General features: G+C 68.0%; 100 protein-coding genes and 1 pseudogene (2 of these 101 running past the window's edge). 45 read left to right on the forward strand and 56 right to left on the reverse strand.

Annotated features, from left to right (window positions below; all coding sequences use genetic code 11):
* On the reverse strand, nucleotides 1–1,249 hold the 5' end (the start) of the coding sequence (locus PM1_RS29450) for an EAL domain-containing protein (protein WP_009614773.1). Its footprint begins 1,265 nt before the window's first position; 1,249 of the gene's 2,514 nt are visible here — the first part of the coding sequence; it begins with the start codon at nucleotides 1,247–1,249; its stop codon lies beyond the left edge, outside the window.
* 319 nt (nucleotides 1,250–1,568) lie between these two features.
* Here PM1_RS29450 and PM1_RS29455 point away from each other — a divergent pair, with 319 nt between their 5' ends.
* From PM1_RS29455 to PM1_RS29470, 4 genes are all read left to right on the forward strand, one after another.
* On the forward strand, nucleotides 1,569–3,140 hold the full coding sequence (locus PM1_RS29455; RefSeq protein WP_052059063.1) for an inorganic phosphate transporter: 1,572 nt from the start codon (nucleotides 1,569–1,571) through the stop codon (nucleotides 3,138–3,140).
* A gap of 348 nt (nucleotides 3,141–3,488) precedes the next feature.
* Nucleotides 3,489–4,550: a PA0069 family radical SAM protein gene (locus PM1_RS29460; protein ID WP_009614771.1), complete on the forward strand. Its 1,062-nt coding sequence runs from the start codon at nucleotides 3,489–3,491 to the stop codon at nucleotides 4,548–4,550.
* A gap of 247 nt (nucleotides 4,551–4,797) precedes the next feature.
* The gene (locus PM1_RS29465) at nucleotides 4,798–5,514 is read left to right on the forward strand and encodes a carbonic anhydrase (protein ID WP_009614770.1); all 717 of its coding nucleotides are present in this window, start codon (nucleotides 4,798–4,800) and stop codon (nucleotides 5,512–5,514) included.
* Nucleotides 5,515–5,690: 176 nt separating this feature from the next.
* Nucleotides 5,691–7,235 (forward strand): SulP family inorganic anion transporter, encoded by a 1,545-nt coding sequence (locus tag PM1_RS29470; protein WP_009614768.1) that lies wholly within the window; start codon nucleotides 5,691–5,693, stop codon nucleotides 7,233–7,235.
* A gap of 325 nt (nucleotides 7,236–7,560) precedes the next feature.
* Here PM1_RS29470 and PM1_RS29475 read toward each other — a convergent pair whose 3' ends face one another.
* Nucleotides 7,561–8,142, reverse strand: a complete 582-nt coding sequence (locus tag PM1_RS29475) for an alpha/beta hydrolase (protein ID WP_009614766.1) — start codon at nucleotides 8,140–8,142, stop codon at nucleotides 7,561–7,563.
* Nucleotides 8,143–8,330: 188 nt separating this feature from the next.
* Here PM1_RS29475 and PM1_RS29480 point away from each other — a divergent pair, with 188 nt between their 5' ends.
* Complete coding sequence (locus PM1_RS29480; RefSeq protein ID WP_009614763.1) at nucleotides 8,331–8,546, forward strand: DUF3079 domain-containing protein; 216 nt, start codon at nucleotides 8,331–8,333, stop codon at nucleotides 8,544–8,546.
* A 1-nt stretch (nucleotide 8,547) separates the two neighbouring features.
* Here the strand turns inward: PM1_RS29480 and PM1_RS29485 are convergent, their stop codons facing one another.
* Together PM1_RS29485 and PM1_RS29490 are read right to left on the reverse strand one after the other, a co-directional pair.
* Nucleotides 8,548–9,195 (reverse strand): gamma-glutamylcyclotransferase, encoded by a 648-nt coding sequence (locus tag PM1_RS29485; protein ID WP_043269912.1) that lies wholly within the window; start codon nucleotides 9,193–9,195, stop codon nucleotides 8,548–8,550.
* Between the two features lie 261 nt (nucleotides 9,196–9,456).
* Nucleotides 9,457–9,819 carry a hypothetical protein gene (locus tag PM1_RS29490; protein WP_009614759.1) on the reverse strand — a complete coding sequence of 121 codons (363 nt, stop codon included), beginning with the start codon at nucleotides 9,817–9,819 and terminating at the stop codon, nucleotides 9,457–9,459.
* 74 nt (nucleotides 9,820–9,893) lie between these two features.
* Here PM1_RS29490 and PM1_RS29495 point away from each other — a divergent pair, with 74 nt between their 5' ends.
* Together PM1_RS29495 and PM1_RS29500 are read left to right on the forward strand one after the other, a co-directional pair.
* Nucleotides 9,894–10,862, forward strand: coding sequence for a CobW family GTP-binding protein (locus tag PM1_RS29495; RefSeq protein WP_009614756.1), 969 nt, complete (start codon nucleotides 9,894–9,896; stop codon nucleotides 10,860–10,862).
* A gap of 66 nt (nucleotides 10,863–10,928) precedes the next feature.
* Nucleotides 10,929–11,945, forward strand: a complete 1,017-nt coding sequence (locus PM1_RS29500; protein ID WP_009614755.1) for an energy transducer TonB — start codon at nucleotides 10,929–10,931, stop codon at nucleotides 11,943–11,945.
* A gap of 374 nt (nucleotides 11,946–12,319) precedes the next feature.
* On the opposite strand, the gene PM1_RS29505 is transcribed toward PM1_RS29500, so the two are convergent.
* From PM1_RS29505 to PM1_RS29555, 11 genes are all read right to left on the reverse strand, one after another.
* Nucleotides 12,320–14,278, reverse strand: a complete 1,959-nt coding sequence (locus tag PM1_RS29505; protein ID WP_152604549.1) for a DUF7844 domain-containing protein — start codon at nucleotides 14,276–14,278, stop codon at nucleotides 12,320–12,322.
* Nucleotides 14,278–14,613, reverse strand: a complete 336-nt coding sequence (locus PM1_RS29510; protein ID WP_009614751.1) for a DUF2388 domain-containing protein — start codon at nucleotides 14,611–14,613, stop codon at nucleotides 14,278–14,280. The genes PM1_RS29505 and PM1_RS29510 overlap by 1 nt, the downstream gene beginning before the upstream one ends.
* Before the next feature lie 40 nt (nucleotides 14,614–14,653).
* A complete protein-coding gene (locus PM1_RS29515; protein WP_009614749.1) occupies nucleotides 14,654–14,947 on the reverse strand; it encodes a DUF2388 domain-containing protein in 294 nt (97 codons plus the stop codon).
* Nucleotides 14,948–15,062: 115 nt separating this feature from the next.
* Nucleotides 15,063–15,380: a DUF2388 domain-containing protein gene (locus tag PM1_RS29520; protein ID WP_009614746.1), complete on the reverse strand. Its 318-nt coding sequence runs from the start codon at nucleotides 15,378–15,380 to the stop codon at nucleotides 15,063–15,065.
* Between the two features lie 95 nt (nucleotides 15,381–15,475).
* Nucleotides 15,476–15,688, reverse strand: coding sequence for a DUF1127 domain-containing protein (locus tag PM1_RS31265; protein ID WP_024128834.1), 213 nt, complete (start codon nucleotides 15,686–15,688; stop codon nucleotides 15,476–15,478).
* A gap of 150 nt (nucleotides 15,689–15,838) precedes the next feature.
* Entirely contained in the window at nucleotides 15,839–16,006 is a 168-nt protein-coding gene (locus PM1_RS29530; protein WP_024128836.1) for a hypothetical protein, read from the reverse strand.
* Entirely contained in the window at nucleotides 16,003–17,070 is a 1,068-nt protein-coding gene (locus PM1_RS29535) for a DUF6311 domain-containing protein (protein ID WP_009614742.1), read from the reverse strand. The genes PM1_RS29530 and PM1_RS29535 overlap by 4 nt, the downstream gene beginning before the upstream one ends.
* Before the next feature lie 35 nt (nucleotides 17,071–17,105).
* Nucleotides 17,106–17,936 carry a class I SAM-dependent methyltransferase gene (locus PM1_RS29540; protein WP_009614740.1) on the reverse strand — a complete coding sequence of 277 codons (831 nt, stop codon included), beginning with the start codon at nucleotides 17,934–17,936 and terminating at the stop codon, nucleotides 17,106–17,108.
* An 84-nt stretch (nucleotides 17,937–18,020) separates the two neighbouring features.
* On the reverse strand, nucleotides 18,021–19,214 hold the full coding sequence (locus PM1_RS29545) for an acyltransferase family protein (RefSeq protein WP_009614738.1): 1,194 nt from the start codon (nucleotides 19,212–19,214) through the stop codon (nucleotides 18,021–18,023).
* A gap of 70 nt (nucleotides 19,215–19,284) precedes the next feature.
* Nucleotides 19,285–20,592 carry a glycosyltransferase gene (locus PM1_RS29550; RefSeq protein ID WP_009614736.1) on the reverse strand — a complete coding sequence of 436 codons (1,308 nt, stop codon included), beginning with the start codon at nucleotides 20,590–20,592 and terminating at the stop codon, nucleotides 19,285–19,287.
* Nucleotides 20,586–22,130, reverse strand: a complete 1,545-nt coding sequence (locus PM1_RS29555) for a glycosyltransferase (RefSeq protein ID WP_009614734.1) — start codon at nucleotides 22,128–22,130, stop codon at nucleotides 20,586–20,588. Before PM1_RS29555 ends, PM1_RS29550 begins: the two co-directional genes overlap by 7 nt.
* A gap of 394 nt (nucleotides 22,131–22,524) precedes the next feature.
* On the opposite strand from PM1_RS29555, the gene PM1_RS29560 reads away from it, so the two are divergent.
* From PM1_RS29560 to PM1_RS29595, 8 genes are read left to right on the forward strand one after another with little or no spacing between them, the layout of a single operon-like run.
* Nucleotides 22,525–23,430, forward strand: coding sequence for a GDP-mannose 4,6-dehydratase (locus PM1_RS29560; RefSeq protein WP_009614732.1), 906 nt, complete (start codon nucleotides 22,525–22,527; stop codon nucleotides 23,428–23,430).
* 5 nt (nucleotides 23,431–23,435) lie between these two features.
* The gene (gene gmd, locus PM1_RS29565) at nucleotides 23,436–24,407 is read left to right on the forward strand and encodes a GDP-mannose 4,6-dehydratase (protein WP_009614730.1); all 972 of its coding nucleotides are present in this window, start codon (nucleotides 23,436–23,438) and stop codon (nucleotides 24,405–24,407) included.
* 4 nt (nucleotides 24,408–24,411) lie between these two features.
* Nucleotides 24,412–25,848 (forward strand): mannose-1-phosphate guanylyltransferase/mannose-6-phosphate isomerase, encoded by a 1,437-nt coding sequence (locus tag PM1_RS29570; protein ID WP_009614728.1) that lies wholly within the window; start codon nucleotides 24,412–24,414, stop codon nucleotides 25,846–25,848.
* Nucleotides 25,849–26,646, forward strand: coding sequence for an ABC transporter permease (locus PM1_RS29575; protein WP_009614726.1), 798 nt, complete (start codon nucleotides 25,849–25,851; stop codon nucleotides 26,644–26,646).
* On the forward strand, nucleotides 26,646–27,908 hold the full coding sequence (locus PM1_RS29580) for an ABC transporter ATP-binding protein (protein ID WP_009614721.1): 1,263 nt from the start codon (nucleotides 26,646–26,648) through the stop codon (nucleotides 27,906–27,908). Before PM1_RS29575 ends, PM1_RS29580 begins: the two co-directional genes overlap by 1 nt.
* A complete protein-coding gene (locus PM1_RS29585) occupies nucleotides 27,905–29,293 on the forward strand; it encodes a glycosyltransferase family 4 protein (protein ID WP_009614719.1) in 1,389 nt (462 codons plus the stop codon). Before PM1_RS29580 ends, PM1_RS29585 begins: the two co-directional genes overlap by 4 nt.
* On the forward strand, nucleotides 29,277–30,410 hold the full coding sequence (locus PM1_RS29590; RefSeq protein ID WP_009614717.1) for a glycosyltransferase family 4 protein: 1,134 nt from the start codon (nucleotides 29,277–29,279) through the stop codon (nucleotides 30,408–30,410). The genes PM1_RS29585 and PM1_RS29590 overlap by 17 nt, the downstream gene beginning before the upstream one ends.
* Nucleotides 30,411–31,562 (forward strand): glycosyltransferase family 4 protein, encoded by a 1,152-nt coding sequence (locus PM1_RS29595; RefSeq protein ID WP_009614716.1) that lies wholly within the window; start codon nucleotides 30,411–30,413, stop codon nucleotides 31,560–31,562.
* Between the two features lie 62 nt (nucleotides 31,563–31,624).
* Here the strand turns inward: PM1_RS29595 and PM1_RS29600 are convergent, their stop codons facing one another.
* The 10 genes from PM1_RS29600 to PM1_RS29645 all read right to left on the reverse strand — a co-directional run bounded on the left by PM1_RS29600 (nucleotide 31,625) and on the right by PM1_RS29645 (nucleotide 41,709).
* The gene (locus PM1_RS29600; protein WP_009614715.1) at nucleotides 31,625–31,831 is read right to left on the reverse strand and encodes a DUF1127 domain-containing protein; all 207 of its coding nucleotides are present in this window, start codon (nucleotides 31,829–31,831) and stop codon (nucleotides 31,625–31,627) included.
* Nucleotides 31,832–32,189: 358 nt separating this feature from the next.
* The gene (locus tag PM1_RS29605) at nucleotides 32,190–33,686 is read right to left on the reverse strand and encodes an acetyl-CoA hydrolase/transferase family protein (RefSeq protein ID WP_009614714.1); all 1,497 of its coding nucleotides are present in this window, start codon (nucleotides 33,684–33,686) and stop codon (nucleotides 32,190–32,192) included.
* A gap of 190 nt (nucleotides 33,687–33,876) precedes the next feature.
* Nucleotides 33,877–35,328, reverse strand: coding sequence for an NAD(P)(+) transhydrogenase (Re/Si-specific) subunit beta (locus tag PM1_RS29610; RefSeq protein WP_009614712.1), 1,452 nt, complete (start codon nucleotides 35,326–35,328; stop codon nucleotides 33,877–33,879).
* A gap of 2 nt (nucleotides 35,329–35,330) precedes the next feature.
* Nucleotides 35,331–35,651 carry an NAD(P) transhydrogenase subunit alpha gene (locus PM1_RS29615; RefSeq protein ID WP_009614711.1) on the reverse strand — a complete coding sequence of 107 codons (321 nt, stop codon included), beginning with the start codon at nucleotides 35,649–35,651 and terminating at the stop codon, nucleotides 35,331–35,333.
* A gap of 62 nt (nucleotides 35,652–35,713) precedes the next feature.
* Nucleotides 35,714–36,832: a Re/Si-specific NAD(P)(+) transhydrogenase subunit alpha gene (locus tag PM1_RS29620; protein WP_009614709.1), complete on the reverse strand. Its 1,119-nt coding sequence runs from the start codon at nucleotides 36,830–36,832 to the stop codon at nucleotides 35,714–35,716.
* Between the two features lie 636 nt (nucleotides 36,833–37,468).
* Entirely contained in the window at nucleotides 37,469–38,104 is a 636-nt protein-coding gene (locus tag PM1_RS29625) for an SCO family protein (protein ID WP_009614707.1), read from the reverse strand.
* 239 nt (nucleotides 38,105–38,343) lie between these two features.
* Nucleotides 38,344–39,249 (reverse strand): heme o synthase, encoded by a 906-nt coding sequence (gene cyoE, locus PM1_RS29630; RefSeq protein WP_009614706.1) that lies wholly within the window; start codon nucleotides 39,247–39,249, stop codon nucleotides 38,344–38,346.
* Nucleotides 39,250–39,277: 28 nt separating this feature from the next.
* Nucleotides 39,278–40,351 carry a COX15/CtaA family protein gene (locus PM1_RS29635; RefSeq protein ID WP_009614704.1) on the reverse strand — a complete coding sequence of 358 codons (1,074 nt, stop codon included), beginning with the start codon at nucleotides 40,349–40,351 and terminating at the stop codon, nucleotides 39,278–39,280.
* Nucleotides 40,352–40,388: 37 nt separating this feature from the next.
* Nucleotides 40,389–40,955 carry a hypothetical protein gene (locus PM1_RS29640; protein WP_009614702.1) on the reverse strand — a complete coding sequence of 189 codons (567 nt, stop codon included), beginning with the start codon at nucleotides 40,953–40,955 and terminating at the stop codon, nucleotides 40,389–40,391.
* A complete protein-coding gene (locus PM1_RS29645; RefSeq protein ID WP_009614699.1) occupies nucleotides 40,933–41,709 on the reverse strand; it encodes an SURF1 family protein in 777 nt (258 codons plus the stop codon). Before PM1_RS29645 ends, PM1_RS29640 begins: the two co-directional genes overlap by 23 nt.
* A 29-nt stretch (nucleotides 41,710–41,738) precedes the next feature.
* Between PM1_RS29645 and PM1_RS29650 the strand changes: the two genes are divergently transcribed.
* Nucleotides 41,739–41,942 (forward strand): twin transmembrane helix small protein, encoded by a 204-nt coding sequence (locus PM1_RS29650; protein ID WP_009614697.1) that lies wholly within the window; start codon nucleotides 41,739–41,741, stop codon nucleotides 41,940–41,942.
* A gap of 86 nt (nucleotides 41,943–42,028) precedes the next feature.
* Here the strand turns inward: PM1_RS29650 and PM1_RS29655 are convergent, their stop codons facing one another.
* Genes PM1_RS29655 through coxB form a run of 4 tightly spaced genes read right to left on the reverse strand, consistent with a single transcriptional unit; the run spans nucleotide 42,029 to nucleotide 46,277 of the window.
* A complete protein-coding gene (locus tag PM1_RS29655; protein ID WP_009614695.1) occupies nucleotides 42,029–42,916 on the reverse strand; it encodes a cytochrome c oxidase subunit 3 in 888 nt (295 codons plus the stop codon).
* A 19-nt stretch (nucleotides 42,917–42,935) separates the two neighbouring features.
* Nucleotides 42,936–43,493, reverse strand: a complete 558-nt coding sequence (locus PM1_RS29660; protein ID WP_009614693.1) for a cytochrome c oxidase assembly protein — start codon at nucleotides 43,491–43,493, stop codon at nucleotides 42,936–42,938.
* Nucleotides 43,494–43,543: 50 nt separating this feature from the next.
* Entirely contained in the window at nucleotides 43,544–45,139 is a 1,596-nt protein-coding gene (gene ctaD, locus PM1_RS29665; RefSeq protein WP_009614691.1) for a cytochrome c oxidase subunit I, read from the reverse strand.
* A gap of 13 nt (nucleotides 45,140–45,152) precedes the next feature.
* A complete protein-coding gene (gene coxB, locus PM1_RS29670) occupies nucleotides 45,153–46,277 on the reverse strand; it encodes a cytochrome c oxidase subunit II (RefSeq protein WP_009614684.1) in 1,125 nt (374 codons plus the stop codon).
* 372 nt (nucleotides 46,278–46,649) lie between these two features.
* Here coxB and PM1_RS29675 point away from each other — a divergent pair, with 372 nt between their 5' ends.
* Nucleotides 46,650–47,288, forward strand: a complete 639-nt coding sequence (locus tag PM1_RS29675) for a hypothetical protein (protein ID WP_009614683.1) — start codon at nucleotides 46,650–46,652, stop codon at nucleotides 47,286–47,288.
* A 260-nt stretch (nucleotides 47,289–47,548) separates the two neighbouring features.
* On the opposite strand, the gene fusA is transcribed toward PM1_RS29675, so the two are convergent.
* The 6 genes from fusA to PM1_RS29705 form a co-directional block, all read right to left on the reverse strand.
* Nucleotides 47,549–49,597, reverse strand: a complete 2,049-nt coding sequence (gene fusA / locus PM1_RS29680; protein ID WP_009614682.1) for an elongation factor G — start codon at nucleotides 49,595–49,597, stop codon at nucleotides 47,549–47,551.
* 919 nt (nucleotides 49,598–50,516) lie between these two features.
* A complete protein-coding gene (locus PM1_RS29685) occupies nucleotides 50,517–51,041 on the reverse strand; it encodes a hypothetical protein (protein ID WP_009614681.1) in 525 nt (174 codons plus the stop codon).
* Nucleotides 51,038–51,760 (reverse strand): alpha/beta hydrolase, encoded by a 723-nt coding sequence (locus tag PM1_RS29690; protein ID WP_009614680.1) that lies wholly within the window; start codon nucleotides 51,758–51,760, stop codon nucleotides 51,038–51,040. The genes PM1_RS29685 and PM1_RS29690 overlap by 4 nt, the downstream gene beginning before the upstream one ends.
* Nucleotides 51,757–52,257, reverse strand: a complete 501-nt coding sequence (locus PM1_RS29695) for a PAAR domain-containing protein (RefSeq protein WP_009614679.1) — start codon at nucleotides 52,255–52,257, stop codon at nucleotides 51,757–51,759. Before PM1_RS29695 ends, PM1_RS29690 begins: the two co-directional genes overlap by 4 nt.
* A 275-nt stretch (nucleotides 52,258–52,532) precedes the next feature.
* Nucleotides 52,533–53,582, reverse strand: coding sequence for a threonine aldolase family protein (locus PM1_RS29700; RefSeq protein ID WP_009614677.1), 1,050 nt, complete (start codon nucleotides 53,580–53,582; stop codon nucleotides 52,533–52,535).
* 419 nt (nucleotides 53,583–54,001) lie between these two features.
* A complete protein-coding gene (locus PM1_RS29705; protein ID WP_009614675.1) occupies nucleotides 54,002–54,661 on the reverse strand; it encodes a hypothetical protein in 660 nt (219 codons plus the stop codon).
* A 168-nt stretch (nucleotides 54,662–54,829) separates the two neighbouring features.
* Between PM1_RS29705 and PM1_RS29710 the strand changes: the two genes are divergently transcribed.
* The 4 genes from PM1_RS29710 to PM1_RS29725 all read left to right on the forward strand — a co-directional run bounded on the left by PM1_RS29710 (nucleotide 54,830) and on the right by PM1_RS29725 (nucleotide 60,052).
* On the forward strand, nucleotides 54,830–56,206 hold the full coding sequence (locus PM1_RS29710) for an L-serine ammonia-lyase (RefSeq protein ID WP_024128838.1): 1,377 nt from the start codon (nucleotides 54,830–54,832) through the stop codon (nucleotides 56,204–56,206).
* A gap of 10 nt (nucleotides 56,207–56,216) precedes the next feature.
* Nucleotides 56,217–56,936 (forward strand): GlxA family transcriptional regulator, encoded by a 720-nt coding sequence (locus PM1_RS29715; RefSeq protein WP_009614664.1) that lies wholly within the window; start codon nucleotides 56,217–56,219, stop codon nucleotides 56,934–56,936.
* 307 nt (nucleotides 56,937–57,243) lie between these two features.
* The gene (locus tag PM1_RS29720; RefSeq protein WP_009614662.1) at nucleotides 57,244–58,455 is read left to right on the forward strand and encodes a M24 family metallopeptidase; all 1,212 of its coding nucleotides are present in this window, start codon (nucleotides 57,244–57,246) and stop codon (nucleotides 58,453–58,455) included.
* A 295-nt stretch (nucleotides 58,456–58,750) separates the two neighbouring features.
* Nucleotides 58,751–60,052, forward strand: coding sequence for an MFS transporter (locus PM1_RS29725; protein WP_193427672.1), 1,302 nt, complete (start codon nucleotides 58,751–58,753; stop codon nucleotides 60,050–60,052).
* Between the two features lie 56 nt (nucleotides 60,053–60,108).
* Here PM1_RS29725 and PM1_RS29730 read toward each other — a convergent pair whose 3' ends face one another.
* The gene (locus tag PM1_RS29730) at nucleotides 60,109–61,125 is read right to left on the reverse strand and encodes a GlxA family transcriptional regulator (protein ID WP_009614660.1); all 1,017 of its coding nucleotides are present in this window, start codon (nucleotides 61,123–61,125) and stop codon (nucleotides 60,109–60,111) included.
* A 387-nt stretch (nucleotides 61,126–61,512) separates the two neighbouring features.
* Here PM1_RS29730 and glyA point away from each other — a divergent pair, with 387 nt between their 5' ends.
* The 8 genes from glyA to PM1_RS29770 all read left to right on the forward strand — a co-directional run bounded on the left by glyA (nucleotide 61,513) and on the right by PM1_RS29770 (nucleotide 71,865).
* The gene (gene glyA / locus PM1_RS29735) at nucleotides 61,513–62,766 is read left to right on the forward strand and encodes a serine hydroxymethyltransferase (protein ID WP_009614659.1); all 1,254 of its coding nucleotides are present in this window, start codon (nucleotides 61,513–61,515) and stop codon (nucleotides 62,764–62,766) included.
* Between the two features lie 120 nt (nucleotides 62,767–62,886).
* Entirely contained in the window at nucleotides 62,887–64,137 is a 1,251-nt protein-coding gene (locus PM1_RS29740) for a sarcosine oxidase subunit beta (RefSeq protein ID WP_009614658.1), read from the forward strand.
* A 134-nt stretch (nucleotides 64,138–64,271) separates the two neighbouring features.
* Entirely contained in the window at nucleotides 64,272–64,595 is a 324-nt protein-coding gene (locus tag PM1_RS29745; RefSeq protein ID WP_009614657.1) for a sarcosine oxidase subunit delta, read from the forward strand.
* A 2-nt stretch (nucleotides 64,596–64,597) separates the two neighbouring features.
* A complete protein-coding gene (locus tag PM1_RS29750) occupies nucleotides 64,598–67,618 on the forward strand; it encodes a sarcosine oxidase subunit alpha (protein ID WP_009614656.1) in 3,021 nt (1,006 codons plus the stop codon).
* 109 nt (nucleotides 67,619–67,727) lie between these two features.
* Nucleotides 67,728–68,363 carry a sarcosine oxidase subunit gamma gene (locus PM1_RS29755; protein WP_009614655.1) on the forward strand — a complete coding sequence of 212 codons (636 nt, stop codon included), beginning with the start codon at nucleotides 67,728–67,730 and terminating at the stop codon, nucleotides 68,361–68,363.
* Nucleotides 68,364–68,418: 55 nt separating this feature from the next.
* On the forward strand, nucleotides 68,419–69,276 hold the full coding sequence (gene purU, locus PM1_RS29760) for a formyltetrahydrofolate deformylase (RefSeq protein ID WP_009614654.1): 858 nt from the start codon (nucleotides 68,419–68,421) through the stop codon (nucleotides 69,274–69,276).
* A 358-nt stretch (nucleotides 69,277–69,634) separates the two neighbouring features.
* Complete coding sequence (gene fdhA / locus PM1_RS29765) at nucleotides 69,635–70,834, forward strand: formaldehyde dehydrogenase, glutathione-independent (protein WP_009614653.1); 1,200 nt, start codon at nucleotides 69,635–69,637, stop codon at nucleotides 70,832–70,834.
* A gap of 458 nt (nucleotides 70,835–71,292) precedes the next feature.
* Nucleotides 71,293–71,865: a DUF1993 domain-containing protein gene (locus PM1_RS29770; RefSeq protein ID WP_009614651.1), complete on the forward strand. Its 573-nt coding sequence runs from the start codon at nucleotides 71,293–71,295 to the stop codon at nucleotides 71,863–71,865.
* Nucleotides 71,866–71,872: 7 nt separating this feature from the next.
* On the opposite strand, the gene PM1_RS29775 is transcribed toward PM1_RS29770, so the two are convergent.
* The 6 genes and pseudogenes from PM1_RS29775 to PM1_RS29795 form a co-directional block, all read right to left on the reverse strand.
* A complete protein-coding gene (locus PM1_RS29775) occupies nucleotides 71,873–72,985 on the reverse strand; it encodes a class II histone deacetylase (protein ID WP_009614649.1) in 1,113 nt (370 codons plus the stop codon).
* Nucleotides 72,982–74,373 (reverse strand): purine-cytosine permease family protein, encoded by a 1,392-nt coding sequence (locus PM1_RS29780; RefSeq protein ID WP_009614647.1) that lies wholly within the window; start codon nucleotides 74,371–74,373, stop codon nucleotides 72,982–72,984. Before PM1_RS29780 ends, PM1_RS29775 begins: the two co-directional genes overlap by 4 nt.
* A gap of 61 nt (nucleotides 74,374–74,434) precedes the next feature.
* Nucleotides 74,435–75,469: an ABC transporter substrate-binding protein gene (locus tag PM1_RS29785; RefSeq protein ID WP_009614645.1), complete on the reverse strand. Its 1,035-nt coding sequence runs from the start codon at nucleotides 75,467–75,469 to the stop codon at nucleotides 74,435–74,437.
* 228 nt (nucleotides 75,470–75,697) lie between these two features.
* Nucleotides 75,698–77,080 carry an aspartate aminotransferase family protein gene (locus PM1_RS29790; protein WP_009614644.1) on the reverse strand — a complete coding sequence of 461 codons (1,383 nt, stop codon included), beginning with the start codon at nucleotides 77,078–77,080 and terminating at the stop codon, nucleotides 75,698–75,700.
* 39 nt (nucleotides 77,081–77,119) lie between these two features.
* A pseudogene (locus PM1_RS31465) lies at nucleotides 77,120–77,193 on the reverse strand (hypothetical protein); the annotation flags it as partial.
* 45 nt (nucleotides 77,194–77,238) lie between these two features.
* Nucleotides 77,239–78,729, reverse strand: a complete 1,491-nt coding sequence (locus tag PM1_RS29795; protein WP_009614642.1) for an aldehyde dehydrogenase — start codon at nucleotides 78,727–78,729, stop codon at nucleotides 77,239–77,241.
* 285 nt (nucleotides 78,730–79,014) lie between these two features.
* Between PM1_RS29795 and PM1_RS29800 the strand changes: the two genes are divergently transcribed.
* The 4 genes from PM1_RS29800 to PM1_RS29815 all read left to right on the forward strand — a co-directional run bounded on the left by PM1_RS29800 (nucleotide 79,015) and on the right by PM1_RS29815 (nucleotide 85,263).
* The gene (locus PM1_RS29800) at nucleotides 79,015–79,950 is read left to right on the forward strand and encodes a LysR family transcriptional regulator (RefSeq protein WP_009614641.1); all 936 of its coding nucleotides are present in this window, start codon (nucleotides 79,015–79,017) and stop codon (nucleotides 79,948–79,950) included.
* A gap of 292 nt (nucleotides 79,951–80,242) precedes the next feature.
* Nucleotides 80,243–81,271, forward strand: a complete 1,029-nt coding sequence (locus tag PM1_RS29805) for a DUF5924 family protein (RefSeq protein ID WP_009614640.1) — start codon at nucleotides 80,243–80,245, stop codon at nucleotides 81,269–81,271.
* Nucleotides 81,272–81,344: 73 nt separating this feature from the next.
* Nucleotides 81,345–82,184 (forward strand): acyl-CoA thioesterase, encoded by an 840-nt coding sequence (locus PM1_RS29810; protein WP_009614639.1) that lies wholly within the window; start codon nucleotides 81,345–81,347, stop codon nucleotides 82,182–82,184.
* A 115-nt stretch (nucleotides 82,185–82,299) separates the two neighbouring features.
* Nucleotides 82,300–85,263, forward strand: a complete 2,964-nt coding sequence (locus tag PM1_RS29815) for an autotransporter outer membrane beta-barrel domain-containing protein (RefSeq protein WP_009614638.1) — start codon at nucleotides 82,300–82,302, stop codon at nucleotides 85,261–85,263.
* Nucleotides 85,264–85,697: 434 nt separating this feature from the next.
* Here the strand turns inward: PM1_RS29815 and PM1_RS29820 are convergent, their stop codons facing one another.
* The 4 genes from PM1_RS29820 to speB form a co-directional block, all read right to left on the reverse strand.
* The gene (locus tag PM1_RS29820; protein ID WP_009614637.1) at nucleotides 85,698–86,099 is read right to left on the reverse strand and encodes a GFA family protein; all 402 of its coding nucleotides are present in this window, start codon (nucleotides 86,097–86,099) and stop codon (nucleotides 85,698–85,700) included.
* Nucleotides 86,100–86,110: 11 nt separating this feature from the next.
* Nucleotides 86,111–86,842 (reverse strand): phytanoyl-CoA dioxygenase family protein, encoded by a 732-nt coding sequence (locus tag PM1_RS29825; protein ID WP_009614636.1) that lies wholly within the window; start codon nucleotides 86,840–86,842, stop codon nucleotides 86,111–86,113.
* Nucleotides 86,839–87,765, reverse strand: a complete 927-nt coding sequence (locus PM1_RS29830; protein WP_009614635.1) for a LysR family transcriptional regulator — start codon at nucleotides 87,763–87,765, stop codon at nucleotides 86,839–86,841. The genes PM1_RS29825 and PM1_RS29830 overlap by 4 nt, the downstream gene beginning before the upstream one ends.
* A gap of 74 nt (nucleotides 87,766–87,839) precedes the next feature.
* Complete coding sequence (gene speB / locus PM1_RS29835) at nucleotides 87,840–88,796, reverse strand: agmatinase (RefSeq protein ID WP_009614633.1); 957 nt, start codon at nucleotides 88,794–88,796, stop codon at nucleotides 87,840–87,842.
* Nucleotides 88,797–89,076: 280 nt separating this feature from the next.
* On the opposite strand from speB, the gene PM1_RS29840 reads away from it, so the two are divergent.
* The 3 genes from PM1_RS29840 to PM1_RS29850 all read left to right on the forward strand — a co-directional run bounded on the left by PM1_RS29840 (nucleotide 89,077) and on the right by PM1_RS29850 (nucleotide 90,570).
* A complete protein-coding gene (locus tag PM1_RS29840) occupies nucleotides 89,077–89,304 on the forward strand; it encodes a CopG family ribbon-helix-helix protein (RefSeq protein WP_009614631.1) in 228 nt (75 codons plus the stop codon).
* Nucleotides 89,301–89,582 (forward strand): type II toxin-antitoxin system RelE/ParE family toxin, encoded by a 282-nt coding sequence (locus PM1_RS29845; RefSeq protein WP_009614629.1) that lies wholly within the window; start codon nucleotides 89,301–89,303, stop codon nucleotides 89,580–89,582. The genes PM1_RS29840 and PM1_RS29845 overlap by 4 nt, the downstream gene beginning before the upstream one ends.
* 259 nt (nucleotides 89,583–89,841) lie before the next feature.
* Entirely contained in the window at nucleotides 89,842–90,570 is a 729-nt protein-coding gene (locus PM1_RS29850) for an RcnB family protein (RefSeq protein ID WP_009614627.1), read from the forward strand.
* Nucleotides 90,571–90,610: 40 nt separating this feature from the next.
* On the opposite strand, the gene PM1_RS29855 is transcribed toward PM1_RS29850, so the two are convergent.
* Nucleotides 90,611–90,892 (reverse strand): DUF2218 domain-containing protein, encoded by a 282-nt coding sequence (locus PM1_RS29855; protein ID WP_009614626.1) that lies wholly within the window; start codon nucleotides 90,890–90,892, stop codon nucleotides 90,611–90,613.
* 97 nt (nucleotides 90,893–90,989) lie between these two features.
* On the opposite strand from PM1_RS29855, the gene PM1_RS29860 reads away from it, so the two are divergent.
* Both PM1_RS29860 and PM1_RS29865 read left to right on the forward strand, forming a co-directional pair.
* The gene (locus PM1_RS29860) at nucleotides 90,990–91,907 is read left to right on the forward strand and encodes a LysR family transcriptional regulator (RefSeq protein ID WP_009614625.1); all 918 of its coding nucleotides are present in this window, start codon (nucleotides 90,990–90,992) and stop codon (nucleotides 91,905–91,907) included.
* 58 nt (nucleotides 91,908–91,965) lie between these two features.
* Nucleotides 91,966–92,421, forward strand: coding sequence for a GNAT family N-acetyltransferase (locus PM1_RS29865; protein WP_009614624.1), 456 nt, complete (start codon nucleotides 91,966–91,968; stop codon nucleotides 92,419–92,421).
* Here the strand turns inward: PM1_RS29865 and PM1_RS29870 are convergent.
* The 3 genes from PM1_RS29870 to dksA are packed head-to-tail and all read right to left on the reverse strand — an operon-like array spanning nucleotide 92,418 to nucleotide 94,692.
* Nucleotides 92,418–93,035, reverse strand: a complete 618-nt coding sequence (locus PM1_RS29870; RefSeq protein WP_009614623.1) for a DUF1826 domain-containing protein — start codon at nucleotides 93,033–93,035, stop codon at nucleotides 92,418–92,420. The two genes, PM1_RS29865 and PM1_RS29870, sit on opposite strands and share 4 nt — an antisense overlap.
* The gene (gene zigA / locus PM1_RS29875) at nucleotides 93,035–94,237 is read right to left on the reverse strand and encodes a zinc metallochaperone GTPase ZigA (protein WP_009614622.1); all 1,203 of its coding nucleotides are present in this window, start codon (nucleotides 94,235–94,237) and stop codon (nucleotides 93,035–93,037) included. Before zigA ends, PM1_RS29870 begins: the two co-directional genes overlap by 1 nt.
* Before the next feature lie 26 nt (nucleotides 94,238–94,263).
* The gene (gene dksA / locus PM1_RS29880) at nucleotides 94,264–94,692 is read right to left on the reverse strand and encodes an RNA polymerase-binding protein DksA (RefSeq protein WP_009614621.1); all 429 of its coding nucleotides are present in this window, start codon (nucleotides 94,690–94,692) and stop codon (nucleotides 94,264–94,266) included.
* 105 nt (nucleotides 94,693–94,797) lie between these two features.
* Between dksA and PM1_RS29885 the strand changes: the two genes are divergently transcribed.
* Entirely contained in the window at nucleotides 94,798–95,205 is a 408-nt protein-coding gene (locus PM1_RS29885) for a hypothetical protein (protein WP_009614620.1), read from the forward strand.
* Nucleotides 95,206–95,491: 286 nt separating this feature from the next.
* Here the strand turns inward: PM1_RS29885 and PM1_RS29890 are convergent, their stop codons facing one another.
* Nucleotides 95,492–96,670, reverse strand: coding sequence for an N-acetylmuramoyl-L-alanine amidase (locus tag PM1_RS29890; RefSeq protein ID WP_009614619.1), 1,179 nt, complete (start codon nucleotides 96,668–96,670; stop codon nucleotides 95,492–95,494).
* Nucleotides 96,671–96,737: 67 nt separating this feature from the next.
* Between PM1_RS29890 and folE2 the strand changes: the two genes are divergently transcribed.
* Genes folE2 through PM1_RS29910 form a run of 4 tightly spaced genes read left to right on the forward strand, consistent with a single transcriptional unit; the run spans nucleotide 96,738 to nucleotide 100,052 of the window.
* Nucleotides 96,738–97,631 carry a GTP cyclohydrolase FolE2 gene (folE2, locus tag PM1_RS29895; RefSeq protein WP_009614618.1) on the forward strand — a complete coding sequence of 298 codons (894 nt, stop codon included), beginning with the start codon at nucleotides 96,738–96,740 and terminating at the stop codon, nucleotides 97,629–97,631.
* Nucleotides 97,628–98,293 (forward strand): metal ABC transporter ATP-binding protein, encoded by a 666-nt coding sequence (locus PM1_RS29900; protein WP_009614617.1) that lies wholly within the window; start codon nucleotides 97,628–97,630, stop codon nucleotides 98,291–98,293. The genes folE2 and PM1_RS29900 overlap by 4 nt, the downstream gene beginning before the upstream one ends.
* Nucleotides 98,293–99,156, forward strand: a complete 864-nt coding sequence (locus PM1_RS29905) for a metal ABC transporter permease (protein ID WP_009614616.1) — start codon at nucleotides 98,293–98,295, stop codon at nucleotides 99,154–99,156. Before PM1_RS29900 ends, PM1_RS29905 begins: the two co-directional genes overlap by 1 nt.
* A gap of 23 nt (nucleotides 99,157–99,179) precedes the next feature.
* Nucleotides 99,180–100,052 (forward strand): metal ABC transporter substrate-binding protein, encoded by an 873-nt coding sequence (locus PM1_RS29910; RefSeq protein ID WP_009614615.1) that lies wholly within the window; start codon nucleotides 99,180–99,182, stop codon nucleotides 100,050–100,052.
* Here PM1_RS29910 and PM1_RS29915 read toward each other — a convergent pair.
* Both PM1_RS29915 and cfaB read right to left on the reverse strand, forming a co-directional pair.
* Complete coding sequence (locus PM1_RS29915) at nucleotides 100,049–100,501, reverse strand: GNAT family N-acetyltransferase (protein WP_009614614.1); 453 nt, start codon at nucleotides 100,499–100,501, stop codon at nucleotides 100,049–100,051. The genes PM1_RS29910 and PM1_RS29915 overlap by 4 nt on opposite strands.
* A 521-nt stretch (nucleotides 100,502–101,022) precedes the next feature.
* Nucleotides 101,023–102,207: a C17 cyclopropane fatty acid synthase CfaB gene (gene cfaB / locus PM1_RS29920; protein ID WP_009614613.1), complete on the reverse strand. Its 1,185-nt coding sequence runs from the start codon at nucleotides 102,205–102,207 to the stop codon at nucleotides 101,023–101,025.
* Between the two features lie 278 nt (nucleotides 102,208–102,485).
* On the opposite strand from cfaB, the gene PM1_RS29925 reads away from it, so the two are divergent.
* Complete coding sequence (locus PM1_RS29925; protein ID WP_009614612.1) at nucleotides 102,486–103,964, forward strand: MDR family MFS transporter; 1,479 nt, start codon at nucleotides 102,486–102,488, stop codon at nucleotides 103,962–103,964.
* A 21-nt stretch (nucleotides 103,965–103,985) separates the two neighbouring features.
* Here the strand turns inward: PM1_RS29925 and PM1_RS29930 are convergent, their stop codons facing one another.
* Nucleotides 103,986–105,287: an MFS family transporter gene (locus PM1_RS29930; RefSeq protein ID WP_009614611.1), complete on the reverse strand. Its 1,302-nt coding sequence runs from the start codon at nucleotides 105,285–105,287 to the stop codon at nucleotides 103,986–103,988.
* A 632-nt stretch (nucleotides 105,288–105,919) separates the two neighbouring features.
* On the opposite strand from PM1_RS29930, the gene PM1_RS29935 reads away from it, so the two are divergent.
* Nucleotides 105,920–107,245 (forward strand): OprD family porin, encoded by a 1,326-nt coding sequence (locus PM1_RS29935; RefSeq protein WP_009614609.1) that lies wholly within the window; start codon nucleotides 105,920–105,922, stop codon nucleotides 107,243–107,245.
* A gap of 427 nt (nucleotides 107,246–107,672) precedes the next feature.
* On the opposite strand, the gene PM1_RS29940 is transcribed toward PM1_RS29935, so the two are convergent.
* Both PM1_RS29940 and PM1_RS29945 read right to left on the reverse strand, forming a co-directional pair.
* On the reverse strand, nucleotides 107,673–110,804 hold the full coding sequence (locus PM1_RS29940; protein ID WP_009614607.1) for a CusA/CzcA family heavy metal efflux RND transporter: 3,132 nt from the start codon (nucleotides 110,802–110,804) through the stop codon (nucleotides 107,673–107,675).
* 15 nt (nucleotides 110,805–110,819) lie between these two features.
* On the reverse strand, nucleotides 110,820–111,515 hold the 3' portion of the coding sequence (locus tag PM1_RS29945) for an efflux RND transporter periplasmic adaptor subunit (RefSeq protein WP_009614598.1). 552 nt of this gene lie beyond the right edge of the window; only the last 696 of its 1,248 coding nucleotides appear in the window; its start codon lies beyond the right edge, outside the window; it ends in the stop codon at nucleotides 110,820–110,822.

Consider the following 111,515-nt stretch of genomic DNA (forward strand, 5'->3'; position numbering starts at 1 on the left):
GGCCGGTGAGGGTGTCGTAGAAGGCCAGTTGGCGGATGTGCGCGCGGGCTTCCTCGCGCTCCAGGGCCAGGGCGCAGAGCGGCAGGCTGACGTCCACCAGGCGCAGGTGCAGCTCGTCCGGGCCGCGGCACTGCTCGTAGTAGAAGGCGAAGGTGCCGATGACGCGGCCCTCGCTGTTCTTGATCGGGCTCGACCAGCAGGCCTTCAGGCCCAGGGGCAGCGCCAACTGGCGGTAGTCGTCCCACAGCGGGTCGCTGGCGATGTCGCTGACCATCACCGCCTTGCCCCGGTAGGCCGCGGTGCCGCAGCTGCCGGCGTGGGGGCCCATGCGCGCGCCCTCGATGGACTGCGAGAAGGTCTCCGGCAGGCTCGGCGCGGCCAGCGGGTGCATGCGCCCCTGGGCGTCCACGCGCAGGATCGAGGCCTTGACCTCCGGGGCGATGCGCTCCACCTCGCGGCACACCAGGTCCATCACGTCCACCAGCGGGCGCTCGCGCACCAGGGCGTCGAGCACCTTGTTCTGCAGCACTTCGTGCAGCTTGGTGTGGGTGATGTCGGTGAGCAGCATCACCGAGTTCACCGGCTGGCCGCGGGCATCGAGGATGGGGTTGGCCACCACCGAGCACCACAGCGGCCGGCCGATCAGGTCGCGCACCAGCTCTTCGCTGCGGAACAGCCCGGCGCCGGCCTGGCGCCAGCGCCGCACGCTGGCCTGGGGCACCTGCAGCAGCTCCGAGGGGTAGCGCCCCTGGGCCTGCTCGGCGTTCCAGCCGAACATGCGGCTGAAGCCGGCATTGACGTAGAGGATGCGCCCCTCGCGGCCGGTGACGATGACTGCGTTGTCGGTCTCGTTGGCGGCCAGCGACAGTACGTCCATCTGCTCGCGCTGGCGGCGCTGCAGGGTGCAGTCCTTGACGAAGGCGGTGAGCAGGCGCTTGCCGTCGAACTCAATGTGCGAGATCGACATCGAGCCCCACAGCCGGCTGCCGTCGCGGCAGCGCATCGGCACCTCGCTGCGGCTGCCGACGATGCCCTCGGTGTCCAGGCTGGCGTCCAGGCGCGGACGCACCTCCCGGGGCAGCAGCAGGCCGACGTCCTGGCCCAGCACCGCCTCGCGGGAATAGCCCCACAGGCGCTCCGCGGCGGCGTTGAACAGCAGCACGCGGTTGTGCTCGTCCAGCACCACCACGCCATCGATGGCCTGTTCGAGAATCTGCGCGAAGACATCCGGGAGCTGGTCGTAGGGCATTGCTGGCATCCATCTCGGAAACGCACTTGGGCTTTCTTCCTGCATGACAGTGCCCTCGGGTGGCCCACCAGGAAAGCGTAGTGGTTGAAAGACCTGCACGGATAATAGCCATTTGACATATCACCTGGGGCGCCTATCCCGGAAACATTGGAGAACCGCAGCGCCGCCCGGCGGACTAGGCTATTAGGCATTTGCAGGAAGGAGCCGCCAGTGCCCCCTCGCCCCGCCCCCGACACCACAGTCCCCGACAGGGAGCACAACGGACGTGCTTGACCGTTACCACCTGCTCCAGTCCCTGCGCGCCACGCGCGTCTCGCGCATGCCGGTGAACCCGGTGCTGCAGGAAGTGGCCACGCCCACCGGGCAAGTGCTGTTCTTCCTCCTGCTCGGCGGCGGCCTGGTCTACACCTTCGGCAACCTGGCCCTGGACATCCTCGCCCAGGGCGGCCAGCTGCGCCCCAGCGGCACCCTGCTGGTGCTGGCCCTGGCGCTGCTGATCGCCCTGGGCTTCGAGTTCATCAACGGCTTCCACGACACCGCCAACGCGGTGGCCACGGTGATCTACACCAACGCCCTGCCGCCGCAGCTGGCGGTGGGCTGGTCGGGGTTGTGGAACCTGCTCGGCGTGCTCTTCTCCAGCGGCGCGGTGGCCTTCGGCATCGTCACCCTGCTGCCGCTGGACCTGCTGCTGCGGGTGGACAGCGCCGCCGGCCTGGCGATGATCTTCGCCCTGCTCGGCGCCTCCATCCTGTGGAACCTCGGCACCTGGTGGCTGGGCCTGCCGGTATCGTCGTCGCACACCCTGATCGGCTCCATCGTCGGCGTGAGCCTGGCCCACGGCGTGCTGAGCGGCGAACTGGGCATCGACGGCAGCGCCTGGGAGCAGTTGCAGAAGGTCGGCTACGCCCTGCTGCTGTCGCCGCTGCTGGGCTTCCTCGGCGCCGGCCTGCTACTGCTGGGCATGCGCGCGGTGGCGCGGCGCAAGACGCTGTTCAGCGCGCCCCAGGGGCGCCAGCCGCCGCCGCTGGGCATCCGCGCGCTGCTGGTGCTGACCTGCACCGGGGTGTCCTTCGCCCATGGCTCCAACGACGGGCAGAAGGGCATCGGCCTGATCATGCTGATCCTCGCCGCGCTGATGCCGCTGAGCTTCGCCGTCGACCGCGGCCAGGCGCCGGCCCAGGTGCAGCAGCTGCGCGAACTGGCGCACCGGGCCGAACTGCAGCTGCGCCGGCTGGCCCCGGATGACATCCCCACGGCCCCGCGCCGGGTGCTGCTGGACTACCAGAGCGAGCAGCGCCTGACCCCCGAGGTGCTGCCGGCGCTGGCCGCGCAACTGCACAACATAGGCGCGCGCCTGCGCGGCCACGACGACCTGAGCGGGCTGCCCGACGACGAGGTGCTGGCGCTGCACAACGAGCTGTATCTGAGCGTGGAGACCATCCGCCAGCTCGACCGCACCGAGCAGGTCTTCGACGTCGACACCTGGAGCACCCTGCAGGCCCTGCGCGACCGCAGCCTGGACACCGTCCAGTTCATCCCGCCGTGGGTCAAGGTGGCGGTGGCCCTGGCCCTCGGCCTGGGCACCCTGGTGGGCTGGCGGCGCATCGTCACCACCGTCGGCGAGGGCATCGGCAAGCAGCCGCTGACCTACGCCCAGGGCGCCAGCGCGCAGCTCACCGCGATGCTCACCATAGGCGCGGCGGACATCTATGGCCTGCCGGTGTCCACCACCCAGGTGCTGTCCTCCGGCGTCGCCGGGACCATGACCGCCAACGGCAGCGGCCTGCAATGGCAGACCATCCGCAACATGCTGCTGGCCTGGGTGCTGACGCTGCCGGCGGCGATCTGCCTGGCGGCGTTGCTGTACTGGTTGTTGCGGGTGTTGATCTGAGGTCGGCAATGGCATGAGCGCCGGCCCTGCCGGCGGAATCGCGGATGAATCCGCTCCTGCGGGGTGCGGGAGAAACACTCTCGTAGGATGGGTTGAGCGAAGCGATACCCATCACCATTAGTAGAGCGCACAACCGTTCGCGGTTGTACGCCGCTGCCCAACCCGATGTCGGGTTCGGAGCGCCTTGAGGCGGGGCTTCGGGTTTGGGTCCGCAGGGGGCCTGGGGCCATGGTCAAACGGCGGATAACCGCGAACGGTTATCCGCCCTACGCCCGGCCATCCATCGGCGGGGGCTGTCATTCGCATGGGAATACTGTATTTATATACAGTAAATTCTGGAGCCCACCTATGTCCTCTTCCCTGCCGCCACGTGGCCGCGGCACCGCCAGCAACCCGCACAACCGCTTCGCGCCGACCCGCAGCGAGGCCGAGGACGACGGCTGGTACCAGGACGAGGCGCCGCCCTGCCGCGCCACCGAGGTGCGGATGGAGCAGGCGAAGACGGTGATCAGCCGCAACCAGTCGCCGGACGTCGGCTTCGACCGCTCGATCAACCCTTACCGCGGCTGCGAGCACGGCTGCATCTACTGCTTCGCACGGCCCAGCCACGCCTACTGGGACCTGTCGCCGGGCATCGACTTCGAGACGCGCCTGATCGCCAAGACCAACCTCGCCGAGCGTCTGGAGGCGGAGCTGAGCAAGCCCGGCTACGTGCCGCGGCCCATCGCCCTGGGCATCAATACCGACGCCTACCAGCCGCTGGAGCGCGAGCAGCGCCTGACGCGCCAGGCGCTGGAGATCCTGCTGCGCTTCCGCCACCCGCTGCACATCATCACCAAGGGCTCGCTGATCCTGCGCGACCTCGACCTGCTGGGCGAACTGGCCAGCCTCAACCTGGTCAGCGTGGCCTTCAGCCTTACCACCCTGGACAACGAGCTCAAGCGCATCATGGAGCCGCGCACCGCCAGCCCCGGCGCGCGCCTGCGCGCCATGCGCACCCTGCACGAGCACGGCGTGCCGGTCAGCGCGGTGCTGGCGCCGATGATCCCGATGGTCAACGACATGGAGCTGGAACGCCTGCTGGAAGCCGCCCACGACAACGGCGCGCGCTCGGCCGGCTACATCCTCCTGCGCCTGCCGCTGGAGATTTCCGAGCTGTTCCAGCAATGGCTGCAGGCGCACTTCCCCGACCGCGCCGAGCATGTGATGAGCCTGATCCGCCAGAGCCGCGGCGGCAAGGACTACGACAGCCGCTTCGGCACGCGCATGCGCGGGGAAGGCGTGTTCGCCGAACTGCTGGCCAAGCGCTTCCAACTGGCCGCCCGCCGCCTGGGGCTGGACCGCCGCGACTACGGTGGGCTGGACTGCTCGCTGTTCCAGGTCCCGCGGGCACAGATGAGCCTGTTCTGAGGCGGCGCATTCACATCATCGGGCCATGATAGCTTGTCGGCATCATCGGCGATCTTGCCTTAAAGATGTCTGTAACGTGCGAGATAGAGCGTTTATTTAATTTTTGATTAATCTTCCTTGTCTAGGGTTGCCGACAGGATGACCAAACGGTCACGAACATCATTTCCCAACGTTTGTGTCTTTTCGCCATGTGCGAAACGTCGGCAAGCATGGGAAAAATCCATCGTCACTCTTCGAGGCTCATGCAATGAACGACAAATCGCACGGTGAGGAGCACATCACGGAGAATGCCGACGAGGCCCTGCGGCGCATCGTCGAAGGTTTCCGCCAGTTCCGCCAGGAGGTCTTCCCGCAACAGGAAGCGCTGTTCAAGAAGCTCGCCCATGCGCAGAACCCGCGCGCCATGTTCATCACCTGCGCGGATTCGCGCATCGTCCCCGAACTGATCACCCAGAGCTCGCCGGGCGACCTCTTCGTCACCCGCAACGTCGGCAACGTGGTGCCGCCCTACGGGCAGATGAACGGCGGCGTGTCCACCGCCATCGAGTTCGCGGTGATGGCCCTGGGCGTGCAGCACATCATCGTCTGCGGGCATTCCGACTGCGGCGCCATGAAGGCCGTGCTCGACCCGCAGACGCTGGAGCGCATGCCCACGGTGAAGGCCTGGCTGCGCCACGCCGAAGTGGCCAAGACGGTGGTCGAGCAGAACTGCGGCTGCGCCAGCCACGACACCCTGGACATCCTCACCGAGGAAAACGTGGTGGCCCAGCTCGACCACCTGAAGACCCACCCCTCGGTGGCCGCGCGCCTGGCCAGCGGCCAGTTGTTCATCCACGGCTGGGTCTATGACATCGAGACCAGCCAGATCAAGGCCTACGACGCCGAGGTGGGTCACTTCCTCCCGCTGGACGGCGAAGGCCCGATGCCCATGGCGACGCCGCGCCCGCGCTACTCGCAATCCTGACCCTCACGGGCACGGCGCCCACCTCCACAACGACAGCCGTGCCCGCTTCCTGACCTGACACCTGCCCGAACCCCGCGCCGGCCCGCCGGCGCGCCCTGACAACCTGCGCGTGTCGATGCCGCAGACCCGGCGTCGTGGGCTTTCTCGCGCCCGAAAAAGCCAAGGAGGAAAGCGCCATGCCCGTTCCCCAACCCCTTCATGCGCCCCTGCGCGCCCTCAAGGACAACCTGCCCCGCGACCTGCTGGCCTCGGTGGTGGTCTTTCTCGTCGCCCTGCCGTTGTGCATGGGTATCGCCATCGCTTCCGGCATGCCGCCGGCCAAGGGCATGCTCACCGGCATCGTCGGCGGCCTGGTGGTCGGCCTGCTGGCCGGCTCGCCGCTGCAGGTCAGCGGGCCGGCGGCGGGCCTGGCGGTGCTGGTCTTCGAACTGGTGCGCAGCCACGGCATGGCCATGCTCGGGCCGATCCTGCTGCTGGCCGGGCTGATCCAGCTGGTCGCCGGGCGCCTGCGCCTGGGCTGCTGGTTCCGCGTCACCGCGCCGGCGGTGGTGTACGGCATGCTCGCCGGCATCGGCATCCTCATCGTGCTGTCGCAGGTCCACGTGATGCTCGACCTCCAGCCACAGGCATCAGGGCTGGACAACCTGCTGGCGTTCCCCGGCGCCCTCGCCGCCTCGCTGGGCAACGGCCCGCAGGCCCTGGCCCTGGGCCTCGGCACCATGGCGCTGATGTGGGGCTGGGAACGCTTCCGCCCGGCGCGTCTGCGCTTCCTGCCCGGCGCCCTGCTCGGGGTGAGCGCGGCGACCCTGGCGAGCCTGGCGCTGCCCATGGACGTGCTGCGGGTGGAAGTGCCGGAACAGCTCAGCCAGGCCATCGACTGGCTCCGCCCGGCCGACCTGCTGCGCCTGGCCGAACCCGAGCTGCTGCTGGCGGCCCTGGCGGTGGCCTTCATCGCCAGCGCCGAGACGCTGCTCTCCGCCGCCGCGGTGGACCGCATCCACCAGGGGCCGCGTTCGGACATGGACCGTGAGCTGTCCGCCCAGGGCGTCGGCAACCTGATCTGCGGCCTGCTCGGCGCGCTGCCGATGACCGGGGTGATAGTGCGCAGCTCGGCCAACGTGCAGGCCGGCGCCCGCAGCCGCCTGTCCGCCATCCTCCACGGCCTCTGGCTGCTGGCCTTCGTCGCCCTGCTCGGCGGGCTGCTGCGGCAGATCCCCATCGCCAGCCTGGCCGGGGTGCTGGTCTACACCGGGCTCAAGCTGGCCGATCCCAAGGCGCTCACCGGCCTGCTGCGCTACGGGCGGATGCCGGCGCTGGTGTACCTGGCCACGGCTTTGGGCATCGTCCTCACCGACCTGCTCACCGGCGTGCTGGTGGGCTTCGCCCTGACCCTGCTCAAGCTGGCGCTGAAGGCCGCGCGGCTGAAGGCCAGCCTGCACTACAACGGCACCGGCGACGAAGCCGAGCTGCGCCTGGTGGGCGCCGCCACCTTCCTGCGGGTACCGCAGCTGGCGCGCCTGCTGGACCAGGTGAAGCCGGGCACCACGCTGCACGTGCCGCTGCAGCACCTGCGCTACATCGACCACGCCTGCATGGAGCTGCTGGAGGACTGGGGCCGCGCCGCGGCGGCCAAGGGCTGCCGGCTGAGCCTGGAAAGCCACGGCCTGCGCCGCCGCCTCGAAGGCCGCGCACGGCGCGAGGCGGGAGCGGCAGGTTCGTAGGATGGGTTTCTGCTGTCATGCCGCGACACGCATGACAGCCGGATCGCGGATGAGATCCGCTACATCGCGCTACCCGCGCTCGGAGCCTGCGGCCCCCTCTCCCTCCGGGAGAGGGCAAGCCCGAGCACCATTCCCATGCAGGAGCGCGCCCTGCGCGCGAAATCGCGGGCAGGGCTCGCCTACACCTCCAGGGAAGCACGGCTTTTCGTAGGATGGTGTTGAGCGAAGCGATACCCATCACCACGGCAGCATGGGTATCGCAAGCTCAACCCATCCTACGAAGGGCACATCGGCGCAAGACAGTGGCCCCTACATTCCGTCTCGCTCAGGCCCGGCGGCGTTCGCGCTGGTCGATCAGGTACTGCAGGCGGAACAGGTGACGGTAGCCGGCTTCCCAGGCCCCGTGGCCGGACTTCACATTGATGTGCCCGGCATCCGGCAGGATCAGCGTCTCGGCGCCCCAGGCGCGGCCCAGCTGCAGGGCGCGCTGCGGGCTGCAGGCGGCGTCGTTGTCCGAGCCCACCAGCACGCTGGGGAAAGGCAGGGCGTCCAGGGCGATGGGGGCGAAGTTGCGCAGCGCCGCGTGGCAGGTCTCGCGCTCGACGTCGGCGGGCGCCACCAGCAGGGCGCCGGCCACCTGGGCCAGGGCCCTGGGCCCGGCGCGGCGGGCCCAGGAAGCGACGGTGACGCAGCCCAGGCTGTGGGCGATCAGCACCACGCGGCCGGGCTGGCGGCGGATCTCGCGGTCCAGTTCGGCGACCCAGTCGACATGCCGCGGCGTCACCCAGTCGCGCTGCTGCACCCGCGAGGCGTTGGGCAGCGCGCGCTGCCAGTGGCTCTGCCAGTGCTCGTCCTCCGAGCCGTGCCAGCCGGGCACCAGGACATAGCGGACGCGTTCGCTGCGCATGGGTTCATCCCCCTGAAAGTCGTCATGGGGAGGCAGTGTAGGTGGGCTTCGTCAATAAATTAAGGAATAAAAAATGCTTTGCTTATGCTGCATTTGCTTATTCCCGCACTTCTTGATTCGCGACAAGTACGAAGGGCGCCGGAAGGCGTTGAATCGAAGCTAGGCCCACTCCCTTCAGGCGAACCTCCATGGCCAAGAAATTCCCCCTGCACCCCGCCCACCCCGAACGCATCTGCTGGGGCTGCGACCGCTACTGCCCGGCCTCAGCCATGGGTTGCGGCAATGGCTCCAGCCGCACCCAGCACCCCATCGAAACCTTCGGCGAGGACTGGGCGGATGGGTCAGACTGGGGGCTGGACGAGACGCCGGCGCAACCGATCGAGGTGCGCCAGCCGACGCCCTGACTCAGCCGCTGGCCTTGGCGCAGCAGCGCGCCAGCAGGGCCTCCAGGTTCAGGTCGGGCATGGCGCAGGCGCGCAGCGCGCTGACCGTCTGCTCGACGTATTCGCGGGTGGTGCCGAAGTGCCCCTGGGCGCTGTCGAACACGCGCTGCACGATGCTGTCCGGCAGCGAGCCGGCGTAGCTGGGCAGGTGGCGTTCGAGGACGAAACCCAGGGCGCGCACCCGGCGGCCATCCTCCAGGCGGCAGCTGAGCCATTCCGGGCGGTAGGAGGCGTAGGGCATCTCGCGCTGCCAGAGGGCGAACAGGTTGGCGTCGAGGTCGTCGTCGGGCAGCCGGTAGGCGAAGCCGGCGCAGGAGCCGCCGCGGTCCAGGCCGAGCACCAGGCCGGGCATCTCCGGGGTGCCGCGGTGGGTCAGCGACCACAGGTAAAGCCCGCGGTGGTAGCCGTGCACCCGCGCGCGGCTGGCCTCGGCCACCGGGAACTCCGGGCGCCAGATCAGCGAGCCATAGGCGAACAGCCAGACGGCGCCGCCGCCGTGCTCGGCCATGGTGATTTCCAGCGAGGCGCGCAACTGCTCCGCGCTGAGTCGTTCCGGCGCCCCCAGCGCCGGTGGATAGAAGGGGCCGTCCAGGTTCATAGACGTGCTCATGCGTAACCCCCAAGGTACCTCACGCTCTGAAAACTTAGCGGATGTGACCTTCTGACAGAAGGGGCGGCTGCGCAAGACACCTTTGCGCGGACGAACGGCGATACCGCCGGTCCGGATGGCGAAAACGCGGGAAATAGAGTCGGAAAAAAGAGGGCCGCGCGGGGCGGCCCTATCACCAAGATCTTTGCTGGCGTGGGGCGCCAGTGGGTGTGAGGTACCCGACCAGCAGTAGAACAGCCGCCCATGACAGGCGCGTGACGGTCACTTGCCGGCCTGCCACTGGCCCTTGCTCTGGCTTTCGCAGAACGGCTGGAGGAAGCGCGCGTCGCTGGCTACGCCGTAGTAGTGGATGTCCTGACGGTAGGGGCTGTTGGGCACCTGGGCGTTGTTGCAGACGCCGAAGGCGCCGCTGGGGCAGGCGTCGGCGTAGGTCACCTCGACCTGCTGGTCCTTCAGCTGCGGCTGACAGAAGCCTTCGTGGAACAGCTTCGCCGGGATGCTGCGGTTCTGCTGGCAGACCTTCACGTCGAGGTTCTTGCCGCGGCTGTGCACCACGCAGGCTTCGGCGTGGGCAAGGGCTGGCAGGGCGAGGCAGGACGACAGGAGCAGGGCCGGCAGACGCATGAAAACGGGGTCCTTTGAGCGAAGGGCCGACTCTAGCGCTTTTCCCGGCCTGCGTCAGGCGGCAACATGGCGCCATGCTCGAACAGATTCCCACCCATGTGATCGGCGGCCCACTGGGCGCCGGCAAGACCAGCCTGATCCGCGACCTGCTGGCCCAGCGCCCGCCTGGCGAGCGCTGGGCGGTACTGGTCAACGAATTCGGCCAGGTCGGCCTGGACGCCGCGTTGCTGGCCGCCGACGCCGACGGCGTGGCCATAGGCGAGGTGGCCGGCGGCTGCCTGTGCTGCGTCAACGGCGCGCCCTTCCAGGTCGGCCTCACCCGCCTGCTGCGCAAGGCGCGGCCGCAGCGGCTGTTCATCGAGCCCTCCGGCCTCGGCCACCCGCGCACCCTGCTGCGCCAGCTGGGCGAGGCGCCCTGGCGCGGCGTGCTGGCGCCGCAGCCGCTGCTGTTGGTACTGGATGCCGCGGCGCTGGCCGCCGGGGCCTCGATGCCAGAGGCGCAGCAGGAGGCCCTGGCCGATACCGCGCTGCTGGTGCTGAACAAGAGCGAAGCCCTGGATGAGGCGGCCCGCGCGCGTCTGCAAGCCAGCCTGCCGGCGCTGCCGCTGGTGTGGACCGAGCAGGGGCGCCTGCCCTTCGCGAGCCTGCCGTTCGTCGCAGCGTTCGACCCGGCCGCGGCGGTGGAACTGCCAGCCCCCACGGCCGAACTGCCGGTACTGCTGACCCGCGCCGCGCCCCTGCGCCAGGTGCACAGCGACGGTGGACATCAGGCCGTCGGCTGGCGCCTGCACGCCGACTGGCGCTTCCGCCGCGCGGCGCTGGAGGCCTGGCTGGCCGGCCTGGACGGCTTGCTGCGGGCCAAGGCGGTGCTGCACTGCGAGGACGGCTGGCTGGCCTGCAACCGGGTGACGGGCGCCGAACCCTGGCAGCCCAGCGCCTGGCGGCGGGACAATCGGCTGGAGCTGATCTTCGCCAAAGAGCAGGATCCGCAGGCGCTGCAGCAGCAAATGTTGACCTGCGCCTGGTTGCCGGATGGCCAATAAGGTTGCCATACCCGGGGCGAATGATAATAATTATCAGATTCTGTCATTTCTCCACAGGCTTCGCACATGTCGCCATCGCAATCGCGCTCGCCGGCGAGTTCCACTCTCGTCGCGTCCGCCGCGGAACTTCCTTCGTCTTCCGACAGCGACGAAGGACTCTCGCTGCCCTGCGTCAGCGCCCAGCGTGGCAATGAAGCCAACCTGCGTCTGGTGGACTGCTCCGGCGCCCGCCGCGACGAGGAAGTGCCCGTCGCCGAACTGCTGATCCCCTACGCCGCGCCCGTGGAGGGCGTGGAAGACGCGGAGCAGCCGCCCCAGCAGGCGGGCTGGTGGAAGTCTTCCGGGCTGTCCGTGGTGCTGCACCTGGCCGTGGTCGCCGGCCTGGTCTGGGCCGTGCCCAGCCCCGACGAGCTCAACCTCGGCCGTGGCGAAGTGCCGACCATGCAGGTCAGCGTGGTGCAGCTGCCGCCCAAGCCCGAACCGGTGAAGGAGCCGCCGGCAGCCGCGCCCGAGCCGCAGCCGCCGCAACCCACGCCGCCGGAGCCGGTGGTCGAGCCGCCCAAGCCGGAGCCGCCGAAACCCAAGCCCAAGCCGGTGGAAAAGGCGGTGCCGAAGAAGGCGCCCAAGCCCAAGCCGAAACCCAAGCCCGAACCCGAGCCGGCCGAGCAAGCCCAGGCCGAGCCGACGCCGCCCGCCCCGCCGCCGCCTCCGGCCGCGCCGACCGTGGGCCAGAGCACCCCGGGCGCCCAGGCCGCCCCGACCGGCACCCAGGGCCCGGCCGGCCTGCCCACCGGCAGCCTCAACGACAGCGACATCAAGCCGCTGCGCATGGATTCGCCAAAGTACCCGCTGATGGCCCAGCGCCGCGGCATCGAAGGCCACGTGAAGGTGCTGTTCACCATCACCGCCGACGGCCGCATCGACGACATCCAGGTGCTGGACTCCTCGCCGCCGCGGATGTTCGACAACGCCGTGCGCCAGGCCATGGACACCTGGCGCTTCGAGCCGCGCATCAGCGGCGGCCGGATCGTCGCGCGGCAGGCGACCAAGGTCTTCTACTTCAAGCTGGAGGGGCGCCGCTGAGGGGTTCTTCGGTTGATGAAAAACGCGCCTTTGGGCGCGTTTTTTGTTTGTGTTGAGTTCTGCCGGGTGGGGTTGTGTGTCCTGAAGAGCCCCTCTCCCCAGCCCTCGGCTGCGCGCCCCGCCCTGAAGGGAGAGGGGGCTAGTCCGTGCCGAGAGGAGGAATGGCTTCAGTCGGAAACCAACGGTGCCGCCGGCTGACTTCAGAACATCCAAGCACACCGAACGGTCCCCTCTCCCTTCAGGGAGAGGGTTAGGGAGAGGGAACAAAGTCAAACCAATGCACCGAACCCGCAAGTGAGCACAGCTCGCTCCTGCGAGAACAACCCATCCTACGAAAAGCGCTTTGGCGCAGTCGCTCCTACAGAAACAGCCCCTCAAGGCAACTCGAACCCACCCGCCGCCTTGTGCAGCGCCCGCAAGTGCGCACCAAGCTGCTTGAGATTGGCCTCCAGCGCCTGCAACTCCTCGCGGCGCTCCGGCTCCAGCAGCGCGCGGACTTCCTGGTCGAGGTTGTCGCTGAGCTGGCGCAGGCGCGCCTGGCGGGCCTGGGTCTGTTGTTCCAGGCGCGTCGACTCGCCCGGCTGCGGCAGGCCGTAGCCGCTGTCCAGCAGCTCCGCCGGCTGGCTTAGGAAGCCACTGTCGTCGAGGATCTGCTGCAGCGTCTTGCCCGCCGCCACCAGCTTGGGGTCGGCGCGGGCGTCGTCGCGGTGGCCCAGGTACAGGCGCTTCAGCTCGTCCTGGGCCAGTTGCAGTTGGCGCCGCAGCGAGGCCTGCTCCAGCAGCAGCATGGCGGCGCTGGCGCGCAGGTCGGCCTTGTCGAACCAGGCGCGGCGCTCGCTGGCGGGCAGGGCCAACCAGTCCTCGACCTTGCTCTGGGGAATGTCCAGGCGCTGGCGCAGCACCTCGAACATCGCCTGGTAGCGGTCGCGGAAGGAGTCGAAGCGGTAGCCCAGGCGCAGTGCGCGCTTGGAGTCGTCGAGCACGCTGGCGTCGGCCAGGCCGCGGTTCTCGAGGATCTGCACCACGCCGTTGGGGGTGATGCTGTCGAGGTCCTGCAGGCGCGGGTCGGGAATGCCGCTGCGCAGCAGCTTGAGGGTTTCCACCGCGCAGTTGTTGGAAATGAAGTAGTAGTTGCCGTCGTAGCCCCAGTGCACCTGCATGGCCCGCTCCACCAGCTCGTCGATCTGCTGGCGATTGAGCTTGAGCGGGATCGAGGCCAGGCTGCGCAGCTCGATCTTGGTGTATTCCTCGATCACCTGGGACAGCGGCAGGACGAACAGCCGCGACGGGTAGGAGCCGGTCAGACCGTCCCAGCTGGACAGCTGCAGGTCGCCGACGAAGGCGCGGTAGGACAGCACCAGGTGCTGGTCCAGGTCCAGCCGGCAGTCCGGGCCGCGCGGCCGGCCCGGGGCGCACACCACCAGGCGCAGCATGGCGTGGCCCCAGCGGCTCACCCACTGGTCGTTGGCCTCGGCCAGCAGGTAGTCGACCTCGTAGACGCGCTCCGGATCCAGCCTGCCCAGCGGCTGGCGGCCGAAGTCGCGGCCGGCGTTGAGGTAGGCGAAGGATTGTTCGCAGGCCTGGCGCTGCGGACGCTCGCCGAAGCGCTCGGCGTAGTAGCGGTACAGCGCCGGGCGGCGGCAGGCGTAGCTGGGGTCGAGGACGAAGTACTCCATGTTCACCGCGACGAACTCGCGCGGGTTGCTCAGCTCGTAGCGGTCCGGGCTGCGCAGGACGAAGCGGTTGTCGTGCTCGCGCTGGCCGCGCTTGCCGGCCAGTTGCGGCCAGCCGGCGAGGTCGAGCAGGCGCGGGTCGTCGGAGAGGGTGAAGCGGCGGTTGGCCTGGCCGCGGCACTCGGCGCCCTCGCCGATGCGCCCGATGCTGCCCTGCTGGCGCGTGCAGCGCTGGATCAGCCGGGCCTCGGCGGGCAGCCAGAGGCGGCCGCGGTCGTACAGGTGGGTCAGCTCGTGGACCACCGTGGCCTGCAGTTCGCGACGCAGGGTGCCGTGGCTGCGGCCGGTCTTGAGGGTGGCGGCGCTGCCGTCGGTGAGGGCGGCCAGGTACTTGCGGTTCAGCGCGATGGCGCCGGGGCGCAGGGCCTGGCCCATGCCGTTGCCCGGCAGGTCGTCGCGCCATTGCACCTCGACGCGGCGGTCCAGGGCCTGGACGAAGAGTGGCGGCAGCGCCTGGCGGACGTCATCCAGCAGTTGCTGGCTGGCCTGGCGCTGCGCCGGGGCGAGGCCGTCGGGCAGCAGCTCCAGGCGCAGATCGGCCCGGGCGCCGACGGCGGCGAGCAGGCCCAGTGCCGCCAGAGCGCGGCGGCCGCGGGGGATCACAGAGCGAGGATGGCTTCGGCCAACTGCTGGTCGGAGGCGTCGCGCGCGTCCGGCACCTTCTCGCGGACCACCTTCAGCGCCGCTTCCAGCTGCGCGCCGCGGATGGCGCCTTCGCTGGCGACGAAGCTGGCGGCGTCGTCGCGGGCCTCGCGGACGATCTTCATGTCGCGGATCGAGGTGGTGGTGTCGGAGGTGAAGTCCACGCTGCGGCCGATGGCGTTGGTGGTGATGTTGAACAGGCGGATGACCGACTGGGCCTGGGCGCTGGAGGCGCAGGCGGCCAGCAGCAGGCCGAGGATCAGGGGGCTCTTGGGGATCGAGCTGAGGCGCATGGGAGTCTCCGAAACGGCAGCGGGCGCTGCTCACGACTGACTATTGGGCAAGAATGGCTTCGGCCAGTTCCCGATCGTTCGCCGCGAGCTCCGGATGCTGTTTGCGCAGCCAGCGCAACGCCTGTTCCAGGCGCGCTCCGCGCACCCGGCCGTCGGTGGCGATGTAGCTGGCGGCATCATCGCGGGCGGCACCGAGCAGTTTGTTCTCGAAAGGCGTACTGGTGACTTTGCTGGTCACGTAGCTGCTGCCGGCGACGAACATGGTGGTCTGTTCGAAGGCCAGCACGGGGGTGGCCAGGCAGAGGCCGGTGAGCAGGAATAGGAGGCTGCGCATGGGCTATGGCGATCGGAAAAGCACAGCCGACAAGGCTAACGGAATGTGCCGGCAAGAGCCAGCCTCGCAGGCCCGGTAGACGCTCTGAAAAAGCGTCTCCGGGCCGAGGGGGAAGTCAGATGACCAGGATCGCCTGGGCCAGCTGCAGGTCGTTGGCGGCCAGGCTCGGCAGCTTGCCGCGGATGTGCCGCAGCGCCGCTTCCAGGTGCGCGCCGCGCACCTGCCCGGCGGTGGCGACGAAGGTGGCGGCGTCGTCGCGGGCGTCCAGGACGATCTTGTCGTCGCGGAAGGAGTTGGTGATGTCGGTGGTACCGTCGGAGGTGGCCTTGGTGGCGCCGACCAGCGCATCGGTAGTGACGATGAAGCTGCTGGCAAAGGCGCCGCTGGCGCAGGTGAGCAGGGCGGCGGCGGTAAGCAGGCGCAGACGATTCATGGATGGACACTCCCAGTCGAGATGAAACCGCGCGGCCAAAGCTGCCGCGCGCTACCGATGCAGACTAGCGGAGCCCGCCCCCGGCGGCCAGCCGCTCAGCGCCAGAAAGGTTTCGAAAGTTCCCGCTCGCGCTGGCAACGGTCGATGCCGGCGTCGGCCAACTCGCGTTCGCCGAGCTGGGCGAGCTGGTGGCGGGTGCGGGCGTTTTGCAGGTACATGGCGATCCGACCAGCGATCTTCCGCCACAGGCTTCGGGCGTCCAGGCGCGAACCGGCAGACGAACGGAAAGGAGCGAGAACCCGGTTCATGTGGTTGTCCTTCTGGTGACGGAAGGACAGGATGCACGCCCCGGGCGTGGCCCTCACAGACACAAGCGCCGACGATCATTCCGGCACAGTCGAGGTCCCCAGGGGCACTGTTATGCCGTTCCGGCGCCTTACTGTGCAGGCGAATATTACCTAGCGCTTAGGCAGGAGTTCGACGCTGATCAACGCCAATTCGCCGGCTCCATTGCTGAAGGTACGGATTTCCGCGCTCGAGCTGGCCGTTGCCACGTCGAAAATACCCTCCAGCGTCCTGGGTTCGCCTTCGGTACCCATCAGCGGGCCCTGGGCCAGGATGATCACCTGGGTCGTCGCATTGCTGACGACATCCCAGTTACCCACCGGCTGTGATGGACTGCCGCTGGCGCTGTAGGTGATGCGGTAGCGCAACGGAGGAACGCACGGGGTTCCAACAGCGCGCTGGTGGCCAGCAACAGCAGGACGCCAGCGCCCAGGTAGTTGAAGCCTTCATCCTGACCCGGTGTCGCGTAGTGGCTGGAACACAGCAGGCCACCGCAGAAAGGCGAGAGCAGGTTCAGTGAATAGATGCCGAAGCCGCCGGCGGCGGCGCCCTTGCCGATGAGATAGCCGCCCGCCAGGAGGATGGCGAACAGCACCACGAGCGAGCCTGCGAGCCAGAGGCAGACGCGTTTCAGGTCCAGGCTTCCAGCCCGCCACTGGCTCACCAGATAGACGAGCAGGAGCGGATAGCTCATGGCGAACAGGTAGGGGTGTACCAGCAGGGCGCTGGCGGTGATTGCGATGAATGCCGTGCAGGTTCGGCGAACGGACCATGTTCCCGAATGGCCCCTCAGATAGGTGCCCAGGGCCAGCAGGAGCAGCCCCTGGGTCATGAGCGCCGTGTGCCCCAGGCGGTGCGTCAGGGCCGGCCAGATCAGGGCGAAACCCGCCGCGAACAGGGCACCTGGCAGATGCCGGATACCCAGTGAGCGAATCACGAAAACCGCGGTGGCTGCCTGCAACAGGTAGCAGATGGCGTGCCACAGGCCGAAGTAGTGGAAGCCCGCGGGCAACACCCCGGCGAACAACTTGAGCGGCAGGGCCAGCAGCGGGATGCTGTCGGTGAAGGCAATGCTGATGCCGTCGGGATAGTTGAGGCGATCCGTCTTCAACAGCGGGAAATGCCAGTGGCCCTGTTCGAAGAACAGCCACCCCGACACATGAGAGGCCGCATCGCCGCCCTCGAAGAACCTGCCATGCCCGGCCAGGAAGGTACCCGGATACAGATACAGCACCAGGGCCACGGCCATGAGCAGCGGCAAAGCGTAGGCGATGCTGCGACGCGCGGGGCTCCACAGCCATTCCAGACCGAAGTGCCGGTTGCTCGACAATGCCGGGCTTCTCATCCTTCACATTCCCTGTCGGTGGCGAGGCGCTTGCGTCACGGCTTGCGCGCCACTATCACCTGGCTCTTGGCGACCACCTGGTCCAGCGCCTCCTTGATGGCGGCACCGCGAGGCGAATCGAGCAGGACGTCCCAGGTCCTGGTCCAGTTGTGCAGCAGCGGATGGTCGGGATTCTCGAACCCGACGCCGGCCTCCCAGAAGAACAGCATCCACAAAGACCAGTAGAAACCATATTGGCCGTGGCTGACGACTTCCAGGCCCGCTTCCGTCACCCAGTCCCTGAACTGCTGCTCGCCGATCACCCGCACGTGGTTGGGTTTGCGGAAATAATCGGCGGCGGCGAAGCCCCGCTGGAGCTCCTCCGAGGAGGGATGAGGGGCGGAAAGCAGGTAGAGGGCGCCGGGTTGCCCCACGCGGACCAACTCGGCGAGGAAGGCCCGGGGGTCGTCCACATGCTCGATGACCTCGGTGCTGACCACACGACTGATGGAGGCGTCCGGAATCGGTAGCGGAGCACTGTCGGTCACCAGGCACTCGATGCTGCGGGCCGCGCTTCCTTCCAGGCGTTGGCGGGTGGCCTCGATCTTCTCGGCGTCGATGTCGGCCACGATGATGCGCGCGCCACGCATGGCGCAGAAGTGCACATTGCCGCCGTTGCCGCAGCCGACATCCAGCACCGTGTCCTCGGGGCCCACGGGAAAGCCGCGGTAGAGCTCGCCGTTCTGCTGGTCGAACCAGCCGCTCAGGGCTGCATCCTTGAGGCCCAGCATGTATGGATCCACACGTGGCTCGGCGGCGCTGCCCGTGCTTTCCTTCGCCGCTGGAGCGGCAGGAGTGGTCAGGAAATTCTTCAGCCGGTTCAGCATGGCCAGTTCTCCAGAAGCGTTCCGAGCGGGGAAATGCGGGATTTGTCTGCGCAGCCGGGAAACTCGACGGGGACGCGACGACGGCTAGGCTGCCTCATTGCGGATGTCTCCTGCGGTAGGCGGCGCCTCGGTCGAGAAACGCCGGGCAATGGCGGTGCCGCGTGCTCTGAGCGGCAACTCGACATAGCGGTAGTTCGCTTCGCTGCAAAGGACGATGGTGCAGATGGCCAGGACCAGGAACAGCAGGGTATGGGTGCCGTCCAGGGCGCTGTCGCCATACAGGCGGAAGGCAATTTCCCGGGTCAGGAAGAATGCCGGGATATGGATGAGATAGATGCCATAGGAGCGGCTGCCCAGCCAGAGGCCAAGGCGTTGCAGGGGCGCGGGAAGGGTCAGGTAGCCGCGATCATAGGAGGCCAGCCAGACCAGGGCCGCGCTGAACAGGGCGATCACCCCGATACGCCAGACGGACCAGAGGTGCTGCTCGGTGGACACCCGCGTCAACCCCAGCACCAGCAGTGCCGCCAGGATCAGCCCCAGGGGGCGCCAGCGCAACAGCCAGGTCGGCTCCAGGCATACATAGAAGGCCTTGTGGCTGGCCAGGGCCAGGAGCACGCCCCAGGCCAGGGCGTCGGTGCGCAGCACCATCAGCAAGGGCGTGCGCCAGACGAAGAACTGGGCGGCTATCACCCCTACCAGAATCCAGGGCAGGAAGCGGCGCGAGACGAATATCAGCAGCGGCAGCAGGAGGTAGAACTGCTCCTCCAGCGACAGGCTCCAGTAGACGAAGCTGACGCCGTACTCGTAGCGGAAGAAGCTGTCGGCGAAACGGAAGTTCGCGTATTGCAGTATCCCCGCGAGTGTTGCGGCGAGGTTGGTGGACAATGTGCCGAAGGCGCCCGATTCGTTCAGGAAGCGGCAGGCCACCAGCATCAGCAGCAGCCAGAGCCAGGCCGAGGGGAGCAGGCGGAAGGCGCGCCTGACCCAGAACTGTACGCTGTTGCGCCAGAACTCGGCGATACCGTTGCAGCCCTGCAGGCGGGGAATCAGGTCCCGGGCGATGACGAAGCCGGAAATGGCGAAGAACAGATCGACGCCCCACCACAGCTCGAAGCGCCGGAAGAAGGCATCGAACAGCGGCGTGGGCCAGTGGAACAGATTGCCATGGGCATGGTGCACGACCACGCTGACCACGGCGAGCGCCCGCAGCAGCTCGATGTCCTGGATACGCCGGCCGGGTGTGTGGCCCTGGCGGTCTGTCATCGGTAACCGATGCATGACACACCCTCCGCCATTGCCGGCTGGCCATGTCCGGGGCAAGCCGATGATCGACATGGCAATGCCATAGTCACAGACTTGCGCATGGCTCATCGCCCGTTATCGCCCTGCGAGCCCGCAGGGCAGCGAGGAAGGCGGACAGCCGGGCCTGCGCCTGCTCCATGCTGCAGAACGCCTGCAGGGCGTCCACTGCGGCCTCGCTCATGTGCGCATAGCGCTGGGGGTCTTCCTTCGCCACCCGATAGCTTTCCTGGTAGGCCGCAAGCAGCGAGTCCCAGTTGGTGATGTAGCGCAGGGTACGGTAGGCCGCCCGCGGGTCATGGGGCCAGGCAGTGAGTTCCTCGGTGCAATCCACCACGAAGGCATTGTTGCTGTCGATGTAATCGAGCATCGCCGTATTGCGCGGGGCTATGGCCGGCTTGCCGCAGGACATGAACTCCATCAGCGGCAGGCACTGCCCCTCGCCGTAGGAGGTATTGACCACGTAGCTGGTGGCCTCCACCAGGCGTTCGTAGTCGGCATCCTCGAGGTAGCCGTGGATCAGCACGAAGCGGCAACGGTAGGGCCTGAGCTTGTAGAGGTGGTGGAGCATGTCCGCCAGCGCATCGTCGATGCAGTGGTGGGTGAGCTTGAGTACCAGGGTGGCGTCTTCACAATCGCGGAAGGCCCAGCAGAAGGCGCCGAGCATGTCGATCCAGTTCTTGCGGCCGTCGTAGGGGTTGAACACCGAGGTGTAGATCACTCCGTCCAGGCGCAGTTTCCGCCTTCCACGCGAGGCCTCGAAGTCAATGCGTGGCGCATCGCGATGGGGTTCGGGGGCATAGCCGCCCACGTCGTCCACACGGCTGTCGATCACCAGGCCGTCGACCTGCAATTCCAGCTGCTCGGCCACCGGCCTGCGTTGCAGACGGGCCGCCAGGGCGGCGAAGCGGTTCCAGACCGGGGCTGGGATGCTCACCACAGGGAAGTCCGGCCCCATGGACTGGCGTACCGAGTCGACGGTGAAGCTGGAATGGGTGATGGCCGCGCCCAGTCGGTCGAACACCAGGCGCCAGTCGTGGCGCGGCTCGCCGTACCAGCTCTCATAAGGGATGACGCTGAACTCCCAGGCGAACACCGGGATGGTCGGGCAACGGTAATGAATGGGGGTGCGATGCGGTGGCGAGAAGGACAGGAAGATGCACTCCTCGCCGCGGCGCTGGCAGTCGGCGTAGATCCGATCGACGAGGTCGTCCGGATCGCTGATTTCCATCACCTGGCCCAGGCGTTCGAGTAGCGGACGGAACTCCTTCAGTACGAAGTAATAGCTGTATTCGGGCTTGCCGAGGTTCTCTCGGATGTTGCTGCGGTTGGTTTCCGAATGGATGAGGATCAGCATGCCGCGTCTCCCGCGACGGCTTTGTCGGGCCTGCCGGTACCCAGGAAGGTGCCGAGGAACTCACCCAGCTCGTTCGCGAAACGCTCCTCGCCGGCGAATTCGCGCATCCGCTGGCGTGCGGCCATGGACATCGCCTGATAGCGCTCCGGGGCCTGCCGGGCAATCCCGTGGCTGTCCAGGTATGCCTGCTTCAGTGCGCCCCAGTCCGGACGGTAGCGTATGGTCCGGTAGCTCAGGCGAGTGTCCTGGGGCCATACGGCATGTTCGCGGCAAGCGGGGACGACGAAGGCCAGGTCGCCGTCGACGTAGTCCTCCATCGCGGTGTGCGCCGGGGCTATGGCCGGCTTGCCGCAGGCCAGGAACTCCATCAGCGGAAGGCACAGGCCTTCGCAGCGCGAGGCATTGACGTAGTAGCTGGTGGCCTCGCGCAGGCGCTGGAATTGTTCGTCGTCGAGGAAGCCGTGCATGACTACGACACGGCAAGCGAAGGGGGCCAACTGCGACAACAGGGTCAGCATGTGCACGTAGTAGCTGGCCAGGTCCTTCTGGGTGATCTTGAGCACCAGGGTCGCGTCGGCAGTGCCGCGGAACGCCCAGCAGAAGGCCATGACCAGGTTCTCCCAGTTCTTGCGCCCATCCGCAGGGTTGAATACCGAGACGTAGACCACGCCCTCCACCTGGACCTCGACCAGTTGCGAGGTATCCGGCAACTGCGCCTGGGGATGCTCTTCGATCACGGTTGCGGAGGATGCTGCGGGCGGCTCGGCCGGCGCTGGCGGGCTGGGGCGCCGCAGCAGTCGGCTCAGGCCCCGGCGCAGCGCGGCGGGCACGAGGTCGCGCACGGCCTCGCGGTACCACATCAGGAGGTAATGCCGGGTGATCAGCGCGCGCCGTCGCCAGGTGAGTGCCGGCACGGCTTCGATAATGGGCTCGATGGGCTCGTCGGCGACGGCGGGAATGTCATGTATCGGTGCGATGAGTCCGTCGGCCGACAGGCCCAGCAGTCGGGTATCGAGGATGCAGCCACGAATATGCAGTTTCGTCGGCTCGATGATGGCGTTGGCCAGCGATTGTCCGCCGAGGCTGGCATAGGTTTCCCAGAGCGGTGTCGGCAGGGGAATCACCGGGAAGTCCTCCCCCATCGAGGCGCGGATCGCCCGGGCTGTGTGCGACGACAGGCTAATCGCCCCGCCATGCCGGCTGAGCACGTAGCGCCAGTCCGAGCACGGATCATCGTTCCAGGTTTCGTTGGGGATGCTGTCGTATTCCCAGGCGATGACGCAGAGGATGGGACAGGCGAGGGAAAGCGGAGACTTGTGCGGTGGGCCGAAGAACAGTGCCAGGCAATCACGCCCGGCCGCGCGCAGCCGGCGGGCGGTGGCTTCCAGCTCCTGCAGGCTCTGCGGGCGATGTACTTCGCCAAGCGCCTGCAGAACCGGCAGATAGGCCTTGAGAACGAAGAAATAGCTGTACTCGGGAGTGCCGAGACTGCTGTCGATGGTGCTCTCGCCAATATCCGAAAACAGGATGAAGTCCATACGGTCCTACAACACTGTGCAGGCGCTGCCGGCAGCGCCTTACAGGCCGTTGCCTGTGTATTGTTCTTGTTACCACCCTGGCGGCCGGGGCGGGGCTTTTGTCCAGTCGACGACCGGGTTGTCGGACTGGACAGGTGCAAGCGCTGGCGGCCGCATTCTAAACACAGCTCAGCCGGCTTCGAAAAGTGCTTAAGTACCATGTATGAAAAATTGAAGCAGAACCGACCGGTCACTCAGCTTTAGGTTGAATTTGTCATTCATTTACTACAGGTTAACGAGATAAGTACAACAGCAGAAGAATCCTAATCGCATCATTTTCGCGACTTCTGCAGGCACCTTTCCAGCTCGTAGCACCTGTCGGATGTTCCCTGGGTGCTCATGACAAGGGGTTCTCTTGAGAAAGCGCCTATTGGTCACCGGCCTCACGGGATTCGTCGGACACCACATCCGAACCTGGCTTGATCAGCACGAGAGCGTGTGGGAACTGCTCGAGGTGCCCGAGCGCCCCGACCTCACCGATCCGGAAGCGGTGCGTGCCGGTTACAGTCAGCGGCCGGATGCCGTCATCCATCTCGCCGGGCAGACCTTCGTCCCGGAAGCGTTTCGCGATCCCGCGGGTACGCTGCAGGTCAATCTCCTGGGTACCCTCAACCTGCTGCAGGCGCTCAAGGCTCTCGGTTTCTCCGGGGACTTCCTCTACGTCAGTTCCGGGGACATCTATGGCCAGGTGGACGAAGCACACCTTCCCATCCGCGAAGACCTTCTGCCTGCGCCTCGCAACCCCTATGCCGTCAGCAAGCTGGCGGCCGAACACCTCTGCCTGCAGTGGGGCATGACCGAAGGCTGGCGAGTGATGATCGCGCGCCCCTTCAACCACGTGGGCGCCGGGCAGAAGGAGAACTTTGTCATCGCCAGTGCTGCACGACAGATCGCTCTGATCCGCGCAGGCCTGCAGGAGCCTCGGCTGCTGGTTGGCGACATCGACGTCAGCCGCGACTTCCTGGATGTCCGCGATGTGGTGTCGGCCTACTTCGCCTTGCTTGAAGGCGGCCGCCCCGGACAGGTCTACAACGTCTGCTCCGGTGAAGAACGGCGGATTCGCGACCTGATCCAGCAACTGGCCGATCTCGCCCAGGTGGAGATCGAACTGGTGCAGGACCCCGCACGCATGCGCCGTGCGGAACAACGCCGTGTATGCGGCAGTCATTCCAAGCTGCACGAGGCGACCGGCTGGAAGCCGGACATAACGATAAATCAGACTCTGACGGCGATCCTGTCGGACTGGGCATCACGGGTGTAGCGACAATGACAAGAAACGCACTCATCACGGGAGTGACGGGCCAGGACGGTGCCTACCTGGCAAAACTGCTGCTCGAAAAGGGATACCGCGTGCACGGCCTGGTGGCCCGGCGCAGCTCCGATACCCGCTGGCGTTTGCGCGAGCTGGGCATCGAATCGGAGCTGGTCTATCTGGATGGCGATATGGCCGATGCCTCGTCCATCCAGCGCGCGGTCATCAAGGCCAAGCCGGATGAAATCTACAACCTGGCGGCGCAAAGCTTCGTCGGCAGCTCATGGGACCAGCCGATCACCACCGCCGTGGTCGACGGCCTGGGGGTTACCCACCTGCTCGAGGCGATCCGCCAGTTCAGCCCGCAGACGCGCTTCTACCAGGCCTCCACCAGCGAGATGTTCGGCCTGATCCAGGCCGAGCGGCAGGACGAGAACACCCCCTTCTACCCGCGCAGCCCCTATGGCGTGGCCAAGCTGTACGGCCACTGGATCACGGTGAACTACCGCGAGAGCTTCGGCCTGCACACCTCCAGCGGCATCCTCTTCAACCACGAATCGCCGCTGCGTGGCATCGAGTTCGTGACCCGCAAGGTCACCGATGCCGTGGCGCGGATCAAGCTCGGCAAACAGAAGGAGTTGCGCCTGGGCAACATCGATGCCAAGCGCGACTGGGGTTTCGCCGGCGACTATGTCGAGGCCATGTGGCTGATGCTGCAGCAGGAAAAGCCCGATGACTACGTGGTGGCGACTGGCGTGACCACCACGGTGCGGGAAATGTGCCGCATCGCCTTCGACTACGTCGGCCTGAAGTACCAGGACCACGTGGTGGTCGACCAGGCCTTCATCCGCCCCGCGGAGGTCGACGTGCTCCTGGGCAACCCGGCCAAGGCCGAACGGGTGCTGGGCTGGAGTCCGAGGACCAGCCTCGAGAATCTGATTCACATGATGGTGGATGCCGACCTGCGGCGAGTCGACAAGGAGTAGCGCCATGCTGGTTCCTGTGATTCTTTCCGGTGGGGCCGGGACGCGCCTGTGGCCGGTTTCCCGCGAGGGGCAGCCCAAACCCTTCATGGCGCTGCCCGATGGCCAGACCCTTCTGCACAAGACCTACTGCCGGGCAGCCGGCCTTTTGCCCAGCGATGGCGAGATAGTTACGGTGACCAACCGCGACTACTACTTCCAGAGCAAGGATCACTTCCTTGCCGCCAAGCTGCGCCAGCGCGGACATTTCGTCCTGGAGCCGGTGGGGCGCAATACGGCGCCTGCGGTCGCGATGGCGGCGTTGGCGGTACGTGCCAGGCACGGCGACCAGGCATTGCTGGTGGTGATGCCGGCGGACCACCTGATCCGCGACCTCGAGGCCTTTGGCCGGGCGGTCGAGCGCGCAGCCGCCCTGGCCGAGACCGGTCACCTGGTCACCTTCGGCGTGGTGCCCACGGCACCGGAGACCGGTTTCGGCTACATAGAGATGGGCGAGCAACTGGACGAGGGCCGCGGTGCCAGGGTTCGGCGTTTCGTGGAGAAGCCCGACCTGGAGACTGCCCGGCAATTCCTCGACAGCGGTGATTTCCTCTGGAACTCGGGCATGTTCTGCTTCAGCGTCGCCACGCTGCTTGGCGAGCTGGAACGCCACGCTCCGGAAATCCTCGCCAGCGCCATCGCCTGCCACGAGGCCAGCAGCGGCGACGAACTGGGCCAGGTGGTGCAGCAGGAACTGAGCGGCGAGCATTTCGCCGCCTTCCCCGACATTTCCATCGACTACGCACTGATGGAGCGCTCAGAGCGCGTCGCGGTGGTTCCGGCGGCCTTCGACTGGAGCGACATCGGCTCCTGGGGGGCGCTGAGCGCGCTGGTCGAGCCTGATGCGCAGAACAACCGCGCAGCCGCCGACGCGGTGTTCGTCGATACCTGCAACACCTACGTGCAGAGCGACGACCGCCTGGTGGCCACCGTGGGCGTGTCCGACCTGATCGTCATCGATACCGCAGACGCCATCCTGGTCGCCCACGCCGAGCGCGCCCAGGACGTGCGCAAGGTGGTCAAGCAGCTCAAGGACAGCGAGCACGAGGCTTATCGCCTGCACCGCACCGTGAGCCGTCCGTGGGGAACCTACACGGTGCTGGAGGAAGGGCCGCGCTTCAAGATCAAGCGCATCGTGGTCAAGCCGGGGGCCTCACTGTCGTTGCAAATGCACCATCACCGCAGCGAACACTGGATAGTGGTGCGTGGCATGGCCAAGGTCACCAATGGCGAGGGCGTGCGCCTGGTGAACAGCAACGAGTCCACCTACATCCCTGCGGGGCACAAGCATCGCCTGGAGAACCCCGGCGTCATCGACCTGGTGATGATCGAGGTGCAGAGCGGCGAATACCTGGGGGAGGACGACATCGTCCGCTTCGAGGACCAGTACGGCAGGGCTTGCTAGATGTTGGCGAGGATGTTCCAGGGAATCTGGCAATACCGCGGCTTCGTCGCCGGCAGCGTGCGCCGCGAGTTCGAGTCGCGCTACCGCGGCTCGATGCTGGGCGCGGCCTGGACGGTGCTCAACCCGCTGGCGATGATCCTGGTGTATACGGTGATCTTCTCCGAGGTGATGCGGGCGCGGTTGCCGGGCGTCGATGACCGCATGGCATTCGGCGTGTTCATCTGTTCCGGGCTGCTCACCTGGGGCCTGTTCTCCGAGGTGGTCGGGCGCAGCCTGACGATGTTCCTGGACAACGCGAACCTGCTGAAGAAGCTCAACTTCCCGCGCATCTGCCTGCCGGTGGTGAGCGTGCTCAACGCACTGGTGAACTTCGCCATCATCTTCGCGCTGTTCTGCGGCTTCCTGGCCATCACCGGCCGGCTGCCCGGCATCGCCCTGCTGGCCTTCCCCGTCCTGCTCCTGCTGCAACTGCTGTTCGCCTGCGGGCTGGGCATGTTGCTGGGCGTGCTCAACGTATTCTTCCGCGACGTCGGGCAACTGTTCGGCATCCTCCTGCAGTTCTGGTTCTGGTTCACGCCCATCGTCTACCCGACCAGCATCCTGCCGGAGAGCATCCGCAGGCTGATCCAGCTCAATCCGATGACGCCGCTGATCCAGTCCTACCAGAACCTCTTCCTATATGGCCGCTGGCCCGTATGGACTGACCTGCTGCCGCTGCTGCTCTCGGCCCTGGTGCTGTGCGTCCTGGCGCTGGGGTTGTTCCGTAGCCGTTCCGGCGAGATGGTGGACGAACTCTGATGGGCCACATACGCATCCAGCAACTCGGCAAGGCCTACCGCCAGTATCCCTCGCGCTGGGCTCGGCTGCTCGAATGGTTGTCTCCCGGCGCCCGGCCGCGCCACCAGCAGAAATGGGTGCTGCAGGATATCGACCTGGACATCGCGCCCGGCGAGGCGGTAGGGCTGGTCGGTTCCAATGGCGCCGGCAAGAGCACGCTGCTCAAGATCATCACCGGCACCACCTTGCCCACCCACGGCAGCTGCAGCGTTGGCGGGCGGGTCTCGGCGCTGCTGGAGCTGGGCATGGGCTTCCACCCGGAATTCACCGGCCGCCAGAACGTATTCATGGCCGCGCAGTTGCAGGGCCTGCAGCGCGAGGAAATCGAGGAACTGATGCCGGCCATCGAGGCCTTCGCCGAGATCGGTGACGCCATCGACCAGCCGGTGCGCACCTACTCCAGCGGTATGCAGATGCGCCTGGCGTTCAGCGTGGCCACCGCCAGGCGCCCTGACGTGCTGATCGTCGACGAGGCGCTCTCGGTGGGCGATGCCTATTTCCAGCACAAGAGCTTCGAGCGCATCCGTAGCTTCCGCCGCGACGGCACCACGCTGCTGATCGTGTCCCATGACCGCTTCGCCATCCAGTCCATCTGCGATCGCGCCGTGCTGCTGGAGTTCGGCAGGGTCGTGCAGCAAGGCGACCCGGAGATGGTCATGGACTACTACCATGCGCGCATGACGGCCGGCCTCAACCATCGGGTACGCCAGGAGATGCTGGCCAACGGCAAGACGCGGACCATTTCCGGTACCGGGGAGGTCGAGGTCGAGTCGGTGCGCCTGCTGGAGCAGGATACCTCGGTGGAAATCATCGAAGTGGGCAGCGAGGTGACGCTGGAAGTGGTGGTCCGCGCGACCCAGGACATCAGCCAACTGGTGCTGGGGTTCATGCTCAAGGACCGCCTGGGCCAGGCCATGTACGGCATCAACTCCTACCGCCTGAAGCAGATGCTGGAGAATATCCGGGCAGGTGAGCGCATCCTGTATCGATACAGCTTCCCGATGCGCCTGGGACCAGGCAACTACTCGGTTTCCTTGAGCCTTTCCAGGCGTGACTCGCACCTGGACGGCAGCTACGAATGGCGCGACTGCGCCATGCTGTTCCAGGTGGCCAACGCCAGCCACGAGAACTTCGTCGGCTATTCCTGGCTGGGGGCGGAGCTTGCGGTCGAGCGCCTGGGCGCTGCAGCGGAAGTGCTCGAACTGAGGCGCAGCCTGCCATGATGCGCATACTCATCGAATGCACATACGTCTTCGAACACCCCGAAGTGAACTCGGGCATCCAGCGCGTCGTGCGCAATGTCATCCGCAATCTCGATACGGTCCAGGCCGAAGTCGAGTGCATACCCGTGGTCTTCCTGCGCGGGCGTATGTTCCGGGTACTGGCGCTGGCGCCCCTGTCCGGCCGCGACCTGCCCTGGCACAGCCGCATGCGCGTGGCCCTGGAGCAACTGCGTAACGACTACTGGATGTGGCACGCGCGACTGGAGCGGCGCTGGCCGATGAACCGTTGGCACAATGCGCGGCGGGCTCTCTACATGCTCTGCAAGCTGGCCAGCCTAAGCTTCACCCTGCCGCTGCGATTCGCCACCTATGCCTCGCGCAACCATGTGGTGCCTGAGCGCGTGCAGGCGATGGAGGCGTTGCCGGGCGACCAATTGCTGCTGCTCGACTCGTCCTGGCATGCCGATTTCTTCCCCGTCGCCGAGCGTCTCAAGGCGCAGGGCGTGGGCATCGTCTCGGTGATCTACGATCTCATCCCCTCTATGCATCCGCAGTTTTGCGATGCCGGCCTGGTCCGTGTTTTCGACCGCTGGTTCGACTGGATCGCCGAAATGGCCGATGGCTTCATGTGCATCTCCACCACCATCCGCGACCAACTGCGTGCCGAGATCGTCCGCCGTCGGGGCGAGGCGGTGGCCGGGCAGATCTGGTTCGACCACTTCTACCTGGGCTCGGAGCTGGACCTGGCTGACCGTCCCGGCCGTATCGATCCGCGCCTGCTGCGGATGTTCGAGGCGGGTGCGCCGGTGTACCTGATGGTCAGCACCATAGAACCGCGAAAGAACCACGCCTATCTGCTGGACGCCTTCGAGCGTCTCTGGGCGCGTGGCTCCCCGGTCCGCCTGTGCATCATCGGGCGCGTCGGTTGGAAGTGCGAGGACCTGGTCACCCGCATCCGCCGGCATCCGGAATTGAACAAGCGCCTGCATGTTTTCCACAAGCTCAACGACCGAGGCCTGGAGCACGCCTATGCGAACGCCAAGGCACTGGTGTTCCCGTCTTTCGTCGAAGGCTTCGGCCTGCCACTGGTAGAGGCCATGCAACGCCAGTTGCCGGCCATGGCCAGCGATATCCCGGTCTTCCGTGAGATCGGCGGCGACTTCATGGCCTATTTCGATCTGGACCAGCCGGACTCCCTTGCGGCGCTCGTGGAGCGCTTTGAAGAATCGGGCCAGTTTCCGGCGCAACGGCCGGTGTCCGAGTGGCGCTGGATCGGATGGCGTGAGGCCAGCCAGCAACTCATCGAGCGCGTAGTGCAGGCGCAGTGGCAACAGCCTTTGGGAGGGGCGCCGGAAAAGGACGAACAGCGTGAAGGTTGCGCTTAACACCCGCATCCTCCAGGCCCCGCGCACCGGCATCGGCCAATACGTGGCGGCGCTGGCGCAGGCCTTGGGCGAGCAGCCCGGCGTGGATCTGGACTATTTCCATGGCTGGGGCTGGTCGCAGGCGCTGCCGCGGGCGGCGTTGCCGGGCTATTCGCGCTGGAGTGCCGCGGCCAGGCGGGTGCCGGGCGCCTACCGGATCCGCCGTTGGCTGGAGCAGCAGCGCTTCGACCGGGGCCTGCGCGAGCGGGATGTGCAGCTGTATCACGAACCGAGCCTGTGGCCGCTGGCGTTCGAGGGCCCCATGGTCATGACGGTGCATGACCTGACCCACGTGCGTTATCCCCAGACCCAGCCGCGTGACCGCCTGGCGGAGATCGAGCGGCGTGTCGGAGAAGGCGTGGCCCGGGCCGGGCGCATCCTGGTGGATTCGCACTTCGTCGGCGAGGAGCTGCGTGCGTATTTCGGCCTGCCGGCGGAGCGGGTGATGGTCGCGCCCCTGGGGTGTGCGCCGCGCTTCCGGCCGCGCACGGCGGAACAGTTGCGAGCTGTACTGGCGCCACTGGCTCTGGAAGCCGGGGGCTACCTGATCTGCGTGGGGACGCTGGAGCCGCGCAAGAACCTGCAGCAGGCCCTGCGCGCCCATGCCCAGTTGCCGCCGGCGCTGCGCGAGCGCTATCCCCTGCTGATCGCCGGCATGGCCGGCTGGCGCCAGGAACAGCTGGACGCGGAACTGGCCGTGGCGCTGGCCGGCGGCCAGGTGCGCCTGCTCGGCTACCTGGACGACGACACCCTGGCGTGCGTACTCGCCGGCGCGCGCCTGCTGTTGTTCCCGTCGCTCTACGAGGGCTTCGGGCTGCCGGTGCTGGAAGCCATGGCCAGCGGCGTGCCTACGGTGCTGGCACGCACCTCGTCACTACCGGAAGTGGCCGGCGAGGCCGGCTGTTTCGTCGAGCCGCAGGATGAGCAGGGCATGGCCGATGCCATCCAGCGGCTGCTGGAGGACGGGAACGAATGGGCACGTCTGCGGCGCCTGGGGCTGGACCGCGCCGGGGCTTTCAGCTGGCAGGCGTGCGCCCGCGCCACCGTCGAGGCCTATCGCCAGGCCATGGGAGGCTGAATGCGCGTTCTGCATTTCTTCAAGACCTACCTGCCCGACTCCGTGGGCGGGATCGAACAGGTGATCAACCAGCTCTGCCGCAGCGGCGAGGCCCACGGCATCGAGAACGAGGTGCTCACCTTGAGCGCCAATCCCGAGCCACCGGTAGTGGAGGTAGATGGGCATCGGGTGCACCGTGCGCGCCTGGACCTGCAGTTGGCTTCGACGGGCTTCTCCTACAGCGTGTTGCCGCGCTTCCGTGCCCTGGCCGCCGAGGCCGACATCATCAATTTCCACTTCCCCTGGCCGTTCATGGACCTGGTGCATTTCCTCTCCGGGGTGCGCAAGCCGATGGTGGTGACCTACCACTCGGACATCGTCCGCCAGCGCCATCTGCTCAAGCTGTACCAGCCGCTGATGAACGGCTTCCTCGGCTGCGCCGACCGCATAGTGGCGGCCTCGCCCAACTACCTGGCCACCAGCGAGGTGTTGCGGCGCTTCCCGGGCAAGACCGAAGTGATTCCCTACGGGCTGGACAAGACGGGTTATCCACAGCCCGATGCGAACTGCCTGGACGGCTGGCGCCAGCGGGTGGGAGAGGGTTTCTTCCTGTTCGTCGGGGTGATGCGCTACTACAAGGGCCTGCACATCCTGCTGGAAGCGATCCAGGGGACCGGCTACCCGCTGGTGGTGGTCGGCGCCGGGCCGCTGGAGGCCGAGCTGAAGGCGCAGGCCGCTGCCTTGGGAGTGGAAGGCCACGTACGCTTCCTGGGGCGGGTCAGCGAGGTGGACAAGGTGGCGCTGCTGCAACTGAGCCGCGCCATCGTGTTTCCTTCGCACCTGCGTTCGGAGGCGTTCGGTATCTCCCTGCTGGAAGGCGCGATGTACGGCAAGCCGATGATTTCCAGCGAGATCGGGACGGGCACCAGCTACATCAATATCCAGGGGGTGACGGGGCTGGTGGTGCCGCCCAGCGAGCCGAAGGCGTTCCGCGAGGCGATGCGCTGGATATGGGAGCACCCGGAGAGCGCAGCCGAGATGGGCAGGAAGGCCGAGGCGCGCTACGAGGAACTGTTCACCGCCGAGACCATGGGACGGCGCTGGGCCGGTCTGTATCGGGAACTGCTGTTCGCCGATCCGGGCCTGGAAAAGCAGAAAGGCCGCTCAATCTAGCGGCCTTTCACCAGTACAGTTTCGAACTGTCTATCTACCGCCTGACAGTTCAGCGCTTCCGCTTACTTCCAGAACGGCTTGTTCAGCTCGGCGTAGCGCTGGGCTTCGCTGATGCCGGCGTCGGCCAGCAGGCGCGAGTCGAGGCGGGCCAGTTGGCGGCGGCTCTCGATGCGGCGCTGCCACAGGCGGACGGTGCCGACCAGGCTACGGTGGGCGGTGGAGGAAGAACGGATGTTGCTGACAGTGGCGGAACCGAGGGTACGTTCCATGATTTTCGTCCTTCCCGCTTTTGGCGGGTAGTGGGGTTGCGGAAGTTGTTGAGGAGTATCTTCTGACTTTTTGGTCAGCCGCGATAGGTACAGTTGCCTTGAATTAAATAGCGTCAGCGAATTGTTTCAGCGAACTGTAATGGCGATTTTGGGGCGAACTGTACCGCTGCGCTCCATTGTGGTGCACAGGCGGCGGGGGATTGAGGATTTTCAGCAGGCCTGCCGGGGATGGCAGTAGGAGAAGTGGAACAGTCGCTGTGGGATAAAAAACTGTTCGGAAGTGTTTTTACGTGGTTTTTTTCCGACTGTCCAGCCTGGCGGGCCATTCTTTGTGGAATGGCCCGCCGGGGATGCCGGATCAGCTGGCGGCGAGCATGTGGCCGCGTTCTTCCAGGTTGATGTGCCAGTTCATGGCTTCGCGCAGGATGTGCGGGGTGTGCCCGCCGCGCTGGCAGGCGGCCTCGAAGTAGGCGGCCAGGGCGTCGCGGTAGGACGGGTGCACGCAGTTCTCGATGATCACCCGGGCGCGCTCGCGCGGCGCCAGGCCGCGCAGGTCGGCCAGGCCCTGCTCGGTGACGAGGATGTCGACGTCGTGCTCGGTGTGGTCGACGTGGCTGACCATGGGCACCACGCTGGAGATGTTGCCGCCCTTGGCGATGGACTTGGTGACGAAGATGGCCAGGTGGGCGTTGCGGGCGAAGTCGCCCGAGCCGCCGATGCCGTTCATCATCTTGGTACCGCCGACGTGGGTGGAGTTGACGTTGCCATAGATGTCGAACTCCAGCGCCGTGTTGATGCCGATGATGCCCAGGCGCCGCACCACCTCGGGGTGGTTGGAGATTTCCTGCGGGCGCAGCACCAGCTTGTCCTTATAGCGCTCCAGGTTGCCGAAGACGTCGGCGTTGCGGCGGCTCGACAGGGTGATGGAGCTGCCCGAGGCGAAGCGCAGCTTGCCCGAGTCCATCAGGTCGAAGGTGGAGTCCTGCAGCACTTCGGAGTACATGGTCAGGTCTTCGAAGGGCGATTCCATCAGGCCGCACATCACCGCGTTGGCGATGCTGCCGATGCCCGCCTGCAGCGGCGCGAGGTTCTTCGCCAGGCGGCCGGCGTCCACTTCGCGCTTGAAGAAGTCGATCAGGTGGTTGGCGATGGCCTGGGTCTCGCTGTCCGGCGGCAGCACGGTGGAGGGCGAGTCGGGCTGGTTGTTGATGACGATGGCGACGATCTTCTCCGGCGGGATCGGGATGGCGGTGCTGCCGATGCGATCGTCGACCTTGGTCAGCGGGATGGGCGTGCGGGTCGGCCGGTAGGTCGGGATGTAGATGTCGTGCAGGCCTTCCAGGTTGGTGTTGTGCGCCAGGTTGATCTCGACGATCACCTGCTTGGCGAAGATCGCGAAGCTCGCCGAGTTGCCCACGGAGGTGGTCGGCACGATGTGGCCTTGCTCGGTGATGGCCACGGCTTCGATCACCGCGATGTCCGGCAGCTTGAGCTGGTGGTTGCGCAGCTGTTCGACGGTTTCCGACAGGTGCTGGTCGATGAACATCACCGAGCCGTCGTTGATCGCCTTGCGCAGGGTGCTGTCGACCTGGAAGGGCATGCGCCGGGCCAGCACGCCGGCCTCGGTCAGGTGCTTGTCGAGGTCGTTGCCCAGGCTCGCGCCGGTCATCAGGCTGATCTTCAGCGGCTGCTGCTTGGCGCGCTGGGCCAGGGCCTCCGGCACGGCCTTGGCTTCGCCGGCGCGGGTGAAGCCGCTCATGCCGACGGTCATGCCGTCCTGGATCAGGGCTGCGGCCTGGTCAGCAGTCATCACCTTCTCGAGCAGGGAAGGCAGGCGCACGCGATCACGGTACATGGAAAAACCTCAGGCTTTATGGGGAGTGCAAGGCGGCCAGTCTAGGGATTCGGCGATTTTTCGCCCTTATACCAAGGTCGAAAAACCGCCCCGCCACCGCCTTCCTTACTACCAAAGTCCAGAGGGTTTTCCTTTGCGGCAAAGCAAGACACCGGCGCGCGGCCGGTGTCTTGTGGATCGACGGCTGTCGTTATTCGACGGCCTTGACCATGTCTTCGATGACCTTCTTGGCGTCGCCGAAGACCATCATGGTCTTGTCCAGGTAGAACAGTTCGTTGTCCAGGCCGGCGTAGCCGCTGGCCATCGAGCGCTTGTTGACGATCACGGTCTTGGCCTTGTAGGCCTCGAGGATCGGCATGCCGGCGATCGGCGACTTCGGATCGTTCTTCGCCGCCGGGTTGACCACGTCGTTGGCACCCAGCACCAGCACCACGTCGGTCTGGCCGAACTCGGAGTTGATGTCTTCCATCTCGAATACCTGCTCGTAGGGCACCTCGGCCTCGGCCAGCAGCACGTTCATGTGGCCGGGCATGCGGCCGGCGACCGGGTGGATGGCGAACTTCACGGTGACGCCGCGGTGGGTCAGCTTCTCCGCCAGCTCCATCAGCGCGTGCTGGGCGCGGGCCACCGCCAGGCCGTAGCCGGGGACGATGATCACGCTGTCGGCGTTGGTCAGCAGGAAGGAGGCGTCGTCGGCCGAACCGGATTTCACCGGGCGGGCTTCCTTGGCGCCAGCCGGGCCGGCGTCGTCGGCGCTGGCGCCGAAGCCACCGAGGATGACGTTGAAGAACGAGCGGTTCATCGCCTTGCACATGATGTACGAGAGGATGGCGCCCGAGGAGCCGACCAGGGAGCCGGCGATGATCAGCATCGAGTTGTTCAGCGAGAAGCCGATGCCCGCCGCGGCCCAGCCGGAGTAGGAGTTGAGCATCGAGACCACCACCGGCATGTCGGCGCCGCCGATGGGGATGATGATCAGCACGCCGAGGATGAAGGCCAGGGCCAGCATCAGGGCGAAGGCGGCGAGGTTGCCGGTGAACATGAACACCAGGCCCAGGCCCAGGGTGGCCAGGCCCAGCACCAGGTTGAGCAGGTGCTGGCCGGCGAACTGTACCGGTGCGCCCTGGAACAGGCGGAACTTGTACTTGCCCGACAGCTTGCCGAAGGCGATCACCGAACCGGAGAAGGTGATGGCGCCGATGGCCGCGCCGAGGAACAGCTCCAGGCGGTTGCCGGTGGGGATGGTGTCGCCCAGGTGCTGGACGATGCCCAGCGACTGCGGCTCGACCACGGCAGCGATGGCGATGAACACCGCGGCCAGGCCGATCATGCTGTGCATGAAGGCGACCAGCTCGGGCATCTTGGTCATCTCGACGCGCTTGGCCATGATCGAGCCGGCGCTGCCGCCGATCAGCAGGCCGACCAGGATGTAGCCGATGCCGGCGGCGGCGTTGCCGCCCTCGGCCAGTTGCGCGCCGAGCTTGAACACCAGGCCCACGGTGGTGAGCACGGCGATGGCCATGCCGACCATGCCGAACAGGTTGCCGCGCCGCGAACTGGTCGGGTGCGACAGGCCCTTCAGGGCCTGGATGAAGCAGACCGAGGCGATCAGGTAAAGGAGAGTGACGAGATTCATGCTCATGGTCAGTGCTTCTCCGCCGGCGCTTTCGGCGCTTTCTTCTTGAACATTTCCAGCATGCGGCGGGTGACCAGGAAGCCACCGAACACGTTGACCGCGGCCAGGGCCACGGCCAGGGTGCCCATGATCTTGCCCAGCGGGGTGACGGTCAGGGCGGCGGCCAGCATGGCGCCGACGATGACGATCGCCGAGATGGCGTTGGTCACCGCCATCAGCGGGGTGTGCAGGGCAGGGGTGACGTTCCATACCACGTGGTAGCCGACGTACACGGCCAGCACGAAGATGATCAGGTTGTAGATCCCGTGGGAGATCAGCATTTCTTCCATCGTCTTTCACCGGTCTCTAGGCCGGGCAGGAGCCCGGCGGGTTCTTCTTTATTAAGGAGGGCTCAGCCGTTCTTGCGCACGGCCTGGCCGTCGCGGCACATCAGGCAGGCGGCGACGATGTCGTCTTCCAGGTTGACCTTGAAGCCTTCGGCGCAGAGGGTCAGCTTGAGGAAGTCGAGCAGGTTGCGCGCATACAGGGCCGAGGCGTCCGCCGGGACCATGGCGGCCAGGTTGGTGTGGCCGACCAGGGTCACGCCGTGCTTGACCACCACCTGCCCGGCTTCGGTCAGCGGGCAGTTGCCGCCTTGGGCCGCGGCCAGGTCGATGACCACCGAGCCCGGTTTCATCTCCTGCACGGTGGCTTCGTGCAGCAGCGTCGGCGCCTTGCGGCCCGGGATCAGCGCGGTGGTGATGACGATGTCGGCCTGCTTGGCGCGCTCGTGCACCGCCTTGGCCTGGCGCTCCATCCACGAGGCTGGCATCGGCCGGGCGTAGCCGCCGACGCCTTCGGCGCATTCGCGTTCCTCGTCGGTCTCGTAGGGCACGTCGACGAACTTGGCGCCGAGGGATTCGATCTGCTCCTTCACCGCCGGGCGCACGTCCGAGGCCTCGATCACCGCGCCCAGGCGCTTGGCCGTGGCGATGGCCTGCAGGCCGGCGACACCGGCGCCGAGGATCAGCACGCGGGCGGCCTTAACGGTGCCGGCGGCGGTCATCAGCATGGGCATGAAGCGCGGGTAGTGGTTGGCGGCGAGCATCACCGCCTTGTAGCCGGCGATGTTGGCCTGGGACGACAGCACGTCGAGGCTCTGCGCCCGCGAGGTGCGCGGGGCGGCTTCCAGGGCGAAGGCGGTGATGCCGCGTTCGGCCATGCGCGCGATGTTGTCGTTGTCGAAGGGGTTGAGCATGCCGATCAGCACGGCGCCCGGCTTCATCTGCGCCAGTTCCTCGGCGCTGGGGGCGACCACCTTGAGCACCAGTTCGGCGCCCAGGGCGTCGGCGGCGGAGCCGATCTTCGCCCCGGCGGCCTCGTAGGCGCTGTCCGGCTGACAGGCATTGATACCGGCGCCACTCTGAACGATCACCTGGTGGCCTTGGCCAACCAGTTTCTTGACGGTTTCAGCGGTGGCGGCGACCCGTGTTTCACCGGCATGGGTCTCGAGAGGGACACCGATCTGCACTCACAAATCTCCTGCGTGATCCTTGAGTAGTCCGGCGCCGGAAGGCGGCCGGGTTGTCGAACTGGCAACGCATGCCGCGAAAGGGCGGGTCCAGAACCCGCTGGGCGTCGGCATTGTGCAATCGAGCCACTGGGTCGGCAAGAAGTTCTGAAGTAGTACTGAAAAAGGACTACAAGTCACGTTGGGACCCGTAGTTCCCCCGTCCCGGCAAGGGGCGCGTGCGCCCTGGCTTTTAGCCTAATTGCCTATTGTGACCCGGGGAAAACGCTATCCCTGGTGTGAATGTTTGCTCATCAGAACCCCCGGCAACCCGGTGAGAGGCCCGTCAATCCTGCCTCAGGCGTATCTATAGGTGTTAATTAATGTTTTTAATCCGAAATATGAGTGATCACTGATGCCTGGAATTCCGTAGCAGATTTTTTACATTGACTACAGAGTCAGAAAATCCCCGGCGACAGCCTCACGGCGCATGTTTCCTGGCTTTCGGGCGGGCGTCGGGGCAGACCTTGAAAAACAGACTAGTCCAAGGCTGTGCAGGCGGGTGATGAAAAAAAAGAACGGCCAACCGAGGGTGGCCGTTGCCTGGCTGCGACAAAGCAGCGCGGTGAATGGGCCGGCTGCGCGCCGGCGAATGGCTCAGCCCTGGTCGGCGAGCACCTTGGGCAGCTGTTCGGCGAGCTTGGCGTTGTTCAGCGGCGCGCGGATGAAGCCGTGCTGGGTGCCGTCCGGGCCGATGATGACCAGGTTGCCGCTGTGGTCGACGGTGTAGTTGGGCTTGCTGGTGTCGGCCGGGATGTAGGGGATGCTCATGGCGTTGGCCAGCTTCTGGATGGCCTCGTCGCTGCCCACCAGGCCCTGGAAGCCGGCGTTGAAGAAGCCCAGGTACTCCTTCAGGCGCGCCGGGGTGTCGCGGTGCGGGTCGACGCTGACGAACACCACCTGCAGCTTCTCGCGCGCCTCGGGGGCCAGCTTGCCCTGCAGTTCCCGCAGCTGCGCCAGGGTGGTGGGGCAGACGTCCGGGCAGAAGGTGTAGCCGAAGAACAGCAGGCTCCAGCGGCCCTTGAGGCTGGCGGTGTCGAACGGCTTGCCGTCCTGGTCCTGGAAGGTCAGCGCCGGCACCTCGCGGCTCTGCGGCAGCAGCACGATGCCGGCGTCGAGCAGCGCGGCGGGGTCGAGGCGGTGTTTCTCGGTGAGCACCTTCTGCACGGTGAGGCCGAGGATGACGGCGACTATGGCTACCAGGATGAGGACGGTCTTGTTGACTCGGGACATGGGGTTCTCGTGGTCGGGAGAGGTCGAGGGGCGTTCGCGAGCAAGGGCTAGGCGCCCCCTCGCTCCTGCAGGTCGGTCCTGCGGGGGCTTTTCGTAGGAGCAACTGTCATGCGCCGAGGTGCTCTTCGTAGGATGGGTTGAGCTTGCGATACCCATGCGGTCGTGCTGATGGGTATCGCTTCGCTCAACGCCATCCTACGAAAAGCCGTGCTTCCCGGAAATGCTCGCGAACCCGGTTGTTACAGCGCCATGTGGATGGGCAGGTAATGGTCCACCAGCAGGGCGATGAACAGCAGGAACAGGTAGGCGATAGAGTACTTGAAGGTGCCGATGGCCGCATGGGGCTTGCTGTCACGGTACAGCGCCCAGGCCCAGTCGAGGAAGCGCGCGCCCAGGGCCAGCGCGGCGAGCAGGTAGACGAGCCCGCTCATGTGGATGGCGAAGGGCATCAGGCTCACGGCGAACAGCACCAGGCTGTAGAGCAGGATGTGCAGCTTGGTGTAGCGCTCGCCGTGGGTCACCGGCAGCATCGGGATCTCGGCCTTGGCGTACTCGTCCTTGCGGTGCAGGCACAGGGCCCAGAAGTGCGGCGGCGTCCAGGCGAAGATGATCAGCACCAGCAGCAGCGGCTCGGCCGACAGGTGCCCGGTCACCGCCACCCAACCGAGCATCGGCGGGGCGGCGCCGGCCAGGCCGCCGATCACGATGTTCTGCGGCGTGGCGCGCTTGAGGAAGCCCGTGTAGAGCGCCGCGTAGCCCAGCAGCGAGGCCAGCGTCAGCCAGGCGGTGAGGGCGTTGGTGAAGGTCAGCAGCAGGCTCATCCCGGCCAGCGCCAGGAGCAGGGCGAAGCCCAGGGCCACGCTGGGCGAGAGCCGCCCCTCCACCAGCGGGCGGCGGTGGGTGCGCGCCATGATCGAGTCGATGCGCCGGTCCACCACGTGGTTCACCGCCGCCGCCGCGCCGGCGCACAGGCCGATGCCCAGGTTGCCGAACAGCAGCACCGTCCAGGGCACGCCGCTGCGGGTGGCCAGCAGCATGCCGATCAGCGAGGTGATCAGCATCAGCAGGACCACCTTGGGTTTGGTCAGCTCCAGGTAATCGCGCCAGCCGGGTTGGCTGCGGGTGCCGCTCAGTACGCTGGCCATGTTCGACTCTCCGTTCGTTGAAGGGGGTTCAGCCTTGCGAGGGATAGGCCACCGGCCGTTCCAGCGCCGGCAGTGTGCGCGCTCTGCCGGCCGCAGCGACCTTGGCGACGCAGACCGGCGCGCGCAGGCGGTAGTTGACCAGCACCAGGCTCAGTAGCAGGCAGGCGCCGCCGCCGTTGTGCGCCACCGCCACCGGCAGCGGCAGGTGCAGCAGCACGTTGCTGATGCCCAGGCCGACCTGCAGCGACAGCGCCAGCAGCATCAGCGCGGCGGGGTAGATCAGGCCGACGCGCTGCATGCGCCAGGCCAGCACCAGCAGCACCGCCACCACGCAGAAGGCGCCCATGCGGTGGGTCATGTGGATGGCCGTGCGGGCGTCGCTGTCGAGTTGCCCGCCCAGGTAGTTGGGGCCGATGTGCTGGGTCAGGTGGAAGCCGTTGGCGAAGTCCATCTGCGGCCACCACTGGCCGTGGCACATGGGCAGGTCGATGCAGGCCACCGCCGCGTAGTTGCTGCTCACCCAGCCGCCCAGGGCGATCTGCAGCACCACCAGGGCCAGGGCGAAGGCTGCCAGGCGGCGTGGCGCGCCGGCGCGTTGCAGCGGTTGCACGGCGCCGGACAGGCGCAGGCTGAGGAGGAACAGCAGCGACAGCGTGGTGAAGCCGCCGAGCAGGTGCGCGGTGACCACCTGCGGCCACAGCTTGAGGGTCACCGTCCACATGCCGAAGGCGGCCTGGGCGATCACCACGCCCAGCAGCAGCAACGGCAGGCGCAGCGGCTGGCCGTCGCGGCCGCGACGCAGCAGGGCGTGTACCGCAAGGCCGGCGATGAGCAGGCCCAGGGTGCCGGCGAAGTAGCGGTGGATCATCTCGTTCCAGCCCTTCTGCGCTTCCACCGGGGCCTCGGGGAAGTGCTGCTCGGCGTGGGCCAGCTGCGCCTCGCTGCTGGGCACGTGGATGAAGCCGTAGCAGCCGGGCCAGTCCGGGCAGCCCAGGCCGGCGTGGGTGAGCCGGGTGTAGGCGCCGAGCAGTACCACCACCAGCGCCAGGGCGGTGGCGAAGGCGGCGACGTAGAAGCCGGGTTTACGCGGTGTGTTCGTCATGCACAGCCCCCGTTCTTGTCGTTGTCGTGGCCTGCGCTCAGCCGATGTGGGAGAGCTTCAGCAGCAGTTGCAGGTCGCCGAGGATCTGCTTGCCGTTGGCGCCGGCGGCGTAGCGCAGCACCAGGTTGCCGTGGGGGTCGACTATCCACAGCTGCGGTGCCTGCTCGCCGGCGGCCGGTTGCAGGGCGTAGCGCTTCAGGCGCGGGTAGTCCTTGTCCAGCTGCGCCTGGAAGTCCGCCGGCAGCGCCTGCGCGGCGGCCAGGGCGTGCTCGGCGCGGTTGGCGTCGCGGTTCAGGCCGATGTTGATCTGCCGCGCCAGGTACACCAGTTGCTGGCAGTCGGCGGCGCAGGCGGCGGGGGCGGTGACCAGCAGTTGCCAGCGGTCGCTCGCGGCGTCGGCCTGCACGCCCAGGTCGGCGGGCGTGCTGCCGTTGGCGATCAGCTCGCCGTGGTAGCTGCGGCTTTCCGGCACCCAGAAGCGGAACTTGTACATGCCGGTGGCCAGCAGCATCGGGCCGAATACCACAGCGAGGATCAGCAGCAGTTGCAGGCGCCCGCGGTTGCGGCGGCGCAGCTGGGTTTCATCGAGGGTCAGGCTGGTCATGGGCGGGCTTCTCCCGTGCGCGGCGGATGCCGAGATAGAGGTAGAGGGCGAACAGGGCGGTGGCCATGGCGAACCACTGCACGGCGTAGCCGGTGTGGCGTTCGGGGGCCATGGCGACCACCGGCCAGTTGGTCTCGAAGGCAGCGTCGCCCGGTTCCAGGCGCAGCTCCAGGGGCAGGCCGTTGCGGTCCAGGGCCTGCCAGGTGGCGTCCGGGTCGACGCGGGTGATCAGTTGCGGCCAGGCCTGCTGCCGCGCATCGGCCAGCTGCAGGCCGCCGGGCGGCGGGACGTAGGCCCAGGCGTCGAGCAGCAGGTCGCCGGCGGGCGTGTCGAAGCTTGGCGGCACGCGGCGGTTGGGCCAGGGCAGCCAGCCGCGGTTGACCAGTAGCCAGAGGCCGCTGGCCTTGTCGTGGAAGGGCTGCAGCACCTCGACGCCGGCGGCGCCGTCGCGGGTGCGGTTGTCCAGCAGCAGGGTATGTTCGGCGTCCAGGCGGCCCTGCAGGCGCACCCGCACGTAGGCGGGGTTGGCCAGGCGTTCGAGCTGCGCGGCGGGGATGGGCGCGGCTTCGCGGCGCGCTTCGGCGGCGGCCAGCAGCACGCGCTTCTCGGCGGCGCGGGAAAGCTGCCAGCAGCCCAGGGCGACCAGCAGCGGGAGCAGCGCCAGGACCACCAGGGTCGGCGCCAGGCCCGGCCGGAAGACCGCCGCCACGCCGTGGCGCGGGCGGGAGTCGATGGCGTGCTGGCTATACTGCAAGTTACCCCCTCAGCAATCGGAGCCAGGTCATGCTCAAGGCCGCGATCGTCGTTCTGCTGCTGGCCACCGTGGCCAGCCTGTTCAGCGGGTTGTTCTTCCTGGTCAAGGACGAGGGCCACGGTTCCCGTGTGGTCAACGCCCTTACCGTGCGGGTCATCCTCGCCGCCCTCACCCTCGCCCTGGTCGCCTGGGGCTTCTACTCCGGGCAGTTGGTCACTTCCGCTACCTTCTGAGCTTTTCGTAGGAGTGAGCTTGCTCGCGAACGACTCCGCAGCGGGGCTGGTTCGCGAGCAAGCTCGCTCCTACAGGGCGTGCCTCCTCAAAGCACGTACACAAAGATGAACAGCCCGATCCACACCACGTCGACGAAGTGCCAGTACCAGCTGGCCGCCTCGAAGCCGAAGTGGTGCTCGGCGTCGAAGTGCCCGCGCAGGATGCGGATCAGCATGATGCTCAGCATCAGCGCGCCTATGGTCACGTGGGCGCCGTGGAAGCCGGTGAGCATGAAGAAGGTGGTGCCGTAGATGCCCGAGCCGAGGGTCAGGCCCAGCTCGCTATAGGCCTCGTGGTATTCGTGGGCCTGCAGGAACAGGAAGGCCACGCCCAGCGCCACGGTGATCGCCAGCCACAGCTTCAGCGGGCCGCGGTGGTTCTTCTTCAGCGCGTGGTGGGCGAAGGTCACGGTGAAGCTGGAGGTGACCAGCAGGATGGTGTTGATCAGCGGCAGCTTCCACGGCTCGATGACTTCCTTGGGCGGCGGGAACAGCTTGTTGTCCGGGTTGCTCAGCAGCGGCCAGGTGTACTGGAACTCCGGCCAGAGCATGTGGGCGATGCCCTTGTGGCCCTCGCCGCCGAGCCAGGGCCCGGCGAAGTGGCGGATGTAGAAGAGCGCGCCGAAGAAGGCGGCGAAGAACATCACCTCGGAGAAGATGAACCAGCTCATGCCCCAGCGGAACGAGCGGTCCATCTGCGGGCTGTAGAGGCCGGAGCGGCTCTCCTTGATCACGTTGCCGAACCAGCCGAACAGCATGTAGGCGACGATCAGCCCGCCGGCGAAGAGGATCCAGGGCCCGTGGGAGGCCTCCTTGCCGGCGCTGTAGTCGTTCATCCAGGTGCCGACGCCGAACAGCGTGGTGAGCAGGCCGATGGTGGCGATGATCGGCCATTTGCTCTGGGCGGGAACGTAGTAGGGATCGTGGGTTGCCATTCTTGTTCTCCTGGGCCGGTCAGCGGTCGTTGCTGGCCACCGGTGGCTTGCGTGCGGTGATGTCGAACAGCGTGTAGGCGAGGGTGATGCGGTGGACGTCCGCCGGCAGGTCGCGGTCGACGATGAAGCGCACCGGCATCTCGATGCGCTCGCCGGGCTGCAGGACCTGCTGGGTGAAGCAGAAGCATTCGGTCTTGTGGAAGTAGCGCGCGGCCGTGGAGGGCGCGATGCTGGGGATGGCCTGGGCGGTCATCGGCTTGTCGGTGGGGTTCTGCGCGACGAACAGCATCTGGTTCACCGCCCCGGGATGCACCACGATCATTTCGCTCTCGGGGCGGAACTCCCAGACCATGTCGATGTTGTTGTTGGCCACGAAGTCCACCTTTACCTGGCGCGCCATGTCCACCTGCTGGAGGCTGCCCTGGTAGGCGCTGCCGGAAGTCTTGCCGTTGATGCCCAGGGCCTTGCACATGACGTTGTAGATCGGCACCAGGGCGAAGCCGAAGGCGAACATGGCCACCACCACCACCAGCAGGCGGGTGACCAGCTTGCGCGTCTCGATATTGCCGTCGCTCATGTTCTATCCCTCCTGCGGGAACGGCCAGGGCCGTTCCCGCGGGTGCCGGTTCATTTCACTTCCGGCGGGGTGCTGAAGGTGTGGTAGGGCGCCGGCGAGGGCACCGTCCACTCCAGGCCTTCGGCGCCGTCCCAGGGCTTGGCCGGGGCCGGCTTGCCGCCGCGGATGGTCTTGATGACGATGAACAGGAACAGCAGCTGGGTGGTGCCGAACAGGAAGGCGCCGATGGACGAGACCATGTTGAAGTTGGCGAACTGCAGGTTGTAGTCCGGAATCCGCCGCGGCATGCCGGCCAGCCCCAGGAAGTGCATGGGGAAGAAGGCCATGTTCATGCCGATGAAGCTCAGCCAGAAGTGCAGCTTGGCCAGGGTCTCGTCGTACATGTGCCCGGTCCACTTGGGTATCCAGTAGTACACCGAGGCGAAGATGCCGAAGATCGCCCCGGGCACCAGCACGTAGTGGAAGTGCGCCACCACGAAGTAGGTGTCCTGGTACTGGAAGTCCGCCGGGGCGATGGCCAGCATCAGCCCGGAGAAGCCGCCGATGGTGAAGAGGATGACGAAGGCCACGGCGAACAGCATCGGCGCCTCGAAGGTCAGCGAGCCCTGCCACATGGTCGAGGCCCAGTTGAACACCTTCACCCCGGTGGGCACGGCGATCAGCATGGTGGCGTACATGAAGAACAGCTCGCCCACCAGCGGGATGCCGACCACGAACATGTGGTGCGCCCAGACGATGAACGAGAGGAAGGCGATCGAGGCGGTGGCGTAGACCATCGAGGTGTAGCCGAACAGCGGCTTGCGGCTGAACGCCGGGATGATCGCGCTGACCGCGCCGAAGGCCGGCAGGATCATGATATACACCTCGGGGTGGCCGAAGAACCAGAACACGTGCTGGAACAGCACCGGGTCGCCGCCGCCGGCCGCGCTGAAGAAGCTGGTGCCGAAGTGGATGTCCATCAGCATCATGGTCACGCAACCGGCCAGCACCGGCATCACCGCGATCAGCAGGAAGGCGGTGATCAGCCAGGTCCAGACGAACAGCGGCATCTTCATCAGCGTCATGCCCGGGGCGCGCAGGTTGAGGATGGTGGCGATCACGTTGATCGCGCCCATGATCGAGCTCATCCCCATCATGTGCAGGGCGAAGATGAAGAAGGTCACGCTGTGCGGGGCGAAGGTGGTGGACAGCGGGGCGTAGAAGGTCCAGCCGAAGTTGGGGCCGCCGCCGGGCATGAACAGGGTGCTGACCAGCAGGCCGAAGGCCGCCGGCAGCAGCCAGAAGCTGAAGTTGTTCATGCGCGGCAGGGCCATGTCCGGCGCGCCTATCATCAGCGGCACCATCCAGTTGGCCAGGCCGACGAAGGCCGGCATCACCGCGCCGAACACCATCACCAGGCCGTGCATGGTGGTCATCTGGTTGAAGAAGGCCGGCTCGACGATCTGCAGCCCCGGCTGGAACAGCTCGGCGCGGATCACCATGGCGAAGGAGCCGCCGAGGAGGAAGGCGCAGAAGCTGAACCACAGGTACAGGGTGCCGATGTCCTTGTGGTTGGTGGTCAGGACCCAGCGCATCAGGCCCTTGGCCGGGCCGTGGTGGTGCTCGCCGGCGTGCGAATGCTCGGGATGGTCGATCACAGCGCTCATCGCAGGCTCCTCGTTATTTTTGCTTCTGCTTGTAGGCCACTACGTCTTGCGGAGTGACCATGTCGCCGTCGTTGTTGCCCCAGCTGTTGCGCTCGAAGGTGATCACCGCGGCGATGTCCACTTCCGAGAGCTGCTTGCCGAAGGCCGCCATGGCCGTGCCCGGGACGCCGTTGAACACGGTTTCCAGGTGGTGCTCCTTGGGCCCGGTGACGATCTTCGAGCCCTTGAGCGCCGGGAACATCGGCGGCATGCCCTGGCCTTCGGGCTGGTGGCAGGCGGCGCAGATGGTGTGGTAGACCTTGTCGCCACGGGCGACGAGTTCTTCCTTGGTCCACTCCTTGCTGGTCAGCTCCTTGAGCTTGGCCGCCTCTTCCTTGCGCTCGGCCAGCCACTTGTCGAAGTCCGGCTTGGCCTTCACGTCGACCACGATGGGCATGAAGCCGTGGTCCTTGCCGCACAGCTCGGCGCACTGGCCGCGGTAGACGCCGGGCTCGTCGATCTTGGTCCAGGCCTCGTTGACGAAGCCGGGGATGGCGTCGCGCTTGACCGCGAAGGCCGGCACCCACCAGGAGTGGATGACGTCGCTGGAAGTCACCAGGAAGCGCACCTTGACCCCGGCCGGCAGCACCAGCGGGTTGTCCACTTCCAGCAGGTAGTGCTCGTCCTTGGGATCCCTGTTGTGGATCTGCTCCTGGCTGGTGGCCAGGTTGCTGAAGAACTCCACGTCCTGGCCCAGGTACTTGTACTGCCACTTCCACTGGTAGCCGGTGATCTGCACGTCCAGCTCCGGCTCGGAGGTGTCGTACATGTGGATCAGGGTGCGCGTGGCGGGAATGGCCATCACCACCAGAATCAGGAACGGCACCACGGTCCAGAGGATTTCCACTGCGGTACTCTCGTGGAAATGCGCCGGCTGCTGGCCGGTGGAACGGCGGTGGACGATCATCGACCAGAACATGGCGCCGAAGACGATGATGCCGATGACCACACAGATCCAGAAAATGGTCATGTGCAGGTCGAACACGTTACGGCTGACCTCGGTCGCCCCCGGGGTCATGTTCACCGTCCAGGCGGCGTGCGCCGGAGTAAACACGAGGAGCGACAGCAAGCCCATCCAGGTACGCGGATGTCGCAGCATTCGGGTTCCCCTTATCGTTGTTCTTATCCCGCCGGCAAACGCCAGCGGCCAAGGGAGCGACCGCCAAGACAGCAAACTTTGACCGCCGAGCCTCGGCACGTGCAAGGCAGGCCGGGTTCATCAGGTTCAGGTGTGTCGAATCGGAGTATAGCCAGGGGTTGCGACATAACAACGCAGCGCAAAAAACTCCTCCGCAATTGCGAAAGGTGCTCTCAAACCCACGCCGCCTGCGGCTTTGCGCTACCATGGTGGCGGCTTGATATGCCCGAACCTCATAAAGGTTGCGTGATTATGACGATCGCGTCTTAGCTCGCCGACCCGCCCGGCTAAGGTCTTTCTTCACTTTCCAAATCGAGTTGTCTTGGAGTTGTCATGAATATCGCAGCACTGCGCGAACTGATTCAGCAGGCCCACCGGCTCGAGGCGCGCAACGGGCACCTGGCGCGGCTCATCCACAGCCAGATGGCGGGCCTGCACCCGAGCATCAACCTGAGCGGCGACGATGCCGTCCAGGTGCTCACCCGCTTCGTCCATGCCTATATCGAGCAGGTCCCCGAGTTCCTCGAAGCCGCCACCAGCGTGGCGCGCAACGCCGGCATAGAGGAAAGGATCAAGCCGGTGCTGAAGGTCGCCGAGCACTTCTTCCTGACCCCGCCGGACCTGCTGGCCGGCCACGACGGCCTGGACGCGCTGCTCGACGAGGCCTACCTGGCGCACCGCCTGGTGGAGGAAGTGAACGACCGCTACATCGCCCACTTCGGCCAGCCGCTGATCCCGCTGGACACCACCGTGGCCAACCTGGTGGCGCACCAGCTGATCGGCGAGCCCTTCGCCAACCAGCTGGACGAGGCCGTGCACCACGCGGTGGACTCGATGCTCGACGACAGCGTCTTCGCCAGCCCGGCGGCGCAAGCCTACCGCGCCCGCCTGAGCGATCCGCAGACGGTCACCGCCTGGAAGCAGTGGCCGTGCCTGTCGCGGCGCTTCGGGGTGGAATTGCATCTGAATTGATGCGCCTGGGGCCCCTGTAGGAGCGGGCCCTGCCCGCGATTCGCGCGCAGGGCCCGCTCCTACGGTTCCAGGAAGCACGGCTTTTCGTAGGATGGCGTTGAACGAAGCGATACCCATCAGCGCAACCGCATGGGTTTCGCAAGCTCAACCCATCCTACGAAAAGCACCTCGGCGCAAGACAGTTGCTCCTGCCACGCCGGGCGGACACGGCTTCTCGTAAGAGCGCTCCGGCGCAGCCGGCAAGACAGGACCCGGCCTCCTCAGTCTTCTTCCTGCACCGCCTTGTACCCACTGGCCAGGCGCTGCTGCACGTCCTGCGGCACGGGGTTGTAGTGGCTGGCCTCCAGGGTGAAGAAGCCCTGCCCGGCGGTGATCGCCTTCAGCCGGTTGGCGTAGCCCTCCAGCTCCGCCAGCGGCACCTGGCCGCGCACCAGGGTGGCGCGGGCCGACAGCGGCTCGGTGCCCAGCACCTGGCCGCGGCGGCCGGTGAGGTCGGCGGTGATGTCGCCCAGGCGCGCCTCCGGCGCCGTTACCGCGATGTTCACCACCGGCTCCAGCACCAGCCCCCCGGCGTTGCGCAGGGCGTCGAGCATGGCCTTGCGCCCGGCGGCCTGGAAGGCGATGTCCTTGGAGTCCACCGAGTGGCTCTTGCCGTCGAACACCGTGACCTTCACGTCCTCCACCGGAAAGCCGGCCAGGGGCCCGGCGGCCAGCGCCGCGCGCACGCCCTTCTCCACCGAGGGGATGAACTGCCCCGGGATCACCCCGCCCTTGATGGCGTCGACGAACTCGAAGCCGGCCCCGCGCGGCAGCGGCTCCACACGCAGGAACACCTCGCCGAACTGGCCGGCGCCGCCGGTCTGCTTCTTGTGCCGGCAATGGCCCTCGGCCGGGCGCGTCGCCGTCTCGCGGTAGGGCACGCTGGGCGCTCGGGTGTTCACTTCCAGCTTGTAGCTGCCGGTCAGGCGCTCCAGCAGGTAGCGCAGGTGCAGTTCGCCCATGCCGCGCAGCACGGTTTCCTGGGTGGAGGCGTTGTAGTCCAGGCGCACGCAGGGGTCCTCGGCCAGCAGGCGCTGCATCACCTCGGCCAGGCGCTGCTCGTCGCCGCGGCGGCCGGCCTCGATGGCCAGGCCTTGCATGGGCGTGGGGAAGTCCAGCGGCGCCAGGCGGATGTGGTCCTCGTCGTGGGAGTCGTGCAGGACCACGTCGAACTCCAGCTCCTCGACCTTGGTCAGCGCACCGAAGTCGCCGGGGATCAGTTGCGGCACCTCCTCGTGGCGCTTGCCCTGCAGGCGCAGCAGGTGGCCGACCTTGAACGGCTTGCGGCCGTCCCCGGCGAACAGCTGCATGTCGCGGCGCACGGTGCCCTGGTGCACGCGGAACACCGCCAGGCGGCCGACGAAGGGGTCGATCACCACCTTGAACACATGGGCCAGCACGTGGGCCTCGGGGTCCGGCTGCGAGCAAAAGGGCCTGGCGCCGCCCTGCTCGTCCAGCCGCTCGAACAGCGGCGGGTTGCCTTCGGCGGGGTTGGGCGCCAGCCGCGCCAGCGCCGTCAGCAACTCGTCGACGCCGGCGCCGGTGCGCGCCGAGACGAAGCATAGGGGAATCAGGTGGCCTTCGCGCAGGGCCCGCTCGAAGGGTTCGTGGAGTTCCTCCGGCTGGATCGAGCCCTGCTCCAGGTAGCGCGCCATCAACTCCTCGTCGACCTCCACGACCTGGTCGACCAACGCCTGGTGCGCCTCCTCCACCGAGGAGAAGTCCGCCTCGCCGGCGGGCGCGAAGAAGCAGTCGGCCACCCGCGTCGCACCGCCGGCCGGCAGGTTCAGCGGCAGCACCTCCTTGCCGAAGGCTTCGCGCAGGTCGGCCAGCAGCGTCGGCAGGTCGACGCGCTCGGCGTCGATCTTGTTCACCACCAGCATCCGGCACAGCCCGCGCTCGGCGGCCCAGTCCATCATGCGGTGAGTGTTCAGCTCGATGCCGTTCTGCGCGTTGACCACCACCAGCGCGGTCTCCACCGCCGCCAGGGCCGGCAGCGCGTGGCCGATGAAGTCGGGCAGGCCGGGGGTATCGATGAGCTGGACGTGCGCGCCCTCGTGCTCGAAGTACGCCAGCGCGGCGGACAGCGAATGGTGATAGTCGCGCTCCAGCGGGTCGGCGTCGCACAGGGTGTCGCCGCGCTCCAGCGAGCCCATCGCGGGAATGGCGCCGCTGCGCTGCAGCAGGGCTTCGGCGAGCAGGGTCTTGCCGCTGTCGCCATGGCCGACCAGGGCGACCGTGCGGATCTGTTCGACCGAGTAGTTCGACATGGGGCACCTCCCAGGCAGGGTAACGGCAAGTATAGGTAGCACCTCGGGACTCTCTGGGCAAAAAACAGCCAGGCGCCACGAGCCCAGCGGGCATGCCTGCCACAGCCGTTTCATCACAGCTTTTCCACAGCTTGCTGAGGCTTGCCTCCACAGCCGTTGTGGACAGTTCGGGAGATTCGCCGGGGAAGCTGGAAAGCCTTGTGCCACGGGCCTTCAAGCGCAACGCTGGTGATTTTTTGAGCAGTGCCGCGCAAGCCCCGACAAGCCTGTCCAGCGGCAGTTTATCCACAGCTTTGTCACAAGCCGTTCAACAGAAGCCGTGGACAGCCCGCGACCATTCGCCGCCGGTTTTTTCCGCGGCCCCCTCGGACAGGGCCATTGGCGAAAAAACCAGCAATACCCGACAGCCCTCGCCGTTTCGCTCGTGCAGCCATCCACCGACAGCTTTTCCACAGCTTTCCCGCGCCTCGCTCCACAGCCATTGTGGGCAACTCGTCGGCTAGCGATGGACCAAGGCAAGTGCTTGAAAATCAAGGCGTGCAGGAAAAATCAGGACAAAAAACGTACAGCCGCGCGCAGGCCCCGCCAGGCCTGGCGCGAAGGTATTCATTCACACTTTATCCACAGCAAGGCCAACAGATTCCGGGGGCAGAATCCAGCCCGCCGGACAAACCCCGAGCGCTCTGGCCCGGCCCAGCGGCCATGCGCCCGCCAGCCGCCTGCGCACAGCCCGGCCACAGGCTGCGCACAGGGTTTTCGACAGATTCGGTGGACAACTCAGGCGGCGGCGCCCATCACCTGGCGAATGTCCTGCGCCAGGGCCTCGACACGCTCGACTTCGGTGTCTAGGAACACGCCGCAGGCGCCGATGCAGGTATGGAGGCGCCAAAGGGAGGCACTGCGTCGCCCCGCGGGCTCGTCATTGCTCCGGCAGCATGGGCAGCAGGTCGTCTGCAGGCAGCAGGAGGATGTTGGAGAAATAGGCCTTGTAGCCGTAGGCAGTCATCACCACCTTGCACGGGACGCTCCTGCGCCCGGCAAGAATCTCCTTGAAACGCCGCTGGTCAATGAATCGATCCGACCGGCCCTCGTCACTGGTTTCCGCGAAGTGCAGGCTGGAGAGATAGAGATAACGGCCACCGCCCTGGCCAATACGTTCGACGGTACCCTCGCCGAACGCCGGGATCACATGGCCCATGCTGAACTGCGGCTCACGCTCGAGGGAGCAGTAAAGCCGCTGCCCGATCTTGCCGCTCCCCTCCAGATGGGAATAGACCTCGTCGAGATCCAGATCGGAGGCGAAGTAAAGATGGAAGCTGATACGACCTTCCACCGGTTGCGAACGAAGGTAGGCCAGGTTGGCGATCGGCTGGTGATGGTCTCTCATGCACGCCGAACAGAGCGAGACGATAAGCAGCGAAGCGAACACCCGCACCTTGTTCATTTCGCCAGGTACTCCTGGATGGAACGCCTGAGATAGTCATAGGGCGAGAAGCCCTGCGGCATCATGACCGTGAACATCCGGCCGGCATTGGCGTGGTGGATGTTCGCTACAACACTGATATTGGCACCCTGGGGAATCCAGCGCTCACCGAATTCGGCAACGCGGTCCGACGCGTCCGGACTCTCGGCATTGGCGCGAACATTGATCCAGAATTCGGCCTGCGGCGTTGGCTTGTTCATGTAGATGTCCGAACCCACCCAGACAATGGAGCCCTCCCCGACCGGGTCGAGCGTTATCAGCGCCTTCACCTTGTAGCCCTTGTCGCTGAGGATCTGCGAAAGGTGTGCGCCGTTCCAGCCACCCAGACTATGCCCCACCAGGTAGACGGGCATGGCCTTGGAGACAATCTTGCTCAGCACGTACTTTCTGATGTCCCTGCCGCCTCGCACGTCGCTGTAGCCCACATGATAGGAGGCGTACGCGCCTGCCTGATTCTGCATTTCAAAATCGGCATCCAGTATCTTCTTGGCCTCATCGACGTTGTCGTTCGGTCCCTGGAAGTAATAGGACTCCCTGTCCGCCGCACCACCGATAAAAAACACCACCGCCGTTTTCACGACCACCGGAATCTTTTTCACCGCCTGGTCTGCCGCCGGGGTCAGTTCTCGTGTATCGGCGACCCCGGGCGCTTTAAGAGCGGCATCGGCCTCGCCGCTCATGCGTCACCTCCCGCGAGAATCTGGACCTTCTCCGCTTCGCCCACGCATCTGACCAGGTGGGTGAATCCTTGGTCATCGGATACGCCCTTCTCCATTGCGCCATTGGCACGACGAATGACGTAGGGGTAATGGGGCAGCGGTTCACCGGTCTGCGAACAGACCAGCTGAAACCTGTCCTGAAAGGTATTGGGCATGGGCGCCGGCGGCACGAAAGGCGCCGGCGTGTGCTGGTTACCAATGAGCACATCGCCAGATCCGGAAATGATCACGCCGCCATGGGCGGTAGTGCTTCCCTGGAAGGCGAGCGGCCGGCCATTGACCAGGATGCTGGTCATCCCCTCGACAACCACGTCGCCGCAGGCACTGCTGTCGCCAACGCGCAGCGCCGGCAGGCCATTGATCAGTACGTCGGGTGAGCCCGTGACAGTAGGATTGGAGCCATGCCCTGGTAGCGGGCAGGCATCGATGTCGGTCTGGCGGGCAGCAGGCTTGGACATGGCAGGACTCCATCATTGGGAACCCATGTACCTTGTCAAATAGCTCCCCTCGCCAATGCCAGGTGCATCCGATTCGCAAGTACGCCGTTTCGTCAGCGACAGGCGTGTCGCAAATGTGCGCCGCACGGATACCACGATGTTCAGCCAGTATGGCCAGACCCAGGGCTACGGTGACGAATGCTCCGCCGCCATGGTCCGCACACGATATGCCAGCCTCCTGCGCACAGCCCGGCCACAGGCTGCGCACAGGGTTTTCGACAGATTCGGTGGACAACTCAGGCGACGGCGCCCATTACCTGGCGAATGTCCTGCGCCAGGGCCTCGACACGCTCCAGCTCGGTGTCCCAGGAGCACATGAAGCGCGCGCCGCCGGCGCCGATGAAGGTGTAGAAGCGCCAGCCGCGCTGGCGCAGGGCTTCCAGGGCCGGTTCGGACATCTGCAGGAACACCCCGTTGGCCTCCACCGGGAACATCAGCTGCACGCCCGGCACGTCGGCCACCCGCTGCGCCAGCAGGCGTGCGCACTGGTTGGCGTGGTTGGCATAGTGCAGCCAGGCGTCATCCTGCAGCACCCCGACCCAGGGCGCGGCGAGGAAGCGCATCTTCGAGGCCAACTGGCCGGCCTGCTTGCAGCGGTAGTCGAAGCCTTCGGCCAGTTCGCGGTCGAAGAACAGGATGGCCTCGCCCACCGCCATGCCGTTCTTGGTGCCGCCGAAGCACAGCACCTCGACGCCGGCCTTCCAGGTCAGCTCCGCCGGGGTGGCGCCGAGGAAGGCGCAGGCATTGGAGAAGCGCGCGCCGTCCATGTGCAGGTGCAGGCCCAGCTCGCGGCAGGTGGCGCTCAGCGCGCCCAGTTCGTCCGGGCGGTAGACGGTGCCGACCTCGGTGGCCTGGGTGAGGGTCACTACCCGCGGCTTGGGATAGTGGATGTCCTGGCGCTTCAGGGCGATCTCGCGGATCGCCGCAGGGGTCAGCTTGCCCTGCTCGTCGGTGCGCGCCAGCAGCAGCTTGGAGCCGTTGGAGAAGAACTCCGGGGCGCCGCACTCGTCGGTCTCGACGTGGGCGGTCTCGGCGCAGATCACGCTGTGGTAGCTCTGGCACAGGGCGGCCAGGGCCAGGGAGTTGGCGGCGGTGCCGTTGAAGGCGAAGAACACCTCGCAATCGGTCTCGAACAGCTCGCGGAAGTGGTCGGAAGCGCGCGCCGTCCACTGGTCGTCGCCGTAGGCCCGCTCATGGCCGCGGTTGGCCTCGGCCATGGCGGCCCAGGCTTCCGGGCAGATGCCGGAATAGTTGTCGCTGGCGAATTGCTGGGAAATGTCGAACATCGAAAGCTGCCTCGGGAAGATAAAAGTCATCCACAGGCAGCGTAGCGAAATCGCAGCTTTTGTAGGAGCGACTGTCTTGCCGGCTGCGCCGGGGTGCTTTTCGTAGGATGGGTTGAGCCTTGGCGAAACCCATGCGGTCGCGGTGATGGGTATCGCTGCTCAACGCCATCCTACGGTGGGGGCTGTTCGGCGTGGCTGGGGGAATCCAATCGCGGACAAAGTCCGCTCCTACGCCCGTGCAAGCGACTGTCTTGCCGGCTGCGCCGAGGTGCTTTTCGTAGGATGGGTTGAGCCTTGGCGAAACCCATGCGGTCGCGGTGATGGGTATCGCTTCGCTCAACGCCATCCTACGACGGCTCGCGAATGGGGCCATTCGTGCCACCTGGGCCTCCGGCGTGGCCGGGAGCCCAGGCAGTCGATCAGGGCAACGCCGTCAACTTCATCTGCTCGACGATAGGCACGAACAACTGCCGCATGGACTGGGTGCTACCGCCATTGGGCTTGTCCGGGCTGCTCAGTGTCAGCACGTAGCGCCCCTTGATCAGCCCGGTCAGGCTGGACTCACCCGCCTCGCCCTTGGCCGGCGCGACTATGCCCAGGGGATCCCCCATGCGGGTGGTGTCGATCACCGGCAGATAGTCGTCGCCACCGAACTTGTCGGCGGTGCCATTCTTGATCGCGGTCTCGCGAGTCTTGTTCAGCAGCGTCAGGCTGGAATGCGTCATGTCGCGCAGCTTGTCCTGCGCACCACGGTAGGCGATGGCCTGCTCGCTGTTGGCATCCTGGGCCGGCGCCGGCATGCCGGTGTCGATCAGGCTGATCTCCAGGTGGCGGCTGCCGTCGGCGGTGCCGTACACCAGCTTGGCGTCGTTGTAGCCGCATTCGCGGGAGATGAACGGGTAGCCGTACATTTCCTTGCTCGGCGGCAGGGCCTTTTCCAGCGGGTGGCCGGTGCAGCTGTCGGCCGGTACCGCGGCGGCCGCGGCCTTCTCGGCCTTGGCCTTGTCGTCGCCACCGCCGCAGCCGTGGAGGGTCGCGCCGAGCATCAGGGCGCTGAGCAGGATCAGGGAGCGTTTCATGGCGTCCTCGGGTTTGACAGTGGCGGCATTCTAGCCGCGGGCGGCGCGGCGCGCAGCAGTGGCCCGGTGGCAGCCAGGTGCATTTTCAGGTCGGGAGCGGACATCTTTTCCCCGGCCAGGCAGCCGAGAATCGGCGGCAGCGGCATCGCCATTCGAGGAGCCCCCGGCATGGCCATCAGTGTGTTCGACCTGTTCAAGATCGGTATCGGCCCTTCCAGCTCGCATACCGTTGGCCCCATGCGCGCCGCCGCCCTGTTCGTCGGCGCCCTACGCGAGCGCCAGTTGCTGCCCCGCGTCGACCGCGTCGAAGTGAAGCTCTACGGTTCGCTCTCCGCCACCGGCGTCGGCCACGGCACCGACCGCGCCGTGATCATGGGCCTGATGGGCGAATGGCCCGACCGCATCGATCCCAGCCAGATCGCCCCGCGCATGGCCGAGTTACTTGGCAGCGGCGAACTGCTCCTGGCCGGCGAGCGGCGCATTGCCTTCGACTGGGTGCGCGACATGCGCCTGCTGGAGGAGAACCTGCCCTACCACCCCAATGCCATGAGCCTGGTCGCCTACGAGGGTGACGCCGAGCTGTACGCCGACACCTATTACTCCATCGGCGGCGGCTTCGTCGTCGATGCCGAGCAGGCCGCCACCGGCAGTCTCGACCAGGACGCCACCCGCCTGCCCTATGACTTCAACAGCGCCGCCGAGCTACTGCAGCTGTGCCGCCGCCACAACCTGCGCGTGTCCCAGCTGATGCTGGCCAATGAGCGCATGTGGCGCAGCGACACCGACACCCGCGACGGCCTGATGCGCATCTGGCGCGCCATGCAGGACTGCGTGAACAACGGCCTCAAGGCCGAGGGCATCCTCCCCGGCGGCCTCAACGTGCAGCGTCGCGCCGCCCGCCTGCACCGCAACCTGCTGGAGATCGGCAAGCCCAACGTCATCGGCTCCACCCTCAGCGCCATGGAGTGGGTCAACCTCTACGCCCTGGCGGTCAACGAGGAGAATGCCGCCGGCGGGCGCATGGTCACTGCGCCCACCAACGGCGCGGCCGGCATCGTCCCGGCGGTGCTGCACTACTACATGCGCTTCAACCCCGATGCCAGCGAGCAGGACGTGGTGGACTTCTTCCTCGCCGCCGCCGCGGTGGGCATCCTGTGCAAGAAGAACGCCTCCATCTCCGGCGCCGAAGTCGGTTGCCAGGGCGAGGTCGGCTCGGCCTGCGCCATGGCCGCCGCCGGCCTGGCCGAAGTGCTCGGCGCCAGCCCCGAGCAGGTCGAGAACGCCGCCGAGATCGGCCTGGAGCACAACCTGGGCCTGACCTGCGACCCGGTCGGCGGCCTGGTCCAGGTGCCCTGCATCGAGCGCAACGCCATCGCCGCGGTGAAGGCCATCAACGCCGCGCAGATGGCCCTGCGTGGCGACGGCCAGCACTTCATCAGCCTCGACCAGGCCATCCGCACCATGCGCGACACCGGCGCCGACATGCACGACAAGTACAAGGAAACCTCCCGCGGCGGCCTGGCCGTCAGCATCATCGAGTGCTGAGGAGAGCGCCATGCACGACACCGCCCCGGCCCACGTGAACTTCCTGCTGCAGGACGGCTTCGACCTGTTCGCCCTGGCGCTGGCCCTGGAGCCGCTGCGCCAGGCCAACCTGCTGGCCGGCGCCAGCTGCGCCGTCTGGGCCCTGCTGAGTCTGGACGGCGGCCCCGCCAGGGCCAGCAGCGGCCTGTGCGTGAACTGCGACGCCAGCCTCGCCCAGCGCCCGCCGGCCGACCTGCTGCTGCTCTGCGGCCCGGAAGGCTGCCGCCCGGCGAGCGGCGAGGGCGACTGCGCCAGCGCCCTGCTGCAACTGATCGGCCGCAGCCAGGGCCCGGCGCTGGCCCAGGCCGTGCGCACCATCCTCGACGACGAACGCAGCCTGGGCACCCTCCAGGCCTCCACGCCGCCCCATGCCGGCCTGCAGCGCGCCATCGCGCTGATGCGCGCGCACCTCACGCGGCCCCTGGGCATGCCGCAGCTGGCGGCCACCCTGGGCCTGTCGCGGCGCCAGGTGGAGCGCCTGTTCCAGCGCTACCTGCAATGCACGCCGGCGCGCTACTACCAGCGCCTGCGCCTGGCCCACGCCCGCCAGCTGCTGCGCGGCAGCGCCCGGCCGCTGGCCGAGGTGGCGCGGGCCTGCGGCTTCCCCTGCCAGCAGCATTTCACCCGCTGCTACCGCGAGCACTTCGGCCGCCCGCCGACCCAGGAGCGGCGCCAGGCAGCGCTGCACTAGCCCTTTCCCCGGTTGCACCACAGGCCCGCACGTGTCGGCAGCACGTTGCGGGCCTCTTTTTTTGCGCCCACGACACCGAGAAACACCCCCGTAGGATGGGTTGAGCTTGCGATACCCATCAGGCCATGGCGGTGGGTTTCGCAAGCTCAACCCATCCTACGAAGAGCGCCCCGGCGCGGGCCGAGCGGATACGTCCAAGTTCGGGTCGGATTCGTGCAAAAGAGCGCCCCGGCCTTCTGCTGCAATGCCTTCCAACGACGGGCCAGAAAGGCGCGTCGACCGACAAGAAGCAGCGAGGAAGAACGCCATGCAAATGCCCCAGACGATCCGCATCCGCAACGGCCAGAAGGTCCGCCCGACCTTCTCCGGGCAGGAATACGCCAACCGCCAGGCCAGACTGCGCGCCCACCTGGCCGAGGCGGGCATCGATGCCGCGGTCTTCACCTCCTACCACAACATCAACTACTACTCCGACTTCCTCTACTGCTCCTTCGGCCGCCCCTACGCCCTGGTGGTCACCCAGGACGCTGTGGTCAGCATCAGCGCCAACATCGACGGCGGCCAGCCCTGGCGCCGCACCCAGGGCACCGACAACATCGTCTACACCGACTGGCAGCGCGACAACTACTTCGCCGCCATCCAGCAGGCCCTGCCCAAGGCCCGGCGCATCGGCGTGGAGTTCGACCACCTGAATCTGCAGAACCGCGACAAGCTCGCCGCCCGCTATCCCGAGGGCGAGCTGGTGGACGTGGCCGCCGCCTGCATGCGCATGCGCATGATCAAGTCCGCCGAAGAGCACGCCATCATCCGCCACGGCGCCCAGGTGGCCGACATCGGCGGCGCCGCGGTGGTCGAGGCGCTGCACGACCAGGTGCCGGAATACGAAGTGGCCCTGCACGCCACCCAGGCCATGATCCGCGAGATTGCCAAGCGCTTCCCCGACGGCGAGCTGATGGACACCTGGACCTGGTTCCAGTCCGGCATCAACACCGACGGCGCGCACAACCCGGTGACCTCGCGCAAGGTGAACAAGGGCGACATCCTCAGCCTGAACTGCTTCCCGATGATCGCCGGCTACTACACCGCCCTGGAGCGCACCCTGTTCCTCGACCACTGCTCCGACGAGCACCTGCGCCTGTGGGAGGTCAACGTCAAGGTCCACGAGGCCGGCCTGAAGCTGATCAGGCCCGGCGCGCGCTGCTGCGACATCGCCCGTGAGCTGAACGAGATCTACCTGGAACACGACCTGCTGCAATACCGCACCTTCGGCTACGGCCACTCCTTCGGCACCCTCAGCCACTACTACGGGCGCGAGGCCGGCCTTGAGCTGCGCGAGGACATCGACACGGTGCTGGAGCCGGGCATGGTGGTCTCCATGGAGCCGATGATCATGCTCCCCGAGGGCCTGCCGGGCGCCGGCGGCTACCGCGAGCACGACATCCTGATCGTCACCGAACAGGGCGCCGAGAACATCACCCGGTTCCCCTACGGGCCGCAGCGCAACATCATCCGTAAATGACCTCGGGAGCCGCGTGCGCACAGCACGCGGCTTCTTCGCTTGCAGAACGAGCACCACCGCCCCGGGGCGGTGCCACGACCGATAAGAACAAGAGGCTGCGCCGGGCGTATCCGCGCCAGCCACGACTTACCCGCTGCCGAACTTCCATTTCGATAACAACAGAGGTATGGGCAATGGTCACCTTCACGCACGGCGCCAGCGGCGCTCCCGACACCCCCGCGCAACACTGCGCCCAACCGGCGGGAGGCGCACAATGAGCCTCTCCCAGCAACCCCTGGCCTACGGCCGAAGCGCCATGAACGCCCCCGTCTCCGAGGAACGCCGCGTCCTGCGCCGGGCCGCCAGCGCGGCCTTCATGGGCAACTTCGTCGAGTGGTTCGACTACGCCGCCTACGGCTACCTGGCGGCAGTCATCGCCGTGGTGTTCTTCCCGCAGACCGACAAGGTCTCCGGCCTGCTGGCCACCTTCGCGGTGTTCGCCCTGTCGTTCATCGTGCGGCCCATCGGCGGCATCGTCTGGGGCCACATCGGCGACCGCTTCGGCCGGCGCAACGCGCTGTCGCTGTCGATCCTGATCATGTCCGGCTCGACCTTCTGCATCGCCCTGCTGCCCGGCTATGCCCAGGCCGGCCTGGCGGCGCCGGGGCTGCTGCTGGCCATCCGCCTGGTGCAGGGTTTCTCCGCCTCGGGCGAATACGCTGGCGCCTCGGCCTTCCTCGCCGAGTACGCCCCGGAAGGCAAGCGCGGCTTCTACACCTGCCTGGTGCCGGCCAGCACCGCCGCCGGGCTGCTGGTGGGTTCGCTGTTCGCCGCCCAGCTGTATACCCACCTGGACAGCGCCCAGCTGCACGAATGGGGCTGGCGCCTGCCCTTCCTGCTGGCCGCGCCCCTGGGCCTGATCGGCCGCTACATCCGCCTGCACCTGGCCGATACCCCGAAGTTCCGCGAGATGGAAGCGGCCATGGAGCAGAAGCAGGGCCAGCACCGCGCGCCGATCCGCGAGCTGTTCGGCACCCACCGCAAGCACCTGCTGGTGGCCGTGGGCGCCACCTGCCTGAACGCGGTGGCCTTCTACCTGATCCTCAGCTATATGCCGACCTACCTGTCCGCCGAGATGGGCATGAGCGAGAGCGATTCCTTCCTCGCCTCCACCGTGTCGCTGGCCACCTACATCGGCTTCATCTTCCTGATGGGCAAGCTGTCCGACCGCTTCGGCCGCAAGACCATGCTGGTGGCCGCCTCGCTGCTGTTCCTGGCGCTCACCGTGCCGCTGTTCCGCCTGCTGGGCAACCAGGGCTTCGCCTTCATCCTGCTGATCCAGATCGGATTCGGCCTGATGCTGGCGATGAACGACGGCACCCTGCCCTGCTTCCTCGCGGAAATCTTCCCCACCCGCGTGCGCTACACCGGCTTCGCCTTCAGCTTCAACACCGCCAACGCTCTGTTCGGCGGCACCGCGCCGTTCATCGCCACCTGGCTGATCAGCCTCACCGGCAACAAGCTGGCGCCGGCCTGGATGCTGGTGGCCGCGGCGGCGGTGGCGCTGCTGGCGATGCTCTGCGTACGGGAGACGGCGCACCGGCCGATGGAGGATTGAGGCAGCCGCGCCATCCGTAACGAAAAGCCGTGCCCCCGGGCACGGCTTTTCGCGTTTCAGGCCCCCAGTGGGCTCTGCTTGCGCTGGCCGCGCGGCGAGCAGCCGAAGAAGCGGCTGTAGCACTTGGAGAAGTGCGCCGGCGAGGTGAAGCCGCAGGACAGGGCGATTTCGCGGATCTGCGCCTCGCTGCGCAACAGCAGGTCGCGGGCGCGGTTCAGGCGCAGTTCCAGGTAGTACTGGCTGGGGGTGCGCTGCAGGTATTTGTGGAACAGGCGTTCCAGCTGGCGCACCGACACCTCGTTGAGCTGCGCCAGTTCGTCCAGCTCCAGCGGCTCCTCCAGGTTGGCCTCCATGATCGCCACGATCTGGCTCAGCTTGGGCTGGGCGCTGCCCAGCTTCTGCCGCAGGGGGATGCGCTGCTGCTCGCGGGAGCCGCGCATGCGGTCGCACAGCAGCAGCTCGGCGGCGCGGGTGGCGATCTCCACGCCGCCCGGCTCGCGGGCGATCAGCTGCAGGGTCATGTCCATGGCCGCGGTGCCGCCGGAGCAGGTGTAGCGGTCGCGGTCCAGCTCGAACAGCTGGTTGGAGATGACGATGCCGGGGAAGCGTTCCTTGAGCTGCTCGATGTCTTCCCAGTGGATGGTGCAGCGGTAGTCCTTGAGCAGCCCGGCGCTGGCCAGCAGGTGGCTGCCGGTGCAGATGCCGCCCAGCGGCACGCCCTGGCGGGCCAGCTTGCGCAGCCAGTCGAGCAGGCGCCGGTCGCACTTGGCCGGGATGGGGTTGGAGCCGACCACGAAGAGCGCGTCCAGGCGCGGCACCTCGTCGATGCCGTGGTCCGGCACCACGCGCATGCCATTGCTGGCGCGCACCGGCTCCAGGTCCGCGGCGATCTGCAGGGTGCGGTACAGCGGCCGGTGCGCCGCCAGGTTGGCCATGCGCAGGGTTTCCACCGCCGAGGCGAAGCCGATGGTGGTGAAGTTGGGCACCAGCAGGAAGCCGAAGGTCCTGGTGGCGGTGGCCGCAACGGCGTCGGGTTGGTGTTCGCGACCGTTGGTCGGGACAGCGCTGAGCATTATCGATACCTCCACTGCGCTGGCTGGCACGGCGTTTTCCGCGGGGCGGGGCGACGGCAGTCAGGACAGCCTGCTTTTCTTGTTCTTCTGCGACATGCGCCGGGGGCGCTGGCGGCCTCCAGCTTACACCCTTGGCGATGTCGCGCCGACGCCTTCGCGGCCGTCGCGGGCCCGGCGCAGACGAAGCAGGGACGGGCGGTGCAGCGCGCGGGTAGGTTTGGGCATTTTGACGTCGCAAACAGGCAAATGGGGGGGCTGGCTATTGCGCACAATCGATTGCAACTGGCTAATACCGATCCCTTCGCGCCGAGCCCTGCCAGGCTCCCGGCGCGGGCGGTCAGGGCAGCCTCCACCCACAAGCGACGCGCCTGTCGCACGGAGACCGCGATGTTCAGCAAGCATGACCAGATCCAGGGCTACGACGACGAACTCTTCGCCGCCATGGCCGCCGAGGAAGAACGCCAGGAAGACCACCTGGAGCTGATCGCCTCGGAGAACTACACCAGCAAGCGCGTCATGCAGGCCCAGGGTAGCGGGCTGACCAACAAGTACGCCGAAGGCTACCCGGGCAAGCGCTACTACGGCGGCTGCGAGCACGTCGACAAGGTCGAGCAGCTGGCCATCGACCGCGCCAAGCAGCTGTTCGGCGCCGACTACGCCAACGTCCAGCCGCACTCCGGCTCCTCGGCCAACTCGGCGGTGTACCTGGCGCTGCTCAACGCCGGCGACACCCTCCTGGGCATGAGCCTGGCCCACGGCGGCCACCTGACCCACGGCGCCAAGGTCTCCTCCTCCGGCAAGCTGTACAACGCCGTGCAGTACGGCCTGGACACCGCCACCGGGCTGATCGACTACGACGAGGTCGAGCGCCTGGCCGTGGAACACAAGCCGAAGATGATCGTCGCCGGCTTCTCCGCCTACTCCAAGACCCTCGACTTCCCGCGCTTCCGCGCCATCGCCGACAAGGTCGGGGCGCTGCTGTTCGTCGACATGGCCCACGTCGCCGGCCTGGTGGCCGCCGGCCTGTACCCCAACCCGCTGCCCTACGCCGACGTGGTCACCACCACCACCCACAAGACCCTGCGCGGCCCGCGCGGCGGCCTGATCCTGGCGCGTTCCAACGAGGAGATCGAGAAGAAGCTCAACTCCGCGGTGTTCCCCGGCGCCCAGGGCGGCCCGCTGATGCACGTGATCGCCGCCAAGGCGGTGTGCTTCAAGGAAGCGCTGGAGCCGGAGTTCAAGGACTACCAGGCCCAGGTGATCAAGAACGCCAAGGCCATGGCCGAAGTCTTCATCGACCGCGGCTACGACGTGGTCTCCGGCGGCACCGACAACCACCTGATGCTGATCAGCCTGGTCAAGCAGGGCCTGACCGGCAAGGAAGCCGACGCCGCCCTCGGCCGCGTGGGCATCACGGTGAACAAGAACGCCGTGCCCAACGACCCGCAGAGCCCGTTCGTCACCTCGGGCATCCGCGTCGGCACCCCGGCCATCACCAGCCGGGGCCTGAAGGAAGAACAGAGCCGCGAGCTGGCCGGCTGGATCTGCGACGTGCTCGACCACCTGGGCGACGCCGACGTCGAGGCCAAGGTGGCCACACAGGTCGCCGGCCTGTGCGCCGACTTCCCGGTCTATCGTTGAGATTCCCGCGGCCCTTGCTCCGTAGGAGCGGGCCCTGCCCGCGAATGGCCGAAAGCATCGCGGGCAGGGCCCGCTCCTACAGGTAGAACGCCGCGACACGAGATTTTCAGGAGCACCCACATGCAACGCTACTCCGGCTTCGGCCTGTTAAAGCACTCACTGAGCCACCACGAGAACTGGCAGCGCATGTGGCGCACGCCCACGCCCAAGCCGGTGTACGACGTGGTCATCGTCGGCGGCGGCGGCCATGGCCTGGCCACGGCCTACTACCTGGCCAAGGAACACGGCATCCGCAACATCGCGGTGGTGGAGAAGGGCTGGCTGGGCGGCGGCAACACCGCGCGCAACACCACCATCGTCCGCTCCAACTACCTGTGGGACGAGTCGGCGCAGCTCTACGAGCACGCCATGAAGCTGTGGGAAGGCCTGTCCCAGGACCTTAACTACAACGTCATGTTCTCCCAGCGCGGCGTCTACAACCTCTGCCACACCCTGCAGGACATGCGCGACGGCGAGCGCCGCGTCAGCGCCAACCGCCTCAACGGCGTGGACGGCGAGCTGCTGAACGCCCAGCAGGTGGCCGAGGAAATCCCCTACCTGAACTGCACCAAGAGCGCCCGCTACCCGATCATGGGTTCCACCGTGCAGCGTCGCGGCGGCGTGGCCCGCCACGACGCGGTAGCCTGGGGCTTCGCCCGCGCCGCCGACGCCCTGGGCGTGGACCTGATCCAGCAGACCGAGGTCATCGGCTTCCGCAAGCAGGACGGCGCGGTGATCGGCGTCGAGACCAACCGCGGCTTCATCGGCGCCAAGCGCGTCGGCGTGGTCACCGCGGGCAACTCCGGGCACATGGCCAAGCTCGCCGGCTTCCGCCTGCCGATCGAATCGCACCCGCTACAGGCCCTGGTTTCCGAGCCGCTGAAGCCGATCATCGACAGCGTCATCATGTCCAACGCCGTGCACGGCTACATCAGCCAGTCGGACAAGGGCGACCTGGTCATCGGCGCCGGCATCGACGGCTACAACGGCTACGGCCAGCGCGGCTCCTACCCGGTGATCGAGCACACCCTGCAGGCCATCGTCGAGATGTTCCCGGTGCTCTCCCGCGTGCGCATGAACCGCCAGTGGGGCGGCATCGTCGACACCACCCCGGACGCCTGCCCGATCATCGGCAAGACGCCGGTGAAGAACCTGTTCTTCAACTGCGGCTGGGGCACCGGCGGCTTCAAGGCCACCCCGGGCTCGGGCAACGTCTTCGCCGCCACCCTGGCGACCGGCGAGCCGCATCCGCTGGCCGCACCCTTCTCCATCGAACGTTTCCACAGTGGCGCGCTCATCGACGAGCACGGTGCTGCGGCAGTAGCTCATTGAACACTCGCCCGCAGGGCGACAACTGATTCCCCTCTCCCGCTTGCGGGAGAGGGTGCCCGAAGGGCGGGAGAGGGTGGTTCGGCGAAGAGCCGGCGCCCCGCCTCCCACGGAAGGCAACCCCGGAGGTTTAGACCATGCTTCACATCTTCTGCCCCCATTGCGGCGAGCTGCGCTCCGAAGAGGAATTCCACGCCAAGGGCCAGGCGCACATCCCGCGCCCGCTGGACCCCGGCGCCTGCACCGACGAGGAGTGGGGCGACTACATGTTCTTCCGCGACAACCCGCGCGGCATCCACCACGAGCTGTGGGTGCACGCCGCCGGCTGCCGGCAGTACTTCAACGCCACCCGCCACACCGTGACCTACGAGATCCTCGAAACCTACAAGATCGGCGAGAAACCCAGCGTGACCAGCGCCGAGAAGAAACCCGCCGCCCAGCCCGCAGTCGCGAAGGCCTGAACATGAGCCAGATCAATCGCCTTTCCCGTGGCGGTCGCATCGACCGCAGCAAGCCGCTGACCTTCACCTTCAACGGCCAGCAATACCAGGGCTTCGCCGGCGACAGCCTGGCCGCCGCCCTGCTGGCCAACGGCGTCGACGTGGTCGGCCGCAGCTTCAAGTACTCCCGCGCCCGCGGCATAGTCGCGGCCGGCGCCGAGGAGCCCAACGCCATCCTGCAGATCGGCTCGCGCGAGGCCACCCAGGTGCCCAACGTGCGCGCCACCCAGCAGGCCCTGTACCCGGGCCTGGTGGCCAGCAGCACCAACGGCTGGCCGAACGTGCAGAACGACCTGATGGGCGTGTTCGGCAAGGTCGGCGGCAAGATGATGCCCCCCGGCTTCTACTACAAGACCTTCATGTACCCGCAGTCCATGTGGCTGACCTACGAGAAGTACATCCGCAAGGCCGCGGGCCTTGGCCGCGCGCCCACCGAGGTCGACCCGGACAGCTACGACTGGATGAACCGCCACTGCGACGTGCTGGTGGTCGGCGCCGGCCCCGCGGGCCTGGCCGCCGCCCTGGCCGCCGCGCGCACCGGCGCCCGGGTGATCCTGGCCGACGAGCAGGAAGAGTTCGGCGGCAGCCTGCTGGACACCCGCGAGACCCTCGACGGCAAGCCCGCCGCCGAATGGGTGGCACAGGTGCTGGCCGAGCTGAAGTCGCTGCCGGAAGTCGTGCTGCTGCCGCGCGCCACGGTGAACGGCTACCACGACCACAACTTCCTCACCATCCACGAGCGCCTCACCGACCACCTGGGTGAAACCGCGCCGCTGGGCCAGGTGCGCCACCGCGTGCACCGCGTGCGCGCCAAGCGCGTGGTGCTCGCCGCCGGCGCCCACGAGCGGCCGCTGGTGTACGCCAACAACGACCTGCCGGGCAACATGCTGGCCGGCGCGGTCTCCACCTACGTGCGCCGCTACGGCGTGGCGCCGGGCAAGAAGCTGGTGCTCTCCACCAACAACGACTACGCCTACCGCGTGGCCCTGGACTGGCAGGAAGCCGGCCTGGAAGTGGTGGCCATCGCCGATGCCCGCGCCAACCCGCGCGGCGAGTGGGTGGAAGAAGCCCGCAAGCGCGGCATGCGCGTCATCACCGGCAGCGCGGTGATCGAAGCCCGCGGCGGCAAGCGCGTGAGCGGCGCGAAAATCGCCGCCATCGACCCCATCCGCCTGAAGGTCACCGCCCCCGGCGACTGGCTGGACTGCGACCTGATCGCCAGCTCCGGCGGCTACAGCCCGGTGGTGCACCTGGCCTCGCACCTGGGCGGCAAGCCCGAGTGGCGCGAGGACATCCTCGCCTTCGTCCCCGGCGAAGGCCTGCAGAAGCGCATCTGCGCAGGCGCCGTGAACGGCGTGTTCCGCCTCGCCGACAACCTGCAGGACGGCTACAACGCCGGCACCCAGGCCGCCGAGGACGCCGGCTTCAAGGCCGTCGCAGGCGAGCTGCCGAAGGCTTCCGAGCGGGTCGAAGAGCCGACCGTGGCGCTGTTCCAGGTGCCCCACGAGAAGCCCACTTCTCGCGCGCCCAAGCAGTTCGTCGACCCGCAGAACGACGTCACCGCCGCGGCCATCGAACTGGCCTGCCGCGAGGGCTTCGAGTCCATCGAGCACGTCAAGCGCTACACCGCGCTGGGCTTCGGCACCGACCAGGGCAAGCTGGGCAACATCAACGGCCTGGCCATCGCCGCCCGCGCCCAGGGCAAGAGCATCGCCGAGACCGGCACCACCATGTTCCGCCCGAACTACACCCCGGTGACCTTCGGCGCCGTGGCCGGCCGCCACTGCGGCCACCTGTTCGAGCCGGTGCGCTTCACCGCCCTGCACGCCTGGCACGTGAAGAACGGCGCCGAGTTCGAGGACGTCGGCCAGTGGAAGCGCCCCTGGTACTTCCCCAAAGCCGGCGAGGACATGCACGCCGCCGTGGCCCGCGAATGCCGCGCGGTGCGCGAGTCGGTGGGCCTGCTGGACGCCTCCACCCTGGGCAAGATCGACATCCAGGGCCCGGACGCCCGCGAGTTCCTCAACCGCGTCTACACCAACGCCTGGACCAAGCTGGACGTGGGCAAGGCCCGCTACGGCCTGATGTGCAAGGAAGACGGCATGGTCTTCGACGACGGCGTGACCGCGTGCCTGGCGGACAACCACTTCGTCATGACCACCACCACCGGCGGCGCCGCCCGCGTGCTGGAGTGGCTGGAGCTGTACCACCAGACCGAATGGCCGGAGCTGAAGGTGTACTTCACCTCGGTCACCGACCACTGGGCCACCCTGACCCTGTCCGGCCCCAACAGCCGCAAGCTGCTGGCCGAGGTCACCGACATCGACCTGGACAAGGACGCCTTCCCCTTCATGACCTGGAAGGAAGGCAAGGTGGCCGGCGTGCCGGCGCGGATATTCCGCATCTCCTTCACCGGCGAGCTCTCCTACGAGGTGAACATCCAGGCCAACTACGCCATGGGCGTGCTGGAAGCCATAGTCGAGGCCGGCAAGAAGTACGACCTGACCCCATACGGCACCGAGACCATGCACGTGCTGCGCGCCGAGAAGGGCTTCATCATCGTCGGCCAGGACACCGACGCCTCGGTGACCCCGGACGACCTCAACATGGGGTGGGCCGTGGGCCGCACCAAGCCCTTCTCGTGGATCGGCTGGCGCGGCATGAACCGCGCCGACTGCCTGCGCGAAGACCGCAAGCAACTGGTCGGGCTGAAACCCACCAACCCCATGGACGTGCTGCCCGAAGGCGCCCAGCTGGTATTCACCACCCAGCAGTCGATCCCGATGAACATGGTCGGCCACGTCACCTCCAGCTACATGAGCAGCACCCTCGGCTACGGCTTCGCCCTGGCGGTGGTCAAGGGCGGCCTCAAGCGCATGGGCGAGAAGGTCTACGCGCCCCTGGTCGACGGCCGGGTGATTGAGGCGGAAATCTGCAGCTCGGTGTTCTACGACCCGAAAGGCGAACGGCAGAATGTGGATTAAGAGCAGCTGCAAGCGGTAAGCGACAAGCCGCAAGCGAAGGCCGAGCCCTCCTCCGCCAGGAGGAGGGCGTCAGGATTCCAGGGCGCACGGCGCCCCAAGGTGAATACGAATGAGCAAGGCAAACCTCTACCAGCAATGCCCCGAAGCCGGGGTGAAAGTCGAGACCCCGCTGCACCACGCCGAGCTGGACAAGCTCGCCGGCCGCAGCGTCGCCAACGCCGGCATCACCCTGCGCGAGAAGAAGCTGCTGGGCCACCTGACCCTGCGCGGCAGCGCCCATGACGCGGCCTTCGCCGAAGGCGTGCACAAGGCCCTGGGCCTGGAGCTGCCGGTGGCCCTGGGCCTGGTAGCCAAGGGCGAGGTCTCGCTGCAGTGGCTGGGCCCGGACGAGTGGCTGCTGATCGTCCCCGGCGGCGAGGAATTCACTGTTGAGAAGAAACTGCGCGAAACCCTCGGCGAAGACCTGCACTACTCGGTGGTCAACGTCAGCGGCGGGCAGACCCTGCTGGAACTCACCGGGCCGAAGGTGCGCGAGCTGCTGATGAAGTCCACCAGCTACGACGTGCACCCGAGCAACTTCCCGGTGGGCAAGGCGGTGGGCAGCATCTTCGCCAAGTCCCAGTGCGTGATCCGCCACACCGGCGAGGACACCTGGGAACTGGTGGTGCGCCGCAGCTTCGCCGACTACTTCTGGCTGTGGCTGCAGGACGCCAGCGCCGAGTACGGCCTGCAGATCGCCGCCTGATCCCGGCGGGCGGGCCACCCGGCCCGCCCTCCCGCGTCGCCACCGGAGCCACGCCATGAGCCGCACCCCCGATACCTGGATCCTCACCGCCGACAGCCCGAGCCTGCTCGGCACCGTCGACGTGGTGACGCGCCACCTGTTCGAACAGCAGTGCTACGTCACCGAGCACCACTCCTTCGACGACCGCCTGGCCCAGCGCTTCTTCATCCGCGTGGAGTTCCGCGCCCCGTCCGGCTTCGACGAGGCGGCCTTCCGCGCCAGCCTGGCCGAGCGCGTCGAGCCCTTCCAGATGAAGACCGAACTGACCCCGCCGGGCTACCGCAGCAAGGTGGTGATCATGGTCTCCAAGGCCGACCACTGCCTGAACGACCTGCTCTACCGCCAGCGCATCGGCCAGCTGCCGATGGACGTGGCGGCGGTGGTTTCCAACCACCCGGACCTGGAGCCCCTGGCGCGCTGGCACGGCATCCCCTACCACCACTTCGCCCTCGACCCGCAGGACAAGGCCGCCCAGGAAGCCAAGGTGTGGCAGGTGATCGAGCAAAGCGGCGCGGAACTGGTGATCCTCGCCCGCTACATGCAGGTGCTCTCCCCCGAGCTGTGCCGCAGGCTGGACGGCTGGGCGATCAACATCCACCACTCGCTGCTGCCCGGCTTCAAGGGCGCCAAGCCCTACCACCAGGCGTACCAGAAGGGCGTCAAGCTGGTCGGCGCCACCGCCCACTACATCAACAACGACCTCGACGAGGGCCCGATCATCGCCCAGGGCGTCGAGGCCGTGGACCACGCCCACTACCCCGAGGACCTGATCGCCAAGGGCCGCGACGTCGAGTGCCTGACCCTGGCGCGAGCGGTGGGCTACCACATCGAGCGGAGGGTGTTCCTCAACGCGAATCGGACGGTGGTGCTTTAAAGAGCCGCTGGAGGCTGGAAGCCGGAAGCTAAAGGAAAAAGCCGGAGCCCAAGCCCCGCTCAGGACGGCCCCCTCTCCCTTCGGAGCGGGGCGCGCAGCCAGGGCTGGGGAGAGGGGCTCTTGGAGGCTCCCCCCGAAAGCCACTGGGTTCCCGCATACGCGGGAATGACGAAAAGGGGAATCACCACCCTCCCCCGTCATCCCCGCGAACGCGGGGAACCAGCAACAGGCAACACCGACAGACCCGCCGGCTGCCAGCTGTACCCCGGCCCTGTCGCGCAACAGACGACATCCCAGTGCAAAGCCGCGTGGCCGCCGCGCCGCGCATTTGTACCCACAACGACAAAGAGGAATGCGTATGTCTGGCAATCGTGGTGTGGTTTATCTCGGCCCAGGTAAGGTCGAAGTTCAGAACATCCCCTATCCCAAGATGCAGGACCCGCAAGGCAAGCAGATCGACCACGGGGTGATCCTGCGGGTGGTCTCCACCAACATCTGCGGCTCCGACCAGCACATGGTGCGCGGCCGCACCACCGCGCCCACCGGCCTGGTGCTGGGCCACGAGATCACCGGCGAAGTGGTGGAGATCGGCCGCGGCGTGGAAACCATGAAGATCGGCGACCTGGTCTCGGTGCCCTTCAACGTCGCCTGCGGTCACTGCCGCACCTGCAAGGAGCAGCACACCGGCGTCTGCCTGACGGTCAACCCGGCGCGCGCCGGCGGCGCCTACGGCTACGTCGACATGGGCGGCTGGGTCGGCGGCCAGGCCGAATACGTGCTGGTGCCCTACGCCGACTTCAACCTGCTGAAGCTGCCGGACCGCGAGAAGGCCATGGAGAAGATCCGCGACCTGACCTGCCTGTCCGACATCCTGCCCACCGGCTACCACGGCGCGGTCACCGCCGGCGTCGGCCCGGGCAGCAGCGTGTACATCGCCGGCGCAGGTCCCGTCGGCCTGGCGGCTGCGGCTTCTGCCCGCCTGCTGGGCGCCGCGGTGGTGATCATCGGCGACGTCAACCCGACCCGCCTGGCCCACGCCAAGGCCCAGGGCTTCGAGATCGCCGACCTGTCCAGGGACACCCCGCTGCACGAGCAGATCGCCGACCTGCTGGGCGAGCCGGAAGTGGACTGCGCGGTCGATGCGGTGGGCTTCGAGGCCCGCGGCCACGGCCATTCCGGTTCGCAGCACGAGGCCCCGGCCACCGTGCTCAACTCGCTGATGGGCATCACCCGGGTGGCCGGCCAGATCGGCATCCCCGGCCTGTACGTCACCGAGGACCCGGGCGCGGTGGACGACGCCGCCAAGCACGGCAGCCTGAGCATCCGCTTCGGCCTGGGCTGGGCCAAGTCGCACAGCTTCCACACCGGCCAGACCCCGGTGATGAAGTACAACCGCCAGCTGATGCAGGCGATCATGTGGGACCGCATCAAGATCGCCGACATCGTCGGGGTGGAAGTCATCACCCTGGACGAAGCGCCCAAGGGCTACGGCGAGTTCGATGCCGGCGTGCCGAAGAAATTCGTCATCGACCCGCACAACCTGTTCCGCGCCGCCTGAGCCGCGGCCAGCGCTCCGACCGCGGCGTCCCCCGCCGCGGTTTCTCTCCAGGGGAGCCTTCGGGCTCCCTCTTTTTTTGCGCCGCATTCCCCTGTAGGAGCGCGCCCTGCGCGCGAATCGCGGGCAGGGCCCGCTCCTACGGCAAACATGACGCCCCGTGCCTCAACGGCCCCTCACCCTAACCCTCTCCCGGAGGGAGAGGGGACCGTTCGGCGTGTGCGGGGAGGCTGGAGTCAGCCGGAGACAAAGGACCCACAGCCAGCACGCGCCGCATGCTCTTCGTAGGATGGGTATCGCTTCGCTCAACCCATCCTACGAAAAGCCGTGCTTCCCTGGAGGGGTAGGAGCGGACTCCGTCCGCGATATCCACAGCAGGCCAAGTACGACAGGGACTTCATGGCGCAGCACGGCCGGCGAGCCCGGACTAAGCTGACGGCTCCCCTTTCCCGGAGCCCGCCATGTCGCTGACCAGCCTGCTCGTTCCCTCGTTCACCCACATGCTCACGAACCTGTCGCAATGGCTCGACAAGGCCGCCGCCCATGAAAGCGCTGCCGGCAACGACGTCGACGAACTGATGGCGCAACGCCTGGCGCCGGACATGTACCCGCTGGCCGCGCAGGTGCGCTTCGCCTGCTTCCAGGCGCTGGAGCCGACCTACCGCCTACGTGGCCTGGCCGTTCCGCAGGCGTGGCTGCAGGTGCGCAACGACGGCTGGGCGTCGAACGAGCGGCCGGGCACCCTGGCCGAGGCCCGGGCCTGCATCGCCGAAGCGCTGGCAGCGCTCGCCGACCTGCCCGGCGACGCGCTCGATGGCCGGCCCGAGGCTCCGATCGCGCTCGACCTGCCCAACGGCATCATCTTCGACATGGACAGCCAGCAGTACGCCCGCGACTGGTCGTTCCCGCAGTTCTATTTCCACTGCATCACCGCCTACGCCATCCTGCGCAGCCTGGGCGTCGAACTGGGCAAGGCCGACTACGTCGCGCACGTGCTGACTTACCTGCGCCCGGGCACGCTGCCACAGGCTTGATCCCGGCCTACAGGCCCAGCTTCTGCGCCATGCGCTCGATGGCCTGGCGCTGGAAGGCGCGGAAGTCCGCGTCCGGCTGCTGGCCTTCGAGCATCGGCAGGAAGGGGTCGACCACCTCGGTGGCCACCCCGGCCAGTTCCTCGATCACCGCGTGGCCGCAGAAGGGCACGTAGGCTTCGGCGTAGCCGCCCTCGTGGACCAGCACCAGGCGCCCGTCGCACAGGCGCTCGGCGGCCTCTCGCACGCTGCGGGTGAGGGCGCGGAAGGTTTCGCTGTGGGCGAGCATGCGCGCCAGCGGGTCCACGCCGTTGGCGTCGAAGCCGCAGGCGACCACGATCAGCTCCGGTCGGAAGCGCTCCAGGGCCGGTACTATGATGCGTTCCATGGCGTGGCGATAGGCGTCGTCGCCACTGCCGGGGTACAGCGGCACGTTGACGTTGGCGCCCAGGCCGGCGCCTTCGCCCTGCTCTTCCACGGCGCCGGAACCCACCGGGAAGCAGTCGGCCTGGTGGATCGACAGGCTCAGCACGTCGTCGCGGCCATAGAAGATCGACTGGGTGCCGTTGCCGTGGTGCACGTCCCAGTCCAGCACGGCGACGCGGCGGATGCCGTGACGCGCCTTGGCCGCCTCCACCGCCACGGCAATGTTGGCCAGGTAGCAGAAGCCCATGCCGCGGTCGGCCAGGCAATGGTGGCCCGGCGGCCGCGACAGCGCGTAGGCGTTGTCCAGTTCGCCGCTGAGCACCGCGTCCACCGCGGCGATGGCCAGCCCGGCGGACTGCCGGGCGATCTCGTAGGTGCCGGGGCCGACCATGGCCTCCTCGCCCAGCTCGCCGTGGCCGGCGTCGCTCATGGCCTTGAAGCGTTGCAGGTAGTCCAGCGGGTGGACGCGCAGCAGGTCCTCTTCGCTGGCCAGCGGCGCGCTGGAAAGCTTGAGCTTCGCGCTCAGGCCCGAGACGTCCATCAGGCTCTTCAGCCGCCGCTTGCTCTCCGCCGATTCGGCGTGGCCGCTGCCGGCCGGCGGCTGCAACCAGCCGCCCACCGGGAGGATCAGCGCGTGCAGCCCGGCAGCGTGCCAGAAGCAGCGCTCGTCGAAGAAGAACCCGCTGCGGCGGCTCATGCGCGGGCCTCCGCCAGGGCGCGCTGGCGCTTGCGGCTGAACGCCCAATAGACCGGCGAGACCACGCCCAGGCCGACGATCCAGGAGATGTCGGCGCCGTTCATGGCGCGCGCCACCACCCCGGTGTACAGCTCGGTGGACATGAACGGCACCTGCACCAGGATGCCCAGCACGTAGCAGTTCACCGCGGTCCAGTTGAAGGTGCCGTAGATGCCGCCGTCGCGGCGGAAGAACGACAGCACGTCGTACTGGCCGTGGGCGACCAGGTAGTAGTCGACCAGGTTGATCGCGCTCCAGGGCACCAGCACGTAGAGCAGCAGCAGGATGAAGTTGGTGTAGTTGGCCATGAAGTTGTCCTGGCCGAGCAGGGCGATGGCCAGCGAGCCGCCGAACAGGCTCAGGGCGATCAGCGCGCGCCAGCCGGCGCCGGCCGCCCAGGCCGGGATCAGCGTCTGGCCGACGGTGATCGCCGAGAGCGTGCCGCAGTACAGGTTCATGGCGTTGGTGGCGGCGATGCCGATGGAGAACACCGCCACCAGCACGGCGCTGAAGCCGCCGGTCATGCCGATCAGCCCGGCGACCACGTCGCCGCCATCCAGGCACAGGCCGACGATCACACCCAGGACCATGGGCAGGATCGAGCCCAGGCAGCAGCCCCAGTAGCTGGACCAGAACGCGGTGCGCGCGCCGGTGTCCTGCGGCATGTAGCGCGAGTAGTCGGAAACGTAGGGGGCATAGGCCAGCTGCCAGAGCGCGGCGATCGACAGCGCGCCGAGGAAGCCCGGCAGGTTGAAGCCGTTGCGCTGCAGGAAGTCCGCCGGCAGGCCGTGGATGAACAGCACCCAGGCGAAGCTGACCAGCAGCACCGCGCCGGACAGCCAGGACATCAGCCGGGTGTAGCCGTGGATCAGGCGGTAGCCGAAGACGGTGGCGACGACGCTGACCGCGCCCACCAGCAGGATGCCGGCGTTGGTGGCCACGGCCGGGAAGCGCGCGTGCAGCGTCTGGCCGCCGAGCACCAGGTTGGAGGCGAAGAAGCCCAGGTACATGATCACCACCAGGGCCACCACCAGCAGCGAGCCGAAGGAGCCGAACTGGCCGCGCGTCTGCACCATCTGCGGCACGCCCAGCTGCGGGCCCTGGGCCGAGTGCAGGGCCATGAACACCCCGCCCACCAGGTTGCCCAGCACCAGCGCCAGCAGCGCGGCGACGAAGGACAGCTGGAACACGGTGACGGCCAGCGCCCCCGTGACCACGGTGAGCAGCATGATGTTGCTGCCGAACCAGATGGTGAAGAGGTCGCGGGCGCGGCCGTGGCGTTCGTGCCGGGCGATGGGCTGGATGGTGCTCAGCTCCAGGGTCGCCGCCGGGGTTTGCGTCGTTGTCATTGTGGTTCTCGCAAGGCAAAGCGGTGCCCGGCGCGCCGGGCACTCGGGTTGGCCGGGGGCCTTAGCGGGCCGCCCAGGCGTTGAAGCGCAGTTCCAGTTCCTCGCCGTGGTCGACCCAGAAGGCCGAGTCCACCGAGCGGGCGCCCTGCAGGTTGGCCGGGGCGGTGGGCAGCGCGGCCTGCACGTCGGCCGGCAGCAGTTCCAGGGTGCCCTTGTGCACCGGGCCGTAGGGGATGTTCTCGGAGAACACCTTCTGCGTCTGCGGCTGGCTGGCGAAGGCGATGAACTTCTCGGCCAGGGCCTTGTTCGGCGTGCCCTTGACCACCGCCCAGTATTCCGGGTCGTAGAGGCTGCCCGGCCAGACGATGGCCAGCGGCACGCCTTCCTTCTGCGCGGCGGCGATGCGGCCGTTGTAGGCGGCGCTCATCACCACGTCGCCGGCGGCCAGCCACTGCGGCGGTTGCGCGCCGGCTTCCCACCACTGGATGTAGGGCTTGATCTCGTCGAGTTTCCTGAAGGCGCGGCTGACGCCCTCGGGGGTGCCCAGCACCTTGTACAGGTCCTCGGGCTTCACGCCGTCGGCCAGCAGGGCCACTTCCAGGGTGTACTTGGCGCCCTTGCGCAGGCCGCGCTTGCCCGGGTAGTCCTTGACGTTCCAGAAGTCCGCCCAGGAGGTCGGCGCCTTGGCCAGGCGCTTGCTGTCGTAGGCCATGACCATCGACCAGACGTAGGTGGCCACGCCGCACTCGCTGAAGGTGCCGGGGACGAACTGCGACTCGTCGCCGATGGCGGCCGGGTCGATGCGCTCGAACAGGCCCTCGTCGCAGCCGCGCAGCAGCTCGGGGCTTTCCACCTCGACCACGTCCCAGGTGACCTTGCCGACGTTGACCATGGCCTTCACCTTGGCCATCTCGCCGTTGTACTCGCCGGCGATCACCTTGCCTGCGCCGCTGGCATCGAAGGGTTTGAAGTAGGCCTTGTCCTGGGCGGCCTTGGTGGCGCCGCCGAAGGAGATCACCGTGAGATCCTGCGCCTGGGCGGCGCCGGTGGCGGCGAGGACCGCGCAGGCGAGGATGCAATGCAAGGACGATTTCATGGAACGAACTCCCACAGCCGGTTGGCGTTGTTGGTTTGGATTGCTGGGCAGTTGCCGAACGGGCGGCAAAAAGGTTCCACGGCGCGGGCCTGCGTGGGCCCGCGGCGTTGTTGTTCGGTTGTGGCGAAGGGCGCTGCTCGCAGGAGGGGATGTGCGCGGCGATACCCATCGATGGGTATCGCTGCGCTCAACGCCATCCTACGGAAGGCAGCGCCTGCGAGACTGGCGTCAGAGCACGCCGATCTCTTTCGCGGTGCGGTCCACCGCGATGCGCGTCTTGTCCACCAGCTCGTCCAGCTCGGCGCGGCCGGCCACCAGGGCCGGGGCCATGATCATGCGGCCGAGGGTGGAGCGGATGATCACGCCTTCCTCGAAGCCGATGGTGCGGCAGCGCCAGGCCAGGTCGTTCTCGTTGTCGAAGCGCTTGCGGGTGGCCTTGTCCTGCACGAACTGCAGCGCCGCCACCAGGCCGGCGCCCTGGATCTCGCCGATCAGCGGGTGGTTGCCGAACACCTCGCGCAGGCACTGCTGCAGGTAGGGGCCGGTGTCGTTCTTGACCTGGGTGACGATGCCCTCGTCGCGCAGCGCCTTGAGGTTGGCCACGGCCACCGCCGCCGCCACCGGGTGGCCGGAGTAGGTCAGGCCGTGGGCGAACACGCCGCCCTGCTCCACCAGCACCTCGGCGATGCGCTTGCTCAGCACCAGGCCGCCCATGGGGATGTAGCCGCTGGTCAGGCCCTTGGCGATGGACAGGGTGTCCGGCTCGAAGCCGAAGTGCTGGTGGGCGAACCATTCGCCGGTGCGGCCGAAGCCGCCGATCACTTCGTCGGCGCACAGCAGCACGTCGTACTTGCGGCAGATGCGCTGGATTTCCGGCCAGTAGCTCTCCGGCGGGAAGATCATGCCGCCGGCGCCCTGGAACGGCTCGGCGATGAAGCCGGCGACGTTCTCGGCGCCCAGCTCGAGGATCTTGTCCTCCAGCTGCTGCGCGCAGCGGCGGCCGAATTCCTCGGGGGTGAGGTCGCCGCCGTTGGCGAACCAGTAGGGCTCGTCGATGTGGGCGATGTCCGGGATCATCCCGCCCATCTCGTGCATGAACTTCATGCCGCCCAGCGCGGTGGCCGCCAGGGTCGAGCCGTGGTAGCCGTTCCAGCGGCCGATCATGATCTTCTTCTGCGGCTTGCCGAGGATCTGCCAGTAGCGGCGCACGGTGCGGATCAGCACCTCGTTGGATTCGGAGCCGGAGTTGGTGTAGATGGCGTGGCTGTAGTGGCCCGGCACCAGGCTGAAGAGCAGCTCGGACAGCTCGATCACCGCCGGGTGGGTGGTGTGGAAGAACATGTTGTAGTACGGCAGCTGGTCCATCTGCGCGCTCGCCGCGGCGGTCAGGTCCTTGCGCCCGTAGCCCAGCTGGGTGCACCACAGGCCGGACATGCCGTCCAGGTAGCGGTTGCCGTCGTTGTCCCACAGGTACAGGCCCTCGCCGCGCACCATCACCCGCGGGCCTTCGGCGTTCAGCGCCTTCTGGTCGAGGAAGGCGTGGATGTGGTGGGCCGCGTCGGCCGCCTGGTAGTCGCGGGTTTCGCGTTGCGCTTTGGTGTTGTCGGTCATCGACTTTCTCCTAGTTCCCTCGGCGGTGCTCCGGCAGCCGGCCTGAGGGGTTTGCAGGGGATCGAGGGCGACGGACTTACCTGGGCAGTCTCACCGGCCGTCTCGAGCGGTTCGCCGGGGCAGCACGGGCCGGCGGTGCGCCGGCCCCGGGGCTGCCCTCAGCGCAGCTGGAACCAGGTGGTTTTCAGCTGGGTGTACTTGTCGAACGAATGCAGCGACAGGTCGCGGCCGAAGCCGGACTGCTTGCCGCCGCCGAAGGGGATGGCCGGGTCCAGGGCGTCCACGGTGTTCACCGACACGGTGCCGACGTTCAGCCGGCCGGCCACGCGGTGGGCACGGTTGAGGTCGTCGCTCCACACCGAGGCGGCCAGGCCGAAGAGGCTGTCGTTGGCCAGGCGCAGGGCCTCGTCCTCGCTGTCGAAGGCGGTCACCGCCAGCACCGGGCCGAAGACTTCCTCGCGGGCCAGGCGCTGCTGCGGGTCGACGTTGGTGAAGATGGTCGGCTCGATGAAGTTGCCCGAGCCGTTGAAGCTCAGCTGGCGGCCGCCGCAAGCCAGGGTAGCGGCGCTGCCGCGGGTTTCCTCGATGAAGCGCAGGATGCTGGCGGTCTGCTTGGCGTCGACGATGGCGCCGGCGCGGCTGGCCGGGTCCAGCGGGTCGCCCGGGGCCCAGTCGCGGGCCTTGGCGATCAGGCGCTCGACGAATTCGTCGTGGATGGAGCGCTCCACCAGCAGCCGCGAGTTGGCCGAGCAGACCTCGCCCTGGTTGAAGAAAATGCCGAATGCCGCTTTTTCAGCCGCAAGATCGAGGTCGCGGCAATCGGCGAACACGAGGTTCGGGCTCTTGCCGCCACACTCCAGCCACACCTGCTTGAGGTTGGACTGGGCGGAATACTGCATGAAGTACTTGCCCACTTCGGTGGAGCCGGTGAACACCAGGCAGTCCACGTCCGGGTGCAGGCCCAGGGCCTTGCCGGCGTGCTCGCCGAGGCCCGGCACCACGTTCAGCACGCCCTCGGGCAGGCCGGCCTCCAGGGCCAGTTCGGCCAGGCGCAGGGCCGAGAAGGGCGACTGCTCGGCCGGCTTGAGCACCACCGAGTTGCCGGCGGCCAGGGCCGGGGCCAGTTTCCAGGCGGCCATGTCGAGGGGGAAGTTCCACGGCACCACGGCGCCGATCACGCCCAGGGGCGCGCGGGTGATGGTGGCCAGGGCGTTGGGCGCGGTCGGGGCGACCTGGTCGTAGAGCTTGTCCAGGGCCTCGGCGTACCAGGAAAAGACGCCGGCGGCGCCGGGCACGTCGATGTTCCAGGCGTCCATCACCGGCTTGCCCATGTTCAGCGAGTCCAGCAGGGCCAGCTCGTCGCGGTGCGCCAGCATCAGCTCGGCCAGCTTCAGCAGCACGGCCTTGCGCTCGCGCGGCGCCATGCGCGCCCAGGGGCCCTGCTCGAAGGCACGGCGGGCGCTGCGCACGGCGGCGTCGACTTCAGCCGCGCCACAGGCGGCGACGTTGGCCAGCAGGCGGTTGGTGGCCGGGTCGATGGATGCGAAGGTGGCGCCGTCGGCGGCGGCCATGCGGCGGCCATCGATCAGGGCGGCGTCGATGAAGGTCTGGCGGGCTGCACGCTGCTGCCAGTCGCTGAGTTGATACACCAGGGCACTCCTGCTCACGAGCAATTATTGTTTTGTTCTGTGGTGCCCTGATGGTCGCGCATGCCCCGGCGGAGGAAAAATATTAAATATGTCTTCGGGGTATATGAAAAAGCTGGGCAGGCACGCACCGGCAAAGTGCGCCATGCTGGGTTATGGTGCGGCACCTGGAGGCGCCTCGGCGCTCCCCGGCGCCTGCCGGCGGGCCCGATCCTTGCTTTCCGATGAACCGATGACACAACGAGAGCGCGCACGCCACCGGCGAAGCCGCGCCATAGAGGTCTTGCAGTGGCTTCCTATACCTTGCGGCAATTGAAGTATTTCGTGACCACAGTGGAATGCGGCAGCGTGGCCGAGGCCTCGCGCAAGCTCTACATCGCCCAGCCGTCGATCTCCACGGCGATCAAGGGCCTGGAAGAGAGCTTCGGCGTGCAGCTGTTCATCCGCCACCACGCCCAGGGCGTGTCCCTCACCCCCAGCGGCGCGCGCTTCTACCGCAAGGCCCAGGAACTGCTGCGCATGGCCCACGAGTTCGAGCAGAACGCCCTGGCCGACAACGACGTGGTGGCCGGGCAGATCGACCTGGCCTGCTTCGAGACGGTGGCGCCGCTGTACCTGCCGCGGCTGATCGCCGGCTTCCGCGAGCGCTACCCGGGGGTGGAGATCCGCATCCGCGACGGCGAGCAGCAGGAACTGGTGCAGGGCCTGACCTCCGGGCGCTTCGACCTGGCCCTGCTGTACCGCCACGACCTCGACGGCACCATCGAGACCGAGCCGCTGATGCCGGCGCAGCGCCCCTACGCCCTGCTCCCGGCCGACCACCGCTTCGCCCGCCAGGCCCAGGTGTCGCTGCGCGACCTGGCGCTGGAACCGATGATCCTGCTCGACGTGCAACCCAGCCGCACCTACTTCGTGAGCATCTTCGAGGAACTGGGGCTGACGCCGAACATCGCCTTCAGCTCGCCCTCCATCGAGATGGTGCGCGGCATGGTCGGCCAGGGCTTCGGCTTCTCGGTGCTGGTCACCCGGCCGCATTCGGAGTGCACCTACGACGGCAAGAAAGTGGTGATGGTGAACATCGCCGAAGACGTCAGCGCCTCCGGCCTGGTGGCCGCCTGGCTCAAGCGCGCCCAGCTGACCAAGCCGGCGCGGCTGTTCGTCGACTATGCCCGCGAGGAGTTGAGTGGCGGGGTGGCGTCAGAGCCCGCACACAAGCCTTCGTAGGATGGGTTGAGCGGAGCGATACCCATCCTACGGGGCTGAATGCCAACCCTTGTAGCGGGCCCTGCCCGCGATTCGCGCGCAGGGCGCGCTCCTACAGGGGAATGGCGAGGGTGGCGCAGCGTAGCGGATCTCATCCGCGAATCGCGCCGGAGCCTCCGGCTATCGCGGACAAGGTCCGCTCCTACGTCTCAGGCGGGCACGGCCTCTACCCTCCGTCCAGCGCCGCTGCCCCGCGCCCGGCACAAGCGCTACAATCCCCGGCCTTCCGGTTGTCCGGCTTCGGCCTTTCGTCATGCTTGTGTTGAAATCCCGCGTGCAGCGCCTGATCGCGCTGGCCCTCTCGCTCCTGGAACGCTACCCGCGGCTGGTCGCCCTGTTCGGCTTCTGCTCGGGGCTGTTCAGCTTCATGATGGTCGACCGCCACCGCGCCGGCTTCGCCCGCGCCATGGCCATCGTCATGCTGGTCAGCTGGCTCTGGCTGATGCTGGAGAACCTGCTCACCCAGCGCTTCAAGGAGCGCTTCGGCTGGTCGGTGCCGCCGGGGCTGCTGCGCTACGCGACCCAGCTGATCCACCAGGAAAGCCTGTTCTTCGTCCTGCCGTTCTTCTTCGTCACCACCACCTGGAACAGCGGCCAGGCCCTGTTCACCGGCGCCCTGGGGCTGGCCGGGCTGATCGCCATCACCGACCCGGTCTACTACAAGTGGCTGGCGCCGCGGCGCTGGACCTTCCTCGGCTACCACACCCTGACGCTGTTCGCCGTGCTGCTCACCGCGCTGCCGCTGATCCTCCAGCTGAGCACCCCGGAAAGCTACCGCTGGGCCCTGGGCATCGCCGTGGCGCTGTCCTTCCCCAGCCTGGTGGTGTCGGTGGGCATCCACAAGTGGTGGCGCTGGTTCGCCCTGCTCGGCCTGACCCTGTGCATCGGCGTGGTCGGCTGGTTCGGCCGCGCCTGGGTGCCGCCGTCCACCCTGTGGCTGGCGGAAATGGCGGTCACCGAGCAGTTCGACAACAGCCAGCGCACCCCCGGCGACAGCGTCGAGCAGGTCGGCGCCGCGCAGATCCGCGCCCAGGGCCTCTACGCCTACACCGCCATCAGCGCGCCGCGCGGCCTGGACGAGCGCATCTTCCACGTGTGGCTGCACAACGGCCGGGAAGTCGACCGCATCGCCCTGGACATCCACGGCGGCCGCGAGGCCGGCTACCGCGCCTGGACGCACAAGCAGAACTTCCCCGCCGACCCGACCGGGCGCTGGCAGGTGCAGGTGATCACCGAGGTCGGCCAGGTGATCGGCACCCTGCGTTTCGAGGTCACGCCCTGACCGCCCGGTTCGCTTGACCGCGCCCGGGCCGCTCCCCTAAAAGGACCGGATACCCGCGCCGAGAGCACCGAGCATGACCGACTCCGCCCTGCACCCCTTCGACCGCGCCCTGGCCCTGGAAGCCGACGCCCGCGACGCCGACCTGTTCCACGGCCACACCAGCGCCGACTACTGGAACATGGTCGGGCCCTTCGGCGGCATCACCGCCGCCACCCTGCTGCAGGCCGTGCTGCGCCACCCGCGGCTGCTCGGCGCGCCCGTCGCGCTGACGGTGAACTTCGCCGCCGCCATCGAGGCCGGCGCCTTCGCCGTGCGCGCCACGCCGATCCGCACCAACCGCTCCACCCAGCACTGGCTGCTGCAGCTGAGCCAGGTGGACGGCGACGGCGTGGAGCAGATCTCCACCACCGGCACCGCGGTCACCGCCCTGCGCCGCGAGACCTGGAGCGAACTCGACCTGGCGCGCCCGCAGGCCACGGCGCCGGCGCAGACGCCGCCGCTGAACACCAGCGGCAAGGGCGTGGCCTGGGCGCAGCAATACGAGATGCGCGCCATCGACGGCGCCTTCCCCAGCACCTGGGACGGCAGCGGCGAGCACAGCCGCACCCGCCTCTGGCTGCGCGACGCCCAGCCGCGGGCGCTGGACTTCCCGGCCCTGGCGGCGATGAGCGACATCTTCTACCCGCGCGTATGGCTGCGCCGCGCCACCCCGGTGCCCGCCGGCACCGTGTCGATCACCACCTACTTCCACACCGACGCCGCGCAACTGGCCGAAGTCGGCAGCGGCTACCTGCTCGGCGAGGCCCGCGGCCAGGCCTTCCGCAACGGCTACTTCGACCAGGCCGCGGAGCTGTGGAGCGAGGCCGGCGAACTGCTCGCCACCAGCAACCAGATCGTCTACTACAAGCAGTGACGGCAAGGGCCGGGCGCCCCGCGCCCGGCCTTGGCAAAAAGCCAGCATGGTTACAAAAACGTAAGATTGCATCGCTATAAACGACGGCCACTTCCAGAAGAAAAAGGTCGTCGCCATGTCGTTCAAGCCTTCCCCGCTGGCGTTCAGCATCGCCCTCGTCTTCAGCGCCGGCGCCCACGCCGCGCCCGCCGGCCCCATCGTCATCAGCACGCCCAGCACCAGCAAGCAGACGCTCTCCGGCGAGGCCAGCCTGCAGGTCACCGCAAGCGGCAGCATCACCGCCAGCGACAAGACCGTCGCCCTGAAGGACGGCACCAGCGGCGCCGGCGTGGTGGTCGACAACAGCGGGCAGATCACCGCCACCAGCGGCCGCGCCATCGAAAGCTCGGGCAACGCCGCAACCACCCGCAACTACCGGATCTACAACCGCGCCGGCGCCAGCATCAGCGCCAGCGACGACGCGGTGCGGGTGAAGGACGGCTTCGACAGCGGCAGCCTATTGCTGGACAACGCCGGCAGCATCCGCTCGACCAGCGGCCAGGCGCTGGACTTCGACGACCTGCGCAGCGGCGTGCCGGTGACCATCATCAACCGCGAGACCGGCGTCATCCACGGCGACGGCAACGACGGCATCCGCCCCGGCGCCAACGCCAGCATCACCAACTACGGCGAGATCAGCAGCGGCGACATGATCGACGCCGACGCCAAGAACGACGGCATCGACTTCCAGGATGCCGAGGGCGGCAGCGTCTACAACCACGGGCTGATCTCCGGCGGCCGCCACGGCATCACCACCGACGTCGGCGCCACCCTGGTCAACTACGCCGACGGCGTGATCATCGGCCGCAACGGCTCGGGCTACGGCTCCGACGGCAACGGCACGGTCACCAACTACGGGCGCATCACCGGCGCCTACAACGGCCTGGTGCCCGATGGCGACGGCGATGGCGTGGACATCGACCTGATCGGCCACATCGAGAACCACGGGATCATCGAAGGCACAGGCGCGGCCGGCGTCGACAAGGGCGGCCAGCCCAACGGCAGCGAAGGCATCGCCATGGGCGGCGGCAGCGTCTACAACGCCGCCGGCGCGCTGATCAGCGGCGCCAGCCGCGGCATCCTGGTGGACGACGGCTCCGCCGGCAGCGGCTACGGCGCCACCACCCTGGAGAACCACGGCACCATCGAAGGCCTGGCCTCCAGCGGCGTGAGCCTGGTCGGCGACTTCGCCGACAGCGTGATCAACGACGGCCTGATCCACGGCGGCAACGGCATCGCCCTGGAACTGGGCGGCGGCGACGACAGCCTGACGCTGCTCGCCGGCAGCCGCTTCGAGGGCCTAGTGGACGGCGGCGACGGCCATGACCGGGTGAGCTTCGACGACGCCCGCGGCGGCAGCTTCGGCCAGAGCCGCAACTTCGAGCGCCTGGAAGTGCGCCAGGGCGCCTGGACTCTCAGCGGCAGCGGCGACTTCAGCGAAGGCGGCGAAGTCTTCGCCGGCGCCCAGCTGATCAACCAGGGCGGCATCGCCGGCAGCCTGCTGGTGGACAGCGGCGCCAGCTACGCCGGCAGCGGCAGCGTCGGCGGCCTGGACGTCAGCGGCACCCTGCTGGCCAACCCGCAACAGGGCGCCACCCACGTGACCGGCGACCTGGCCCTGCGCAGCGGCTCGACCCTGGCCTACGGCGTGGAGGCCGACGGCAGCCACGCCACCCTGCAAGTGGATGGCAGCGCGACCCTGGACGGCGCGCGCCTGGCCCTGCAGGCCGGGCCCGGCAACTATCCCTGGCAGAGCAGCTACCAGGTGCTGAACGCCAGCGGCGGCGTCAGCGGCCGGTTCGCCGAGGTCAGCAGCAACTTCGCCTTCCTCACCCCGAGCCTCAGCTACGGCGCCAACAGCGTGGACCTGCAACTGACGCGCAACGACGTGCAGTTCGCCGACCTGGCCAGCAGCGGCAACGGCCGCAACGCCGCCAGCGCCCTGCAGGGCCAGGGCATGGGCCAGCTGTACAACGCGCTGATCACCAGCGACGCCGGCAACGCCGGCCGCGCCGTGGAGCAGCTGGCCGGCGCCAGCAACGCCAACTTGGCCGCCGCCATCCTGGCCGGCAGCCAGGCGGTGGGCGGCGCCATGCTCGGCGCGCTGCGCCAGCTCGGCGGCGGCCTGCTGGTGGCCAGCGACGAGCGCGACACCCCGCAGCTGGCCGCCCTCGGCGTGCCCAGCGAGGCGCGCAACCTGAACGACCCGAACGCCGCCGGCCGCCTCTGGCTGCAAGGCATCGGCAGCCACGGCCAACTGGACGGCGAGCACGGCAGCGGCGACCTCGACCAGGACACCGGCGGCACCCTGCTGGGCGCCGACTGGGCGCTGGACGGCCAATGGCGCCTGGGCGTGCTGGGCGGCTACTCGCACACCGACCTCGACGGCCAGGGCGGCGCCTCCGGTGACATCGACAGCTGGCACCTGGGCACCTACGCCCTGCGCCAGGACGGCCCGCTGGCCCTGCGCCTGGGCGCGGCCTACAGCAGCCACGACGGCGAAAGCAAACGCCGCGTCGAGTTCGACGGCTTCAGCGACCGCCCCAAGGGCGACTACGACGCCCACAGCTGGCAGGCCTTCGCCGAGGCCGGCTACCAGCTCGGCGACGGCCGCCTGAGCGCCGAGCCCTACGCCAACCTCGGCTACCAGTACTACAAGCGCGACGCCTACGACGAAAAAGGCGGCGCCGCGGCCCTGCACGTGGACGAGCAAAGCCAGCACAACGTCAGCAGCACCCTGGGCCTGCGCGCGGCCTGGCTCGCCAGCCTGGACAACGGCATGAGCCTGACCCCGCGCCTGGGCCTGGGCTGGCGCCACACCTACGGCGACCTGGACAGCAGCACCCGCCAGGCCTTCCTCGCCGGCGGCGGCGCCTTCAGCGTCCAGGGCACGGCGCTGGACCGCAACAGCCTGCTGCTGGACCTGGGCCTCGACCTGGGCCTGTCGGCCCGCCACAGCATCGGCCTGGCCTACAGCGGCGAGAAAGGCAGCCAGGCGCAGAACCATGCGCTGATCGCGCAGTGGCAGATGGCGTTCTGAAATGCCGCGTAGGGCGTATAACCGTTCGCGGTTATCCGCCGTTTCACCTTGGCCCAGCCACGAGCCAGGGTCGACCTGGAGTGACTTCGGCCGTCGCCCAGGTCAGCCTCGGAGTTAGAGACAAGTCCGGTGTAGCGGCGTACAACCGCGAACGGTTGTACGCCCTACGACTGGTAAAGGGTTCTACCGGCAGGGGTCGGTGCTTGAGCTGAAGAGCGCCCTCTCCCTAACCCTCTCCCTGAAGGGAGAGGGGACCGTTGGGCAGGCACTGATGTTCTGGAGTTAGCCGACTAGCACAGAGATTGCCGGCTGAAACCAGGCCTCTGCTCGGCACGGACAAGCCCCCTCTCCCTTCAGGGCGGGGCGCGCAGCCGAGGGCTGGGGAGAGGGTACGGAACCGATCCAGCGCACAAGAACCGCCGGCTAGCTCGCTCCTACAAAACCTCCTCATCCTCCCCCGGCAACTGCTCATCCAGATGCAGCCAAGCAACCCGGCTCTTCACCCAGACATGCCTTTGCGGCGGCGCCACCTCCGGGTGATCGAAGGTCGCCACAGTCACATCCAGCGTCTCCGGCGTCCGCTCCGTCTCGAACACCACCTGCGCCCCACAGTTGCCACAGAACAACCGCCGATTGCCCGGACTCGACACATAGCAGGCCGGCGTCCCCTTCAACCAACGGAAACTACTGCGCGGCACCGTCGCCCAGGTGACCACCATGCCCCCACTACTCCGCCGGCAGATCGAACAATGGCAGTGGCCGACATCATCCAACTCCGCAGTGAACTCATAACGCAGGGCGCCACAATGGCAGCCCCCTTGGTGGGTCTGGCTCATGGCCGGGCTCCTCAGTCGTATTCCGCCGCCTCGTGGTCGCCCAACAGGCGGCGCTGGCGGGGCGTGCAGGCGGCCAGCACTTCGGGTTCGAAGCGCCAGTCGAGATAGGGCGAGAACTTCTGCGCCACCATGCGCCGGCCGTAGTGCACCTGCAACAGGTAGCGCGTGCGCTGGCTCAGGTTACGGCTGCCGGAATGCCACAGGTCGCTGCGGAACAGCAGGCAATCACCGGCGCGGCACAGCACCGGCTCGGCCGCCCTGCCCCGCCAGCTGCGCTCGTCCGGGTGCGGCGCGCGGCCGGCGCGGTGGCTGCCGGGGATCACCCAGGTCGGGCAGAGGTCGTGGTCGATGTCGTCGAGGTAGACCTGCGCCGTGCAGATGAACATCGGCAACTCGAAGCCGCCCAGCAGCAGCGCTTCCGGCAGGCGCAGCGGCAGGTAGTCCTGGTGCATGTCGCTGCCGATGAAGCCGGGATGGCAGCGCCAAGCGGTCTGGCCGATGACGTGGCAGTCCTCGCCCAGGGCCGCCTCGGCCACTTCGATCAGCCCCGGCGGGTCGAGGTAGGGCAGCCAGCGCGGCGAGCGATTGAACACGCACTTGTAGTGGTCCACCAGGCCCTCGTAGTCCCAGTGGATCGGCCGCAGATCATCGATCAGCCCGCGCACCTCGGCCACCTGCGCGGCATCCAGCAGGCCGGGCAGCAGCACGAAGCCGTCCTCGTGCAATGCGTGCAGTGCGTTCATGAGTCCAACCCTCCCCGGCCCAGTTGCGCCTGGGCCTGTTCCAGGGCGCCGAGGAAGGCGCCCAGGGCTTCGCCCGGTTCGGCGCCCTGGCGTGTCACGCAGTGGAATTCCGAGTGGTAGGCCAGCTGCGCCGGGCGGATCGCCCGTAGGCGTCCCTCGGCGACCCAGGCGGCGGCGTAGGGCGTCGGCAGGTAGCCGATGAAGGTGCCGCTGAACACCAGGTTGGCGATGGCCTCCATGCTGTAGGCGGTGGTCGTGCGGTTGAACACCAGGCCGTGGGGGCGCCGGCTCTCGGCCATGTAGCCGCGGCCGACGTAATCGGCGGCGCAGATCGCCTCCAGGCCCGGCTCGTCGTCGGCGCGGGCGAAGAACGGGTGGCCGGGGGCGCAGTAGAGGTTCTGTTCCTCGCTGAACAGCAACTGGTAGCGCAGCCCGGACAGGCGGTGGTGGAAGGCGCCGATGGCCAGTTGCAGGCGCTCCTCCAGCACGGCGTTCTCCAGCTCATCCGGGCGCTGGGTGTGCAGGTTCAGGCGCACGCCGGGGTTGCCCTGGCGGAACAGGCGGATGGCCAGCGGCAGCGCCCAGCAGTGCTGCCCGACCACGCCGTCGACGCAGCCCAGGTGCAGGGTTTCGCGGTCGCGTCCGCCCAGGCCGGTGACCTGCTCGCGGAAGCGTTCGATGTCGACGAACAGGCCCTGGGCCGCGTCGTACAGCTGCTGGCCTTCCTCGGTGAGCTGGAAGCCGCTGCTGCCGCGCCGACACAGCGAGTAGCCCAGGCGCAGTTCGAGGTCACGCACCAGCACGCTCAGGCGCGACAGGCTGGTGTTCAGGCGCACCTGGGCGGCGGTGAAGCCGCCGGCCTCGACTATGGCGCAGAAGGTGCGCAGCAGGCGCAGGTCGATGTCGGAAAGGTTGCCCAGCATGGGGGTTCTCGCGGCGGCGGGGGCAGGCCTTCGTTATAGCCCCGCGGGCGCCGCCCCGTGAACCCCCGCGGCGGTCAGCGGCGCCGGGCCCGGGCGTCGGCGAGGATGCACAGCAGCTCGAACATCATGGTCGCGCCGACCAGCGCCGTGGCGCCGCCCAGGTCGAACGGCGGCGATACCTCCACCACGTCCGCGCCTATCAGGTCCAGGCCCTGCAGGCCGCGGACCAGGTGCTGCGCCTGCAGCGTGGTCATGCCGCCGATCTCCGGGGTGCCGGTGCCGGGGGCGAAGGCCGGGTCGAGCACGTCGACGTCGAAGCTGACGTAGGTCGGCCCCTCGCCCACCACCCGCCGCGCCTCGGCGAGGGTCGCCTCGACGCCCAGCGCGGCGAACTCCTCCATGTGGATGACGCGGATGCCGCACTCCTTGGCGAAGGCCTCGTCGTCAGCCGAATACACCGAGCCGCGGATGCCGATCTGCACGGTGCGCCGCGGGTCCAGCAGGCCTTCCTCGATGGCGCGGCGGAACGGCGTGCCGTGGGTGTAGGGATTGTCGCCGAAGTAGCGGTCGTTGGTGTCCGAATGGGCGTCGAAGTGGACCATGCCGATGGGCCGCTCGGCGGCCAGGGCGCGGAAGATCGGCAACGTCACCAGGTGGTCGCCGCCCACCGATAGCGGCACCGCGCCGGCGGCGTGGATGCGCCGGTAGAAGCCCTCGATGCGCTTGAGCGAATCGAGCAGGTCGATGGGGTTCACCGGGGCGTCGCCCACGTCGCCGACGCGCGCCAGGTCGTAGGGCGCGATGCGGCTGACGTGGTGCACCTTGCGCATCAGGCTGGACTGGTTGCGCACCTCGCGCGGGCCGTGGCGGGCGCCGGCGCGGTTGGTGGTGCCGCCGTCCCAGGGCACGCCGACCAGAGCGATGTCCACCTGGGCCGGGTCCTCGAAGATGGGCAGGCGCATGAAGCTGGGGATGCCGGCGAAGCGCGGGACCTCGGCGGCGTCCACCGGTTGCGGGAAGTCATGGGGCATGGGCGTCTCCTGGCGGGAAAGGGGCTGCTCCGCCAGCCTGGACCGCCCCGCGGCGGCGGCAAATCCCGAAAGCGGCAAGCCAACTTGCGCCGCCGCGAAAGTGCCCTGCAAGCCGCACCAGCCGGACCTTTCCGCCCGCCCAGCCAGTTCCGCGCCAGCGCCCGGCCGCATTCGCGCCCTCCCCTTCCGACTGCCCTTCTCGCCAACGCCAAGTGCCTGATTCGTATACTTATGTTATCGTTGTAAACTCTGTATACAGCGTAAACGGACTGCTCAGAAATTGACCACCGTAATCTCCTTCCGCGCCGATGACGCCCTGGCCAAGGCCCTGGACCAACTGGCCCGGGCCACCCACCGGGACCGCCCCTACCACCTGCGCCAGGCCCTGGCGCAGTACCTGGAGCGCCAGAGCTGGCACGTGGCGGCCATCGACGAAGGCCTGGCCGACGCCAACGCCGGGCACCTGCTGCCGCACGCGGAGATAGAAGCCAAGTGGGGGCTGGCATGAGCCTGCAGTGGACGCACAAGGCGGCGGCCGACCTGGACGGCCTGTACGACCACTATGTGGTGCTGATCGGCCCGGAGAAGGCGCTGAAGGCCATCCAGGACGTGGTCGGCCAGGTGAAGGCGCTGGCCGACCTCAGCCTGAGCAGCGTCGGCCGGCCCAGCGAGGTGCCCGGCGTGCGCGAATTGCCGCTGGAACGCTGGCCCTACCAGGCCGCCTACCGGGTAAAAGGCCGCGATGTACAAATTTTGCGCATCGACTCTGTGGATAACCCGGGGTAAAAGTGGCCACACGGTTACAAAATATTTCAAAGTATTGACTTATTGATTTTGTACAAAAATAGATCAAATGCATCATTCAAGATAATTTGGTCTATTTGCGACCATAAATTGAAATATCGATCTTGTTACGACCGAATGATGACCAATCGTCTTTTCATGCGGCGACGCGTTTTTCCAAGATCGGAACTTTTCCCAGCATTTCCCTGTCCACTTTCCTGACTTTCCCGGCCATTTCGCCGCCCTGCCCGACGACCCGACCATGCCCAACACCGCCTCCCTCCGCGCCCTCTGCCTGGGCCTGCTGCTGCCCGCCGGCGCGGCCCTCGCCTGGAACGCCAACGACGCCCAGCAACAGCAGCAATGGCAGGAGCAACAGCGCCAGCAACAGGAACAGCAACGCCAGATGGCCGAGCAGCAGCGCCGGCAGAACGAGGAACAGCAGCGCCGCCAGCAGGAGCAGCAACGCCAGCAGCAGGAACAGCAGCGGCAGATGGCCGAGCAGCAACGTCGGCAGGTGGAGGACCGGCAGCGCCAGCAACAGGAGTTCCAGCGCCAGCGCGACGAACAGCGCCGCCAGGCCGAGCAGCAGCGCCAGGAAGCCCAGCGCCGCCAGCAGGAACAGCAGCGGCGCTGGCAGGAGGAACAACGCCAGCAGGCCGAGCGCGACCGCCAGTGGCAGGACGAGCAGCGCCGCCAGGCCGATGAGCGCCAGCGTCAGTGGGAAGAGGCGCAACGCCGCCAGCAGGAGCAGCGGCAACGCGAATGGGAAGACGCCATGCGCCGCCAGGAGGCCGAGCGCCGGCACTGGCAGACCGGCCAGTACCTGCCGCCGGAATACCGCGCGCAGCGCTACTACGTGGAAGACTGGCGCAGCCGCCAGCTGCCGCCGCCGGCCTACGGCTACCAGTGGCAGGAAGTGGACGGCGACTACCTGCTGATCGAACTGGCCAGCGGCCTGATCCAGCAGATTCTCAGCGGCCAGCGCTGAACCGCGGCGGCCACGGCGGCAAGGGAAAAGGGCAGGGGGCTCAGCTCCAGTTCACCGGCAGCTGGCCTTCCTTCCAGGCGAAGCGGTCGAGGTGGCTGACCACCACCTGCTGCACGCGGGCCAGCCGCTCGGCGTCCTCGGCTTCGGCCTGCAGGTGCAGCGCGGCGGCGTCGGCCTCGAGCCGGCAGGTGCCGAACTCGAAGTTCAGCACGCCGCTGTCCTCGCTCAGTTCCACCGGCAGCTTGTGGGCGAAGTGGTTGCACAGGCGCTTGAGGTAGCGGGCGCCATCGGGGGTGGGCACGTCGGCACGGGAAGTCGGCATCGTTCATCCTCTTCTTTCAGAGGCTTCGCATGCTAGGCGGGAGAAAGCCCGGGGAAAACCGGCTATCGTGCCTTTCACTCTTAAGCGGAGCTTCACAATGGACAACCTCCGAGGCATGGCCGTGTTCGCCACCGTGGTCGCCCGCGGTTCCATGGCCGCCGCCGCCGAGGCCCTGGGCATGAGCCCCTCGGCGGTCAGCCAGCAGATCCGCAAGCTGGAGGCGCAGGCCCAGGTGAGCCTGCTGCACCGCACCACCCGCCGGCTGACGCTGACCGAGGCCGGCGAGGCCTTCTACCGCAGTTGCGCGCAGATGCTGGCCATCGCCGAGGAGGCCGAGCAGCGCCTGGGCGAGTGGCGCGAAGCGCCGGTGGGCGAACTGCGCCTGGCGGCGCCAGTGGGCTTTTCCGGGCGGCTGATCACCGAGGCGCTGCGCCCGCTGCTGGAGAACCACCGCCAGCTGCGCCTGCAGCTGTTCTTCCACGACGAGCAGATCGACCTGATCGAGCAGCGCATCGACCTGGCCATCCGCGTCGGCAACCTGGCCGACTCCAGCCTGGTGGCGCGCCACCTGGGCGACTGGCAGAACCTGGTCTGCGCGGCCCCGGCCTACCTGCGCCGCTGCGGCCCCATCGACCATCCCGACCGATTGTTACAGGTCGACTGGCTGGCGCTGAACACCCGCGGCCACGGCCAGGCGCTGCAGTTCGACGGGCCGGACGGGGAGAGCTGCCGCCTGCGCCTGGAACCGCGGGTGGCGGCCAACAGCATGCTCGCCCTGCGCCAGTTCACCCTCGACGGCCTGGGCGTGTCGCTGCAGCCGGAGCCGGAAGTGCGCGAGGCGCTGGAGGAGGGCAGGCTGCTGCGCCTGCTGCCGCAATGGCGCCTGCCCACCTACGGCATCTACGCCGTGACGCCACGGCGCGACGCCCAGCCGGCCAAGGTGCGGGTGGCCATCGAGGCGCTGCGCCGGCACCTCGGCGGGCTGTCGCCGACCGGGCCGCGGGTGGCTGTGTGAAACGCCCGGGCGTGAGAGGATGGGCGGCCTTTTCCACCTGCCGCCGGAGCCTCACGCCATGGACCTCACCTGGAGCTGCCAACACCACAGCGAACTGAGCAAGGAGACGCTGTACGCCCTCCTGCGCCTGCGCTGCGAGGTCTTCGTGGTGGAGCAGAACTGCCCCTACCAGGACATCGACGACCAGGACCTGTCCGGCGACACCTGCCACCTGATGGCCCACGAGGGCGGCCAGCTGCTGGCCTACCTGCGCCTGCTCGACCCGGCGACGCACGACGGCGAGGTGGTCATCGGCCGCGTCATCACCGCCGCCGCCGGGCGCGGCCGCGGCCTCGGCCACCAGTTGATGCAGCGCGCCCTGGACGAGGCCGCACGGCGCTGGCCGGGCAGCCCGATGTATCTCTCAGCGCAGGCGCACCTGCAGGGCTACTACGGCCGCTACGGCTTCGTCGCCGAGGGCGAGGTGTACCTGGAAGACGACATCCCGCACATCGACATGCGCCGCCCGGCCTAGAGCCAGTCCAGGGTCAGCAGCAGGCGCCGCGTGCCCGGCGCCGGGGCGGGCGAGCGGTGGACGATGCCGGCGCCCTCGTTGCCGATCCATTTCTCGCCCTTGAACAGGCCCACGTCGCCCACTTCCAGGCGCTGGATGCTCGCCGGCTCGGCCTCGCCGAGACGGTCGCGGGGCAGGGCGCCTTCCTCCAGCCATTCGCTGGCGCAGCCGGCGTAGCTGGTGACCAGCCGCAGCGCCACGTGGTCGACGTGGAAGCGCGGGCACATGGCCCGCTCCAGGCTGCGCAGGCGCAGGCCCACGCGGCGCGCGCCGGTCAGGCAAGCGAAGGCCTCCACCAGCCAGGCCAGGTCGTTGGCGAAGAGCGTGGCGCCCGGGCTCTCGTCGAACAGGCCGCGCAGCTGGTCGCTGCGCCCGGCCTCGTCCAGTTCCAGGGTCGCGTGGCGGGGGTAAAGCGCCTCGCCCTGCACCAGCGCCTCGGCATAGGCCGCCAGCTCGGGGAACAGGCGGCGGCGCCAGACCGCCAGGTTGACGCCGTCGTACAGCACCTCGGCGAGCACCTGCGGGTCGTCGCCGAGCACCTGGCGCGGCGTGCATTGCAATGACCGGGCGAGCATCAGGCGTCCTCCGTCCAGGACTCGAAGGGGTCGGCCAGGCGCGCCCAGGCCTGGGGCCCGGCGGCGAATTCGGCGTCGTCCAGCAGGCAGGCATCCAGCTCGTCCTCCAGGCGGGCGAAGTCGATGCCCTGGCCGATGAACACCAGTTCCTGGCGGCAATCGCCGGTCTCCGCGCTCCAGTGACGCATCACCTGGCGCAGGTCGTCCTCGTCCTGCGGCCAGCGTTCCTTCGGCACGAAGCGCCACCAGCGCCCGGCCAGGCCGTGGCGCATCAGGCCGCCGGCCTGGGACCAGCTGCCGGCCTCGCGGTAGCGGCTGGCCAGCCAGAAGAAGCCCTTGGAGCGCAGCAGGCGGCCGTTGCTCCAGGGCGTGGCAAGGAAGTCGTGGAAGCGCTGCGGGTGGAAGGGCCGGCGCGCGCGATAGGCGCGGGAGGCGATGCCGTACTCCTCGGTCTCCGGCACGTGCTCGCCGCGCAGCTCCTTGAGCCAGCCGGGGGCCTGGGCGGCGCGCTCGAAGTCGAAGCGGCCGGTGTCGAGGATCCATTCCAGCGGCACCTGGCCCATGACCATAGGGCGAATCTCGGCGTCGGGGTTGAGGCCGCGGAGGATCGCCAGCAACTCTTCGCGCTCGGCGCTGGAGATCAGGTCGACCTTGCTGAGCAGGATGACGTCGGCGAACTCCACCTGGTCGATCAGCAGGTCGGCGATGGAGCGCTGGTCTTCCTCGCCCAGGCTCTCGCCGCGGCTGGCCAGGCTGTCGCTGCCCTGGTAGTCGCGCAGGAAGTTCAGGCCGTCGACCACGGTGACCAGGGTGTCCAGCCGCGCCAGGTCGGACAGGCTGCGGCCCTGCTCGTCGCGGAAGGTGAAGGTCTCGGCCACCGGCAGCGGCTCGGAGATGCCGGTGGACTCGATCAGCAGGTAATCGAAGCGGCCTTCGGCGGCCAGCTTCGCCACTTCCTGCAGCAGGTCTTCGCGCAGGGTGCAGCAGATGCAGCCGTTGCTCATCTCCACCAGCTTCTCTTCGGCGCGGTTGAGGCTGACGTCGCGCTGCACCTCGCTGCCGTCGATGTTGATCTCGCTCATGTCGTTGACGATCACTGCGACGCGGCGGTGCTCGCGGTTCTTCAGCACCTGGTTGAGCAGGGTGCTCTTGCCGGCGCCGAGGAAGCCGGAAAGGACGGTGACGGGTAGGCGTTGCTTCACGGTGGTGGCTCTCTGTTATGGATTCTTCAGGCGTCGCGCAGGTGCAGCTCGCGGCGCTCCTGGCGTTCCTTGGCCTCGACGCTGAGGCTGGCGGTGGGGCGCAGCAGCAGGCGGCGCAGGCCGATCGGCTCGCCGGTCTCGGCGCACCAGCCGTAGTCGCCGCGGGCCAGGCGCTCGAGGGACTGGTCGATCTTGTCCAGCAGCTTCTTCTCGCGCTCCAGCAGGCGCAGTTGCCACTGGCGCTGTTCCTCGCGGCTGGCGACGTCGGCCTCGTCGCCGGGCCGTTCCACCTCGCGCAGCGCGTCGAATTCGCCGTCGATGCGCGCCTGCAGCTCGGCGCGCTGGCGCAGCAGCAGGTCGCGGAAGAAGGCCTGCTGGGCCTCGTTCATGTAGGCGCTGGCGGGTTGCGCCAGCAGTTGCCGTTCGCTGAGGACCGGTTCGGATTGCAGGGACATGGCGGTCTCCGGAAGGACTTGATCGAATTGTTATAATATAACATTTCGTATTCGACAATCCGCCGGCGTACCATGGAGGCCCGCCCAGCCCGCCCCGAGGTCCCGATGAAAGCCGCCGCCCTGACGCTCTGCCTGCTGCTCCTGGCGCCCCTGGCGCGGGCCGCGGGCGAGCCGCCGCTGGCCTTCCCCGGCCTGCCGCCGGCGGCCTGCGCCTGGCTGGCCAACGTGCTGGCCTGCATGGACCGCGACGGCAGCCACTACAGCGTCGCCACCCAGGGCCACGACACCTACCTGCGCGGCTTCGACGCCGCCAGCGGCCAGCGCTGGGCGCAGACCGGCACGCGCTACGGGCGCCTCACCTTCTTCAGCGGCGTGAGCAGCGACGGCCAGGTGTGGCTGGGCACCAGCCGCGGCATCGGCTGGACGCATATCAGCCGCTTCAGCAGCTCCAGCGGCGGCCAGGCGAAGCTGACCTGCGGGCGCGTGAGCGGGTGCAGCCAGCAGGTGCGGTAGGCGCCCGGCCACGCCACAGCCGGACGCATGGGGAATCGCGGACGGAGTCCGCTCCTACGGTTCGCGGGGCAGCACGGTATTCCACATTCCGGCGCGATTCGCGGATGAGATCCGCTCCTACGCTGCCCCACCCACGCCATTCCCCTGTAGGAGCGCGCCCTGCGCGCGAATCGCGGGCAGGGCCCGCTACAATTGTCGTGAAGCACGGAGTTTCCTCGTAGGAGCGGACTCCGTCCGCGATAGGCCGAGCCCCGCCGCGAAATCGCAGATGAATCCGCTCCTCGCCCTACGCCTTGCCCTGCTCCCGCAACGCCGCCAACAGGCTCCCCGCCGGCGGGCGCTGGCGGAAGTAGCCGTGCAATCCATCGAAGATCGCTCCGGCCAGCTCCTGCTGGTGCCGCGCGTCATGCAGGCGGCGGCAGTCGGCGTCGTTGGAGATGAAGCCGGTCTCCACCAGGATCGAGGGGATGTCCGGTGACTTGAGCACGGCGAAGCCGGCCTGGTCGACGCGTTCCTGGTGCAGCCGGGTGATGCCGCCGAGGCTGCGCAGCACGCTGTGGCCCAGGTCCAGGCTGGAGGCGATGGTGGAACTCAGCGACATGTCGAGGATGACCTTGGCCAGCGCCGGGTCCTTGTCCTGCAGCGGCAGGTTGCCGGTGGCGCCGATCAGGTCGGCGCCGTTCTCGCGCTCGGCCATGAAGCGCGCCAGGGTGGAGGTGGCGCCGTGCTCGGAGAGGGCGAACACCGACGCGCCGGACGCCGTGCGGCGGGGCGCGGCGTCGGCGTGCACCGAGACGAACATGTCGGCGTTGCAGCGCCGCGCCACTTCCACGCGCTGGCGCAGCGGGATGAACACGTCGACGTTGCGCACCAGGCGCGCCTTGAAGCCGCTCTGGCGGTCGATGCGCCGCGCCAGGTTCTGCGCGATCAGCAGTGCCACGTCCTTCTCCCGCTCGCCGCGCGAGCCGAGGGCGCCGGGGTCCTTGCCGCCGTGGCCGGCATCCACCACCACGAGGATGTCGCGGCCCTTGCCGGCAGGCTTCGCCGTGGCTACCGGGACGGGTGCCCCTGGCGGATGCAGGTCGAGCACCAGGCGATGGCCCCTGCCGGCCTGGGGCCCCAGGGCGAAGGCCTGCAATTGCACCGGCTCGGCCAGGTCCAGCACCAGCCGCGTGCCGCCGTTGGCCAGGCGCCCGCTGCGCAGGCCGCGCAGCGGGCCGGACGGGGCAGGGGAGGCCAGGGGCGTGCCCAGGCTGGCGCCGTCCAGGTCGACCACCAGGCGCTCCGGCGCGGAGAGGGTGAAGGTGCGGTAGTGGAAGGGCCCGTCGAGGTCGAGGACCAGGCGCAGGCCTCCGGCCATGGCCTCGGTGCGCGCACCGAGCAGGCGTGAATTGGCGAAAACGTCCAGGGCGGGCAGCCAGGCGGCGCTGGCGAGCAAGGTTTGCAGCAGGCGGCGTCGATTCATGGCGCTTGCAGGAAGGAGTAGGAAACAATACGTTATATTATAACATTCACTAGTGCCAGCCATTCCCATGACCGCCTTTCTCCCCGACGTCGCCAGCCAGGCCGCGTCCGACACCCTCGCCCTGGACTGGGTCGGCATGCAGGGCATCGCCCTGCCGCTGCGCCTGCACGGCGAACGCCTGAACGCGCTGGCCGACGCCGGCGTCAGCCTGGACGCGACCGCCGCCCGCGGCATCCATATGTCGCGCCTGTACCTGGCCCTGGCCCGCCTGGAGCAGGCCGAGCTGGGCCCGCAGCTACTGCGCGAAGTGCTCGACGACTTCCTCGCCAGCCACGCCGGCCTGTCGCGCCGCGCCAGCCTGCGCCTGGCCTTCGACGCCCTGCTCAGCCGCCCGGCGCTGGTCAGCCCGCTCAGCGGCTGGAAGCAGTACCCCTGCGAGGTCCATGCGCGCCTGGACGACCAGGGCCTGCGCCTGGAGCTGCGCCTGCGCCTGGCCTATTCCTCCACCTGCCCCTGCTCGGCGGCCCTGGCACGCCAGCTGATCCAGCAGCGCTTCGCCGAGGAGTTCGCCGACCGTTCGCCCAGCCACCAGGAAGTCCACACCTGGCTCGGCAGCAGCGCCGGCATAGTCGCCACGCCCCACAGCCAGCGCAGCTTCGCCGACCTGCATCTGCACCTGCGCGAGGGCCTGGATGGCCTGCCACTGCGCGAACTGCTCGACTGCGCCGAGGCCGCCTTGGGCACCGCCGTGCAGACCGCGGTGAAGCGCGCCGACGAGCAGGCCTTCGCCCTGGCCAATGGGCAGAACCTGATGTTCTGCGAAGACGCCGCCCGCCGCCTGCACCGCGCCCTGGCGCAACGCGGGGAACTGGAGGCCTTCGCGCTGAGCGTGGTCCACGCCGAAAGCCTCCACGCCCACGACGCCGTGGCCCGCAGCCAGTGGCGCAGGGAGGCCCCATGATCCATTGCCAGGCCCTGCAGTGGGGCCCGCCACGCCTGCCGCTGACGCCGCCGCTGAACCTCGACCTGGGCGCCGGCAGCCTGACCGCCATCGTCGGCGCCAACGGCTGCGGCAAGAGCAGCCTGCTGAAGGTCATCGCCGGGCTGCAGAAGCCCCTGGCCGGGCGCGTGCGCGTCCAGCTGCGGCCGCGGGAAATCGGCTACCTGGTGCAGCAGCAGGCCCTCGACCGGCAATTCCCCATCGGCCTCGGCGAGCTGGTCGGCGCCGGCTTCTGGAACAGCCGCCTGCCCGTCGCCGAGCGCCGCGACAAGCTGCGCCGGGCGCTGGCCGACTGGCAGCTGGAGGGCCTGGAGCAGCGCCCGCTGGCGGCGCTCTCCGGCGGCCAGCTGCAGCGCGCCCTGCTGGCCCGCCTGAGCCTGCTGGACAGCCCGCTGCTGCTGCTCGACGAGCCCGACGCCAGCCTCGACGAAGCCGGCCAGGCGCTGCTCTGGCAGCACATCGACGCCTGGCACCGCGAAGGCCGCACCCTGCTGCTGGTCTGCCACGACCTGGGCGCGGTGCGCGAGCGCGTCCCCGACTGCCTGCGCGTGGCCGCCGAGGGTTGCCGCCACGGCAGCAGCCGCGAGCTGCTCGCCAGCCGCTGCCTGGCGCGGGTGGCGTGATGGTCCTGCACGCGCTCTGGCAGCCCTTCGTCGAATTCGCCTTCATGCGTCGCGCGCTGCTCGGCGGCGTGGTCCTGGCGTCGAGCGCGGCGCCCCTGGGGGTGTTCCTGATCCTGCGGCGCATGAGCCTGATCGGCGATGCCATCGCCCACGGCATCCTCCCCGGCGCCGCCATCGGCTTCTGGCTGGCCGGGCTGTCGCTGCCGGCGCTGACCCTCGGCGGCCTCGGCGCGGGCCTGGCGGTGGCCGGCCTGGCGGCCTGGGTGACGCGCCACACCGGGTTGCGCGAGGACGCCAGCCTGGCCGCGGTCTACCCCATCTCCCTGGCCAGCGGCGTACTCCTGCTGGGCCTGGCCGGCAAGCGCCTGAACCTGCTGGAGCTGCTGTTCGGCTCGGCCCTGGCGGTGGACCGCACAACCCTGCTGGGCATGCTCGGCGTGGCCGTGCTCAGCCTCGGCGTGCTCGCGCTGATCTACCGCAGCCTGCTGCTGGACAGCCTCGACCCGCTGTTCCTGCGCAGCGTCAGCCGCCTCGGGCCCTTCGCCCACGGGCTGTTCCTCGGCCTGGTGGTGCTCAACCTGGTGATCGGCTTCCAGGCCCTGGGCGCGCTGATGATGGTCGGCCTGATGATGCTGCCGGCCGCCGCTGCGCGCTTCTGGAGCCGCCGCCTGCCGGCGCTGCTGGCCCTGGCCGCGGGCATCGGCGCGCTCTCGGTGTGGCTGGGCCTGGCGGCGTCCTACGCCTGGTCGCTGCCCAGCGGGCCGGCCATCGTCCTGCTCGCCGGCCTGTTCTACCTGTTCTCCGTGCTGTTCGGCCCGGTGCACGGCCTGTTGCGCCGCGGCCTGCTGCCCATCCCGCAATGACCACTCACCCAAGGAAACCCGCCATGCGCGCCCTTTTGCTGCTGTTCGCGTTCTGCCTGCCCCTGTCGCTGCCCGCCGCCGAGAAGCCGCGCGTGGTGACCAGCTTCAGCATCCTCGCCGACATGACCCGCGCGGTCGGCGGCGAGCACATCCAGCTGAACAATCTGGTCGGCCCCGACAGCGACGCCCACACCTACGAGACCACCCCGGACGACGCCCGCGCCGTGCGCCAGGCGCAGCTGGTGGTGGAGAACGGCCTGGGCTTCGAACCCTGGCTCGACCGCCTGGTGAAGAGCACCGAGACCCGCGCGCAGGTGATCCAGGCCAGCCACGGCGTGATCCCGCGCAGCCTGGAGGAGGACGGCCAGACCATCCCCGACCCGCACGCCTGGAACAACCTGGCCAACGCCGACATCTACGTCGACAACATCGCCAAGGCGCTGGAGAAGCTCGACCCGGCCAATGCCGCCGACTACCGGCGCAACGCCGAGGCCTACCTGAAGCAGGCCCACGAGTTGCTCGCCTACGCCAAGGACAAGCTCGGCAACCTGCCCGCCGACCGCCGTACCCTGGTCACCTCCCACGACGCCTTCGGCTACCTCGGCCAGGCCTACGGCCTGACGCTGCTGGCGCCCCAGGGCCTGTCCACCGAGCGCGAGGCCTCGGCCACGGAAGTCGCCGAGCTGATCCGACAGATCCGCGAGCAGCACATCCGCGCGGTCTTCGTGGAGAACATCAAGGACCCGCGGCTGATGCAGCGGATCGCCGAGGAAAGCGGCGCGAAGATCGGCGGCACCCTGCACTCCGACGCCCTGGCCAGCGAAGGCCCGGCCAGCACCTACCTGGGCCTGTACCGCAGCAACGTCGACACCCTGTACCAGGCGCTGGCCGACTAGAGCACCAGGCTCAGGCGCAGGCGGTCGCGGCAGGGGATGCCGTTCTCGACGATGGGCTCGGGGTAGTTGAGGCGGAAGTAGTCGCTCTCCACGGCGCAGATGCGAAAGCCCATGCGCTGGTAGAGCCCCAGCTGCGCCAGGCTGGAATTGCCGGTGGCGATGTCCAGCCGCAACGCCCCGGCCGCCCGCGCCGCGTCGATGGCCGCGGCCAGCAGGCGCTTGCCCAGCCCACGCCCCTGCCAGGCCTCGTCCACGGCGAGGTTGGTGACTTCCAGCACGCCCCAGCTCACCGGCGTCAGCGCCAGCACGCCGCGGACTGCCTCGCCTTCGACCAGCGCCAGCAGGCGGGATTGCGGGAGGTAGCGTTCGATCTGTTCGCGGCTGGGGTCGGCGAGCAGGAGCAGGGGCCAGGGGGCTTGGGTGAGGGGGAGTTCCTGGAGGGTGGGCACGGGCGGGCATCCGGGCGGGGGCTGGAGGGGGCGTATTGTGCCGCAGAGGAAGCAGGGTTGCTTGGGAATGGAGCATGCCGGATGCAGTAGTGCTTTGGGGTGACTCCGCGCCCTCTCCCCAACCCTCTCCCTGAAGGGAGAGGGGGGCTTGTCCGTGCCGAGAGAAGTGATGGTTTCAGCCGGAAACCTTCAGTGCTGCCGGCTGACTCAGGAATACCCACGCACTCCGAACGGTCCCCTCTCTCTTCAGGGAGAGGGTTAGGGAGAGGGCGCTCTTCGGGGCGCGCACCGAACCCAACCGGCAGTGACGGCGATGGGTATCGCTTCGCTCAACACCATACTACGGGCGTTGTGTTTGCCGGAACCTGTAGGAGCGGACCTTGTCCGCGATAGCCGGAGGTTCCGGCGCGATTCGCGGATGAGATCCGCTCCTACGAGTGCCCCCAACACCGTGCCCATGTAGGAGCGCGCCCTGCGCGCGAATCGCGGGCAGGGCCCGCGCCTATTAGGGTGGCCGCGCCTCAGGCGTAGATATCCCCCCGGCTCCACGGCACCTCGTGGCTGCCGTCCGCGTGCGGCTTGCTCGCCAGGATCTGGTGCAGATTGATCCAGCCCTTCTTGAAGCCATAGGCGCAACCGGCCAGATACAGGCGCCAGATGCGCAGGGCCTGTTCCGGCACCAGCTTGGCGGCCTCGGCCAGTTTCGCTTCCAGGCTGGCGCTCCAGAAGTCCAGGGTGCGCGCGTAGTGCAGGCGCAGGCCCTCGACGTCGACCACTTCCAGGCCCGCCTCGCTCATGCGCGACACCGCCAGGGACAGGTGCGGCAGTTCGCCGTGGGGGAACACGTAGCGGTCGATGAAGTCGCCGGCGCCGCGGCCCACCGGGCGGCCGTCGGTGTACTTGGCGGTGATGCCGTGGTTCATCACCAGCCCGCCCGGGCGCACCGCGTCGTACAGCTGCTGGAAGTAGAGGCCCAGGTTGGCGTGGCCGACGTGCTCGAACATGCCCACGCTGACCACCTTGTCGAAACGGCCGTCGCGGGGCAGGTCGCGGTAGTCCAGCAGCTCCAGCCTCACCTTGCCTTCCAGGCCCTCGGCCTTGACCCGTTCGCGGCCGAGCTTGAGCTGCTCTTCGCTCAGGGTGATGCCGTAGACCTCGGCGCCGAATTCGCGCGCCGCCAGGCGGGCCAGGCCGCCCCAGCCGCAGCCGACGTCGAGCAGGCGCTCGCCGGGCTTCAGGCGCAGCTTGCGGCACAGGTGGCGCAGCTTGGCCAGCTGGGCGGTGGCCAGGTCTTCCGTGCCGGTCTCGTAGTAGGCGCAGGAATAGACCATCTCCGGGTCCAGCCAGAGCTTGTAGAAGTCGTTGGAGAGGTCGTAATGGTAGTGGATGGCTTCGGCGTCGGTGCGCTTGTCGTGGCTTTCGCGGACGAAGTCGGCGGGCCCGTCGTCGACGCCCAGGGCCTCGCTCAGGGCATCGCCCATGGCGATGACGTCGCCGATCGGCCCCTCGATATCCATGCGCTTCTCCACGTAGGCGCGGCCGAGGGCGTCCAGGCTGGGCTGGGTGATCTCGGCCAGCAGCGTCGGATCGCGGACGATCAGCGTCACCTGCGGGTCCGGGCCGAGGTCGAAGGCCTGGGCATCGCCGATGCGGATGCGCAACGGCAATTGCAGGGACAGCAACTCAGAGGGCAGGTTGGCTTTCATGCATTCCTCCTGGTCACGAACAGAAAAACTATAGAACAGGACCCTCATAGCCTTCGCCTATGGGTGTTCCCGCCCTTCGTCTATCGGTGGATTCGGCGGCAGGTGCGAACGGAGCGCTGCAAAAGCGTAGCAGGAGATTTCTGACAGTCAGCGTGTCCATATCGAGATAGAGCCTTTACCGGATTGCAAAAGTGCGGCAGCGCGCCGCAGGCACAATCCGTTAGACTGCTAAGCATCCATCCCGTCCCAATAAATTCGCTCGTCCTCAAGGGGGTTGCTTGAATACCCTGAGCCACCCGCGTCCGCCGGTGCGCACCATCCTCATCGGGCTGATGCTGGCGATCTTCCTCGGCGCGCTCGACCAGACCATAGTCGCCGTCTCGCTGCCCGCCATCTCCGCCGGTTTCGCCAACTTCGACCTGCTGGCCTGGGTGATCTCCGGCTACATGGTCGCCATGACCATCTCCATGCCCATCTACGGCAAGCTCGGCGACCTCTACGGGCGGCGCCGGCTGATGCTCTTCGCCACCGCGCTGTTCACCTTCGCCTCGCTGCTCTGCGGCCTGGCCCAGAGCATGGAGCAGCTGGTGCTGGCGCGGGTGCTGCAGGGCGTGGGCGCCGGCGGGCTGATGTCGGTGAGCCAGGCGATCATCGGCGACATAGTCCCGCCGCGCGAACGCGGCCGCTACCAGGGCTACTTCAGCAGCATGTACGCGGTGGCGAGCATCGCCGGCCCCGTGCTGGGCGGGCTGCTCACCGAGTACCTGTCCTGGCGCTGGGTGTTCCTGATCAACCTGCCGGTGGGTCTGGTGGCCTTCGCGGTGTCGCGGCGCACCCTGGTGGGCCTGCCGGTGCCGGGCCGGCGGCCGCGCATCGACTACCTGGGCACGCTGCTGATGATCGCAGGCCTGGGCAGCCTGCTGCTGGCCATCACCGACGTCGGCCAGGGCGCCGACTGGCGCGATGCGCAGCTGCTCGGGCTGTTCGCCGCGGCCCTGGTGCTGCTGGTGCTGTTCGTCCTGCAGGAGCGCCGCGCCGCCGAACCGCTGGTGCCCATGCAGCTGTTCGCCATCCGCGCGGCGACGCTGAGCTGGATGGTCGGCTTCTTCGCCAGCTTCCAGATCATCTCGCTGTCGGTGCTGGTGCCGCTGCGCTTCCAGTCGGTGACCGGCGCCGGCGCCGACAGCGCCGCGCTGCACATGCTGCCGCTGGCCATGGGCGTGCCGATCGGCGCCTACTGCTGCGGGCGCCTGACCACCATCCTGGGCCGCTACAAGCCGCAGATAGTCGCCGGCGCGCTGCTGCTGCCCTGCGCGGTGGCCGGCCTGGCCCTGGTCACGCCGTCCAGCTTCTGGCTGTCGGGGCTGTTCATGCTGCTGTGCGGCACCGCCGCCGGCACCCAGTTCCCCACCAGCCTGGTGGCCGCGCAGAGCGCCGTATCGCATAGCCACCTGGGCGTCGCCACCAGCAACACCACGCTGTTCCGCTCCCTCGGCGGGGCGGTGGGCGTCGCCCTGATGTCGGCGATCCTCCTGGCCATGCTGCAGCCGCTGGCGGCCGGGCAGGGCTTCGGTCACGGCATCTCCGCCAACGAACTGCTCGCCAGCCTCGCCGGCCCCGGCCACGAGGACCGCCGCCTGCTGCTGGACGAGGTGTTCCGCCGGCTGTTCCTGGTCAACGCCGGCGTCGGCGTGCTGGCGCTGCTCATCGCCCTGGCGCTGCCCAACAGCCGCCTGCGCGGCAAGGTGGAGGACTGAGCCTCCACCGCCCGCGCGCCGTCAGTCCTCGTCGTTGAGGTAGCTGACCTTGCGCAGGTCCGGCAGCAGCAGGCAGACCACCAGCGCCACGCCGCACATCACCGAGACGTAGATGTAGAAGTACGACTCCACGCCGAGGCTCTTCAGGCCCAGGGCCGCATATTCCGCCGAGCCGCCGAAGATGGCGTTGCCCACCGCGTAGGACAGGCCCACGCCCAGGGCGCGGATCTGCGGCGGGAACATCTCGGCCTTGATCAGCCCGCTGATGGAGGTGTACAGGCTGACGATGGCCATGGCCGCGATGATCAGCACGAAGGCCATGTAGGGGCTGGTGGTGGTCTTGAGCGCGGAGAGGATCGGCCAGGTGCAGAGCATGCCCAGCAGGCCGAACCAGAGCATCGAGGTCTTGCGCCCGATGCGGTCGGAGAGGGCGCCGAACAGCGGCTGCATGCACATGTAGACGAACAGCGCGAAGGTCATCACGCCGCTGGCCACCTTGGCGTCCATGCCCACGGTGTTGACCAGGTACTTCTGCATGTAGGTGGTGAAGGTGTAGAAGATCAGCGAGCCGCCGGCGGTGAAGCCGAGCACGGTGAAGAAGGCGCGCTTGTGGTGGGCGAACAGCTCGGTGAGGGTGCCGGACTCGGCGCGGTGCAGGTTCTCGTCCTTGGCCGTCTCGCTCAGCGAACGGCGCAGGTAGAAGGCGATCACCGCGGTGATGGCGCCGACCACGAAGGGAATCCGCCAGCCCCAGGCGCGCAGCTCCTCGTTGCTCAGCAGTTGCTGCAGGATCACCACCACCAGCACCGCCAGCAGCTGGCCGCCGATCAGCGTCACGTACTGGAAGGAGGCGAAGAAGCCGCGCTGGCCCTTGAGCGCCACCTCGCTCATGTAGGTGGCGCTGGTGCCGTACTCGCCGCCCACCGACAGGCCCTGGAACAGCCGCGCCAGCAGCAGCGCCGCCGGCGCCAGCACGCCGATGGTCTCGTAGGTGGGCATCACGGCGATGGCCAGGGAGCCGCCGCACATCATCAGCACCGAGATCATCATCGCCGTCTTGCGGCCCTTCTTGTCGGCGATGCGGCCGAACATCCAGCCGCCGATGGGGCGCATCAGGAAGCCGGCGGCGAACACCCCGGCGGTGTTGAGCAGCTGCACCGTGGGGTTGCCCGAGGGGAAGAAGGCGTGGGCGAAGTAGATGGCAGTGAAGGCGTAGACGTAGAAGTCGAACCACTCCACCAGGTTGCCGGAGGAGGCGCCGACAATGGCGAAGATGCGTCGGGCGCGTTCTTCGGCGGAGTAATGCGGTACGGGTGCGTTCATGCGGGTTCTCTCGTCGATGACACTGTTGTTGGCGTTGTACGGCGGCCGTCCCTTTCGCCACCGGACGAGGTGCGGCAGGCCGCACTTGGGCAGCTTGCCGACACAATCTGTTACAGGAGTATAGCCCCCTGCCGATAGCCAGCTAACGATAAATCCTGCCGATCGACGGGGTGCCAACCATCGAAAGGGCGAATATCGAACGTCCGTTCGGCATTTCCGATTGACCGGCACAAGGCCAGCTTCTATCGTTTCGCCACCCACGCGTGCCTGCCGGGACTACTTGTCAGGTACCCCTCGGTGGGCCGCAGGGTCCGACCTTGTCCACAAGACAAGGTCGATTACCTTCCCCTCGCAGGGCGGCTCCTGCCGCAAAGCCTCGGTGCCCCGTCCACACCCCCGGACGCGCAGGCACCGGGGGGATAATGGTCCCCCCGCCTTCTTCATTCTCCGCAGTCGCTCCCGTCTTCGTCCGCCGTTCGCCGGCTGACGGAATTGTCATGTCCGCCTCATCTCCGCGTCATTCCGCCGTCATCAGGATGGAGCCTGCCTGCGCGCGGCTCCTAGCCGCTGCGGGTGCACAACAACGATGCGGCGCCTCTCCGGCAGCCGCCCAACACCCCATGGAGCGATCGATGACACAGCGGCACATTCCCCTGGCCCTCTCCCTGCTCGCCGCCGGGCTGGCCAGCCCCCTGGCCGGCGCCGAGGAGAGCGCCGAAGGCTTCCTCGAAGGCCAGCGCCTGGACATCCTCAACCGCAACTTCTACTTCAAACGCGACGACCGCCACGGCCAGTCCAGCCTCAAGGGCAACGGCTACTCCGAGGCCTGGGCCCAGGGCCTCTTCGCCCGCTACCAGTCCGGCTACACCCGGGGCACGGTGGACTTCGGCGTCGACGCCTTCGCCATGCTCGGCATCCAGCTGGACAGCGGCGACGGCCGCAACGGCGGGCACAGTTCGTTCGACGTGCTGCCGGTGGACGCCCGGGGCCGCACCCAGGACGAATACGCCAAGGCCGGCGGCGCCGCCAGGCTGCGCCTGTTCGACACCGAGGTGAGGATCGGCGACGTGTTCCCGCAGACGCCGGTGGTGCACTACGGCGACTCGCGCCTGCTGCCCGAATCCTTCCGCGGCGTGACCCTGAACAACGCCAGCATCGAGGGCCTGGACCTGCAGGCCGGGCGCCTGCATTCGATGAGCCAGCCCAACGAGCGCAAGATGAGCGAAGGCTTCTCGACCTTCTACGCCGGCCCCGTCGACGCCCCCTGGGTCGCCTACCTGGGCGGCGACTACGCGCTCACCGAACAGGTCAGCGTGAGCCTCTACGGCAGCCGCCTGAAGGACGCCTGGAAGCAGTACTACGCGGCCACCTCGGCGACCTACCCGCTGGCCGACGGCCTCGACCTGATCGGCGGCTTCACCTACTACAAGTCGGTGGACGACGGCGGCCGCGAACTGCTCGGCGAGTTCAACACCAACATCTGGAGCGGCAAGCTCGGCGTGCGTTTCGGCGCCCACACCCTGGCCCTGAGCCACCAGCGCAACAACGGCAATAACGACTTCGACTACCTGCGCCAGTCGGACTCGATCTACCTGGACAACTCCATCCAGTACACCGACTTCAACTCACCGAAGGAGCGCTCCTGGATGCTCCGCTACGACCTCAACATGCAGGCCTACGGCATCCCCGGCCTGAGCTTCATGACCCGCTACGCCCGCGGCAGCGACGCCGACTACAGCCACGCCAACGCGGTCTACATGCGCCGCGACGGGAACGGCGATCCATTGACCGACCAGAAGCGCTGGGAGCGCGACGTCGAGGCGAAGTACGTGGTGCAGAACGGCAACCTGAAGGACCTGTCCTTCCGCCTGCGCCAGGCGACGACCCGGGCCACGGCCTTCGAGTCGGACCTGGACGAGGTGCGGTTGATAGTGGAGTACCCGTTGCGGGTGCTTTGAGGTTCGGCTGTGGAGAAAGGCCCCTGCGGGGGCCTTTTTCGTTTGCGGGGGTGGTTTGGCTTTTGCGTAGGAGCGAGCTTGCTCGCGAACCCGGTTTCCTGGTGGCTTCGGTGCCTGGCCTGAAGAGCGCCCTCTCCCTAACCCTCTCCCTTCAGGGAGAGGGCTGGGGAGAGGGAACGGAGTCAATCCAAGGCTCCGTTGCAACCGGGGAACTCCGTTCGCGAGCAAGCTCGCTCCTACGCAAAAGCCAACCCCCTCCCTATCAAAATCGTCATCCCCACCTCAGCATCCTGTTACCGGCAACAGGTTCCAATACCCCCGTCAGCCCCACTCGTGTGAACTGACGGCCGTCCCGGCAGCGAAAGCTCCTTTGGTGAGGGATGGCCCCTGAGGCGCCCCCCGCGGGCGCCTTTTTTTACGTCCCTGCTCAGCCCACCTCATCACGCCTGTGCGCCCAACGATACAGCGCCGGCAACACCAGCAGCGTGAGCGCAGTGCTGGAGAGAATGCCCCCGATCACCACCGTAGCCAGCGGCCGTTGCACCTCGGCGCCGGTACCTGTGGCCAGCGCCATGGGCACGAAGCCCAGCGACGCCACCAGCGCCGTCATCAACACCGGGCGCAGCCGCGTCAGGGCGCCCTCGTGGATGGCCGCATCCAGCCCGCGGCCCGCCTCGCGCAGGTTGCGGATGAAGGCGAGCATCACCAGGCCATTGAGCACCGCCACCCCGGACAGCGCGATGAAGCCCACCCCGGCGGAGATCGACAGCGGGATGTCGCGCAGCCACAGCGCCGCCACCCCGCCGGTGAGGGCGAAGGGGATGCCGGTGAACACCAGCAGGCCGTCGCGGACGTTGCCGAACATCATGAACAGCAGCACGAAGACCAGCAGCAGCGCCACCGGCACCACCACCTGCAGGCGCCTGGCCGCCGATTGCAGCTGCTCGAACTGGCCGCCCCAGGCGGTCCAGTAGCCGGCCGGCACCTGCACTTCGCTGGCCAGGCGCCGTTCGGCCTCGGCGACGAAGGAACCGATGTCGCGGCCGCGCACGTTGGCGCTGACCACCACCAGGCGCTTGCCGTTCTCCCGGCTGACCTGGTTCGGCCCCTGCAGCAATTGCAGTTGCGCCACCTGGCCGAGCGGGATGAAGGCGATGCGCCCGTCGGCGCCGGCCGGCAACGGCAGCAGCAGGCGCGACAGGCCGTCGATGTCGCTGCGCTGCGCCTCGGGCAGGCGCACCAGCAGGTCGAAGCGGCGGTCGCCCTCGAACAGCGTGCCGGCCTGGCGCCCGCCCACCGCGATGGCGACGAAGTCCTGCACGTCGCCCACGGCCAGGCCGAAGCGCGCCGCCCGGTCGCGGTCGATGTCGACGGTCAGCACCGGCAGGCCGCCGGTCTGCTCGACCTTCACCTCGGAGGCGCCGGGCACCCGGCGCAGGGCCTCGGCGATCTTCCCGGCGGTCTGTTCCAGCACCGCCATGTCGTCGCCGAAGACCTTCACCGCCACGTCGCTGCGCACCCCGGAGATCAGCTCGTTGAAGCGCAGCTGGATCGGCTGCGACAGCTCGTAGTTGCTCCCCGGCACCTCGGCGGCGGCGCGCTGGATCTCCTCCACCAGCTGCGCGCGCGGCTTGCGCGGGTCCGGCCAGTCCTGCTGCGGGCGCAGCATCAGGTAGCTGTCGGAGATGTTCGGCGGCATGGGGTCGGAGGCGATCTCGGCGGTGCCGGTGCGGGCGAACACCCGCTGCACCTCCGGCACCCTGGCGAGGATGTGGCGCTCCAGGCGTTCCTGCAGCTCCACCGACTGCGTCAGGCTGGTGCCCGGCACGCGCAGCGCCTGCAGGGCGAAGTCGCCCTCGCTGAGGCTGGGCACGAACTCGCTGCCCATGCGCGTGGCCAGCAGGCCCGCGCCCAGCACCAGCAGCGCGGCGCCGGCGAACACCCGCGCGCGGTGGCTCATCACCCAGCCCAGCACCGGCTCATAGCCGCGCCGCGCGCCGCGCATCAGCCAGTTCTCCTCCTCGCGCACGCGGCCGCTGACGAACAGCGCGATGGCCGCCGGTACGAAGGTCACCGACAGCAGCATGGCGCCGAACAGCGCGATGACCACGGTGAAGGCCATGGGGTGGAACATTTTCCCTTCCACGCCGGTGAGGGCGAAGATCGGCAGGTACACCACCATGATGATCAGCTGGCCGAAGATCAGCGCGCGGCGCGCCTCCTTCGACGCGGCGAACACCTCGTGCAGGCGCTCGCTGCGCGTCAGCAGGCGGCCGTGGTGCTGCTGGGCGTGGGCCAGGCGGCGGATGGCGTTCTCGACGATGACCACCGCGCCGTCGACGATGATGCCGAAGTCCAGCGCGCCCAGGCTCATCAGATTGGCGCTGACGCGGTTGGCGAACATGCCGCTGAAGGTGAACAGCATCGCCAGCGGGATGACCATGGCGGTGATCAGCGCCGCGCGCAGGTTGCCGAGGAACAGGAAGAGCACGGCGATGACCAGCACCGCGCCCTCCACCAGGTTCTTCTTCACCGTGGCGATGGCTTTGTCCACCAGTTGCGTGCGGTCGTACACCGGCACCGCGCGCACCCCCGCCGGCAGGCTGCGGTTGACCTGTTCCAGGCGCTCGGCCACGGCGGCGGCGACGCTGCGGCTGTTCTCGCCGATCAGCATGAACACCGTGCCCAGCACCACCTCGCGGCCGTTCTCGGTGGCCGCGCCGCTGCGCAGTTCGCGGCCGATCTGCACCTGCGCCACGTCGCGCACGCGGATCGGCGTGCCTTCCAGGTTGGCCACCAGCACGTTGCCGATGTCTTCCAGGCCGGACAGCTGCCCCGGCGCGCGCACCAGCAGCTGCTCGCCGTTGCGCTCGATGTAGCCGGCGCCGACGTTGCCGTTGTTACGCTCCAGCGCCGCCAGCAGGTCGGCCAGGGTCAGGCGGTGCGCGGCCAGGCGCTGCAGGTCGGGCGCCACCTGGTACTGCCGGGCCTGGCCGCCGATGGTGTTGATCTCGGCCACCCCGGGTACGTTGCGCAACTGCGGCTTGACGATCCAGTCCTGGATCACCCGCAGATCGGTGGGCGTGTAGGGCGTGCCGTCCTCCTTGCGCGCGTCCTCGGCGGCCTCGATGGTCCACAGGAAGATCTCGCCCAGGCCGGTGGAGATCGGCCCCAGCGCCGCCTCGGCGCCCTCGGGCAGCTGCTCGCGGGCCTGCTGCAGGCGCTCGTTGACCAGTTGCCGGGCGAAGTAGATGTCGGTGCCGTCGGCGAAGATCGCCGTCACCTGCGACAGCCCCGAGCGCGAGATCGAACGCGTCTGCTGCAGGCCCGGCAGGCCGGCCATGGCGGTCTCGATGGGGTAGGTGATGCGCTGCTCGGTCTCCAGCGGCGAGTAGCCGGGGGCGGCGGTGTTGATCTGCACCTGGACGTTGGTGATGTCGGGCACCGCGTCGATCGGCAGCTTCTGGTAGCTGGCCACGCCGAGGGCGGCCATGCCCAGCACGGCGAGCAGCACCAGGTAGCGCTGCTCGATGGCGAAACGGATGATGCGTTCGAACATGGGGGGCTCTCGCGGTCAGTGGGCGTGCTCGGCGCTGGCCTTGCCCAGCTCCGACTTGAGGACGAAGCTGCCGGCGGCGGCGACCTGCTCGCCGGCGGCCAGGCCCTGCAGCACCTCCACCCGGCCCTGGCCGCGCGCGCCCAGGCGCACCGGCTGGGCGACGAAGGCGCCGTCGCGGCGGACGAACACCACGTCCTGCTCCTCCACCCGCTGGATGGCCGCCTCCGCCACGCTGACCGCCGCCGCGCGCGGCGCGCCGGCCAGCGTCACCTGCACCGGCAGGCCCGGCCGCCAGGCGCCGCCGGGGTTCTCCACCACCACCCGCGCGCTGGCCATGCGCGACTGCTCGCCTAGCAGGTTGCCGACCTGGGCGACGCGGCCCTCGGCGCTCATGCCCAGGTCCACGGCCTCGACCTGCGCCGCCTTGCCCAGCTGCACCCAGGCCAGGTCGCGCGGCGCCACGGCGAAGGTGGCCCAAACCCGCGACAGGTCGGAAAGGGTGAAGGCGGCGGTGTTCTCGTCCACCACCTCGCCGCGCACCAGATGCTTCTCCACCACCACGCCGTCGAAGGGCGCGCGCAACTCGTAGCGGTCGCCGCCGCCGGCGCCCAGGGCGCCGAGCTGCTGCCGGGCGTTGGCCAGGGCGATCTCGGCTTCCTGCCGGGCCTGGCGCGCCTGCAGGTAGTCCTGCTCGGCGGAGACCTTCTCCTG

It is taken from the genome of Pseudomonas sp. M1 (genome assembly GCF_022760135.1).
GTDB lineage: Bacteria > Pseudomonadota > Gammaproteobacteria > Pseudomonadales > Pseudomonadaceae > Pseudomonas > Pseudomonas citronellolis.

What these genes read in the sequence shown, in the direction of transcription:
- PM1_RS29510 (WP_009614751.1), bottom strand. Translation starts at nt 14,613, where the DNA reads ATGCGCCTCAGCTCGATCCCCAAGAGCCCCCTGATCCTCGGCCTGCTG.
- PM1_RS29690 (WP_009614680.1), bottom strand. Translation starts at nt 51,760, where the DNA reads ATGAGCGGCGAGGCCGATGCCGCTCTTAAAGCGCCCGGGGTCGCCGAT.
- dksA (WP_009614621.1), bottom strand. Translation starts at nt 94,692, where the DNA reads ATGTCCCTGCAATCCGAACCGGTCCTCAGCGAACGGCAACTGCTGGCG.
- PM1_RS29520 (WP_009614746.1), bottom strand. Translation starts at nt 15,380, where the DNA reads ATGAATCGTCTGCGCCTGCTTACCGCCGCCGCCCTGCTCACCTGCGCC.
- PM1_RS29675 (WP_009614683.1), top strand. Translation starts at nt 46,650, where the DNA reads ATGAATATCGCAGCACTGCGCGAACTGATTCAGCAGGCCCACCGGCTC.
- PM1_RS29580 (WP_009614721.1), top strand. Translation starts at nt 26,646, where the DNA reads ATGGGCCACATACGCATCCAGCAACTCGGCAAGGCCTACCGCCAGTAT.
- PM1_RS29810 (WP_009614639.1), top strand. Translation starts at nt 81,345, where the DNA reads ATGACCGACTCCGCCCTGCACCCCTTCGACCGCGCCCTGGCCCTGGAA.
- PM1_RS29595 (WP_009614716.1), top strand. Translation starts at nt 30,411, where the DNA reads ATGCGCGTTCTGCATTTCTTCAAGACCTACCTGCCCGACTCCGTGGGC.
- glyA (WP_009614659.1), top strand. Translation starts at nt 61,513, where the DNA reads ATGTTCAGCAAGCATGACCAGATCCAGGGCTACGACGACGAACTCTTC.
- PM1_RS29820 (WP_009614637.1), bottom strand. Translation starts at nt 86,099, where the DNA reads ATGAGCCAGACCCACCAAGGGGGCTGCCATTGTGGCGCCCTGCGTTAT.
- PM1_RS29500 (WP_009614755.1), top strand. Translation starts at nt 10,929, where the DNA reads ATGTCGCCATCGCAATCGCGCTCGCCGGCGAGTTCCACTCTCGTCGCG.
- cyoE (WP_009614706.1), bottom strand. Translation starts at nt 39,249, where the DNA reads ATGGCCAGCGTACTGAGCGGCACCCGCAGCCAACCCGGCTGGCGCGAT.
- PM1_RS29535 (WP_009614742.1), bottom strand. Translation starts at nt 17,070, where the DNA reads ATGAGAAGCCCGGCATTGTCGAGCAACCGGCACTTCGGTCTGGAATGG.
- PM1_RS29470 (WP_009614768.1), top strand. Translation starts at nt 5,691, where the DNA reads ATGCCCGTTCCCCAACCCCTTCATGCGCCCCTGCGCGCCCTCAAGGAC.
- PM1_RS29695 (WP_009614679.1), bottom strand. Translation starts at nt 52,257, where the DNA reads ATGTCCAAGCCTGCTGCCCGCCAGACCGACATCGATGCCTGCCCGCTA.
- PM1_RS29845 (WP_009614629.1), top strand. Translation starts at nt 89,301, where the DNA reads ATGAGCCTGCAGTGGACGCACAAGGCGGCGGCCGACCTGGACGGCCTG.
- PM1_RS29720 (WP_009614662.1), top strand. Translation starts at nt 57,244, where the DNA reads ATGCAAATGCCCCAGACGATCCGCATCCGCAACGGCCAGAAGGTCCGC.
- fusA (WP_009614682.1), bottom strand. Translation starts at nt 49,597, where the DNA reads ATGTCGAACTACTCGGTCGAACAGATCCGCACGGTCGCCCTGGTCGGC.
- PM1_RS29745 (WP_009614657.1), top strand. Translation starts at nt 64,272, where the DNA reads ATGCTTCACATCTTCTGCCCCCATTGCGGCGAGCTGCGCTCCGAAGAG.
- coxB (WP_009614684.1), bottom strand. Translation starts at nt 46,277, where the DNA reads ATGCTGCGACATCCGCGTACCTGGATGGGCTTGCTGTCGCTCCTCGTG.
- PM1_RS29865 (WP_009614624.1), top strand. Translation starts at nt 91,966, where the DNA reads ATGGACCTCACCTGGAGCTGCCAACACCACAGCGAACTGAGCAAGGAG.
- PM1_RS29480 (WP_009614763.1), top strand. Translation starts at nt 8,331, where the DNA reads ATGGCCAAGAAATTCCCCCTGCACCCCGCCCACCCCGAACGCATCTGC.
- PM1_RS29605 (WP_009614714.1), bottom strand. Translation starts at nt 33,686, where the DNA reads ATGTACCGTGATCGCGTGCGCCTGCCTTCCCTGCTCGAGAAGGTGATG.
- PM1_RS29550 (WP_009614736.1), bottom strand. Translation starts at nt 20,592, where the DNA reads ATGCTGATCCTCATCCATTCGGAAACCAACCGCAGCAACATCCGAGAG.
- speB (WP_009614633.1), bottom strand. Translation starts at nt 88,796, where the DNA reads ATGCCCCATGACTTCCCGCAACCGGTGGACGCCGCCGAGGTCCCGCGC.
- PM1_RS29725 (WP_193427672.1), top strand. Translation starts at nt 58,751, where the DNA reads ATGAACGCCCCCGTCTCCGAGGAACGCCGCGTCCTGCGCCGGGCCGCC.
- cfaB (WP_009614613.1), bottom strand. Translation starts at nt 102,207, where the DNA reads ATGAAAGCCAACCTGCCCTCTGAGTTGCTGTCCCTGCAATTGCCGTTG.
- PM1_RS29540 (WP_009614740.1), bottom strand. Translation starts at nt 17,936, where the DNA reads ATGCTGAACCGGCTGAAGAATTTCCTGACCACTCCTGCCGCTCCAGCG.
- PM1_RS29610 (WP_009614712.1), bottom strand. Translation starts at nt 35,328, where the DNA reads ATGAGCATGAATCTCGTCACTCTCCTTTACCTGATCGCCTCGGTCTGC.
- PM1_RS29890 (WP_009614619.1), bottom strand. Translation starts at nt 96,670, where the DNA reads ATGAATCGACGCCGCCTGCTGCAAACCTTGCTCGCCAGCGCCGCCTGG.
- PM1_RS29750 (WP_009614656.1), top strand. Translation starts at nt 64,598, where the DNA reads ATGAGCCAGATCAATCGCCTTTCCCGTGGCGGTCGCATCGACCGCAGC.
- PM1_RS29900 (WP_009614617.1), top strand. Translation starts at nt 97,628, where the DNA reads ATGATCCATTGCCAGGCCCTGCAGTGGGGCCCGCCACGCCTGCCGCTG.
- PM1_RS29545 (WP_009614738.1), bottom strand. Translation starts at nt 19,214, where the DNA reads ATGCATCGGTTACCGATGACAGACCGCCAGGGCCACACACCCGGCCGG.
- PM1_RS29940 (WP_009614607.1), bottom strand. Translation starts at nt 110,804, where the DNA reads ATGTTCGAACGCATCATCCGTTTCGCCATCGAGCAGCGCTACCTGGTG.
- PM1_RS29850 (WP_009614627.1), top strand. Translation starts at nt 89,842, where the DNA reads ATGCCCAACACCGCCTCCCTCCGCGCCCTCTGCCTGGGCCTGCTGCTG.
- PM1_RS29460 (WP_009614771.1), top strand. Translation starts at nt 3,489, where the DNA reads ATGTCCTCTTCCCTGCCGCCACGTGGCCGCGGCACCGCCAGCAACCCG.
- gmd (WP_009614730.1), top strand. Translation starts at nt 23,436, where the DNA reads ATGACAAGAAACGCACTCATCACGGGAGTGACGGGCCAGGACGGTGCC.
- PM1_RS29790 (WP_009614644.1), bottom strand. Translation starts at nt 77,080, where the DNA reads ATGACCGACAACACCAAAGCGCAACGCGAAACCCGCGACTACCAGGCG.
- PM1_RS29885 (WP_009614620.1), top strand. Translation starts at nt 94,798, where the DNA reads ATGAAAGCCGCCGCCCTGACGCTCTGCCTGCTGCTCCTGGCGCCCCTG.
- PM1_RS29625 (WP_009614707.1), bottom strand. Translation starts at nt 38,104, where the DNA reads ATGTCCCGAGTCAACAAGACCGTCCTCATCCTGGTAGCCATAGTCGCC.
- PM1_RS29615 (WP_009614711.1), bottom strand. Translation starts at nt 35,651, where the DNA reads ATGGAAGAAATGCTGATCTCCCACGGGATCTACAACCTGATCATCTTC.
- PM1_RS29490 (WP_009614759.1), bottom strand. Translation starts at nt 9,819, where the DNA reads ATGCGTCTGCCGGCCCTGCTCCTGTCGTCCTGCCTCGCCCTGCCAGCC.
- folE2 (WP_009614618.1), top strand. Translation starts at nt 96,738, where the DNA reads ATGACCGCCTTTCTCCCCGACGTCGCCAGCCAGGCCGCGTCCGACACC.
- fdhA (WP_009614653.1), top strand. Translation starts at nt 69,635, where the DNA reads ATGTCTGGCAATCGTGGTGTGGTTTATCTCGGCCCAGGTAAGGTCGAA.
- PM1_RS29685 (WP_009614681.1), bottom strand. Translation starts at nt 51,041, where the DNA reads ATGAACAAGGTGCGGGTGTTCGCTTCGCTGCTTATCGTCTCGCTCTGT.
- PM1_RS29640 (WP_009614702.1), bottom strand. Translation starts at nt 40,955, where the DNA reads ATGACCAGCCTGACCCTCGATGAAACCCAGCTGCGCCGCCGCAACCGC.
- PM1_RS29770 (WP_009614651.1), top strand. Translation starts at nt 71,293, where the DNA reads ATGTCGCTGACCAGCCTGCTCGTTCCCTCGTTCACCCACATGCTCACG.
- PM1_RS29910 (WP_009614615.1), top strand. Translation starts at nt 99,180, where the DNA reads ATGCGCGCCCTTTTGCTGCTGTTCGCGTTCTGCCTGCCCCTGTCGCTG.
- PM1_RS29635 (WP_009614704.1), bottom strand. Translation starts at nt 40,351, where the DNA reads ATGACGAACACACCGCGTAAACCCGGCTTCTACGTCGCCGCCTTCGCC.
- PM1_RS29570 (WP_009614728.1), top strand. Translation starts at nt 24,412, where the DNA reads ATGCTGGTTCCTGTGATTCTTTCCGGTGGGGCCGGGACGCGCCTGTGG.
- PM1_RS29715 (WP_009614664.1), top strand. Translation starts at nt 56,217, where the DNA reads ATGCACGACACCGCCCCGGCCCACGTGAACTTCCTGCTGCAGGACGGC.
- ctaD (WP_009614691.1), bottom strand. Translation starts at nt 45,139, where the DNA reads ATGAGCGCTGTGATCGACCATCCCGAGCATTCGCACGCCGGCGAGCAC.
- PM1_RS29825 (WP_009614636.1), bottom strand. Translation starts at nt 86,842, where the DNA reads ATGAACGCACTGCACGCATTGCACGAGGACGGCTTCGTGCTGCTGCCC.
- PM1_RS29650 (WP_009614697.1), top strand. Translation starts at nt 41,739, where the DNA reads ATGCTCAAGGCCGCGATCGTCGTTCTGCTGCTGGCCACCGTGGCCAGC.
- PM1_RS29860 (WP_009614625.1), top strand. Translation starts at nt 90,990, where the DNA reads ATGGACAACCTCCGAGGCATGGCCGTGTTCGCCACCGTGGTCGCCCGC.
- PM1_RS29465 (WP_009614770.1), top strand. Translation starts at nt 4,798, where the DNA reads ATGAACGACAAATCGCACGGTGAGGAGCACATCACGGAGAATGCCGAC.
- PM1_RS29830 (WP_009614635.1), bottom strand. Translation starts at nt 87,765, where the DNA reads ATGCTGGGCAACCTTTCCGACATCGACCTGCGCCTGCTGCGCACCTTC.
- PM1_RS29655 (WP_009614695.1), bottom strand. Translation starts at nt 42,916, where the DNA reads ATGGCAACCCACGATCCCTACTACGTTCCCGCCCAGAGCAAATGGCCG.
- PM1_RS29600 (WP_009614715.1), bottom strand. Translation starts at nt 31,831, where the DNA reads ATGGAACGTACCCTCGGTTCCGCCACTGTCAGCAACATCCGTTCTTCC.
- PM1_RS29755 (WP_009614655.1), top strand. Translation starts at nt 67,728, where the DNA reads ATGAGCAAGGCAAACCTCTACCAGCAATGCCCCGAAGCCGGGGTGAAA.
- PM1_RS29575 (WP_009614726.1), top strand. Translation starts at nt 25,849, where the DNA reads ATGTTGGCGAGGATGTTCCAGGGAATCTGGCAATACCGCGGCTTCGTC.
- PM1_RS29855 (WP_009614626.1), bottom strand. Translation starts at nt 90,892, where the DNA reads ATGCCGACTTCCCGTGCCGACGTGCCCACCCCCGATGGCGCCCGCTAC.
- PM1_RS29740 (WP_009614658.1), top strand. Translation starts at nt 62,887, where the DNA reads ATGCAACGCTACTCCGGCTTCGGCCTGTTAAAGCACTCACTGAGCCAC.
- PM1_RS29555 (WP_009614734.1), bottom strand. Translation starts at nt 22,130, where the DNA reads ATGGACTTCATCCTGTTTTCGGATATTGGCGAGAGCACCATCGACAGC.
- PM1_RS29700 (WP_009614677.1), bottom strand. Translation starts at nt 53,582, where the DNA reads ATGTTCGACATTTCCCAGCAATTCGCCAGCGACAACTATTCCGGCATC.
- PM1_RS29935 (WP_009614609.1), top strand. Translation starts at nt 105,920, where the DNA reads ATGACACAGCGGCACATTCCCCTGGCCCTCTCCCTGCTCGCCGCCGGG.
- PM1_RS31265 (WP_024128834.1), bottom strand. Translation starts at nt 15,688, where the DNA reads ATGAACCGGGTTCTCGCTCCTTTCCGTTCGTCTGCCGGTTCGCGCCTG.
- PM1_RS29710 (WP_024128838.1), top strand. Translation starts at nt 54,830, where the DNA reads ATGGCCATCAGTGTGTTCGACCTGTTCAAGATCGGTATCGGCCCTTCC.
- PM1_RS29815 (WP_009614638.1), top strand. Translation starts at nt 82,300, where the DNA reads ATGTCGTTCAAGCCTTCCCCGCTGGCGTTCAGCATCGCCCTCGTCTTC.
- PM1_RS29495 (WP_009614756.1), top strand. Translation starts at nt 9,894, where the DNA reads ATGCTCGAACAGATTCCCACCCATGTGATCGGCGGCCCACTGGGCGCC.
- PM1_RS29455 (WP_052059063.1), top strand. Translation starts at nt 1,569, where the DNA reads ATGCCGGTGAACCCGGTGCTGCAGGAAGTGGCCACGCCCACCGGGCAA.
- PM1_RS29805 (WP_009614640.1), top strand. Translation starts at nt 80,243, where the DNA reads ATGCTTGTGTTGAAATCCCGCGTGCAGCGCCTGATCGCGCTGGCCCTC.
- PM1_RS29485 (WP_043269912.1), bottom strand. Translation starts at nt 9,195, where the DNA reads ATGAGCACGTCTATGAACCTGGACGGCCCCTTCTATCCACCGGCGCTG.
- PM1_RS29730 (WP_009614660.1), bottom strand. Translation starts at nt 61,125, where the DNA reads ATGCTCAGCGCTGTCCCGACCAACGGTCGCGAACACCAACCCGACGCC.
- PM1_RS29780 (WP_009614647.1), bottom strand. Translation starts at nt 74,373, where the DNA reads ATGACAACGACGCAAACCCCGGCGGCGACCCTGGAGCTGAGCACCATC.
- PM1_RS29660 (WP_009614693.1), bottom strand. Translation starts at nt 43,493, where the DNA reads ATGAGCGACGGCAATATCGAGACGCGCAAGCTGGTCACCCGCCTGCTG.
- PM1_RS29515 (WP_009614749.1), bottom strand. Translation starts at nt 14,947, where the DNA reads ATGCGCAGCCTCCTATTCCTGCTCACCGGCCTCTGCCTGGCCACCCCC.
- PM1_RS29785 (WP_009614645.1), bottom strand. Translation starts at nt 75,469, where the DNA reads ATGAAATCGTCCTTGCATTGCATCCTCGCCTGCGCGGTCCTCGCCGCC.
- PM1_RS29585 (WP_009614719.1), top strand. Translation starts at nt 27,905, where the DNA reads ATGATGCGCATACTCATCGAATGCACATACGTCTTCGAACACCCCGAA.
- PM1_RS29905 (WP_009614616.1), top strand. Translation starts at nt 98,293, where the DNA reads ATGGTCCTGCACGCGCTCTGGCAGCCCTTCGTCGAATTCGCCTTCATG.
- PM1_RS29705 (WP_009614675.1), bottom strand. Translation starts at nt 54,661, where the DNA reads ATGAAACGCTCCCTGATCCTGCTCAGCGCCCTGATGCTCGGCGCGACC.
- PM1_RS29870 (WP_009614623.1), bottom strand. Translation starts at nt 93,035, where the DNA reads ATGCTCGCCCGGTCATTGCAATGCACGCCGCGCCAGGTGCTCGGCGAC.
- PM1_RS29930 (WP_009614611.1), bottom strand. Translation starts at nt 105,287, where the DNA reads ATGAACGCACCCGTACCGCATTACTCCGCCGAAGAACGCGCCCGACGC.
- PM1_RS29475 (WP_009614766.1), bottom strand. Translation starts at nt 8,142, where the DNA reads ATGCGCAGCGAACGCGTCCGCTATGTCCTGGTGCCCGGCTGGCACGGC.
- purU (WP_009614654.1), top strand. Translation starts at nt 68,419, where the DNA reads ATGAGCCGCACCCCCGATACCTGGATCCTCACCGCCGACAGCCCGAGC.
- PM1_RS29775 (WP_009614649.1), bottom strand. Translation starts at nt 72,985, where the DNA reads ATGAGCCGCCGCAGCGGGTTCTTCTTCGACGAGCGCTGCTTCTGGCAC.